This window comes from Pseudomonas sp. G(2018) (assembly GCF_005502415.1).
In the GTDB taxonomy this organism is placed as follows: Bacteria; Pseudomonadota; Gammaproteobacteria; order Pseudomonadales; family Pseudomonadaceae; genus Aquipseudomonas.
Window position 1 is genome coordinate 1 of sequence record NZ_SCOO01000006.1, and the last position, 112,304, is coordinate 112,304.

Below are 112,304 nucleotides of genomic sequence, written 5' to 3' on the forward strand. Positions count from 1 at the left end.
CAAACCACGCAGGAACACGTTGGCGTTCTGCTCTTTGGCGAAATGCGCCAGCAGTGTGGAGAAGCCGACGACTTCAACGTTCGGCAAATGTTTGGTGACCTCGCGGGCCAGCTCCACACGCTGTTCCAGCGGAAACAACGGGTTTTTCTTCGGGCTGGCGGCGACAGCAATGATCACGTGATCGAACAGGCGCGCGGCGCGTTCGACCAGATCGCCATGGCCCTTGGTAATAGGGTCGAAGGTACCTGGGTACAACACTCGGTTCATCGCGTCGTCCTGGCGGGAGTGCGTTGGGGAGTCGGATGGTATCGCAGCATTACCGGTCGGCCAAGTCGCCTGTTGGGTAAGAAAGCACTATAGACGATGAGAATGTTCGTCGTTTTCATGGGTTTTTTAAACGTTCAGCGAGAGAAGTCGCCAGCTGTGCCGTCAGACCGTAGACCGACAATTGCGGATTTGCGCCAATGCTGGTGGGGAACAACGAGCCGTCGTGGATCGACAGATTGCCCAACTGATGATGCCGGCCGAGGCTGTCGGTCACGGCGGTTTTCGGGTCTTCGCCCATGGCACAACCGCCCATTACATGGGCGCTGCCCAGCCGCGTGCGATACAACTCCAGGCTGAGTCCATCTATCAGCTTGCGCGCTTCGCCAAGGCTTTTTACATAGTGCGCATCGGCGTGCATCGGCATCACGGCTTTGGCGCCACCGGCGAACTGGATCTCGGCCATGCTATGGAACGCCCGGCGCAAACCCTCCCAGACATAGGATGAAACCTGGTAATCGAGTACCGGTGTACCGTCCCCGCGCAGTTCGACACTGCCGCCGGGGCTGTCCGGGTGGAAACCATCGCGCAGCAACGCGAGCATGGCGTGGGTGTGCGGCAGGTTGGCCATGTGCTGCGCATTCTCCTGGCCGAAACCGCCGAGTAGGGTCGCCGCGAGCGCCGGGTGCAGCGGCGGAACCTCCAGTTTGTAACCCATCTTGCCGGTGGTGCCGTCCAGCCATTGGAAATGGTCGGAATAGATCGACTGCGGCGCCCCGTAAAACGGGTTGATCACCTCGTCGAACAGTCCTGCAGACATGTTCACCACATGCAGAAAGGTCCGTTTGCCCAGCCGTTGGTGCGGATCAGGCGCGTCGGAGCGCAACAGCAGTGCCGGGCTGTTGATCCCGCCGCCGGCCAGCACGTAATGCCGGGCCTTGACCGTAATGCTACGGCCAGTGGGCTCAACGCAGCGTTCGTCCATCGCCACGCATTGCAGTCCAGTGACCTTGTCGCCGGTGATCATGAGTTTTTCGGCGCGAGCCAGGTACAGCAACTCGCCACCCTTTTCCAGGGTGGCGGGAATGGTGGTGACCAGCATCGATTGCTTGGCGTTGGTCGGGCAGCCCATGCCGCAGTAACCGATGTTCCAGCAGCCGCGCACATTGCGCGGGATCACGTGCCAGCTGTAGCCGAGTTTTTCACAGCCCTTGCGGATCACATCGTTGTTGGCGTTGGGTGGAACCATCCAGGGCGCGATGCCCAGGCGTTGCTCCATTTTCTCGAACCACGGGGCCATTTCAGCCGTACTGTGACCCTTCACATTGTGTTCTTTGGCCCAGTACTCCAGGGTCGACTCGGGAGTGCGGAAGCTGGAGGTCCAGTTGATCAGCGTAGTACCGCCCACCGCCCGACCCTGGAGAATGGTGATCGCGCCGTCCTTGCTCATGCGCCCGATGCCTTCCTGATAGAGGTTGGCGTAGGCCTGATCTTCGAGCAGTTTGAAATCGCTGCTGGTTTTGAGCGGGCCTTCTTCGATCAGCAACACTTTGTACCCGGCTGCGCTGAGGGTTTCTGCGGTGGTCCCGCCGCCGGCGCCACTGCCGATGATTGCCACATCCGCTTCGAGGGTCAGGTCCTGGGTCAGTCGGGAGCCATCATGGGTTTTCCAGCCACGGGCCATGCCTTCGCGGAACGGGTCGGGTACGGGCATCTTCAGGTTCTCTTGTTGTTATGGTTTGAATCAGCGGTGTTCATTCGGCCGACTTCGCGAGCAGGCTCGCTCCCACAATGGATCGCATCGCTTTTTGTGGGAGCGAGCCCGCTCGCGAAAGGGGGCGACACGGTTTTAAACGGTGGGCGGCCCGGGATACCCGCAATGCACCCAAGACTCCTTGCGCCCATACCAGGCCATCATCACCAGTTGCAGCAATGAGCTGTGGCCCATGCGCAGCAGGCTCAGCGAGCTGTTTTCCCAACGATCGAGAAAATGCCGGATCTCATCGCGGCTGGCGTTTTCCCAGCTGCCCCATATGCCGGTCAGCGGTCCCCGAGTCACGGCCATGCCCAGCACATCGAATAGCTGACGGGTCAGCTTGAGCATTTCCGGCGACAAGTGATCGAGGCTCAAGTCCAGGCTTTTCAAGGTGCCTTCGACAGCGCTGGGCATCTGTTCAACGGCCACGGCACCGTCGAGCATCACCGGAATCAGTGCACGCAAAAACAGAAGATCGCCACTGCGCAGCGCCGCAAAACTACTGGCCGGAATGTTCGACGAACAGCCGCTGAGACTGGCCCCCAACCCGGCGGTGGCGAGAAAGGCACTGGCGCCCAGGCTGAATTTGAGCAGGCCGCGCCGTGACAGCGCGGGAGAATCGGACAGGCTTGGGCTCATTATTGTTTTTACCCGATGGCGTTGAGCGTTAGCGGATGAACAGCTTCTGGATCAGTTTCTGAATGGATTTGCCGTACGGCGGGTAAATCAGTTTCGCCGCGTTGAAGCGCTGTTTGATCAGCACGCCCTTGGCCTTGCTGAAAGTCAGGAAACCCTCGTGGCCATGGTAATGGCCCATGCCCGAGGCGCCGATGCCACCGAAGGGCATGTCATCCTGGGCGACGTGCAGCAGGGTGTCGTTCAGGCATACCCCCCCGGAATGGGTTTCGTGCAGCACGCGGCTTTGCTCGCGCTTGTCGTAGCCGAAGTAATACAGCGCCAGTGGGCGAGGGCGCTGATTGATGTAGGCAAAGGCCTGATCCAGGTCCTTGTACGGCACGATCGGCAGCAGCGGACCGAAGATTTCGTCCTGCATAACGGTCATGTCGTCGCTGACGTTGAGCAGCAGGCTATGTCCCATGCGGCGTCCCTGGCTTTGTTCGAACAACGGGATCAGCAGCGCGCCCTTGCTGGTGGCGTCGCTGAGGTAGCCGTTGAGTCGTGCCAGCTGCCGGTCATTGATGATTGCGGTGTAGTCCGGGTTGTCGGCCAGCGTCGGATAAAAGCCACGCACCGCCTGACGATAGGCCTCGACGAACGCACCGACGCGATCTTCCGGCACCAGCACATAGTCCGGGGCCACGCAGGTTTGCCCGGCGTTGAGGGTCTTGCCGAACGCAATGCGCTCGGCGGCATCCTTGAGCGGAACATCGGCGGATACGATGGCGGGGGACTTGCCGCCCAGTTCCAGGGTGACCGGCGTCAGGTTTTCCGCCGCCGCGCGCATGACGTGTTTGCCGATGCTGGTGGCACCGGTGAACAGCAAGTGATCGAAACGCAGCCTTGAAAACGCCACGCCGATATCAGCCTCGCCCAGCACCACGCAAACCAGGTCTTCGGGAAAGATTCGCCCCAACAGTTCCTTGAGCAGCATACCGGTGGCGGGGGTCGATTCGCTGAGCTTGAGCATCACCCGATTGCCCGCCGACAACGCACCGACCAAAGGTCCGATGGCCAGGTACAACGGGTAGTTCCAAGGCACGATCACCCCGATCACGCCCAGCGGCTGATAAACCACTTTGGCCGAGGCCGGCTGGAAAGCCACGCCGACCTTGCGCCGCGACGGACGCATCCAGCCCTTGAGGTGCCGACTGGCGTAATGGATGCCGTGCAGGCTGGGCATCAACTCGGCGAGCAGGGTTTCATCGGCGCTGCGGTGGCTGAAGTCCTGGCTGATCGCATCGATCAGAGCCTGACGCTCGCTATTCAACAAATCACGCAGCGCCTTGAGCCATTGTTGGCGCTGGGCGGCAGACGGCATGGGGTTGCCGGCATAGGCGGCGCGCTGTGCGTCAAACAGGGCCTTGAGTTCATCCAGAGGACGCTGCAGATCTTGCAGGTAGGAAATTTCGGCAGTCATGGTCGGCACCGGTTTTATTGTAATGAGGCACTTTTTAGAGTCTATACTCTATAAAGTCAAATGGCATCCTTGCACGGCTTTGTTTTATCCATGTCCGGATAGGTCGTAAGATGCCCCGTCAACGCACTCTGAATTTAAGCTCAAGCCATGGCCCCACGGATAAAAACCAGCGAGCGCATCGTGCAGAACAGCCTCGAGCTGTTCAATCAGCAGGGCGAGCGCAGCGTCAGCACCAACCACATTGCTGCCCACATGGAAATTTCCCCGGGCAACCTGTACTACCACTTCCCCAACAAGCAGGCGATCATCTCCGTATTGTTCAGCGAGTATGAAAGCCTGGTGGACAGCTTCCTGCGCCCGCCCCAGGGCCGGGCCGCCACGGTGGAAGACAAGCGCTTCTACCTCAAGGAGCTGCTGTCGGCGATGTGGCGGTACCGTTTTTTGCATCGCGATCTTGAGCACTTGCTCGACAGCGATCCGGAACTGGCCGCCCGCTATCGACGGTTTTCCCAGCGCTGCGTGATCCAGGGCACGCATATCTACGAAGGCTTCGTCGAAGCAGGCATCCTGAAGATGGATCGGGTGCAGATCGAATCCCTGACTATCAACGCCTGGATCATCCTTACCTCCTGGGTGCGCTTTTTGTGCACTACGCGGGAAAACTCCAGCCACCTCAGCGAGCAGGCGATCAAGCGCGGTGTCTATCAGGTGCTGGTGCTGGAGGCCGGGTTCGTCACGGATCAGGCGCGTGAGGCGGTCAACGCGTTGTTCGAAGAGTTTTACGTGCCGCTGGCCCAGGCGCTGGAAGAATCTGCGAGTTAACCGACGTGAATTGAAAAGTGCAGTAGGATCGAACCCCCGGTTTATTCACAGGAGCCCGTTATGCCCATTGCGCAACTGATCAGCCCGCAAGCGTTGGACCTGAAAAAGGAGCAACCGGGGCTGGTGATTCTGGATTGTCGTTTTGCTCTCGAAGACCCGGATTACGGTCAACGCAGCTATGCCGAAGGCCACATCGCCGGGTCAAATTTTGCCGATCTTGAGCGTGATCTCAGCGGGAAAGTTGAAAAGGGCGTGACCGGGCGTCACCCGTTGCCCGAGCCGGCCGACCTGATTGAGCGCCTGCAAGCCTGGGGCGTCAACAGCGACAGTGAAGTCGTTTTGTACGACGACGGCCCGGGTGCCTACGCGGCGCGGGCCTGGTGGTTGCTGGCCTGGCTGGGCAAGCGTGAGGGCGTGTTCATCCTCGATGGCGGGCTCAAGGCCTGGCATGCGGCCGGTCTGCCCTTGAGCCTTGATCCGCCGTCAATCACTCGCGGCACCTTTACCGGCACCCCGGATACCTCGTTGTTGCTCAGCGCCGAGCAGCTGCTTAAACGCCTCGGCAAGCCCGAGCTGACCTTGCTCGACGCCCGCGCCTTGCCGCGCTTCAAAGGTGAAGTGGAGCCCATCGACCCTGTGGCCGGGCACATTCCCGGTGCGCAATGCGCGGCCTTCACCGACAACCTGGGCAGTGACGGGCGTTTCCTGCCGGCCGATCAGCTCAAACAGCGATTTGCCGCGAAACTGGGTGATCGTTCACCGGATGATCTGGTGGCGTATTGCGGGTCCGGCGTAACGGCGTGCCATAACCTGTTTGCCCTGTGCCTGGCGGGTTATCCGTTGGGTTCGCTGTATGCCGGCTCGTGGAGTGAGTGGATCAATGATCCTGCGCGGGGGATTGCCACCGGCGAGTAAACACTGATCTCCTGTGGGAGCGAGCCTGCTCGCTCCTACATTAGAGATGTGTAGTCAGTGATTGCCGCGCACTGCGATACGCCCCCGGCCCCACCCCGTACACCTGCTTGAACTGCCGGCTCAAATGGCTCTGGTCGGCAAATCCCAGTTGCGTCGCCACTTCCAGCGGTAAACACCCGCCTTGCAACAACGCCCGCGCCCGGGCGATGCGCTGTTGCATCAGCCAGGTATGCGGCGGCATGCCGGTGGCGCGGCGGAACACTCGGGCGAAATGAAAGGGGGACAGATTGACTGCCGCCGCCAGTTCTTCCAGCGAAGGCGGCGCCGCCAGCCGCGCGTGCAGCAACTCCTTGGCCAGCGTCACCGCCCGGTGTTCCTTGCCCGGTTGTCCGGCATCCGCAACGGCCGCATGACGCTGCAACAGCGACAGCATCAGCTCTCGCCAGGCCGTCTGCTGTTGCAGGGCAGTGGAAGGGCTTTCCAGCAAACGATGCAATTGGCAGAAACCGTTCACCAGGTCCGGATCGCGATACAGCGTGGCACCGAAGGCCGGCAAGTGGTGAGTCGGCAGTTCGAGTTCGGCCAACAGTGACAAAATTTGCCCGCTGTCCGGATAAAACGCTCGATACAGCCAACCGTCCTCCGTGCCCTTGTGGCCGGTGTGCAGTTCGTCGGGATTGATCAACACCAGCGTGCCGCTGCCCGCCAGGTGTTCAGCGCCGCGATAGCGGTAACGCTGGGCGCCGGCCATGATCATGCCGATCACAAAGCCGTCGTGCACATGGGGTGCGAAACGGTGTTCGATGTAGCGTGCTGACAACAATTCGACTCCGGCCAACGGCGCTGTTTGCCAGAAGTGGATCGATTCGCCTTGATCGACGCCCATGTATTACTCGCGCCCCACGGTGGCCAGCCATTGGGGAATACGCCGCTCCAGGTAGTAGCCCGGCTGCCTGACTGAACCGTCGACAAACCCGACATGTCCGCCTTTGGCCTGCAATTCGAATTGCGTGCAGGCAGACAACTCATCCGCCTGCGGCAGGCTGTGGGGAAAGACAAAGGGATCGTCAGCTGCCTGAATAACCAGGGTCGGCGTACGAATTTCCCCGAGGAAGTAACGGCTCGACGCGCGACGATAGTAATCCTCGGCATCGGCGAAGCCGTTCAGTGGCGCGGTCACCCGGCCATCGAAATCCCAGAACGTGCGCATGTTTTCCAGCGAGCCCAGCGCCGTCAGTGCCGCCAGGCCATCTTCGCGCCCGTCATGCTGGAATTGGCGCTGCTTGTTCTTGATGTAGGCCAGCATCTCGCGCATGAAATGCGCCTGATAGACCTTGGAGAAGCCCTGACCGATCCGGTCGGCGCATTGATCCAGGCGAAACGGCACAGATACCGCCACCGCGCCGAGCACGCCGCTGTTACTGCCGGTCTCGCCCAAGTGCTTGAGCAGCACATTGCCGCCCAGGGAATAACCCACCGCATACAGCGGTGCGAGAGGCCGTTTGGCCCGCAGGTGCCTGATGGTTTCGGCCAGGTCCTCGCTGGCGCCGGAATGGTAGCTGCGTGGCAACAGATTCGGTTCGCCGGAACAGCCGCGCCAGTTCAGCGCGACGCTGGCCCAGCCCCGGTTGCCCAGCGCTTTTTGCATCCCGGCCACGTAAGGCGAATTAGACGAACCGGTCAGCCCGTGCAATACCAGCACCAATGGCGCATTGACGGTGTGCGGGCCATGCCAGTCCAGATCGAGGAAGTCGCCATCCTCAAGCCACAAGCGTTCACGCTCGCGCTCAATGTGGGTGGTTTTGCGCCACAGCGGTCCCCACAAGGTTTGCAAGTGCGGATTGCCGAGGCCGAGGGCGGGGGTAAAGCGTTCTGACGGAGGGTGCACGATTGCTCTCGAAGCAGTGGCACATACCTGCATGGAGGTATGCGCCTTGTTCAGGCGGGTCGATTAACCAGCGATCTCTGCCATGCGTTGCCACAAAGAATAGTAGACCCGCCCGGACTTTTGCTCCCGGTGCAGGCGCCAGTTGCCCGGCAGGCCGAGCGTCGACGGCGCGGTTTCGCTCTCGGTGTAAACCCAGGCGTCCTCGGCCAGCCACTGGCGCTCTTCGAGCAGCTTGCAAACGGTGGTCAGCAGGTTCTGGTTGAACGGCGGGTCGAGGAACACCAAGTCATAAGCTGTTGCCGTCTGGGTTTCCAGATAGCGCAGGGCGTCGGCGGTCTGCACCTGGCCAGTGGTGCAGCGTAGCGTGCCCAGGTGCTCCTTGAGGCTGGACACCGCAAGGCTGCTGGCGTCCAGCGCCTGGCCCATGGCGGCGCCACGGGACAAGGCTTCGAGAAACAGTGCGCCGCTACCGGTGAACGGATCGAACACCTTGGCGCCGGGAACGTAAGGCGCGAGCCAGTTGAACAGGGTTTCACGCACCCGGTCCGGCGTCGGGCGCAGGCCCGGGGCATCGGGGAAGCTCAGTTTTCGGCTGCGCCATTCGCCGCCGATGATGCGCAGTTGGTTCACGCCGTTATGCACATTGTGGACAGGTTTTTTCGGGCGAGAAGTGGCCATTAATGCTCCGGAACCCCGAGCGGTTGCTCGGCAGGTTTATCAGTAGGGGCCGGTAACGGCTTTTGCGGTACGGTCGGGCCAGCGCTGACGATGACCATTTTGTCCGTACTCAGGTGTTTGTTCAGTGCGGCCCTGACTTGCTCGACGGTCAGGTCCTGGGACTGCTGCATGAAGTCTTCCAGATGACTCAACGGCAGATTATAGAAGCCAATCGCACCCAACTGACCGACGATATCAGCGTTGCTGGCGGTGGACAGCGGGAAGCTGCCGGCCAGTTCGCGCTTGGCATCGTCCAGTTCTTTTTGGGTCGGGCCGGTCTTAAGGTAATCGGCCAGGACATCCTGCACCAGCTTCAAGGTGCCTTCGCTCATTTCGGCGCGGGTCTGCAGGTTGATCATGAACGGGCCGCGCGCCTGCATCGGGGAGAAGCCCGAGTACACGCCGTAGGCCAGGCCACGCTTCTCGCGTACCTCGCTCATCAGTCGGGTACCGAAACCACCTCCACCGAGGATCTGGTTACCCATGGACAGTGCCGCGTAGTCCGGGTCATCACGGTCGATGCCCAATTGCGCGAGCATCAGGTTGGTTTGCTTGGACGGGAACTCGATATGGCCAATGCTGGCCTTGGGTTCGCCTGGTTGCGCGATTTTCGGCAGGGTCGGACCCTTTGGCAGTGCGGCGGATACCTGTGCGGCAATGGCTTCGGCTTCGGTGCGGGACAAGTCGCCGACCAGCGCGATCACCACGTTGCCCGCCGCATAGGCTTTCTCATGGAACGCGCGCAGCTGCGCCAGGGTGACGGCAGGAACGGTTTTCGCCGTGCCATCGCTGGCATGGGCGTACGGATGATCGCCATACAAGCGGTTCATCAGTTCAAGGCTGGCCAGTTTGCCGGGGTTCTGTTTCTGGTACTCGAAGCCGGCCAGCATCTGGTTTTTGATACGGGTAAACGAATCGGCGGGGAAGGTCGGTTTGCCGACGACTTCGGCGAACAGCTTCAAGGCCGGTTCACGCTTGTCCGCGGCGCTGAGGCTGCGCAGGGACGCAACGGCCATGTCTTTGTAGGCACCGTTGCCGAAATCGGCGCCCAGGCCTTCGAAGCCCTGGGCGATGGCGCTGACATCTTTACCGGCCACGCCTTCGTTGAGCATGGCGTTGGTCAGCAGCGCCAGGCCGGGGGCGTCGCCGTCCTGGCTGCTGCCGGCGGCGAAGATCAGGCGCATGTCGAACATCGGCAGCTCACGGGCTTCGACGAACAGCACCTTGGCGCCTTCGGTGGTACTCCAGGTCTGCACGTCGAGTTTACGGTGGCTCGGCGCCTTGCCGTTGAGTTCAGTCAGCGATTGCAGCTTCTGGCTGGCCTTGGCCTTGTCCAGTGCTTCGCCGGCAACGGAGTTATCGGTCCTGGAAAAATAGAACGCAGCTGAGCCGATCAGGGCCACAGCGATCAGGCCTAGCAGGGCCAGACGCGGTTTTTTATGTTCACTCATGAGTCGTCTCCTCCGGCAGTACATGGGCGACGCTGAGACGTTCGCGGGTGAAATACAGCTTGGCGGCTTTCTGGATGTCTTCCGGGGTCACGCTTTCCAGCTCGGCGAGTTCGCTGTCCATCAGCCTCCAGGACAGGCCGACGGTCTCCAGTTGGCCGATGGCGGTGGCCTGGCTGGTGATCGAGTCGCGCTCGTAAACCAGTCCGGCGATGACCTGCGCGCGCACGCGTTCCAGTTCTTCAGTGGACGGTGCGGTGGTTTTCAGTTGTTCGAGCAGCTTCCACAAACCGGCTTCAGCCTGGTCAATGGTTTTGTTTTTCTGGCTGTTGGGTGTGGCCGACAGGGTGAACAGGCTATCGCCACGGGTGTAGGCGTCGTAACTCGACGAGCCGCCGGACACCAGTTCTTCACCGCGCTCCAGTTGCGTCGGGATGCGCGCGCTGTAGCCGCCGTCGAGCAGGGCCGAGATCAGCCGCAAGGCATTCACCGAGCGTTTGTCTTCGGCGGTGGCGATGCTCGGCACGTTGAACGCCAGCATCAGGCTGGGCAATTGGGTCTTCACGTGCAAAGTGATCTTGCGCTCGCCGGGTTCGGCCAGTTCCAGCGGAATCTTCGCCGACGGTACGTCACGCTTGGCGATCGGGCCGAAATAACGCTGGGCCAGGGTTTTGACTTCGTCCTGGGTCACGTCGCCAACCACCACCAGGGTGGCGTTGTTCGGTACATACCAGGATTCATACCAGCGGCGCAGCTCTTCGACCTTCATGCGGTCAAGATCGGCCATCCAGCCGATGGTCGGCGTGTGGTAGCCGCTGGCGGGGTAGGCCATGGCCTTGAAGCGTTCGTAAGCCTTGGCCATCGGTTTGTCGTCGGTACGCAGGCGACGTTCTTCCTTGATGACTTCGATCTCGCGGGCGAATTCGTCGGGCGGCAGGCGCAGGCTGGCCATGCGGTCGGCTTCCAGCTCGAAGGCGACACCCAGGCGGTCGCGGGCCAGCACCTGGTAATACGCGGTGAAATCGTCGCTGGTGAAGGCGTTCTCCTCGGCGCCCAGGTCGCGCAGGATCAGCGACGCTTCGCCGGGGCCGACTTTTTCGCTTCCCTTGAACATCATGTGTTCCAGGGCGTGGGACAAACCGGTCTGCCCCGGCGTCTCGTAACTGGAGCCCACTTTGTACCAGACCTGGGAAACCACCACGGGCGCACGATGATCTTCGCGCACGACGACCTTCAAGCCATTGTCGAGGGTGAATTCGTGGGTGGGTTGTGGATCGGCAGCCAGGGCCGAGAGGGGCAGACAAACTGTGCCGAGCAGCAGGCCTGCGGCGCGGCGGGCTAGAGCATTCATTCGTTTTTAAACCTGTTGGGCTGCCCGCTTGGTCTTAGCCTAGGCGGGCGAGGAGGTGCTAGGATACTGATCCGTTTTACTGGCGGCCACGCCTATCAGGCCATTACGTTTGATCAGGTTGTATGGGTTTGCGGCAGAAAGCTTTGGTTTATCAACTAAACTCTGCTTTTTCGCCGATTTTGCCGCTTTAGTCCTTCGTGAAATCGTTCCGTCAGGTGCCGTTCGCACCTCGACAAAATGTTGCGCGTGAACAAGCTGGGTCAATCGCAGTCTGTTCTGCATCGAATATTTATTTGCCGAGGCGCCCGTTGGCGCGTCGCTACCGTGAGATAGCCGTCCTCCATGTTTGGTTCCAACGACGACAAGAAGACCCCAGCTGCGGCTGGCGAGAAAAAAAGCCTGTTCGGATGGCTGCGCAAAAAGCCGCAGGAACCCGTCGTCGAACAGCCACAGCCACTTCCTGAGCCAACGCCCGCGCCGGTAATAGAAGCAACGCCTGCGCCGGTTGTGCTGCCGATCGCCGAGCCGGTGCAGCAGCCGGCCGCCGAGCCTGTAAACGACGTCGCCGCCGAGTTGCCGCTGACCCCGGTCGCCGAACCCTGGCTGACCTTGCCGGTGGCGGAAGAGGCGGTTGCCCTGGTTGAAGATGAGCAGGCGCCACATGTGACGCCGCCGATTCCTGCGCCGACTGCGCAGGTTTCCGAACCGGTTCAGGTACCCGTGGTTGAGCCGGTTGCTGCACCGGTCGCGCTGGCGACGCCTGAACCTGCCGCGCCTGCATTCGTTCCGCCGGTTGCGCCGATTGTTCAAGCGCCAGAGCCTGCACCTGCACCTGCACCTGCACCTGCACCTGCACCTGCACCTGCACCTGCACCTATTGCCGCTCCTGTGGCCGCCGTACCTGCGGCTCCCGTCGAAACCCTGCCCGAGCCTGTGCGCACCGAAGAAACCAAGGCCGGTTTCTTTGCCCGTCTCAAGCAAGGCCTGTCCAAGACCAGCGCCAGTATCGGCGAAGGCATGGCCAGCCTGTTCCTGGGCAAGAAAGCCATCGACGACGAGTTGCTCGATGACCTCGAAACCCGTCTGCTGACCGCCGATGTCGGTGTGGAGGCCACTTCGGTGATCATCCAGCGCCTGACCCAGAAGGTCGCACGTAAAGAGCTGGCCGATTCCGATGCGCTGTACAAGTCCTTGCAGGGCGAGCTGTCGGCGATGCTCAAACCGGTCGAACAACCGCTGAAAATCGTCTCGCAGAACAAACCGTTCGTGATTCTCGTCGTCGGCGTCAACGGTGCCGGCAAGACCACCACTATCGGCAAGCTGGCGAAGAAGCTGCAGCTGGAAGGCAAGAAAGTCATGCTGGCTGCCGGTGACACCTTCCGCGCGGCGGCGGTCGAGCAACTGCAGGTCTGGGGCGAGCGCAACAAGATCCCGGTCATTGCCCAGCATACCGGTGCCGATTCGGCTTCGGTTATCTTCGACGCCGTGCAGGCCGCCAAGGCCCGTGGCATCGATGTGTTGATCGCCGACACCGCCGGTCGCCTGCACACCAAAGACAACCTGATGGAAGAGCTGAAAAAGGTTCGTCGGGTGATCGGCAAGCTCGACGCCGACGCGCCGCACGAGGTGTTGTTGGTACTCGACGCCGGCACCGGCCAGAACGCCATCAACCAGGCCAAGCAATTCAACCAGACCGTCGAACTGACCGGCCTGGCGCTGACCAAGCTCGATGGCACCGCCAAGGGCGGGGTGATTTTCGCCCTGGCCAAGCAGTTTGGCCTGCCGATTCGCTATATCGGCGTCGGTGAAGGCATCGACGATTTGCGCACTTTTGAAGCTGAACCCTTTGTCCAGGCACTGTTTGCCGAGCGGGAGCGTTCATGATTCGTTTCGAACAGGTCGGTAAACGCTACCCGAACGGTCACGTCGGCTTGCATGAGCTGAGTTTTCGAGTCCGTCGTGGCGAGTTTCTGTTTGTCACCGGCCATTCCGGCGCCGGTAAAAGCACCTTGTTGCGGCTGTTGCTGGCCATGGAGCGCCCAACCAGCGGCAAGCTGCTGCTCGCCGGGCAAGACCTGAGCACCATCAGCAACGCGCAGATTCCGTTTTTGCGCCGACAGATCGGCGTGGTGTTCCAGAACCACCAGTTGCTGTTCGATCGCACCGTATTCAACAACGTCGCACTGCCTTTGCAGATTCTTGGCCTGTCCAAGGCCGAGGTCGCCAAGCGCGTGGATTCAGCCCTGGAGCGCGTGGCGCTGTCGGACAAGACCGATTTGTACCCCGGTGATTTGTCCACCGGTCAGCAACAGCGCGTCGGCATCGCCCGAGCCATCGTTCACCGCCCGGCCTTGCTGCTGGCGGACGAACCGACCGGTAACCTCGACCCGCGCCTGGCGGCGGAAATCATGGGTGTGTTCGAAGACATCAACCGCCTGGGCACCAGCGTGCTGATCGCCAGTCACGACCTGGCCCTGATCGCACGCATGCGTCACCGCATGCTGACCTTGCAACGCGGTCGATTGATCGGCGACGGGGAGGCCGGCGTATGAGTGCGACACGCAGTCCAAAGGTTTCCGAACGCGTGGCTCCAAAAGCCGCCGATCCGCAGCCGCAGAAGAAAAAACGTGACGATGACGATGGGCCGGACTTTGCCACGCTGTTCCGTGCCTGGGTCGAAAGCCATCGCGCCAGCCTGCTGGACAGCCTGCGTCGACTGGGAAAGCACCCAATCGGCAGTTTTTTCACCTGCATGGTGATGGCGGTGGCCTTGAGCTTGCCCATGGGGCTGTCACTTTTGCTAAGTAACGTCGAGCGTTTGGGTGGTTCCTGGCAGCGTGCGGCGCAGATTTCCCTGTACCTGCAGCTCGAAGCCAGCCCGGCCGACGGCGAGGCGTTGCGCGAGCAGATCAAGGGCATGCCCGGTGTGGCGGATGCCGAGTACGTCGGTCGCGATCAGGCGCTGGAAGAGTTCCAGCAGCAGTCCGGTCTGGGGGAGGCGCTCAAGGAGCTGCCGGAAAACCCGCTGCCCGGCGTGGTGCTGGTGACGCCGAAGGAAGTCGACAAGTCGACGCTTGAAGCATTAAGACAAAAACTTTCCGAGTTGCCCAGGGTACAACAGGCGCAGCTTGATCTAGTCTGGGTCGAGCGTCTGGCAGCGATCCTCAAGCTGGGTGACCGTTTCGTCTTCGGTCTGACCGTGCTTCTGGTTTCTGCATTACTTTTGGTGATAGGCAATACCATTCGTCTTCATATTGAAAACCGCCGCACAGAGATAGAAGTGATTAAACTCGTCGGCGGCACTGACAGTTATGTGCGCAGGCCCTTCCTTTATATGGGCGCGCTTTATGGCTTTGGTGCGGGGATTCTTTCCTGGGGCGTGCTGGCGTTCGGCCTGAACTGGCTGAACGACGCGGTGGTCGGGCTGGCCGGTTTGTACGGTAGCGATTTCGCGCTGGCCGGCGTGCCGTCAGCCGACGGTCTGTCTCTCTTGCTTGGCGCGGTGCTGTTGGGGTATATCGGTGCATGGATTGCAGTCGCACGCCACCTGCGGGAGCTTGCGCCAAAGTAATATCATTTTGCTCGTATTGACCTTTCAGCGTTTATGGGAACTTGTCCTACGGTTCCCGGTCAATTTTCGCAGTGCTGAACTGCACGAGTTATGTAAGTCGGAGGTTTTTTCGTATGACCAATTCTTTGCAGCCTGCATATGCTCTGGTCCCGGGTGCGAACCTGGAGGCCTATGTGCACACGGTGAACAGCATTCCATTGCTGACGCCGGAGCAGGAGCGTGAACTGGCCGAGAGTCTCTATTATGAGCAGGATCTTGAGGCAGCTCGGCAGATGGTGCTTGCCCACCTGCGTTTTGTCGTACATATCGCCCGTAGCTATTCCGGCTACGGTCTGGCTCAGGCTGACCTGATCCAGGAAGGTAACGTCGGCCTGATGAAGGCCGTGAAGCGCTTCAACCCGGAAATGGGCGTACGCTTGGTGTCCTTTGCCGTGCATTGGATCAAGGCTGAAATCCACGAGTTCATCCTGCGCAACTGGCGGATCGTGAAAGTCGCGACCACCAAGGCGCAGCGCAAGCTGTTCTTCAACCTGCGCAGCCAGAAGAAGCGTCTGGCCTGGCTGAACAACGAAGAAGTCCATCGCGTGGCGGAAAGCCTCGGCGTGGAGCCGCGGGAAGTGCGTGAGATGGAAAGTCGCCTGACCGGCCATGACATGGCCTTCGACCCGGCTGCCGAAGCCGACGACGACAGTGCTTTCCAGTCGCCGGCCAACTACCTGGAAGACCACCGGTATGACCCGGCCCGTCAACTGGAAGACGCCGACTGGAGCGACAACTCCAACCACAACCTGCACGAAGCGCTGGAAGTGCTGGACGACCGCAGCCGTGACATCCTATACCAGCGCTGGCTGGCAGAAGAAAAAGCCACGCTGCACGACCTGGCGCAGAAGTACAACGTGTCGGCCGAGCGTATTCGCCAGCTTGAAAAGAGCGCGATGAACAAGCTCAAGTTGTCGATCGCTGCTTAACCTGCGCGAAGGCAATAAAAAACGCCCCGGTCATTGATCGGGGCGTTTTTGTTTGTGCACGTGATTCCGATCACGACACAAAACCAATGTGGTGGCGGGCTTGGTCGCTCCCACATTGGATCTACGGTGTTATTGGGACCAAGGCGCCCGGCGCGAATCATTCAGCCCCACCAGATAACTGTCACCACCGAGCTGGTTCATCTGCCGCCGTATCCAGCCTGCACGCCGCGCAACGTAAGAGGTCGGATGGCTGGCGCTCCACACTCGCGGGTTCGGCAGCACTGCCGCCAGCAAGCTGGCCTGTTGGCGGGACAGTTTGCCCGCGCTTACGCCGAAGTGATGCCTGGCCGCCGCTTCCGCGCCAAACACCCCGTCATCCCACTCGACGCTGTTGAGGTACACCTCGAGAATCCGCTGCTTGGGCCAGAATACTTCGATCAATGCGGTAAACCAGGCTTCCAGTCCTTTGCGCAACCAGCTGCGGCCGGACCACAGGAACAGGTTTTTCGAAACCTGCTGGCTGAGGGTGCTGGCGCCGCGAATCGAGCCGCCAAGTTCGTTGTGGGCCAGTGCCGCCTTGATCGCATAGACGTCGAACCCCCAGTGTTCGGGGAATTTCTGGTCCTCGCCGGCAATCACCGCGACTTTCAGGTCGTCGGAGATTTCCTCCCAGGGCTTCCAGGTGCGTTGCAGGTCGATGGGCTCGCCGTTGAACCAGGATTCGATCTTGCGCTCGACCATCAGCGCCGTCCCCGGAGGTGGCACCACGCGAAAGATCAGCACCAGCAATACGCTGCCGCCCATGAACCAGAGCACGGCCTTCGTGAAACGACGGAAATATAAACGCAGCATAGAGATGGCTTGGCCGAACCCGTTGAGCGGGCCATTATACAGACCCTGTTGATCGCGTCTGACTGGAGTTCTTCATGCTGCGTGGCTTTCTGATGCTGGCCGCTTTCTTTGGCTTTACAGGTGTCGGCCTTGGGGCCTTTGCCGCCCACGGACTGAAAAGCCGTCTGACGCCTGAATACCTGGCGATTTTTCATACCGGCGTCACTTATCAGCTGGTGCACACCCTGGCGCTGTTGGGCGTGGCGCTGTTGGCCACACAGATTCCCGGTCGGCTGGTCACCTGGGCCGGCGCGTCCTTTGCCATCGGCATCCTGCTGTTCTCCGGCAGCCTGTACGTGCTCACGCTGACGGGCGTCAGTAAGCTCGGCATCATCACGCCCTTCGGCGGTCTGGCGTTTCTGGTGGGCTGGTTCTGTTTGGGGCTCGCCGCCTGGCGGTTGAGCTGACCACGCGGTCCATTTCATGACGAATGGCTTGGGTCGGCCTGACTGATCGGGCTAGAATGCCAGCCCCTAAAAATGATGGCGGCATCCGGCATGCGCATTCAGTTGAACGGCGAATCCTTTGAACTGCCCGACGGTGAAACCGTTGCGGCCCTGCTGACCCGTCTGGACCTGACCGGACGCCGGGTGGCGGTCGAACTCAATCTGGATATCGTCCCACGCAGCCAGCATGCCGATACCACGCTCAATGACGGCGATAACGTCGAAGTCGTGCACGCCATCGGCGGCGGCTAGCTGTCAGGCCCGCATGGGCCGAGAATTCTGCAAGACCCTCACTCCTACAGAGGATTTCCCATGAGCATCGTTCGTAACGACAAGCCTTTCGTCCTGGCCGGTCGTACTTACCAGTCGCGTTTGCTGGTAGGTACCGGCAAGTACCGCGACATGGAAGAAACCCGCCTGGCCATCGAAGCCTCGGGTGCCGAGATTGTCACGTTTGCCGTGCGCCGTACCAACCTCGGCCAGAATCAGGGCGAACCGAACCTGCTGGATTTCCTCTCGCCGGATCGCTACACCTTCCTGCCGAACACAGCTGGTTGCTATGACGCCATCGAAGCCGTGCGCACCTGCCGCCTGGCCCGTGAGCTGCTCGATGGCCACAATCTGGTGAAGCTGGAAGTGCTGGCGGACCAGAAAACCCTGTTCCCCAACGTGATCGAAACCCTTAAGGCCGCCGAATCGCTGGTCAAGGAAGGCTTCGACGTGATGGTCTATACCAGCGATGACCCGATCATCGCCCGGCAACTGGCGGAAATCGGCTGCATCGCGGTGATGCCACTGGCCGGACTGATTGGCTCGGGCCTGGGGATCTGCAACCCGTACAACCTGCAGATCATCCTCGAAGAAGCGAAAATCCCGGTGCTGGTGGATGCCGGTGTCGGCACCGCTTCCGACGCCACCATCGCCATGGAGCTGGGCTGTGACGCGGTGCTGATGAACTCGGCCATCGCTCACGCGCAGCAACCGATCATGATGGCCGAAGCCATGAAGCACGCCATCGTTGCCGGTCGCCTGGCGTACCTCGCCGGCCGCATGCCGAAAAAACTCTATGCCAGCGCCTCTTCGCCGCTGGATGGTCTGATCAAGTAAGAGCCATTGATGACTGAATCGAAAGACACGCCAATCCAGACGGAAGAAGGCGACGAGCGCCAACACCGCCGCATCAAGAGTTTTGTGATGCGCGCCGGGCGCATGACCGAAGGCCAGCAACGTGGCCTGGAGCAGGGCGCACCCTTGTTCGTGCTGCCCCTGGCCGACGCGCCGGTGGACTTCGACCAGGTATTCGGTCGCTCGGCACCGCGCTCGCTGGAAATCGGTTTCGGCATGGGCCATTCGCTACTGGAAATGGCCGCCGCTGCGCCGGAGCAGGATTTCATCGGCGTGGAAGTACACCGTCCGGGCGTTGGTGCGTTGCTCAATGGCGTACTGACTCAGGGCCTGACCAACCTGCGGGTCTACGATTGCGATGCGATTGAAGTACTCAACCGTTGCGTGGCCGACAACAGCCTCGATCGCCTGATGCTGTTTTTCCCGGACCCTTGGCACAAGAGCCGTCACCACAAGCGCCGCATCGTTCAGGCGTCGTTCGCTGAGCTGGTGCGCAGCAAGTTGAAGGTCGGCGGCATTCTGCACATGGCCACCGACTGGGAACCGTATGCCGAATACATGCTGGAAGTGATGAACGTCGCACCGGGTTATCGCAACCTGGCCGAAGACGGCAAGTGCGTACCACGCCCGGCCGAGCGCCCGATCACCAAGTTCGAACGCCGCGGCGAACGTCTTGGGCATGGGGTGTGGGATCTGAAGTTCGAAAAACAGTCCTAAGCCCTACGCAATACCAACTGTGGGAGCGAGCCTGCTCGCGAAAGCGTCATAACATTCAACATCTTCGTTGACTGTCAGACCGCATTCGCGAGCAGGCTCGCTCCCACAGTGGCTTTGGATGTTGCCAACGATCAGCGGCGGTCAGCGACGACGCCGATAAGCACCAGCACTACCAGCAGAACCGGCGCCAGGCTGTAGTTGTTGAACTGGCTCAAGCCCTTGACGATCCACGGTGTGGCATAGATCAGCGCAGCACCGCTGCCGATCATGCACAGCAGGGCCATCAGCGGGACGCGCAAGGCACCGGCGATGCTGCCCAGGCGTTGCTCGACCCAGCCTTTGAAGTCCGCACCGAACAGGACGAGCAGGCAACCCACCAGGGCCAAGGCGATTTCCGAGAGGTTGCTGCGACTCCAGCGAGAGACGGTGGCGAGCAGGTCGAGTACCAAGTCCATTCGATTTCCTTATGTCAGAAAATTCTGCAGCAAGTCGTTGAGGAATAGCTGTCCGCGCTCGGTGGCCGCCAGACGTGACGGTTCGACCTGCAACAGGCCACTTTGTTCGGCTTCACGGCGGCCTTGGGCAAGGCTTTCCAGGGGCATCCCGGTACGTTCCGGGTACAACCGCGATTCGACACCCGCGGTCAGGCGCAGGGCGTTCATCAGGAACTCGAATGGCATTTCGTCATTGGTCAGCGTTTTCTCGCCGGCCTGAAAGCGTTTTGCCGGGTTCAGGTAGTCTTTCGGCAGGCGGGTTTTCCAGGTGCGGATGATGCGCCCGTCCGGATGGCTGAGCTTGCCGTGGGCGCCGGCGCCGATGCCGATGAAATCGCCAAAGCTCCAGTAATTGAGGTTATGCCTTGCCGGACGACCGGGTTGGGCATAGGCCGAGACTTCGTACTGGGCGTAACCGTGTTCGGCGAGCAACGCCTGCCCCGCCTCCTGAATGTCCCACAGCATGTCGTCTTCCGGCAGCGTCGGTGGCTGGTTCCAGAACACCGTGTTCGGCTCCAGGGTCAACTGGTACCAGGACAAATGGGTCGGCTTCAGGGCGATGGCCTGGCGCAGATCGCTCAGCGCATCGTCCAGGGATTGATCGGGCAAACCGTGCATCAAGTCCAGGTTGAAGTTATCGAACCCGGCCTGGCGCGCCATGCTGGCGGCTCGCACCGCTTCGTCGCCATTGTGAATCCGTCCCAGTGCCTTGAGTTTCTCTTGCTGAAAGCTCTGGATGCCGATCGACAGGCGATTGATCCCCAACGCACGGTAGGCGACGAATTTCTCTTGTTCGAATGTTCCTGGATTGGCTTCCAGGGTGATTTCGATGTCGCTGGCAAACCGGATGCGCTGCTCGACACCCTTGAGCAAACGGCCCAAGGCCTCGGCGCTGAACAGGCTAGGCGTGCCGCCACCGAAGAAGATCGAACTGAGCTCGCGGCCATAGACGGCGTGCAGGTCCAGATCGAGGTCGGCCAGCAACGCGTCCACGTACTCGTCTTCCGGCAGCACCGGGCTGGCGGTGTGGGAGTTGAAATCGCAATAAGGGCATTTGCGCACACACCACGGGATGTGGATGTACAGCGCCAGGGGCGGTAGCACTGGCAAGGCCGCCCGAGGCGTTTGCGCGCCGCCGAAGATCAGCGGCGACGCGGATGATTCAATGGTCATTTCAAGCCCAGACGCTGGCGCAGCAGATCCATTGCACGGGCGCGGTGACTGATCTGGTTCTTGTCACTCGGGCTTAGCTCGGCGCTGGAGCATTCACGCTCGGGGACCCAGAACAAAGGGTCGTAGCCAAAGCCGTGTTCGCCGCTGGCCTGGGTCAGGATGCGGCCGTGCCACAAGCCTTCACACAGGATCGGCAGCGGGTCATCGGCATGTCGCACCAGCGCCAGCACGCAGACGAACTGCGCGCCGCGTTCGGCTTCAGGCACGTCCTTCAACACATCGAGCAGTTTGGTGTTGTTGGCCGCATCGCCTTTACCGTCGGCATAGCGCGCCGAGTAGATGCCAGGCGCACCGCCCAGGAAGTCCACCGCCAGCCCCGAGTCGTCAGCCAGCGCCGGCAGGCCGGAAATGCGCGCGGCATTGCGGGCCTTGAGGATGGCGTTCTCGACGAACGACAGGCCGGTTTCTTCAGGCTCCACGCTGCTGAACTCGCCGATTGAGCGCAGGTGCACCGATTCGCCGAGCATGGCCTGGAGTTCCTTGAGTTTGCCGGCGTTATGGCTGGCGAGTACGAGTTGCGTGAAGTTGATCATTCGCCGGGAAAGAGCTCTTGGTTGAAGTTGATGGTGTTGATTTTGTCACCGGTCTGCACCTTGATGTCGAAAGTGCGGGTTTCCTGCTGGGGTACCGGGAATTGGGCGATGTAGTAGATCGCGCCTTGTTCGGTGATCTGTTTGAATTTCAGGTTCACGCTTTGGCTGGTCAGGTCTTTGACTGTGCCGCTGACCTGGGCCATCTGCGGCTTGCCGTCCTTGAGCACCGAAATGTTGATCACGCCCTGATTCTTGCTGCGGGTGAGTTCCGCGGCCTTGGCGATGTCCGGCGTCAGGAAGGTGGAGTTGAAGGTGTTGTAGTGCACCGTCGTGTCGCCAAAGACTTCCTTGCGATCACCTTTGATCGCATCAGCGGCCATGGCCGTGACGCTCAGGCAGGCGGTGAGTAGAAACAGCGCTAGACGACCCATGATCGTTCTCCTCGAATAAAGGTGTTCAGACCGCGACCTTGTGGTCTGCAAGCCCCGGGCTGCTGACGCGGTAAATGCCGATCTCACCTAACAGATTAGGCCATAGCTTGCTGGCCCACCCGTGTCGATGCTGTTGATCTACGGCAAGCCGATCAATGACCTTGGCTTCACGTTCGCGGCACAAGGCTTCAAAGTCGGCGAAGGTGCAGAAGTGGATGTTCGGCGTGTTGTACCAGGTGTACGGCAGAAACTCGGAAACCGGCATCCGGCCCTTGCTTGCCAGGTACCAGCGGCAACGCCAGTGACCGAAATTCGGGAACGTGATGATGCACTGGCGGCCGACCCGCAGCATTTCGTCGAGGATCTTGTCCGGGTAGTGCACCGCTTGCAGCGCCTGGGTCATGACCACGATGTCGAAACTGTTGCTGGCGAAGTTGCCCAAGCCCTTGTCCAGGTCCTGCTCGATGACGTTGATGCCCTTGGCCACGCACTCGGCGATGTTGTCCGCGTCGTTTTCCAGGCCATAACCGGTGACTTGCTTGTTGTCGCGCAGCCAGGTCAGCAGTTCGCCGTCGCCGCAACCGAGGTCGAGCACGCGGCTGCCGGCGGGGATCCATTCCTGGATGATTTCCAGATCGGCTCTCATGTCTTCCTCAAAACGTAATGCGGTTCATGTAATTGCCGAACGCCTGCAAGTAGCGCGGGATCGGAATCAGGAAGGCGTCGTGGCCTTGCGGCGCGTCGATTTCCAGGTAGCAGACGTCCTTGCGCGCAGCCATCAGCGCGTCCACCAGTTCTCGTGAACGAGCCGGGGAGAAGCGCCAGTCGGTGGTGAACGACATCACGCAGAACTTGGCGGTGGCATTGGCGAAGGTCTTGGCCAGGTCATCGTCGAAGCTGGCTGCCGGATCGAAATAGTCCAGGGCCTTGGTCATCAGCAGGTAGGTGTTGGCGTCGAAACGCCCGGAGAACTCTTCACCCTGATAGCGCAGGTAGCTTTCGACCTGAAACTCGACGCTGTGAAAGTCGTAGTTGAGCTTCTCGCTTTTCAGGCCTCGACCGAATTTCTCGCCCATGGAGTCGTCGGACAGGTATGTGATGTGCCCGACCATCCGCGCCAGCATCAGCCCGCGCTTGGGGATCACGCCTTGCTCCTGGAACGAACCGCCGTGGAACTCGGGGTCGGTGAGGATCGCCTGGCGCGCCACTTCGTTGAAAGCGATGTTCTGCGCCGACAGCTTGGGTGCCGAGGCGATGGCCAGGCAATGGCGCACGCGGTCCGGGTAAGTAATGGTCCACTGCAACGCCTGCATGCCGCCCAGGCTGCCGCCGATGACAGCGGCCCATTGGCCGATGCCGAGCCGGTCCGCCAGGCGCGCCTGGCTGTGCACCCAGTCTTCCACGGTCAGCACCGGGAAGTCGGCGCCGAATGGCTTGCCGGTTTCCGGGTTGGTGCTGCTCGGGCCGGTGGAGCCGTTGCAGCCGCCGAGGTTGTTCAGGCTGACGACAAAGAACTTGTTGGTGTCGATGGGCTTGCCAGGGCCGATGCAGCTGTCCCACCAACCGGGCTTGCGGTCGTCGGGGCTGTGGAAGCCGGCCGCGTGGTGGTGGCCGGACAAGGCGTGGCAGATCAGCACGGCATTGCTCGCCGTGGCGTTCAGCGTGCCGTAGGTCTCGTAAATCAGGTCATAGGCCGCGAGCGAACGACCGCAGGCCAACGCCAGGGGTTCGCTGAAGTGCGCCGTTTGCGGCGTCACCAGACCAACAGAATCGGGGGGAAAGGCAGCTGGCATCGACCCTGCTCTCGTTGAAATGAGGCGTAAGTCTAAAGACCGCTGGGGTTAGCGGCAAGCAAAGGCCGGGCCTGTTTTTTCCCAGGTAGACCGAGGCGCGCCATTCGCGAGCAGGCTCGCTCCCACAGGGGGAGATGCATTCCCATGTGGGAGCGAGCCTGCTCGCGAAGAACGATGACGCGGTTAGCCAGAATCAGATCAGGCCAAACAGTTCCTTCGGCATCAGCGCGTAGTACGCCAGGCGCGGAATCAGCCAGCTTTGCAGCAATTGCAGGGCGATAAACGCGAAGATCGGCGAGATGTCGAGGCCGCCCAGGTTTGGAATGATTCGGCGGAACGGCGCGAGTACCGGCTCAGAAATCTGCTGGACCAGTTCCGCGCCCGGGTTATGGCTGCCCGGAGCGACCCAGGACAGGATCACGCTGATGATCATCGCCCAGAACAGGATCTTCAAAAACAGCGCGAAGATACCGATCAGCGCCCATGGCGCCAGTAACAGCACATCGATGTCGTTGCCTCTGAGCAGCAGGATGACCGCGAACAGTGCCATCTGCACCAGCAGCGCCAATACCAACGAGGACATGTCCAGGCCGAACATGCTCGGGATGACCCGGCGCAGTGGCTTGAGCAGCGGTTGGGTGGCCTTCACGGCGAACTGGCAGAGCGGGTTGTAGAAGTTCGCCCGCACCAATTGCAGGATGAAGCGCAGCAACACGATCAGCAGATACAGGCTGCCCAGGGTTTGAATCACAAAAATGGCAGCGTCATTGAGTCCGAGCATTATTGATTCCTTTTTAAGTGCTGATTAGCGACCGAGTTGCTCAGCCATCTCGGCGGAGCGGTGCGCGGCGGCGCCGAGTGCTTTTTCGACCAGTGCTTCGAAGCCATCGGCCTGGAACGACTTGATGGCTGCTTCCGTAGTGCCCGCGGGCGAAGTGACGCGACGACGCAACTCAGCGGCGTCGACGTCGCTGGCCACGGCCATGTGCGCGGCGCCCAGAGCGGTTTGCACGGTCAGTCGGGCGGCGATGTCCGCCGGCAGGCCGAGCTTCACGCCGGCGGCGGTCATGGCTTCGATCAGCAGGAAGAAGTACGCAGGGCCTGAGCCGGAAACGGCGGTGACCGCGTCCAGTTGCTGCTCTTCGTTCAACCACAGCGCGATGCCAACGGCTGACAGCAGGTCTTCCGCCTGTTGACGTTGCTCGACGGAGACCCCGGCGGTGGCAAACAAACCGCTCACACCCTGACGCAGCAGCGCGGGGGTGTTGGGCATGCAGCGCACGATTGGTTGGGCGCCGAGCCAGTTGTTCATGCTGGCGCAGGTGATGCCGGCCGCGATCGAAACCACCAGTTGCCCAGGCTTCAGGCTTGGGCGGATGGCTTCACAGACGGTTTTCATCGCCTGGGGTTTGACCGCCAGCACGACCACATCGGCGCCTTCAATGGCTTGGGCGTTATCGGCGAACACTTCAATGCCGTGTTCGGCGCTCACGCGGGCTCGGGTTTCTTCACCCGGGTCACTGGCGCGGATCTGCGCGGCGTCCAGACCTTTGGCCCGCAGGCCGCCGATCAGGCTGGCGGCCATGTTGCCGGCACCGATAAAGGCAATACGCGTCTTGCTCATGTCAGGTCCTTATAAAGAAAGAATTTAAGGCTGGCCGTAGTCACGGGCACCGAATAAAGCCGTGCCGATACGGACCCAAGTGGCACCCTGGGCGATGGCCGATTCGAGATCGTGGCTCATGCCCATGGAAAGTGTGTCGAGCGGTAGATTGAGGCTGGCTTGCAGTTTTTGTACGGCAGCAAAAGCAGCATCTTGTTCGGCGCGTTCTTCAGTCGGCTCGGGTATGGCCATCAACCCGCGCAATTTCAGGCGCGGCAGGGCACTGATGGCGTTGGCCAGGGCCGGCAGGTCGGCCGGGGTGCAGCCGGATTTGCTGGCTTCACCGCTGACGTTGACCTGAATGCAGATGTTCAAAGGCGGCAGATCGGCCGGGCGTTGCTCGGACAGGCGTTGTGCAATTTTCAGGCGATCCACGGAATGCACCCAGTCGAAGTGCTCGGCGATGGCGCGAGTCTTGTTCGATTGAATGGGGCCGATGAAGTGCCAGATCAAGGGCAGGTCGGCCAATTCGAGCTGCTTGCCCAACGCCTCCTGCAGGTAGTTTTCACCAAAGTCGCGCAGGCCGGCGGCATAGGCTTCGCGCAGGTCCTGTGCGGGTTTGGTCTTGCTCACGGCCAGGAGCTGGACGCTATGTTCGTCACGATTGGCGGCGAGTGTTGCGGCATGTATGCGCGAACTAACCAGTTCAATGTTGTCTGCTATGGTGGACATTCAAGAGGCGCCAGCAGGTCTGAGGTTGGCGGCATTCTACTGGAATTGAGGGGGGCTATGGATATCACTGAGTTGCTGGCGTTCAGTGCCAAACAAGGCGCTTCCGACCTGCACCTGTCCGCTGGCCTGCCACCGATGATCCGCGTCGACGGCGATGTGCGGCGTATCAATCTGCCGCCCCTGGACCACAAGGAAGTGCAGGCACTGATCTACGACATCATGAACGACACCCAGCGGGTGGACTTCGAAAAGCACCTGGAAACCGACTTTTCCTTCGACGTGCCCGGTGTGGCGCGTTTCCGGGTCAATGCTTTCAACCAGCGCCGCGGCGCCGGCGCGGTGTTCCGTACGATCCCGTCCAGGGTCCTGAGCATGGATGAACTGGGCATGGGTGACGTGTTCCGCAAGATGACCGACGCGCCCCGTGGCCTGGTGCTGGTGACCGGGCCGACCGGTTCCGGCAAGTCCACCACGCTGGCGGCGATGATCGACTACCTGAACAGCCATCGTCATCACCACATCCTCACCATCGAAGATCCGATCGAGTTCGTTCACGAGTCGCGCAAATGCCTGATCAATCAGCGCGAAGTCCACCGCGACACCCGCAGCTTCGCCACCGCCCTGCGCTCGGCCCTGCGCGAGGACCCGGATGTGATTCTGGTGGGCGAGATGCGCGACCTGGAGACCATTCGCCTGGCACTGACCGCCGCCGAAACCGGTCACCTGGTATTCGGTACGCTGCACACCACATCGGCGGCGAAAACCATCGACCGGATCGTCGACGTGTTTCCGGGGGACGAGAAATCCATGGTGCGCTCGATGCTCTCCGAATCGTTGCTGGCGGTGGTGTCGCAGACGCTGGTCAAGAAAATCGGCGGCGGGCGTATAGCTGCCCACGAAATCATGCTGGGTACGTCGGCGATCCGTAACCTGATCCGTGAAGACAAGGTGGCGCAGATGTACTCATCGATTCAGGCGGGCGGGTCGTTGGGAATGCAGACGCTGGATATGGGCTTGAAGGATTTGGTTGCCCGGGGGGTGGTCAGTCGCGAGCAGGCGCGGGAGAAGGCGCGGTCGCCGGATAATTTTTGAGGGGACTCAGAAATGCCATCGCGGCAAGCCCGCTCCCACAAGGATTGCGTACATCCTGTGGGAGCGGGCTTGCCCGCGATGAGGCCATCATAAGCAATGAAAACTCCAGGTCAGCCCCGGAAACTCAAATCAGCGCTGAACAACCTGCAACGCTTTCGGTTCTTTCGGCAGAACCCGTTTGGCAACCACGTAGTTCTTTTCCCAATACGGTTTCTTCAAGGTGTCGATGGTCACCGACTTGCCACGACGAGGCGCGTGGATGAAGCGGTCGTTGCCCAGGTAGATGGCAACGTGATTGACTCGACGGCTCTTGATGTTGAAGAAAATCAGGTCGCCCGGCTTGAGGTCCTTGCGATCGACTTTCTCGCCATGACCGCTGGCCATGGCATTGGATGTGCGTGGCAGGTCAAATGAGGCGTCATTGAACGCGTATTTCACCAGGCCGCTGCAGTCGAAACCTTTGCTCGGGCTGCTGCCGCCCCAACGGTAAGGAGTACCGAGGACGTTGACGGCGCGGCTCAGGACGTTGCTGCTTTCCTTGGTCCCCATTGGCGGAACCAGGCTGCTCTTGCTGATCAGCTGAGGAGCGTTCCTGAGCGATTTCTTGCTTTTGCTCGAAGGAGCCGAAGCATGGGATTTTGGGGTGTAACCATTAACGTTCGGAAGACGTTGCTCACGATTGGTGGCGTGGGCGGCCAGTGGCAATAATAGGCAAATGGTTAGCCATGTCTTGAAAAATGGACGCATTAGGCAAGGCTCGTATGGGTTAGCGCGCAACTTTATAACAGCTTTTTTTTGCATTCCGAGGCCGTTTGTCGATTCCATCGGGGTCTAACGGAACCAAATAAGCGGTAAATTGACGCAGTTGTCTGACAGAAGTCAGGTGCCATAAGGGTTTGGCGGAAGGGACAGTAGCAGTTGCCATACGTCGGCTGCTCGTAAAAAAGTCACAAAGATTTAAAGAATATTTATCTATCGTGTGAATCGAGGTTCTCCATGAACACCTATCAACCGCCTGTCCTGCACCAAGACACACACAGCAAAGTGATCGGTTACTTGCTGTGGATTTTCGGTTTTACCGGTGCTCACCGCTTCTATTACGGCAAGCCGGTGACCGGGACGATCTGGTTCTTCACCTTCGGATTGCTGGGGATTGGCTGGTTGATCGACCTGTTCCTGATCCCGGCCATGGACCGCGAAGCGGACCTTCGGTTCACCGCCGGGCCGATCGAATACAACGTTGCGTGGATTCTGCTGACGTTTCTCGGGGTATTCGGCATACACCGGATGTATCAGGGGAAATGGATCAGCGGATTGTTGTACCTGCTGACCGGCGGGCTGTTCTTCCTGGGAGTGTTGTATGACTTCTGGACGCTGAATGATCAGGTTTCCCTGCGTAACGCCCAGCGTCGCTGATTAATTGTGGCGAGGGAGCAAGCTCCCTCGCCACAGGGTTACGCCTGGTGGCTGATCCGGCCGTCCACCAGGGTATAGCGCACCACGCCCGGCAGGCTGTGGCCAATGAACGGGCAGTTCTCGCCTTTGGACAGCCAGGTCTCACCGGCCACGGTCGAAGCCGCAGGATCGAACAGCACGATATCCGCCGCCCCACCCACCGCCAGTTTGCCGGCCGGCAGGCGCAACGCCTCGGCAGGGCCGGCGCTCAGACGTGCCAGCAACGTCGGCAAGTCCAACAAGCCATCTTCTACCAGCGTCATCGCCAATGGCAGCAGCAATTCAACGCTGCTGATTCCAGGCTCGGTGGCACCGAATGGCGCCAGTTTGGCGTCTCGCTCGTGGGGTTGGTGATGGCTGGAGATGGCCGAGACCACGCCCGATTTCACCGCTTCACGCAGGCCGTCGCGGTCGGCGCGGGTACGCAACGGCGGCTGGACGTGATACAGGCTGCTGAAGTCGATCAGGGCTTCGTCGGTGAGGATCAGCTGATACAGCGCCACGTCGGCCGTGACCTTCAAACCACGGGCCTGTGCCTGGGCGATCAGGGCCACGCCGCGTGCGCTGGTGAGCTGGCTGAAGTGCGCGCGCACGCCGGTTTGTTCAACCAGCAGAAGATCCCGGGCCAGGGCGACGGTTTCGGCGGTTTCCGGAATGCCCGGCAGGCCGAGGAAGCTCGCGGTCGGGCCTTCATGGGCCAGACCGCCTTCAGCGAGGTCGTGATCCTGGGAGTTGAAAATCACCGTCAGGTCGAAGGTGGCCGCGTAGTCCAGCGCACGGCACAGGGTACGGGTGTTGCGGAAACTCTCCAGCCCGTTGCCGAAGGCCACGCAACCGGCATCGCGCAGGGCGACCAGTTCGGCCAGCTGTTCGCCATCCAGACCCTTGCTCAGCGCGCCGATCGGGAACACTTTGGTGTTGCCGGCTTCGCGGGCGCGGTCGAGGATCAATTCGGCCACCGCCGAAGTATCCAGAACCGGTTTGGTTTTCGGCGGGCAGCACAGGCTGGTGATGCCACCGGCCGCGGCGGCACGGGTTTCACTGGCGATCGAGCCTTTGCGGCTGTAGCCCGGTTCGCGCAGGGCGACGCTGAGATCGACCAGGCCAGGGGCGGCCACCAAGCCTTTGGCGTCGAGGGTATCGACGGCGACAAAACCGGCGGGCGCGGCGCCGATGGCGATGATCTTGCAGGCTTCAATATGGATATCGGTGACTTGATCCAGGCCGCTGGCCGGATCGATGACGCGGGCGCCGAGTATGCTGAGCTTCACTGAAGGTTCTCCTGCTCGAATTGGCGCTGCGCAGTCTGCCCGCTCATGGCCATGGACAAAACGGCCATGCGAATCGCGATGCCGTAGGTCACCTGGTTGAGGATCACCGAGTGCGGGCCGTCGGCCACCGCCGACTCAATCTCCACGCCACGGTTGATCGGTCCCGGGTGCATCACGATGGCATCGGGCTTGGCGCCGGCCAGGCGCGCGGTGGTCAGGCCGAACAGGCGGTAGAACTCGCCTTCGCTGGGCAGCAGGCCGCCGGTCATGCGCTCACGCTGAAGACGCAGCATGATCACCACGTCGACGTCTTTCAGGCCTTCGGTCATGTCGGTGTAGACCTTCACGCCGTATTGCTCGATGCCGATCGGCAACAGGGTTTTCGGCGCGATGACGCGGATGTCCGGGCAGCCGAGGGTTTTCAGCGCCAGCATGTTCGAGCGCGCCACCCGTGAATGCAGGATGTCGCCGACGATGGCTACCGAGAGGTTTTCGAAACCGCCCTTGTGCCGGCGGATGGTGAGCATGTCGAGCATGCCCTGGGTCGGGTGGGCGTGACGGCCGTCGCCGCCGTTGATGATCGCCACTTGCGGGCACACATGCTCGGCGATGAAGTGCGCGGCGCCGGAATCACCGTGGCGCACGACGAACATGTCGGCGGCCATCGCTTCCAGGTTGCGCAGGGTGTCGAGCAGGGTTTCGCCCTTGCTTGCCGACGATGTCGACACGTTTAGGGTGATCACGTCCGCCGACAGGCGCTGGGCCGCCAGTTCGAAGGTGGTGCGGGTGCGGGTGGAGTTCTCGAAGAACACGTTGCACACGGTTTTGCCGCGCAACAACGGGACCTTTTTTACTGCCCGGGCGCCGACTTCAAGGAAGGAGTCGGCGGTGTCGAGGATTTCCGTCAGCAACTCGCGGCGCAAACCGTCGAGCGAGAGGAAGTGGCGCAGCTGGCCCTGATCATTGAGCTGCAGCGGGCGCTTGGTTTCTAGAGGCGTCATCGCAAGGGGGACTCTCAATAGGGCGAATTAAAGGGCGAGGTCTTGCAGTTCGAGCGCAAGCTCCGGGCCGGACAACTTCACCCGTTCGTGGGCCGCCAGGGACAGGGTCGCGCCCAGCACGTTCGGGCGGATCGGCAGCTCGCCGGCGTCCAGATCCAGCAGGCACACCAGTGTCACGCTGGCCGGGCGGCCGTAGTCGAAGAGTTCGTTCATGGCGGCGCGGATGGTCCGACCGCTCATCAACACGTCGTCGATCAGCACCAGGTGCTGGCCTTCGATTTCGAACGGCAGGGCCGAGGGGCGCACTTGTGGGTGCAGGCCGTTCTGGCTGAAGTCGTCGCGGTAAAAAGAAACGTCGAGCGTGCCGAGGGGCTCATTGTTGCCCATCTCTTTGAGCAAGGCCTGGGCGACCCAGACGCCGCCGGTACGGATACCGATGTAGCGCGGTTCGCTGATGCCGCGTTTGGCCAGGTAGGCTTCAAGCCGGATCGCCATCTGGCTGATCAGTTCGGCGGGATTTGGCAGGCTCATGGTTGCTCCTTCTTGGGCCCGAGACGGGTGTCGCTTGAGATGGCTCGGGTTGCAGCTATAAAGAGACGCTTGGCGGCTCTTCAGGATTAGTGACGTCAGGATTCGAACAGCGCGCTGTTTTCGTCGAGCCAGCCTTGCAGCAGCAGGGCGGCGGCGATGGCGTCGACCGGGTTGTCGCGGTAGCTGCCCTTCTGCCCGCCACGGGCCAGGCGTTCGCCCTTGGCTTCGAAAGTGGTCAGGCGCTCATCGTGGGTGTAGAAGGGCAGGTTGAAGCGACCGTTCAGGCGGCGGGCGAATTTTTCCGCACGCACGCACATGTCGCTGGGCGTGCCATCCATGTTTAGCGGCAGGCCGACCACTACGGCATCGGGCTTCCATTCTTTGATCAGCGCTTCGACCTGATCCCAGTCGGGAATGCCGTTCTGCGCTTTCAAGGTGCACAGCTCGCGGGCCTGGCCGGTAATCACCTGGCCGACCGCGACGCCGATCTGTTTGGTGCCGTAGTCAAAACCCAGAATCAGCCGCAGGGCCATCAGGCGTGCCCCGCCTGACTGGTGAGCAGGCTGAGGTTGACACCCAGGTGCTTGGCCGCCGCTTCCAGGCGTAGCTCGCTGCTGGTGTTGAACAGGATGTCGGCGTCGAACGGGCAGGTCAGCCAGGCGTTCTGGGCCAGCTCGGCTTCCAGCTGGCCGGCTTCCCAACCGGCGTAGCCGAGGGCAATCAGGCTTTTTGCCGGGCCGACGCCATCGGCGATGGCGAACAGTACGTCTTGGGAGGTCGACAAGGACAAGTCACCTTCCAGATCAACGGTCGCCTGAAAGGTCTTGCCCGACGGATGCAGAACAAAGCCGCGATCGGTCTGAACCGGCCCGCCGATGAAAATCGGCACATGCTGGCAGAGGACCGGCGGTACGATGTTGGGGCGCAATTGCTCGAGGATATCGGCCAGGTTCAGGTCCTGCGGGCGGTTGACCACCAGCCCCATGGCACCATTGGCCGTGTGCTCGACGATGTAGGTCAAGGTGTGCGCAAAGTTCGGGTCGACCATGTGAGGCATGGCGATCAGGAAGTGATGCTTGAGGTAGCTGGGGCTGACGTTTTTCATGAGCGCTAGTGTGGCGTTGGAGGGGCGAACTGACAAGCTGGGGATGCCTCAATTTGGCAGTCGGCACAGATCAAATGTGGGAGCGGGCTTGCTCGCGAAGGCGTTGTGTCAGTCGACATCAAAGTTGAATGAACGACCGTATTCGCGAGCAAGCCCGCTCCCACAGGGGATTTGTGGGGGTCAATTGCTTGAGAGGCGATCCCCGCGTGCAAATTTCCAGGTGCGGATGATCTCCAGACGGTCGATATCCGACAAATCCCCGGTAAAGGGTGCGAACGGCGCCGCCAGGCGCACGATGCGCTGGGCCGCCTGATCCAGCAGCGGTTGCCCGGAGGACTCCAGTACCAGGACCTCATACAGCGAGCCGTCACGGTTGATCGACACCATCAGGCGCAAGTTGCCGTAAATCTGCTTGCGCCGGGCTTCGTCGGGGTAGTTGAGGTTGCCGATGCGCTCGACCTTCTTGCGCCATTCGTCTTTATACCAGGCGCCCTTGTCGCGCATGGTCGAGGCGGCGCTCAGGCGGTGGATGCGCGGTCGCTTGGCGTACAACTGTTGTTCGTTGGCCAGTTCCGCTTCCAGGCTGGCGATGTCGCTCGACAGCTGTTCAGCATCGAACGTCGGCGCGGCCACTGCCGGTTTGGTGACGGGCTTGGGTTCTTCGGTTTTTGTGGCGGCTTTTTTCGGCTTCGGCGCGACGGTGGTCACGGCCGCCTTGGGCGCTGCTTCCTGCACTTCAGGCTTGGCTGCCGGTGGGGGCGTGACTTTCTGCACCTTGTTGTCCTGGAAAGGCGCGACCTCGGTGGTCTTGGGGATGGCCTTTTTATCCAGGGTGCCGCTGCCTTGCTGATTCTCTTGAGCAAGAAAATCGGCCTTTTCCGGCTTCTTTTCGCTTTTGAACGTGGCGAGGGTGATTTCCAGGGTTTTGCTGATCTGCTGGGGTTCGACCACTGTAAAACCGACGCCCAACAGCAGCGCCAAGTGCACCAGCGCCGCCAGAAACAGGGTAAAACCGAGGCGATCGGCCGGGCGCACGCCGCTATGGGCGAGATCGGGGGGCAGATCGGACGGGAGGGTCATGACAAGGAAACCAACATCGCGTTTTCACAGGCCGCGCATGATAACGCAATGTTGGTTTGGCTAATCAACGTGCCTTGAGCTTCTGATCGATGGCATCCATCAGCAGGCCGCCGATGTCGGTGCCGAACGCATTGTCGATCTCGCGGATGCAGGTCGGGCTGGTGACGTTGATTTCCGTCAGGTGCTCGCCGATCACATCGAGGCCGACGAACAGCAGGCCTTTTTCCCGCAGGGTCGGACCGACTTGCGCGGCAATCCAGCGATCCTTCTCGGTCAGCGGACGCGCTTCGCCACGGCCGCCGGCGGCGAGGTTGCCACGGGTTTCGCCAGCGGCGGGAATGCGCGCCAGGCAGTAGTCCACCGGCTCGCCGTCGATCATCAGGATGCGCTTGTCGCCATCGACAATGGCCGGAAGATAGCCCTGGATCATGATCTGCTGCTGACCATGCAGCGTCAGGGTTTCGAGAATCACCGACAGGTTCGGGTGACCCGCGGTGTGGCGGAAGATCGAGGAGCCGCCCATGCCATCCAGCGGCTTGAGGATGACGTCACCGTGATGATCGGCGAATTCGCGCAGGACATCCGGACGGCGGCTGACGATGGTTGGCGGCGTGCACTGCGGGAACAGCGTGGCGAACAGTTTCTCGTTGCAGTCGCGCAGGCTCTGCGGTTTGTTGACCACCAGCACGCCGGCGCTTTCGGCTTGTTCCAGCAAATAGGTGGAATAGACGAACTCCATGTCGAACGGCGGATCCTTGCGCATCAGGATCACGTCCAGATCGCTCAGCGGCGCGTCGTTTTCGGCGCCCAGCTCGAACCATTTTTCCGGGTTGGCAAACACTTTCAGCGGACGCATCCGCGCCCGGGCCTGGCCTTCGGCCTGGTACAGGTCGCGCTGTTCCATATAGAACAGTTCCCAGCCACGCTTCTGCGCGGCCAGCAGCATGGCCAGCGAGCTATCCTTTTTATAGGAGATGCTGGCGATAGGGTCCATGACAATCCCGACGCGAACGCTCATTGGGTTTTCCTCGAAAATTGGCTACCGGAGTGGTATGAAAAAAGTGGCGTCAGAGTGGCGCTGCGTGGGTTTGCGGTCAAGGAAAAACCACCTCGAAGGTCGGCCGATAGATTGGCATTGGAGACTGTGCTAAAAAGGCTGCCATGTTGTGCTGGCCCTTGAGCATCAAGGGTTTGGGGCCCTCGACCCACCGCAAATGGACAAATAGATTCGTAAAGGCGACGGTAGAGCAATTATGGAACAGCAACCCAGCGCCTTGAAGGTCATGGTGATCGATGATTCGAAGACGATTCGCCGTACCGCCGAAACGCTGCTCAAGAACGTGGGGTGTGAGGTCATCACGGCCATCGACGGTTTCGATGCCCTGGCCAAGATTGCAGACAATCACCCCGGCATCATCTTCGTCGACATCATGATGCCGCGTCTGGATGGCTATCAGACCTGCGCTTTAATCAAGAACAACAGTGCGTTCAAGTCCACGCCAGTGATTATGCTGTCGTCCAAGGACGGGCTGTTCGACAAGGCCAAGGGGCGCATCGTCGGCTCCGACCAGTTTTTGACCAAGCCTTTCAGCAAGGAAGAACTGCTGAACGCGATACAGGCCCATGTTCCGGGCTTCGCCGCCGTTTTGCCGCAGTAAGACACCAGAAGTGATGCTCGGCCAACGGGCCTTGTGTCGACAAAAATGGGGAAGACCATGGCACGTATTCTGATCGTCGATGATTCGCCGACTGAAATGTACAAACTGACCGGCATGCTGGAAAAGCACGGTCATGAAGTATTGAAAGCCGAAAACGGCGCCGATGGCGTGGCACTGGCCCGTCTGGAAAAACCCGATGCAGTGTTGATGGACATCGTCATGCCCGGCCTCAACGGGTTCCAGGCAACGCGTCAGCTGACCAAAGATCCGGAAACCGGGCACATCCCGGTGATCATCATCACCACCAAGGATCAGGAAACCGACAAGGTCTGGGGCACGCGCCAGGGTGCCAAGGACTATCTGACCAAGCCGGTTGATGAAGAGACCCTGATCAGAACCCTGAACAACGTGCTGCCGGGTTGATTGTCCGGCCATGACCGAGTCGCTGACGGCCTTCGAGCTGCTGCTGCAGATCGACCAGCGCTGTCGTCTGCTGGCGGCGGACTTGCCGTCCCAGCCGACCCGACAGGACAGCTGGAGCGGTATCGGCTTTCGCCTGGGCGAACACTGGTACGTCGCGCCCATGGGCGAAGTCAGTGAAGTGCTGCATGAGCCGCGCTTTACCCAGGTGCCGGGCGTCAAGTCCTGGGTCAAGGGCGTGGCCAACCTGCGTGGGCGCTTGCTGCCGATCATGGATTTGAGTGCTTTCTTTTCGGGTAAAGAGTTCGGGCATGAGCTTTCGACGCCGCGCAAGCAGCAGCGGGTGTTGGTGGTGGAGCATCAAGAGGTGTTCGCCGGACTGATGGTCGATGAGGTCTTCGGCCTCCAGCATTTTGCCCGCAACAGCCTGAAGCCGGTGCCGGCAGATGAGGTGTCGGGGCCGATGTCGGCGTTTGTCGACGCTTGCTTTGAAGGCGAGCAGAGCTGGCGGGTGTTCAGCCCGTTTGCGCTGGTCAGGTCACAAGGCTTCATGAACATCGCGCTATAAACGCGGACCCTGTGGGAGCCGGGCTTGCCCGCGATGCAGGCGACTCGGTCTCACATTGAATCGAGGTAATGCCATCGCTGGCAAGCCAGCTCCCACAGGGATCGCGTCAGGTTAGAAGATGGTTGGTTAACAGGCGAAGACCGATGATAAAAGCTAAAACAGGCAAGCCAATGGAAGGGTCGCGCAGTCGTTCGCAGATCATCGCGCTGTTCATCGCGCTGATCATCTTCATCATGCTGTTGTTTGCCAACTTCGCGTACCTCAACACCCAGGCCACGTACGACAAACAGTACATCGGTCACGCCGGCGAGCTGCGTGTCTTGTCCCAGCGCATTGCCAAGAACGCCACCGAAGCCGCCGCCGGCAAGGCCGCGGCGTTCAAGCTGCTCAGCGATGCGCGCAATGATTTTGCCCAGCGCTGGAGCTATCTGAAAAAAGGCGACCCTTCCACCGGCCTGCCGCCGGCACCAGCGGTCGTGCGCCCGGAAATGCGCGCCGTGCAGATGGACTGGGAGCGCCTGCTGAAAAACACCGACGCCATTCTTTCCAGCGAGCAGACTGTGCTGTCGCTGCATCAAGTGGCCGCGACCCTGGCCGAAACCGTGCCGCAGTTGCAGGTCGAATACGAGAAAGTGGTGGAGATCCTCCTGCAGCGGGGCGCACCGGCTGCTCAGGTGGCGATGGCCCAGCGTCAATCACTGCTGGCCGAACGCATTCTGGGCGCTGTGAACACGGTGCTGTCCGGCGACGAAAACTCGCAGCAGGCGGCCGACGTCTTCGGTCGCGACGCGGCACGGTTCGGCCAGGTACTCAACGGCATGCTCCAGGGCAATGTGGCGCTGCGGGTCAGCCAGGTCGAAGACCGTGATGCGCGGGCGCGTCTGATGGAAATTTCCGAGCTGTTCGAGTTCGTTTCCGGCTCGGTGGATGAAATCCTCGAAACCTCGCCGGAGCTGTTCAAGGTCCGCGAGTCGGCCACCAGTATTTTCAGCCTGTCGCAGACCCTGCTCGACGAAGCCTCGCACCTGGCCGGCGGTTTCGAAAACCTCGCCAGCGGGCGCAACACCGACACCATTGGCGGTTATGTGCTGGGTCTGGCGGCATTGATGTCGATCATCCTCATCGGTCTGGTGATGGTCCGCGAAACAAATCGCCAGCTGCGGGAAACCGCCGAGAAGAACGAGCGCAACCAGAACGCGATCATGCGACTGCTCGACGAAATCGAAGACCTGGCCGACGGTGACCTGACCGTGACCGCCTCGGTGACCGAAGACTTCACCGGCACCATCGCCGACTCGATCAACTATTCCGTGGACCAGCTGCGCGATCTCGTGGCGACCATTAACCTGACGGCCGGCCAGGTCGCCGCCGCCGTGCAGGAAACCCAGGCCACCGCCATGCACCTGGCGCAGGCTTCGGAGCATCAGGCGCAGCAGATTTCCGAAGCCTCCACCGCGATCAACGACATGGCCGAATCCATCGATCAGGTGTCGGCCAACGCCGCTGAATCCTCGGCGGTGGCCGAACGTTCGGTGGAAATCGCCAACAAGGGCAACGAGGTGGTGCACAACACCATCCACGGCATGGACAATATTCGCGAACAGATCCAGGACACTGCCAAGCGGATCAAGCGTCTTGGCGAGTCTTCCCAGGAAATCGGCGATATTGTCAGCCTGATCGATGACATTGCCGATCAGACCAACATTCTCGCGCTCAATGCGGCGATCCAGGCGTCCATGGCCGGGGATGCCGGGCGCGGTTTCGCGGTGGTCGCCGACGAGGTGCAACGGCTGGCGGAGCGCTCTTCGGCCGCCACCCGGCAGATCGAAACCCTGGTGCGGGCGATCCAGACCGACACCAACGAAGCAGTCATCTCCATGGAACAGACCACCACTGAAGTGGTGCGCGGCGCACGTCTGGCGCAGGATGCGGGTGTGGCCCTGGAAGAAATCGAAGGGGTTTCCAAAACCCTGGCGGCACTGATCCAGAGCATTTCCAACGCCGCACAGCAACAGACGTCGTCTGCCGGTCAGATTTCCCTGACGATGAACGTGATCCAGCAGATCACCACGCAGACCTCGTCCGGTTCCACCGCCACCGCCGAGAGCATCGGCAACCTGGCAAAAATGGCCAGCCAGCTGCGGCGGTCGGTGTCCGGTTTCACCTTGCCGGCCACCAAGACACAGGTGACCGACAAAGTTTGAACCGCCTGCGGGCGCATGCAATTTGACTGAAGTGGGAACTGGAGTGGTTATGGGTGATCGGCACGACTATGTGGCCCTCGAATGGGTCAAAGGCGAGATTGCCGAAACGCTGAAGCAGGCTCATCACGCGATCGAAACCCAGCTTGATGATCCGCAGGCGACGCACGCCCTGAGCGATTGCCTGGCGTGCATCCATCAGGTTCACGGCAGTTTACAGATGGTCGAATTCTACGGCGCAGCCCTGCTCGCCGAAGAAATGGAGCAATTGACCGCCGCCTTGCAACACAATCGCGTCAGCCATCGTGACGAAGCGCTGCACTTGATGTTGCAAGCCCTGGGGCAACTGCCGATCTACCTCGACCGGGTTCAAGGCGCCCGTCGCGACTTGCCGCTGGTGGTGCTGCCGTTGATCAACGACCTGCGCAGTGCCCGTGGTGAAAGCCTGTTGTCGGAAACCAGCCTGTTCAGCCCGCAATGGCCGGACCTGCCACCCCTGGATGCCGAGTCCCTGGCGCTGCTGGAGCCGGCGGAACTGCCGAATGTACTGCGCAAGTTGCGGCAGATGCTGCAAATGGCCCTGGTCGGCTTGCTGCGCGAGCAGGATGACGACACCCACCTCGGGTATCTGGCCAAGGTGTTTTCCCGTCTTGAAAGCTTGTGCGGCAATGCGCCCCTGAGCCCGTTGTGGCAGGTCGCTTCGGCGCTGGTCGAAGGCATGCGTGGCGGTGCGATCGCCAACAGCCCGGCCTTGCGCAGTCTGTTCAAGGACGCCGACAAAGAACTCAAGCGCCTGCTCGAACAGGGCATGCCCGCGATCAATCAACCGGCGCCGCCGGAGCTGCTCAAGAGTTTGCTGTTCTACATTGCCAAAGCCGAACACCCCATCGGGCAGATGCTGACCATGAAAGATCGCTACGGACTGGATGACGCGCTGCCTGACAGCGCGATGGTCGATGAAGAGCGCGCGCGGCTGGCCGGCCCCGATCGCGATGCCATGCGCTCGGTATTGGCGGCGCTCTGTGAAGAGCTGGTGCGAGTCAAGGAGCGCCTGGACCTGTTCGTGCGTAGCGACCGGCAACACGCGTCGGACCTCGACAGCCTGCTGGCGCCGCTGCGGCAAATCGCCGACACCCTGGCGGTGCTGGGATTTGGCCAGCCGCGCAAGGTGATCATCGATCAACTGGCCGTGGTACTGAGCCTCGCCCAGGGCCAGCGCGCCCCCGATGACGCGATCCTCATGGACGTCGCCGGGGCCTTGCTCTACGTCGAAGCGACCCTGGCCGGTATGGTGGGCACCGTGGAGCCCGAGAGCCAGGAAGACAGCCGTCTGCCGACTACCGACCTGACGCAGATCCATCAGATCGTGATCAAGGAAGCGCGCATCTGCCTGCAAGAGGCCAAGGACATGATCGTCGATTACATCGACGCCGACTGGGACCGTCAGCATTTGCAGGCATTGCCGGCCTTGTTGACCCAGGTTCGTGGCGCGCTGGCGATGATCCCGTTGAACCGTGCGGCGGGCCTGATCGAAACCTGCAACCACTTCATCCGCGAACATTTGATGCTCGACCCTGGCCAGCCCGGCTGGCAGGAACTGGATAGCCTGGCCGACGTCATCGCCAGTCTTGAGTACTACCTCGAACGTCTCAACGACGACCCTGAAGCCCCCGGTGAACAGTTGCTCGACATCGCGGAAAAAAGCCTGGCATCCCTCGGCTTCTTTCCTAACGAAAAGCCCTGCGAACAACAGGTGCCGGTGCTTGAGGATGTGCTGAGCCCAAGCGAAGCGCAGATCATGCAACAAATGCAGGAACGGGATGCACAGGCGGTCGTCCAGACCCTGGCCGATGTGCTGGCCAGTCCGGTATCCGCCCTCAACCCGCCCGCGTTGACCACGCCGGGCAGCCTGTTGCCCCCGCCCGCCGGTGAGGAACCGGTAGACGACGAACTGCGGGAAGTGTTCCTCGAAGAAACCGACGAGGTGCTGGAAATCCTTCGGGAGTACTTGCCGCGCTGGTCGGCGAACCCTGAGTACACCTCGGCTTTGGGTGAAGTGCGCCGTGCCTTCCACACCCTCAAGGGCAGTGGCCGGATGGTCCGTGCGCTGGTGTTGGGTGAGCTGGCGTGGGCGGTGGAAAACCTGCTCAACCGCGTACTGGAACACAGCGTGGCGCCGGGCGCAGCGGTGCGACAATTGCTGGGTGATGTGCTGGTACTGTTGCCGGAACTGGTCACCGAATTTGCCGACAATGCCCAGCGCCAGCGCAACGATGTCGATCAATTGGCGGCCCGTGCCCATGCCTTGGCCAAAGGTGATGAGCCGGCTTCCGACGAAGACACGCAAGACGTCGCGGCGCTCGATCCATTGTTGCTGGAGATCTTCCGCAAAGAAGCCGAAACCCATTTGGCCAGCCTCAACCGCTTCCTCGATCAGGCCGCCGAACACATGCCCTTGCAGGCCAGTGACGAGTTGCTCCGCGCCTTGCACACCCTTAAGGGCAGCGCATCGATGGCCGGGGTCTTGCCGATTGTCGAACTCGCCACGCCGCTGGATCAAATGGCCCGGGAATACAAGGCCCACCAGATCGCCCTGGACCTGGACGAAGTTGACGTGCTGCTGGAAGCCGAAGGCTTGTTCCGCCTTGGCTTGCGCCAGCTCAAGACCGATCCCCTGGCTGAAATCCCCAGCGCCCATGCGTTGATCGAACAGGCCCGGGCGTTGCTGGCCGAGCGTCTGCAAGGCCTCTTGAATGCACCCAGCAGCGGTCCGCGGATCAAGCGTGATCCGCAGTTGATCAACAACTTCCTGGCCCAGGGCATGGACATCCTGCTGGACGCTGAAAGTCTGTTACAGCGCTGGCAGCAACACCCCGGCGAGCGTCAGGAGCTCAGCGCGCTGCTGGACGAATTGACCACCCTCGGCGAGGGCGCGCACCTGGCCGACCTGCATCCGGTGGACGAACTCTGCGAAGCCCTGCTCGACCTTTACGGTGCTGTGGAAGAAAGCAGCCTGGCCGTCAGCGAGACATTTTTCCACGAGGCGCAAAGTGCCCACGAAGCACTGATCAACATGCTCGACGAACTGGCTGCCGGCCAGGAAGTCAGCCCGCGCCCGGAGCGCATTCGTGCCTTGCACGGCTTGCTCGATCAGAGTCTCGATCCATCGGCCATGGGCCTGATCCGCAGCGACGGCAGCCGCACCCTGAGCATCCGTGATTTAGGCGACGCCACCGCAGAACTGGAGCAATCCATTGTGGGAGCTGGCTTGCCAGCGATGGACGTCAACGATGACGTGTTCTCACTGGATAAACGCGACGCCTATGAGACCATCACTGGCAAGCCAGCTCCCACAAAGGATCGCGCAGTCGAGCTCGATGATGAAATCGTTGCGATCTTCCTCGAAGAAGCCGTGGATATCCTCGACAGCGCCAACCAGGCGTTGCAACGCTGGTTAGGCGAGCCGCAGAACCCTGCACCGTTGTCGTCCCTGCAACGCGACTTGCACACCCTCAAGGGGGGTGCGCGGATGGCCGAGGTCGAGCCGGTCGGTGACCTGGCCCATGAACTGGAAAGCCTGTACGAAGGTTTGGTCGACCGCCGTTACAACTACAGCGAAGTGCTGGCGCAGTTGCTCCAGCACAGTCATGAGCGCTTGGCGCAATTGCTTGAGCAGCTGCAGCGCCATCAGCCGTTGGGCGATCCCGGTGAACTGGTCAAAGCGATTCGCGCCTTTCGCCAGGGCCACGCGGGCCACACCGACGTGATCGAGCCAGAGGCCGGCAACGACACGACTCATCATGACAGCGAGTTGCTGGATATCTTCCTCGAGGAAGGCTTCGACATCATCGAGAGTTCCGGCGCGGCGCTGGTGCGATGGCAGGCCGAGCCTTCGAACCGCCAGGACGTGGAAACCCTGCTGCGCGACCTGCACACCCTCAAGGGTGGTGCGCGCATGGTGGAAATCACCCCGATCGGCGATCTGGCCCATGAGCTGGAATTCCTCTACGAAGGTTTATCCACCGGCGTACTGAAACCCACGGCCACGTTGTTTGAATTGCTGCAACGCAGCCATGACCGGCTGGCGCAAATGCTCGACGCGGCCCGTGCCGGGGAACCGTTGCCGCCGGCGGACCGATTGCTTGATGCGATCAGGAATTTCAGCCATCCGGCGGTCCCTGAAATCCCGGCACCGGTCGTGCTGCCTGCTGCGATCAAAGCCGAGACGCCGCTGCTGCAACTGGACGCCGGTGCGGACATGGTCAAGGTCTCGGCGGAACTGCTCGACGACCTGGTCAACCTGGCGGGCGAAACGTCGATCTTCCGCGGCCGGATCGAACAGCAAGTCAGCGATGCCCAAACAGCCTTAAACGAAATGGAAACCACCATCGAGCGTATGCGTGATCAGTTGCGCCGCCTCGACACGGAAACCCAGGGCCGGATCCTCAGCCGCCAACAAGTCGACGCCGAACGCCTGGGTTACGAAGAATTTGACCCGTTGGAGATGGACCGGCACTCGCAGTTGCAGCAACTGTCCCGTGCCTTGTTCGAATCCGCCTCCGACTTGCTTGATCTCAAGGAAACCCTCGACCGGCGCAACCAGGATGCGGAAAACCTGCTGCAGCAACAGGGTCGCATCAACACCGAGTTGCAGGAAGGCCTGATGCGCATGCGCATGGTGCCCTTCGAAAGGATGTTGCCGCGCTTGAAGCGCATTGTTCGCCAGGTGTCCGAGGAGTTGGGCAAAGACGTCGAGTTCATCGTCGGCAACGCCGAAGGCGAAATGGATCGCAACGTGCTCGAACGCATGGCGGCGCCGCTGGAACACATGCTGCGCAACGCCGTGGACCATGGTCTGGAGTCCGCCGAGGCGCGCATCGCGGCGGGTAAACCGGCGCAGGGGCGGATCACCCTTGATCTGTCGCGCGAAGGCGGCGACATCATTTTCGATATCCGCGATGACGGTGCCGGGGTGCCGCTGGACGCGGTGCGACGCAAGGCCATCAAGCGTGGCTTGCTCGACCCGGACACCGAAATCAGCGACCGCGACGTGTTGCAGTTCATCCTGCAACCGGGGTTTTCCACCGCCGAGAAAATCACCCAGATCTCCGGACGTGGCGTCGGCATGGACGTGGTGCACGAAGAAGTGCGGCAACTGGGCGGCACCATGAGCATCGACTCCGTGGCCGGGCAGGGCGTGCATTTCCGTATCCGTCTGCCGTTTACCGTGTCGGTCAACCGGGCGTTGATGGTGCAATGCGGGGAGGATCAATATGCGATCCCGCTGAACACCATCGATGGCATCGTCCGCGTGTTGCCCAACGAACTCGAAGGGCATTTCCGCCTCGATCCGCCGACCTATGAATACGCCGGGCAACGCTATGAACTGTGCTATCTGGGCGAGCTGCTGAAAACCAGCCCCCGGCCAAAACTGTTGGGACAGAGCTTGCCGTTGCCGGTACTGCTGGTGCAATGCAACGAGCGCCATATCGCGGTGCAGGTCGATGCCATGGCCGGCACCCGCGAGATCGTGGTCAAGAGTCTCGGCCCGCAGTTCGCGGCGGTGCAGGGCGTCTCCGGGGCAACGATTCTGGGGGATGGCCGGGTGGTGCTGATTCTGGATCTGTTGGCGCCGATTCGCGCCCTGCAAGCCCATGTGCCGCAGCGCACGCCAAGCCACGACACTGAAATCGAGCCGCAACGACCGTTACTGGTGATGGTGGTCGACGATTCGGTCACCGTGCGCAAGGTCACCAGCCGTCTGCTCGAACGTCATGGCATGAACGTGCTGACGGCCAAGGATGGGGTCGACGCCATGCTGCTGCTCGAAGAACACATACCGGACGTCATGCTGCTGGACATCGAAATGCCACGCATGGACGGTTTCGAAGTGGCGACGCAAGTGCGCAACGATGAACGTTTGCAGCACCTGCCGATCATCATGATCACCTCCCGCACCGGCCAGAAACACCGCGACCGGGCCATGGCCATCGGCGTCAACGACTACCTCGGCAAGCCGTACCAGGAATCGGTACTGCTCGAAAGCATTGCCCTGTGGAGCAAAACCCATGCTTGAGCAGCGCATCAACCAGCGCAGCATCAACCTCACCGGCCTGCTGCTGCCCCTGGCCGACCGCAACCTGATCCTGCCCAACGTCGCCGTCGCCGAGCTGATCGACTACCAGCCCGCGGCGTTCGACCTCGATACGCCGCCGTGGTACCTGGGGCGCGTCACCTGGCGCAACCGGCAGATTCCCTTGCTCAGTTTCGAATCGGCGTGCGGCAATAAAATCGTCATCGGCGAACGTGCGCGAATCATCATCCTCAATGCGCTGGGAGGTCGTCCCGACCTGAAATTCATCGCGATGCTGGTCCAGGGCATTCCGCGCTCCTACAAGCTCGACAGCCAGCTGAGCTATGTCGACGTGCCATTGTGTTCGCTGGAAAAAGCGGCGGTGCAGGTGGCAGATCAGGTGGCCAAGGTGCCCGATTTAATAGCGCTGGAGGAGTTGTTGGTGAATGCCGGGCTAGTCTGACGGGCCCCTTCGCGAGCAGGCTCGCTCCCACAGGGGAATGCATTTCAAATGTGGAAGCGAGCCTGCTCGCGAAGGCGGCCTTAAATTCACCGCAGACCCGGCGGCTAAACCTTGGCCTCAGCCAACACCTCATGCTGATCCAGCGCCCGCTCCACCAACAAATGCACCCCATCAGCCATCCTGCTCAGCGCCAAGGCTACCGAGCGCCGCGATCCTTCCACATCGTCCGCCAGATCCGCAGCAATGGCGCTGATCGACAGCAGATCTTCGGAGGCGTTGGCCAGCAGGGCTTCGGTGCCGATCTCGGGAGAAACGGTGAAGAGCTGGAATTTTTGGCGCTTGGCCGGTTTTTCGTGGGGTGGCGGGAAGTAGTGGGAGAAGGCGCGGTCGGCGGCTTCCTTGAGTTTCTCGGCTTCGAGGGGATCAGTGTCGGATTCCGGGGGGTTGGGAGTAACTTTGAACATAGTGAATCACCGTATAGGGTTGGAGCTGGCCCATTCGGTTTCCAAGACGAAGGGGTGGCAGCTGTACGCAGGCTGGAAACCCGGGAGACGGCAACCCGGTCGACCCGAAGGTCTCCCGCGCACAGCCGCCATAACGGAGTGCACACAGTTCAAGGTGCGCAAGCATACGTTATGAAGGGCGCTTTTGCGTCTCTACTCCTCGGGGTTTCCAGTCCCGGTCGCTGAATTTGCAGCGACACCCACAACAATAAAGATCACCGCAAAACCCCACCAGTCAGCGGGCTCCGGCATTGTTGTAGGTCGCGACGTCAGATTGCGTAGCCTCACACCGTCCCTGCGGACAATCTTTTAAACAAAAACCTCAACTTGAAGAGTCCCAAAAAGGGACCTATCGTTCCCTTTTTGGGACTGATAGGTCGTTGCCGTGAATAAACTATCGCTGAGTGAAGCCTTGTTCACCGCCACCCAGCAAAAAGTGCTGGGCCTATTGTTCGGCAAACCCGACCGAAGCTTTTACGCCAACGAAATTGCCCGCTGGGCCCAAGTAGGCAAAGGCAGCCTCATGCGCGAACTGGATCGTCTGCAACGGGCGGGGATTCTGATCATGACTCGCCTGGGTAATCAGACCCACTATCAAGTCAATCCCGATTGCCCGATCTATACCGAACTGTTGGGCATCACCCGCAAAACCTTCGGTATCACTGAGCCTTTGCGTGACGCGCTGCAACCCTTCGCCGAACAACTCACATGGGCCTTTGTTTACGGGTCTATTGCCAAGGATCAGGCGAACGCATCCAGTGACATTGACCTCATGCTGATCGGTAAAGGCCTGCACTACAGTGAAGTGATGGAGCGGCTCTTGCCTCTGGAAGAGCATCTGGGCCGCACCCTCAACCCGACGCTCTACACCCCTGAAGACTGGGCTGCAAAACTGGCTGCCGAAAACAGCTTCGTCTTGCGGGTAGCGCAACAGGACAAGATCAACCTGATGGGTGAAAACCCTTTGGAGTCCAAGGATGGGCAGCAGCGAAAATCTGGAGAATCTTTTACGTAGTGGTGGATTGAAGGCCGAGCCGCCGGATCACAAGGAATGCGAAGGCTTGATGCGTTCGGCGATGGATCGTCTCAAAGATGCACAAACTGCTTCACTATCCTTCGCAAGCCGATTCGATCTGGCTTACAACGCTGCTCATGGTCTTGCGCTGACCGCTTTGCGTTTGTGTGGTTACCGTTCGGATAAGCGCTATCTGGTGTTCCAGTGCCTGGTTCATACCGCCGATATCAACAAAGTACAGGTTCGGTTGTTTGCCCTCTGCCATGAGCGGCGAAACCTGGCGGAGTACGAAGGGTATATGGATGAAGATGAGGCGTTGTTGGCTCAGTTGCTGGAAAGCTCTGCGCAGCTTCTGGTTCGGGTACAGGAGCAAATGGGCGAGCTGTGATATTCCATGGCTCAAATTCTCGGAGCCTTTTTCTGGCCCCTTCGCGAGCAGGCTCGCTCCCACAGTGAATCGGTGGCGTTCACAAAACCTGTGGGAGCGAGCCTGCTCGCGAAGGCGTCGGCTTGAACAACCATTACTCTGACCGTAACAATCCACCACTCTGCTTGATTGATGCCCTGTCCCCATCGCTCCTAAGGTAGCTCCACGACAGCGAACCCGTGGAGTGGTCATGACAACAACAATATCCCCCGACTCGCGATGGACGCGGCGGCGCAGCGAAAAGCAGCGGCGTCTGGCGTTGGTCAAGGGCCTTGCCGATGGTGTGGTGTTGCCCACCGAGAACATCGTGGCCGCGCTGGAGGCGTTGATCCTGCCCGGCGACCGAGTGGTGCTCGAAGGCAACAACCAGAAGCAGGCGGATTTTCTTTCCCGCTCGCTGGTCAAGGCCGATCCGGCCAAGCTGCATGACCTGCACATGATCATGCCCAGCGTCGGGCGCGCCGAGCACCTGGACTTGTTCGAACGCGGCATCGCCCGCAAGCTCGACTTTTCCTTCGCCGGTACCCAAAGCCTGCGTATCAGCCAGTTGCTCGAAGACGGCCTGCTGGAAATCGGCGCGATCCACACCTACATCGAACTCTATGCACGGCTGGTGGTGGACCTGATTCCCAACGTGGTGCTCTCGGCCGGTTTCATGGCCGACCGCGCCGGCAACATCTACACCGGGCCCAGCACCGAAGACACTCCTGCACTGATCGAACCGGCGGCCTTCAGCGATGGCATCGTCATCGTCCAGGTCAACCAGTTGGTGGACGACGTCAGTGACCTGCCCCGGGTCGACATCCCGGCATCCTGGGTCGATTTCGTGGTGGTGGCCGACAAGCCGTTCTACATCGAGCCGCTGTTCACCCGCGACCCCCGGCACATCAAGCCTGTGCATGTGCTGATGGCGATGATGGCGATTCGCGGGATCTATGAAAAACACAACGTGCAGTCGCTCAACCACGGCATCGGTTTCAACACCGCCGCCATCGAACTGATCCTGCCCACCTACGGCGAATCCCTCGGCCTGAAGGGCAAGATCTGCCGCAACTGGACCCTCAATCCGCATCCGACTTTGATCCCGGCGATTGAAAGCGGTTGGGTCGAAAGCGTGCATTGCTTCGGCACCGAACTGGGGATGGAAAACTACATCGCCGCCCGGCCTGACGTGTTCTTCACCGGGCGTGATGGCTCCTTGCGCTCCAATCGGATGTTCAGCCAACTCGCCGGGCAGTACGCAGTGGACCTGTTCATCGGCGCCACCCTGCAAGTCGATGGCGATGGCCATTCCTCGACCGTGACCCGCGGGCGCCTGGCCGGTTTCGGCGGGGCGCCGAACATGGGGCATGACCCGCGCGGTCGTCGTCACGGCACGCCAGCCTGGCTCGACATGCGCCACACCGACGTGGCTGAACCGATGCTCGAACGTGGCAAGAAGCTTGTGGTGCAAATGGTCGAGACCTTCCAGGAGGGCGGCAAACCGACCTTTGTCGAAACCCTCGATGCCATCGAAGTGGCGAAGAAAAGCGGCATGCCACTGGCACCGATCATGGTTTACGGAGATGACGTCACCCACCTGCTGACCGAAGAAGGCATCGCCTATCTGTACAAGGCGCGTTCGCTGGAAGAACGCCAGGCGATGATCGCCGCCGTCGCCGGGGTGACCGCCATCGGCCTGCGCCACAACCCGAAAGACACCGCGCGCATGCGCCGCGAAGGTTTGATCGCCTTGCCCGAAGACCTCGGCATCCGCCGCACCGACGCCACCCGTGAACTGCTCGCCGCCAAAAGCGTGGCCGATCTGGTGGAGTGGTCCGGTGGCCTCTACAACCCGCCCGCCAAATTCAGGAGCTGGTAATGCACGCATTCAACCTGCAACCCAAACCCCTGAGCCTGGCCGAACGCCTGGCGGACCTGGCGGTGGACGCACTGATCGACGAAGCGGACCTGTCGCCGAAACCGGCACTGGTCGACCGTCGTGGCAATGGCGCGCACACCGATTTGCACCTTGGGCTGATGCACGCCTCGGCGCTGGCCTTGTGGCCGGCGTTCAAGGAAATGGCTGAAGCCGCTATCGAAATCGGCGAGATCGGCTTGCCGCTGCGTGAAGCCATTGGCCTGATCGGTCGTGAGGGCGAACAAGCGATGCTCGCCACCACTAACGGGGTGAACACCCACCGTGGCGCCATCTGGGCTTTGGGCCTGTTGGTCGCTGCGGTTGCCCTTGAACCTGAATCCAGCGCTGCCGGGGCCATCACGCTGCGCGCCGCACGCCTGGCCTTGCTTGATGACCGCTATATGCCACGTCCGCTCAGCCACGGTGCGCAAGTTGCCCAACGCTACGGTGCGCGCGGTGCCCGTGAAGAAGCGCAACTCGGCTTCCCGGCCGTGACCCAGCGTGCGCTGCCGCAACTCCTGCGCAGCCGTACTGCCGGCCATGGCGAGCAGAATGCCCGGCTCGATGCACTGCTGGCGATCATGACTGACCTGTCCGACACCTGCGTGCTGTACCGCGCCGGGGAAGAGGGCCTGCACACCATGCAGCTCGGCGCGCAGGCGGTGCTCGACGCGGGCGGCAGTGCCAGCCTCGCCGGCCGTCGTCGCTTGCATGAGCTGGACCAAAAACTAATCGCATTGAATGCCTCGCCCGGTGGCGCTGCCGACCTGCTCGCCGCCTGCCTGTTCATCGACCGTATCGAGTCTTGCGATGGCATCAGCCAGGGAGCCTATTGATGGAAACCTTATCCTTTGAATTCCCCGCCGGGCAGCCGCCACGCGGCCGCACGCTGGTGGGTTGTGTCGGTTCGGGCGATCTGGAAGTGCTGATCCAGCCGGGTCAACCCGGCAAGCTGACCATCACCGTACAGACCTCGGTCAACGGCAGCGAACAGCGCTGGCAGCACCTGTTTGCGCGGATGTTCGACGGCCAGATGCCGTCGGCGATGGACATTGATATCCACGATTTCGGCGCCACCCCCGGCGTGGTACGCCTGCGTCTGGAACAGGGCTTCGAGGAGATCGGCCATGACTGACAGTGCCGCGCTTCTCAACAAACACAGCTTCGTCGAGCTCGGCGCCCGGCAACGGGCGAAGGCCTTGCTCGATGTCGGCACCTTTCGCGAATTGATCGATCCGTTTCAGCGGGTCATGTCGCCTTGGCTGTCGCGGCAGGGCGTGGTGCCGCAAGCCGATGACGGCGTGGTGATCGCCAAGGGCAGCCTCGACGGTTTGCCGGTGGTCATCGCCGCTATCGAAGGCGCCTTTCAGGGCGGCAGTCTTGGTGAAGTCGGTGGGGCGAAAATCGCCGGCGCACTGGAACTGGCGGCCGAAGATAACCGTAAAGGCATCCCGACCCGGGCCGTGCTGCTGCTGGAGACCGGCGGTGTACGTTTGCAGGAAGCCAACCTTGGCCTGGCAGCGATTGCCGATATCCATGCGGCGATTGTCGATCTGCGCCAGTACCAGCCGGTGGTCGGTGTGGTGGCCGGCAGTGTCGGTTGCTTCGGCGGCATGTCGATCGCCGCCGGGCTGTGCAGCTATTTGCTGGTGACTCAGGAAGCACGGCTGGGCCTGAACGGTCCGCAGGTGATCGAGCAGGAAGCCGGGCTTGAGGAATATGACTCCCGCGACCGTCCCTTCATCTGGAGCCTGACCGGTGGCGAGCAGCGCTTCGCCACGGGATTGGTGGATCGTTACGCCGAAGATGACGTGGCACAGATCCGCCAGCAGGTCGGTGAATTGCTCCAGCAAGGTTTGCCGGCGCAGCAACGTAGTGGCCAGGCCGAACTGTACCTGCAACGGCTGGCGCGCCTGGATGCCGAACCGCAAATCGAGCCGGCCACGGTTCGCGACTTGTATCAAGGAGAGCGCTCATGAGTGCGTATTCCCTCAGGGGCTTGAACTGGTTCAACGCCTTGAATGTCGATGGCAAACCGGTGGGTGGTTTGCCGGCTTCACTGAAAGTGGCCGATGGCTTTGTGGGTGAGCAACCTGTGCGATTTATCGCCGTGGTGGCCGATCCCGACAACCGTTTCGCCCGCGCCCGCAACGGCGAGGTCGGTTTGCTCGAAGGCTGGGGTTTAGCCAAGGCTGTGGATGAAGTCATCACGGCTGATCGGGACAAGCCGCACAAACGCGCGCTGATCGCCATCGTCGATGTGCCGAGCCAGGCATACGGTCGTCGCGAAGAAGCCCTTGGGATTCATCAAGCTTTAGCCGGTGCGGCGGACAGTTACGCCCGCGCCCGTCTGGCCGGGCATGCGGTGATTGGGTTACTGGTGGGCAAGGCGATGTCCGGTGCGTTTCTCGCTCACGGCTATCAGGCCAATCGGTTGATCGCCCTGCGTGATCCGGGGGTGATGGTGCATGCCATGGGCAAGGCGTCGGCGGCGCGGGTGACGCTGCGCAGTGTCGAAGAACTGGAAGCCCTGGCCGCCAGTGTGCCGCCGATGGCCTATGACATCGACAGCTATGCCAGCCTTGGTTTGCTCTGGAAAACCCTGGCGGTGGAACAGATCGAACAGCCCACGAGCGCCGATGTAAGCCGGGTGACCGAGTGCCTGGTTCAGGCCATCGGCGATGTTGCCGAGAAAGGTCGTGACCTGAGCAGTCGCTTGGGCGCGAGCAACCGTGCGGCATCGAGCCATGTTCGCCAACTGTTGAGAGAACAGTGGTGAGCACGTTCATGGCCCACGACCTGCTCTGGGGCATGACCCCGGGGCAGCTGCCGGCGGATGCACCAGCGTGGGCGGTCGAATCGCTCGGCGCCGGGCAGCCGGTGGTGGTGCGTCGTGCGGTGTTGGAAGCGGGGCAGGTGGCGGTCGGCGTGCGTGGGCGTTTGCGTGAGCAGCGTTATGCATCGTCGATGGCGATCGCTTCGGTTTCGCGTCGGGTGCAGCCGGAGCAACTTTGCCATGTCGATATCGATCGGGACTTGCCGGTAATTCGGGCACTCAAGCAATTGCGTCCGCTGCTCGACGACTGTGGTTGGACATGGGGTGTCAGCGGCAGTGCCGGATTTGAACTGGCCAGCGGATTTTCGGCCCTGCACGAGGGCAGTGATCTCGACCTGATTCTGCGCACGCCACAGCCGTTGGCCCGTACTCAAGCGCGGGAGCTGATGATGCTGCTTGATGCGTCAGCGTGTGTGGTAGACATGCAATTGCAGACCCCGTTTGGCGCCGTCGCCTTGCGCGAATGGGCCGGATCTTCTAACCGGGTGTTGCTCAAAAATGCCACTCAAGCCTGTCTGGTCATCGATCCGTGGAACCCACAGGAGCAGGCAGCGTGAGCAGCTTGCTGGTGTTCCCGGGGCAAGGCGCGCAGCAGCCGGGCATGCTCAAGCGTGTCCCGCGCGAAATTCTCAACGAGGCAAGCGACGTACTCGGGGAGGATGTATCGCTGCTGGATTCAACCGATGCGTTGCAATCGACAAGGGCCGTGCAGCTGTGCCTGTTGATCGCTGGCGTGGCGGCTTCGCGACAGTTGGCGATGCCGGCGGATTTCGTCGCCGGGTTATCCATCGGTGCCTATCCGGCGGCGGTGGTGGCCGGCGCATTGAGCTTCAGCGATGCGCTGCATCTGGTCAGCCTGCGCGGTGAGTTGATGCAGCAGGCTTATCCACAGGGCTACGGCATGACCGCGATCATCGGTCTGGATCTGGCGACGGTGGAGGGCTTGCTGGCGCAGGTCCACAGCGATGATTCGCCGGTGTACCTGGCCAACATCAACGCTGATAACCAGGTGGTGATTGCCGGCAGCGATGGCGCGATGAAAGCGGTGGCCGGGTTGGCGAAAGATCGTGGCGCCGCAATGGCCAAGCGTTTGGCAGTGAGCGTGCCTTCACACTGCCCACTGTTGGAGGCGCCAGCAAAAATTCTGGCCGAGGCCTTCGCCAAGGTGCAATTGAAAACACCATCGCTGGGTTACTTGAGCGGCAGTCGCGCCCGGCCCGTCACCCATATCGAAGCCTTGCGCGACGACCTGGCTTTCAACATGTGCCGCGTGGTGGATTGGCGCGGCACGGTACAAAGCGCCTATGAGCGCGGCGTACGTCTACAGATCGAACTGCCGCCCGGTGCGGTGCTGACCGGGCTGGCGCGCCGGGTGTTCGAACAGGGCACCGTGATTGCTTTCGACGGTGCCCGGCTCGATACCCTGCAGGCGCTGTTGCGTGAGGAGGGATGTCGCCAACCCTAGACCACTCAGGCCTTCGAACAACAAAAACAACATTCGACGATGCACTTTGAGGACAACAACAATGATTATTTACGGTGTGGCGCTGCTGGCGATCTGTACGCTGGCAGGGGTGATCATGGGCGACATGCTCGGCGTTTTGCTGGGCGTCAAATCCAACGTCGGCGGGGTCGGGATCGCGATGATCCTGCTGATCTGCGCGCGGTTGTGGATGCAAAAACGCGGTGGCATGACCAGGGATTGCGAGATGGGCGTCGGCTTCTGGGGCGCCATGTACATTCCGGTGGTGGTCGCCATGGCAGCGCAACAGAACGTGGTCACGGCCCTGCACGGTGGCCCGGTGGCGGTGCTGGCGGCCATTGGTTCGGTGGCGGTGTGCGGCTGCACCATTGCCTTGATCAGCCGGACCCACAAGGGCGAACCCTTGCCCGAGGAGTCGACGGAAATCTCCCCCGTCGGCACACCTGTAGGAGGTCGCTGATATGTGGGAACTCATAGAGAAAGGCCTGGAACATAACGGCTTGATCACCGCGTTCGCTTTCGTGGGTGTGATCATGTGGGTGTCGGTGATTCTTTCGAAGCGCCTGACCTTCGGCCGGATTCACGGCTCGGCGATTGCCATTGTCATCGGCCTGGTGCTGGCCTGGGTCGGCGGCACGATGACCGGCGGACAAAAAGGCCTGGCGGACCTGACGCTGTTCTCCGGCATCGGTCTGATGGGCGGTGCCATGTTGCGGGACTTCGCCATCGTCGCCACGGCGTTCGAAGTGCAGGCCACCGAAGCGAAAAAGGCCGGGTTGATCGGCGTGATCGCGCTGTTGCTGGGCACGGTCCTGCCGTTCATTGTCGGTGCGTGCATGGCCTGGGCGTTCGGCTATCGCGATGCGGTGAGCATGACCACCATTGGCGCGGGGGCGGTGACTTACATCGTCGGCCCGGTGACCGGCGCGGCGATCGGCGCGACCTCGGACGTGATGGCGTTGTCGATTGCCACCGGATTGATCAAGGCGATTCTGGTGATGGTCGGCACGCCGATGGCAGCACGCTGGATGGGCCTGGACAATCCGCGTTCGGCGATGGTGTTTGGCGGGTTGGCCGGGACGGTCAGCGGGGTGACGGCGGGGTTGGCGGCGACGGATCGGCGGCTGGTGCCTTATGGCGCGTTGACCGCGACGTTCCATACCGGGCTTGGGTGCTTGTTGGGGCCATCGTTGTTGTACTTCATCGTTCGCGGAATTGTCGGCTGAACCGCCGGATCTTCGCTGACTGTATTGACCTCATCGCGGGCAAGCCCGCTCCCACAGGGACCGCGCAGTTCCTGTGGGAGCGGTGCTTGCCCGCGATGCAGGCGACTCGGTCTTAAGCTTGGCGATTGGCATACATCCGACACTCCGCCAGCAACGCCAGCAGGTTCGGATCACGCTCCTTGGCCTTGAGAAACACCACGCCAATGTGCTGCTGCAATCGATACTTTTCCTGCAGCGGAATCAGCTTCACCCGGTTCTCGTACACCGCTGCAATCCTCCCCGGCAACAACGCATATCCCACCCCCGAGCTGACCATGCTCAGCAGGGTGAAGATGTCGTTGACCTGCATCGCCACCTTCGGCTCGAACCCCGCCTGGCTGAACACCCGATTACCGTCCTGATGGGTGGCGAAGCCCTGGGACAGGGTGATGAAGGTTTCGTCGCGGACTTCTGCCAGGTCGACTTCAGAGCGTTGAGCAAATTTCGAGTCCGCCGGCGTGGCCAGAAAGATATCGTCGGAAAACAGCGGGATGTGTTCCAGGTCCGGGTCGTTGATGCTGTCGTCCAGCGACACCAGAATCGCATCGACTTCCATGTTCTTGAGCTTGTACAACAGGTCGAAATTGGAGCCGAGAATCAGATCGATATTGAGTTCGCTGCGACGGATTTTCAGGCCCATGATCAATTGCGGTACGGTCTTCACCGTCAGCGAATACAGCGAGCCCAGCTTGAAGCGCTCGGCGGAAAAACCAGCAGCCTCGCGGGTCAGGCGTACGCTTTCGAGTACATCCTGAATCAGCTTCTGAGCCCGTTCCTCCAACACATAGGCGCTTTCCAGCGGTGTCAGGTTGCGGCCTTCGTGCTTGAACAACGGACAGCGCAGGGCGCTTTCCAGGGAGTGGATCGCCCGATGCACGCTGACATTGCTGGTCTGCAACTCGGCGGCGGCCCGGGCCAGATTGCCGGTGCGCATGAAGGCCAGGAACACCTCGAGTTTTTTCAGGGTCAACTCTTCGTCGATCAGCATGGGGCGGACTCTTTTTGGAATGACCCGATTGTGCACGCATGCGGGGGTTGTTGTGTTCTGAAACATTGCGCTTTTACGCTTGAGGCCTGAGCCTTGTGCGTTGCGGTAACGATTTTCGAGGGGTAGGCAAGCGATGTATCACGGGGAACGATTGAACGCCTGGACGCATTTGGTCGGGGCGGTGGCGGCGTTTGTCGGCGGGGTGTGGCTGATTGTTGTCGCCAGCCTCGATGGCAGTCCGTGGAAGATCGTCAGCATGGCGATCTACGCCTTTACCTTGCTGGTGTTGTACAGCGCATCGACCGTCTACCACAGCGTGCGCGGGCGCAAGAAAGCGATCATGCAGAAGGTCGATCACTTTTCCATCTATCTGCTGATTGCCGGCAGCTACACGCCGTTCTGCCTGGTGACCCTGCGCGGGCCTTGGGGGTGGACGCTGTTCGGGATCGTCTGGGGGCTGGCGCTGATCGGCATCCTGCAAGAGATCAAGCCGCGTTCGGAAGCGCGGATTCTGTCGATCGTGATTTACGCGGTGATGGGCTGGATCGTGCTGGTGGCGGTCAAGCCGTTGCTGGCGGCATTGGGCGGTGCCGGGTTTGCCTGGTTGGCGTTGGGTGGCGTGTTTTACACCGTGGGTATCATCTTTTTTGCTTTGGATCACCGCCTGCGGCATGCCCATGGGATCTGGCATTTGTTCGTGATTGCCGGGAGTTTGCTGCACTTTGTCGCGATTTTGTTTTATGTCCTTTGAAATGCACTGTGGTTTAACCTGTGGCCACATTCAAGAAGGGGGCAGGATAAGGCGATCCAGTTGTGCCTGGGCCCGGCGACTGAAGATCTGCAACAAGTCGTTCAAGGTGTGAGGTGGCGGTTCGGCGGCGCGGGTCACTGCGTACAGGGTGATGGGCAGCGGCGGCGCCAAGGGGCGAATCGTCGTCGCGGCAGGTGACGCACCGAGTGCCGTGAATGGGTCGATTACCGCCAGCCCGGCACCGGATTCCACCATCGCCCGGGCCAGTGAATAGGTCTGCACGGCGATGCGCACCCGGGGCGGCGGTTCGACCGCTTCGAGGTAGCTGTCGAGCCGGGCGGCCAATGGGTCGGCGCTGGACAGGCCAATCAAGGGCGCACCGGCCAGGGCCATCAATGGCAGCGGTTGGCCGACGTCCTCGTCCGGCCAATAACCCTTCGGTGCCAACGCCACCAGCACCCCCGACGCGAGGGCCTGAGCCTTCAATCCAGGATGATCCGGCCGCTGCAAGGTCAGGGCGACATCCACTTCGCGCATCAGTAGGTTCTGCACCAGTTCGCGGCTATGGGCGCTGGACAGTTCGCAGGCGATGTCCGGGTAGCACCCGGTCCATTCGTGAATGGCCGGCGGCAGCAATGACAGGGCCAGCGCCGGGGTAGCGCCGATGCACAGGCTGTGGCCCGGCTGGCGGCGCAGGCTCTGGGCCAAGCGTCGCACGCCTTGCAGGCTTTCGCTGACCTTGTCGACTTCGCGCTCCAGCTCCAATGCTTCCGGCGTCGCCTGCAGCTTTCCGCGTACTCGCAAGAACAACGGGAAACCCAACTGCTGCTCGGCATGCTGCAGCACCTTGGTCACCGCCGGTTGCGAGACGTGCAGCAATTGCGCGGCCGCGCTGATCGAACCGGTCTGGCGGATAGCCTGGAAAATCTCGATGTGGCGAAGACGCATGGCAAGTCCATAACCTTTGTTTATGGGTCAGGTATCTTTATTCATTGTCCGCCTCCTGTCATCCGGCTCTAACCTCGGCTTCGTCTTCACAACGGTTTTAAGGACGGACATGGCTCAGCGTGTGTGCATCATCGGCGGCGGCGTGATTGGTCTGGCAACGGCCTATGCGCTGGTGCGCGACGGCTTCGAGGTGACGGTGGTCGAGGCCCGGGACTCGCTGGGCAGCGAAACCAGTTTTGCCAATGGCGGCCAGCTCTCCTATCGCTATGTTGCGCCGCTGGCCGATGCCGGTGTGCCGCTGCAAGCCATTGGCTGGATGCTGCGCGGCGATTCGCCCTTGAAGCTGCGCCCGCGCCTGGACCCGGTGCAGTGGCGCTGGATGGCGTCATTCCTTGCTGCCTGCCGAAGCTCGGTCAACCGAGAAAACGCCGGGCACCTGTTGCGTCTTGCGCTGTTGAGCCAGAGCACATTGAAAAGCTGGCGCGAGGACGATGGGCTGGCCGGTTTCCAATGGCGGCGCAACGGCAAACTGGTGACCTTTCGCACCGCCGGCAGCTTCGAGCATGCGCGTAAAAAGCTGGCCGACCCGCAACAGCAGCAGGTGTTGTCGGCGATCGAGTGTGCAGCGCTTGAACCGGCGCTGGCCGATGCCCCCTTTGTCGGCGCGATTTACACCCCGGACGAAGAGGTCGGCGATTGTCACGGTTTTTGCCAGCAACTGGCGGCGCGGCTGATGGCATCCAGGCGTTGCGAATTCCGTCTGGGACAGGCGGTGACCGGGATTCGCCACGCCAACGGCAGCGTCAATGCCATCGAACTGGGCGAGGAAGTAATGGCCGTTGACCAACTGGTCATTGCCGCGGGCCACCGCAGTCCGCTGCTGGCATTGCCCGGCCTGCACCTGCCGCTTTATCCGCTGAAGGGCTACAGCCTGACCGTGCCCATCGGCAGCGGACACCGGGCACCGGACGTGAGCATCACCGATTACGATCGCAAAATCGTTTACGCCCGCATCGGCGAACAGTTACGGGTGGCCGCGATGGTCGACATCGTCGGCTTCGACCCTGCCATCGATCCCGAGCGCCTGGCCCTGATCAAGCGCCAGGTACGCGATACCTTTCCCGATGCCGGAGACTATGAGGCCGCCGTGGCATGGGCCGGCATGCGTCCGGCAACACCCAGCGGTGTGCCGCTGCTGGGGGCCACGGCTTATCGCAACCTGTGGCTCAATCTCGGTCATGGTGCGCTCGGCTTTACCCTGGCGTGCGGCAGCGGTCGCTTGCTCAGCGAGCTGATCGGCCAGCGCACAGCTTCCATCGATCTGAACGGTTTCAATCACCGGACCGCCTGAGTCTGAAAGCACAACCCACAACGGAGAATAACAATGCAAAAAATCACGTTGCTCGGCTGCACCCTTGGTCTATTGCTTGGCGGCCAGGTCCAGGCCAATGAAACGCCCCTGACCGGCACATTAAGCAAGATCGCCAGTGCCAACAGCATCACGTTGGGCTATCGCGATGCGTCGGTACCGTTCTCTTACGTGGGTGATCACACGGGCAAACCGATGGGGTATTCGGTGGATCTGGCGGGCAAGATTGTCGAGCGCATCCAGCAACAACTGGCACTGCCGGATCTCAAGGTGAAGTACAACCTGGTGACCTCGCAAACCCGTATTCCGCTGGTGCAGAATGGCACCGTGGACCTGGAGTGCGGCTCCACCGGCGTGACCGCCGAGCGCCAGAAGCAAGTAGCGTTTTCCTATGGCTTCATCTACGTCAAAGGCCAGTTGCTGACGGCCAGGGATAGCGGCATCAAGAGCTTCGCCGACCTGCGCGGCAAGAACGTGGTGACCACCGCCGGCACCACCAACGAACGCTTCTTGAAAAGCTACAACGTCGATAACAAGATCGACATGTTCGTGATCAGCGCCAAGGATCATGGGGAAGCGTTCCAGATGTTGCAATCGGGCCGCGCCGCGGCGTTTTACATGGACGACGCGCTGCTCTACGGCGAGCGCGCCAAGGCTCATGATCCGCACAAGTGGGTGGTGGTCGGGGAGGAGCAGTCGCGGGAAATCTACAGTTGCATGGTGCGCAAGGACGACCCGCAATTCCTGGCGCTGGTTAACGGGGTGTTGGGTGATCTGTATAGCTCGGGCGAGATCAACGGTATCTATCAGCGCTGGTTCGAACAGCCGATTCCACCGAAAGGCTTGAACCTAGAATTTCCGATGACCAGCGAACTCAAGGCGATCATTGCCAAGCCGGTGAGTGATCCGGTTCAGTAGTCAGCCTTTAGACCGTTTCGCGGCCATTCGCGAGCAGGCTCGCTTCCACCATTGGAATGCGTTCCACTGTGGAAGCGAGCCTGCTCGCGAAAGGGCCCTAGAAGTCGCCCCAAAGCTGCTGGGCCACCGCCAATGCAACAACAGGAGCCGTCTCTGTTCGCAACACCCGCGGCCCAAGTCTCGCAGCATGAAAACCGGCAGACTGAGCCTGATCGACCTCCGCATCGGACAACCCACCTTCGGGACCAATCAGGAAGGCCAGGGTCGAAGGCTTTGCATGACTGACCAATGGCTCGGCCACCGGGTGCAGCACCAGTTTCAACTCGGCCTGGGTCTGTTTCAGCCAGTCAGCCAACAGCATCGGTGGATGAATCACCGGCACCCTGGAACGCCCGCATTGCTCGCACGCGCTGATCGCCACCTGGCGCCAGTGCAGCAGGCGTTTATCGGCGCGTTCGTCCTTGAGCCGAACTTCGCAGCGCTCGCTGAAAATCGGGGTGATTTCGCTGACACCCAATTCGGTGGCTTTCTGAATCGCCCAGTCCATGCGCTCGCCACGGGACAGGCCCTGGCCGAGATGAATCTGCAGCGGTGATTCCACCTGGCCGGTGAACTGCTCGTCGATCTGCACGACCACGCGTTTTTTGCCGACTTCCACCAGCGTGCCGCGAAACTCATGGCCGGAACCGTCGAACAGCTGCAACGCATCGCCCTCGGCCATGCGCAGTACGCGGCCGATGTAATGGGCCTGGGCTTCGGGCAATTCGTGTTCGCCAGTACTCAGGGGGGCATCGATGAAGAAGCGGGACAGTCTCATACGGGGTCTCTGTAATTCATATGCAGGGGTTGGCGCCGCCATCGCTGGCAAGCCAGCTCCCACAGGGTTATGCGGTCACTGTGGGAGCTGGCTTGCCAGCGATAGCAGCAGTCCAGACACCACAGAATTTCAAATGAAATCAATCAGCCCGGATCACGGAAGCCGGGATGGAAATCCTTCGGTACCGCCACGCTGATGCTGTCGCGGGTGGCGATGTCGATGCCTTCGCTGGCGACTTCGGCCAGAAAGTCGATCTGCTCGGGAGTGATCACGTACGGCGGCAGGAAATACACCACGCTACCCAACGGTCGAAGCAAGGCGCCGCGCTCCAGAGCATGCTGGAACACTTTCAGGCCACGACGTTCCTGCCACGGCCAGGCTTCCTTGGTGGCCTTGTCCTTGACCATCTCGATGGCCAGCACCATCCCGGTCTGGCGCACTTCGCTGACGTTCGGGTGGTCCACCAGGTGCGCGGTGGAAGAAGCCATGCGCTGCGCCAGAGCCTTGTTGTTCTCGATGACGTTGTCTTCTTCGAAGATGTCCAGCGTCGCCAGTGCCGCCGCACACGCCAGCGGGTTGCCGGTGTAGCTGTGAGAGTGCAGGAAGGCGCGCAGGGTCGGGTAGTCGTCGTAGAAGGCGCTGTAGACCTCGTCGGTGGTCAGGCACGCGGCCAGTGGCAGATAACCGCCAGTCAGAGCCTTGGACAGGCAGAGGAAATCCGGACGGATGCCAGCCTGCTCGCAGGCGAACATCGTCCCGGTACGGCCGAAGCCCACGGCGATTTCATCGTGGATCAGGTGCACGCCATAACGGTCGCAGGCTTCGCGCAACAGCTTGAGATACACCGGGTGGTACATGCGCATGCCGCCGGCGCCCTGGATCAGCGGCTCGACGATCACTGCGGCGACGGTGTCATGGTTTTCGGCCAGGGTCTGCTCCATCGCCGCGAACATGTTGCGCGAGTGTTCTTCCCAGCTCATGCCCTCAGGGCGCAGATAGCAATCGGGGCTTGGCACCTTGATGGTGTCGAGCAGCAGAGCCTTGTAGGTTTCGGTGAACAGCGGCACGTCGCCCACCGACATCGCCGCCATGGTTTCGCCGTGGTAGCTGTTGGTCAGGGTGACGAAGCGTTTTTTGTTCGGCTGGCCGCGGTTGAGCCAATAGTGAAAGCTCATTTTCAGCGCGACTTCGATGCAGGACGAGCCGTTATCGGCGTAGAAGCACCGGGTCAGGCCTTCCGGCGTCATCTTCACCAGACGTTCGGACAACTCGATCACCGGTTGATGGCTGAAACCGGCGAGGATCACGTGCTCCAGCTGATCGACCTGATCCTTGATGCGCTGGTTGATCCGCGGGTTGGCGTGGCCGAACACGTTGACCCACCAGGAACTGACGGCATCGAGGTATCGCTTGCCTTCGAAGTCTTCCAGCCAGACGCCTTCACCGCGCTTGATCGGGATCAGCGGCAGTTGCTCGTGGTCTTTCATCTGGGTGCAGGGATGCCACAACACCGCGAGATCGCGTTCCATCCACTGTTTATTTAGGCCCATTTTCACTCTCCTCGAGGCGGTCCGTGACAGGCGCGGACATGCAATCGCGCAAGCCTATGCAATGCATCGCACGGGGACAACCCATTGTGTCGAATGAGCTACTTTGTATAGGCAGATAGACGTTGCTGGCGGGCGTCTGAAGGCTGACGTATTCTTCGCGGTTCTTGAGCCGTCTGGCTCGAAAAACCGCTATTTTCATCTGTATTTCCGGAGTTCGCTGAATGTCTGTCGGTTGGCTGCGCGCCTGTGCGCTGGTGATGTTGGGGCTGTTCAGCGTGTCTGCGCTGGCCAAGGATAAAACCGCGATCGTGATCGGCGGCGGGGTCGCGGGCCTCACGGCCGCTTATGAGCTGCAGAACAAGGGCTGGCAGGTCACGCTGCTGGAAGCCAAACCGAGCCTGGGCGGTCGTTCCGGCATGGCCACCAGCGAGTGGATCGGCAACGACAAGACCCAACCGGTCCTGAACAAATACGTATCGACCTTCAAACTGAGCACCACGCCGGCACCTGAGTTCGTGCGGACCCCGGGCTATCTGATTGACGGTGTGTATTACACCGCTGCCGATCTGGCCACCAAGGAGCCGGCGACCGCCGAAGCGCTCAAGCGCTACGAAAAGACCCTGGATGACCTGGCGCGCTCGATCGAAGATCCCCAGAACCCGTCCGCCAACAGCACGTTGCATGCTCTGGACCAGATCAACGTGTCCAACTGGCTTGATCGCCTGAGCCTGCCGCCCACTGCCCGACAGCTGGTGAATCAGCAGATCCGTACCCGTTATGACGAACCTTCGCGCCTGTCGCTGCTGTACTTCGCGCAACAGAGCCGTGTTTACCGTGGTGTGGCCGACCGTGACCTGCGTGCTTCGCGTCTGGTCGGCGGCAGCCCGGTACTGGCCCAGGCCTTCGTCAAACAGCTGAAAACCATCAAGACCAGTTCCCCGGTCTCTTCCATCACTCAGGACAAGGACGGTGTCACTGTCAAGGTCGGTAGCGTCGGCTATCAGGCGGACTACGTGGTACTGGCCGTGCCGTTACGCGCCTTGAACAAGATCCAGATGACCCCGGCGCTCGACGCCCAGCACCTGGCCGCGATCAAGGGCACCAACTACGGCTGGCGCGACCAGATCATGCTGAAGTTCAAGACGCCTGTGTGGGAAAGCAAGGCGCGGATGTCCGGCGAGATCTACAGCAACACCGGGCTGGGCATGTTGTGGGTCGAACCGGCTCTCAAGGGCGGCGCCAATGTGGTGATCAACCTGTCCGGCGACAACGCCCGGGTGATGCAGGCCTTTGGTGACAAGCAGATTGCCGACCAGGTGCTGATTCGCCTGCACGCGTTTTATCCGCAGGCGCGCGGTTCGTTCACCGGCTATGAAATCCGTCGCTACAGCAACGACCCTTCGATGGGCGGCGCCTACCTGGCCTTCGGCCCGGGCCAGATCAGCAAATACTGGCGCCTGTGGGAACGTCCGGTCCAGCGTGTAGCCTTTGCCGGTGAACACACCGACACCTTGTACCCTGGCACCCTGGAAGGTGCGTTGCGCACCGGTCAGCGTGCCGCCAGTCAGGTCGAAGACTTGGCAGCCGGCAAGTCGTTTGAACCGGCGAAGGCCGTTCCAGTGGCCGCCGCCGCTGCAGCCGGCGCCGTGGCGGCGAAGAAGGGCAACTTCTTCAGCAACCTGTTCGGTGGTTCGGATGACGAGAAGAAGCCGGAGCCGGTCAGGGCGCCTGAACCTGTTGTTCCGCCAGCTCCGGCACCTGCTCCGGCGCCAGTCAACGCGCCGGCACCGGTCGAAGCACCGAAGCCTGCGGCACCGGTGAAGGCCGAGCCAGCCAAGAAGGCGCCGGCCAAAACCCCGGTGAAGAAGCCGGTGGCCAAAGCTGAAGCCAAAAAAGCCCCGGCCAAGGCGCCAGTGAAGAAAGCAGAACCGGCGAAAAAAGCACCGGTGATGGAAGCCAAGGCGTAGTAAACCCTGGGCCTAAAAAACGCGGCAGAGATGCCGCGTTTTTTTAGGCCTGGAGAAAAGTGGAATCTAGATTGAATAAAACTTTTGCCGAAGCGTTCCTGTTTTGTACTCACTTTTTCACACACATTGGCCTTTAATCTTTCCTTAACTCAGCCATTTCAGACTCTTGATCGCATTTCTCGATATTTCAAAGCGAAATTTTCCGCTTTAATTCGATAGATAACTCGATAGTCTTTGGGCCAGCACTCACAGGATCTAGGCAATGCAGCTACGTAACTCTACTTCCCGCTATGGTTTGGTCAGCATAGTCATGCACTGGGGTGTGGCATTGGCAGTGTTCGGTCTGTTCGCGCTGGGGTTGTGGATGGTTGGTCTCGACTACTACAGCGTCTGGCGCAAAGACGCGCCGGATCTGCACAAGAGCATCGGCCTGGTGTTGCTGGGTGTGATGGTACTCCGGGTGCTGTGGCGCTTCGTCAGTCCGCCGCCGCCCACCTTGACCAGCTACAGCCGCATGACGCGCCTCGGCGCCCATTTCGGCCATGGCTTCCTGTATCTCAGTCTGTTCGCTGTGATGATTGCCGGTTACCTGATTTCCACCGCCGAAGGTGTCGGGATTCCGGTGTTTGGCCTGTTTGAAGTCCCTGCACTGGTATCCGGACTACCGGACCAGGCAGATACCGCTGGCGTGATTCACCTCTACCTGGCGTGGGTGCTGGTAATTTTTTCCGGCCTCCATGCGTTGGCAGCATTGAAGCACCACTTTATCGATCGCGATGTGACCCTCAAGCGAATGCTGGGTCGCAAAGCCTGAAGCTCAACCTCGACTCCAAAGGAAAACAAAGTATGTTGAAAAAGACTCTGGCCGCTCTGGCAATCGGTTCCGCCCTGTTGTCCGCCGGTAACGCTATGGCCGCTGACTATGTGGTCGACAAGGAAGGCCAGCACGCCTTCGTTGACTTCAAGATCAGCCATTTGGGCTACAGCTACATCACCGGTACTTTCAAGGACATCGACGGCAAGTTCAGCTTTGATGCCGCCAAGCCTGAAGCCAGCAAGATCGAGTTCAACGTGAACACCGCCAGCGTGTTCACCAACAACGCCGAGCGCGACAAGCACATTGCCAGCGGCGACTTCCTGAACGCAGGCAAGTTTGGCAAAGCCACCTTCGTGTCCACCAGCGTCAAACCGACCGGTAAAAACGCCGCCGGCAAGGACACTGCCGATGTGGCCGGTGATCTGACCATCGCAGGCGTGACCAAGCCAATCGTGGTCAAGGCCACCTTCCTGGGTGAAGGCAAGGATCCATGGGGCGGCTACCGTGCCGGTTTTGAAGGCACCACCAACCTCAAGCGTTCCGACTTCGGCAAGCAGAAAGACCTGGGTCCAGCGTCTGACGCGGTTGAACTGTACGTGACGTTTGAAGGTGTCAAAGCGAAGTAATTTTCGCGCCTGACACAAAAACGCCCGCTGCTCTCACGAGCGCGGGCGTTTTTTATTGCCTTACAACAATCTCTGCCGGTATCAACAATCCCACAGGATTTCTCATTTTCCATAAAAAATGCCCCGGGTCTTTCGAGTCCGGGGCATTTTTCATTTCAGCGATAACTCAGCGATTGCGGGTCAGCAGCGCCGGCTTTTCGCCGCGAGGGCGGCTTGGCAGCTGATCCAGCTGCTCAGGTGTCGGGAAGCGGTCGGCCTTGGACTCCTTGTGCATGATCTTCGGTGCCGGGCCGCGCGGGTTCTGCACGGCCGGTTCCGAACGAGACTGGTCGTCACGGGCCGGACGGCGATTGCGCGAGTCTTCGCGACGGGCCTGGCCGTCACGTGGCGCACCGTTGCGTGGGCCGCTGCGTTTGGCTGGCGGCGTACCGGTGCTGGCGCCATCGCTGTTGCGCGGACCGTTCTGGCGACCCTGTGGCTTGCCGCCCCGTGGAGCGCCCGAACCGGCAGCTGTACCTTGTGCCGGAGCACCCGGACGGCGACCACGGCCCTGGGCTGGCTTCTGTTGCGGCACGTAGTCGACGCGGTTACCGAAGTTATCGATATCGTCGTCCAGGAACTCGTCCGGCGCACGGTCGGCAGCGGCGCGAGGCGGCTGGCTCGGTTGACGCTGTTCACGGGCCGGGGTGCCTTCGCGCGGCTTCTGTTCACGGGCCGGGCGTTCGCCGCGACCGGCGGCGGCAGGTTTTTCCTTGCCCTTGTCCTTGCCCTTGTCTTTACGACCGCCACCACTGCCGTTCGGACCATCACCGCGCGGGCCACGTGGATTGCGCGGGTTGCGCATGTCCGGACGTTCGCGGGCTTCCGGCTTTTCAGCTTCCACGGCGCTGGCATCGAAGCCCATCAGGTCGCCATCGGCGATTTTCTGTTTGGTCATGCGTTCGATGCTTTTCAGCAGTTTTTCTTCGTCCGGGGCCACCAGCGAGATCGCCTCGCCCGAACGACCGGCACGGCCGGTACGGCCGATGCGGTGCACATAATCTTCATCGACGTTCGGCAGTTCGAAGTTGACCACGTGTGGCAACTGGTCGATGTCCAGGCCGCGGGCGGCGATGTCGGTGGCGACCAGGATGCGCACACTGCCTGCCTTGAAGTCGGCCAGGGCTTTGGTACGGGCGTTCTGGCTCTTGTTGCCGTGGATCGCGACAGCGCTCAGGCCATGCTTGTCCAGGTATTCGGCCAGGCGGTTGGCGCCGTGCTTGGTGCGGGTGAACACCAGCACCTGTTCCCAGGCGCCAGCGGTGATCAAATGCGCCAGCAGTGCACGCTTGTGGCTGGCGGGCAGGCGGAACACGCGCTGTTCGATGCGCTCGACCGTGGTGTTCGGCGGCGTGACTTCGATGCGTTCCGGGTTGTGCAGCAGCTTGCCGGCGAGGTCGGTGATGTCTTTGGAGAACGTCGCCGAGAACAGCAGGTTCTGCCGTTTGGCCGGCAGGCGCGCCAGGACCTTCTTCACGTCATGGACGAAGCCCATGTCGAGCATGCGGTCGGCTTCGTCCAGCACGAGGATTTCCACGTGGGACAGATCGACGCTGCCTTGGCCGGCGAGATCGAGCAGACGGCCAGGGCAGGCCACCAGCACGTCGACACCGCGGGACATGGCCTGAACCTGCGGGTTCATGCCGACGCCGCCGAAGATGCAGGCACTGACGAATTTCAGGTCACGGGCATAGACCTTGAAGCTTTCGTGCACCTGTGCGGCGAGTTCGCGAGTGGGGGTCAGGACCAATACACGCGGTTGGCGCGGGCCGTGACGCTGGGATTTGTCCGGGTGACCGTTGGGGAACAACCGCTCCAGGATCGGAAGGGCGAAACCGCCGGTTTTACCAGTACCTGTCTGCGCCGCGACCATCAGGTCGCGACCTTGCAACACGGCGGGAATGGCCCGCTGTTGCACCGGAGTAGGCTCGGTATAGCCCGCATCTTCGATAGCGCGGACTAAAGCCTCGGAGAGACCGAGGGAAGCAAAGGACATGAGTAATCCTGTTTTAGTTAGGGCTTGGCCCAATGGGAGTCTTGCCTGGCGCGAATGGCGTTTAAGAGGACGCTATCCCGTCCGGTCCTGCCGGGTCTCGAAGGCTCGTCTGGAGCGCTCGCGCGGGCTGAAAAGCTGCGCTGTAGCGGGGTCGAGATGCCTTGAACGATTCCGGGCGTCCGGGCGTGAGCCTGGCGGGAAGGCCGGAGTATAACAGAGCAATCACTGCGCGCCGCTTTCCTGCTGCTCAACGGTTTTTGTACGGGTGGCGCTGACACTTGCGGCACTCGCTGCATTTGTCGGAGCAGCACCGTAGCGGGCGCTCAGCTCGGCATAGGCCGGTTCGCGCTTGAAGCGCTTGAGTTCGGCACCAAAGCGCTGCACCAGCAAATCCATACCGGCATTGCGCCGCACCGCCAGAAACTGGCTCTGCTGGCTGATGATCGCGGGGTTTTCGGTAATCCTGTCGCGGATGTTCAGCTCGTCGAGCAGATGCTGGCCGACACGGCGGTCGGTGATCAGCAGATCGATCCGTCCGCGCACCAGTTTGCCGAAGTTGGCTTCATGGCTGGGCGCCGGCTCGCGGGTGAACAGCGTCGACTCCCTGAAATCCTTGCTGTAGAGGTAACCCGGCGAGGTGCCGATAGTCAGGCCGCGAAGTTCGTCGAGGGTGCGGAACGGGTGTGGTCGATCATTGGCATAGAACATCACGAACTGGACTTCCGAGAGCGGTTCGCTGGGGTAGAGCAGGGTCGCGTCGCGCTCATCGCTGTGAAAAATGTCCAGCGCGCCATCGGCCTGACCCGTTTCGAGCATCGACAGACAACGTTTCCACGGCAGGAACTGCCACTCCACTTCGATGCCCAGGCGCTTGAAGACAATCGCCGTGGTTTCGTAGTCCAGGCCCAGAGATTTGCCGTTTTCCTCATACACGTAAGGAGCCCACGGTTCCGTGACAATGCGCAATTTCTCGCCCCGAGCGGCAAAGCTCAGGCAAGTGAAGACAAACACGGCGATTAACTGCGTGATCAAAGGCATGGGCTTGAGATTACGACGAGAAACGGGAAAGAGCCAGAAACTGGCTGCAGATGCTCTATCTCCGTGTCTTTGCGCACAATAAAAGTGCATGTGAAAACAAAAGATCACAGCCTGCGACAGTTCCTACAGAAACCTCACATTCCAATGTAGGAGCTGTCGCAGGCTGCGATCTTTTGATCTTTCTTTGACGATTTTTAACGCGGCAACTTCAGGTTGTTCCATACCGCCAGGCTCGCTTCGGCCTGATTCAGTGTGTAGAAGTGCAATCCCGGCGCGCCGCCTTGCAGCAAGCGATCGCACATCTCAGTGATGACGTGCTCGCCGAAACGCTGAATGCTTTGGGTATCGTCGCCGTACGCTTCCAGTTGCTTGCGGATCCAGCGCGGGATTTCCGCACCGCAGGCGTCGGAGAAGCGTGCCAGCTTGCTGTAGTTGGTGATCGGCATGATGCCCGGCACGATCGGGAGGTTCACGCCCAACGCCCGCACACGGTCGACAAAGTAGAAATAACTGTCGGCGTTGAAGAAGTACTGGGTGATCGCGCTGTCGGCGCCGGCGTTGGCCTTGCGCACGAAGTTGGCGATATCGTCTTCGAAGTTACGCGCTTGCGGATGCATTTCCGGGTAGGCGGCGACTTCGATGTGAAAATGATTGCCGGTCTCTTCACGAATGAATTCGACCAGGTCATTGGCGTGGCGCAACTCACCACTGGCCATGCCCATGCCCGACGGCAAGTCGCCGCGCAGGGCAACAATGCGCTTGATGCCGGCCGCTTTGTACTCGGCCAGCAGGCCGCGCAAGTCGTCCTTGCTATCGCCCACGCAAGACAAGTGCGGTGCGGCAGGGATTTTCACTTCGCTTTCGAGCTGCAGCACGGTGTTGAGGGTGCGATCACGGGTCGAACCGCCAGCGCCATAGGTGCAGGAGAAGAAGTCGGGATTGTACGTGGCCAGCTGACGAGCAGTGGCGAGCAGCTTTTCATGCCCAGCATCGGTCTTCGTAGGGAAGAACTCGAAGCTGTAGCGACGATCTTGGGACATGGAGGGAACCTCCAGCTACAAGCTGCAAGCTTCAAGCTGCAAGAGAAGCGGAGATGCGCTCGTCTCTTGTGCCTGGAACCTGCTGCCTGAAACTGTTTAGCAAATTGGGAAAGCGATCGGCTTCGCGCGGCAAGGTCGGCTTTTGGCACTTGCTTGCCGCTTGAAGCTTAAAGCTTGCAGCTGCTCTTAGTAGCGATAAGCGTGCGGCTTGAACGGGCCTTCGACGGTCACGCCGATGTAGTCGGCCTGGGTCTTGGTCAGTTGAGTCACAACGCCGCCGAAACCGCGGACCATTTCCAGGGCCACTTCTTCGTCGAGTTTCTTCGGCAGTACTTCAACAGTCAGGCGCTCGGCTTTCTGGGCTGGCGACAGGTCGGCGTACTTCTGGCCGAACAGGAAGATCTGCGCCAGAACCTGGTTGGCGAACGAACCGTCCATGATACGGCTTGGGTGGCCAGTGGCGTTGCCCAGGTTAACCAGACGGCCTTCGGCCAGCAGGATCAGGTAGTCGTCGTTCTGGGCATCGAATGCGCCAGGACCGGTACGGTGGATCTTGTGAACCTGTGGCTTCACTTCTTCCCATGCCCAGTTCTTGCGCATGAAAGCGGTGTCGATTTCGTTGTCGAAGTGACCGATGTTGCAGACAACAGCGCGTTTCTTCAGGGCCTTGAGCATGTTTGCGTCGCAAACATTGACGTTGCCGGTGGTGGTCACGATCAGGTCGATCTTGCCCAGCAGCGCCTTGTCGATGCTTTCTTCGGTGCCGGTGTTGATACCGTCGATGAACGGCGAAACCAGTTCGAAACCGTCCATGCAGGCTTGCATGGCGCAGATCGGGTCGACTTCGGAGACTTTAACGATCATGCCTTCCTGACGCAGGGACTGAGCGGAGCCCTTGCCCACGTCACCGTAACCGATGACCAGCGCTTGCTTGCCGGACAGCAGGTGGTCGGTACCGCGCTTGATCGCGTCGTTCAGGCTGTGACGGCAGCCGTACTTGTTGTCGTTCTTGCTCTTGGTCACCGAGTCGTTGACGTTGATGGCCGGGATTTTCAGCTCGCCCTTGGCCAGCATGTCCAGCAGGCGGTGCACGCCAGTGGTGGTTTCTTCGGTCACGCCGTGAACGCGGTCCAGTACCTTTGGGTACTTCTTGTGCAGCAATTCGGTCAGGTCGCCGCCATCGTCGAGGATCATGTTGGCATCCCAAGGCGCGCCATCCTTGAGGATGGTTTGCTCCAGGCACCACTCGTACTCTTCTTCGGTTTCACCTTTCCAGGCGAAAACCGGAATGCCGGCAGCGGCGATGGATGCGGCAGCCTGGTCTTGAGTCGAGAAAATGTTGCAGGACGACCAGCGTACTTCGGCACCCAGGGCAACCAGGGTTTCGATCAGCACGGCAGTCTGGATGGTCATGTGGATGCAGCCGAGGATCTTCGCGCCCTTGAGCGGTTGCTCTTCGGAGTACTTGCGGCGCAGACCCATCAGGGCCGGCATTTCGGATTCGGCGATGATGGTTTCGCGACGACCCCAGGCAGCCAGGGACATGTCGGCGACTTTGTAATCGGTGAAATCTGCAGGCGTGATAACAGCGCTCATGAAGAGCCTCCATTCGTAATGTATGCGAATGGGCGCCGTTGTGCGTTTAGTGTCGGACCGATCAAGGCCTGGCAACGCCCCATCCGAGCCTGACAGGTCTAGCCTGCTGCAGCGCCCCTCGGACAGGTGGCGGGAAAACGGTAGCAAGTTGAAGTTACCGTTTTGAAACGGGGGCGATTATAGCTTTCTTTGAGCTGCAAGTTGCAAGCTGCAAGCGACAAGCGAGAGCAGGTCGGCTATTACTTGCAGCTTGCAGCTTGCAGCTTGTGGCTTGAAGCTGGGGGCATTCACCACCATCGTTCAAACACCTCGGAGTCCCCCCATGAATTTCCACACCCGCAAATGGGTCAAGCCCGAAGACCTGAACCCCAACGGCACGCTGTTTGGCGGCAGTCTTCTGCGCTGGATCGACGAAGAAGCGGCGATCTACGCCATCGTTCAGCTGGGTAACCAGCGCGTCGTCACCAAGTACATTTCCGAAATCAACTTCGTCAGCGCTTCCCGTCAGGGCGACATTATCGAACTGGGAATCACCGCCACCGAGTTCGGCCGTACCTCGATCACCCTGACTTGCGAAGTGCGCAACAAGATCACCCGCAAGAGCATCCTGACCGTCGAGAAAATGGTGTTCGTCAACCTTGGCGAAGACGGATTGCCCGCCCCGCACGGCCGGACCGAGATCAAGTACGTCAAAGATCAGTTCAAGGATGACGCGCCCGTTCAGTGACATAGGCGGCGTCCCCTTCGCGGGCAAGCCACGCCCCCACAAGTTCCCCGCTGTACCTGTGGGAGCGTGGCTTGCCCGCGAAAGCGGACGAAAGAGCACCCGTTTGATTCAGGCCGATAGTGAACAGCTCCGGATGGCGCGTGTCGTAGCTAAATGACACCCCCCACGGTTGGCTGACACTATGACTACGTCAACAGAAGGCAAGACCCCCGACCTCTCGCCCAAAGAAAAGCACGAAGTCGAGAAAGGCCAGCCACCGCGCGCGGCGGTGCTGCACGAAATCATCAGAACCCAGGGCGATCAGGAACTTGAACGCAGCGTTGCCGCGCTGTGGTGGTCGGCGCTGGCTGCCGGCCTGACCATGGGCCTGTCGCTGATGGGTATGGGTTTGCTCAACTCCCGTCTGCCGGATGGCGAGGGTTTCAAGGTAATTGCCAGTTTCGGCTACTGCGCCGGGTTTCTTGCGGTGATCCTCGCCCGCCAGCAACTGTTCACCGAAAACACCCTGACGGCCGTGTTGCCGATCATGAGCAAGCCCACTTTGGGGAATTTCGGTCGTTTGTTGCGACTGTGGTCCGTGGTGCTGGTCGGCAACCTGTGCGGCACCATCCTGGTGGCTTACGTGATGCTGGAGCTGCCGATTTTCGATAGCAAGACCGATGTGGCCTTCCTCGACATCGGCCGCAAGGTCATGGAGAACGATGCCAGCAAAATGTTCGCCAAAGGTATCGTCTCCGGCTGGATGATCGCCACCATGGTTTGGATGATTCCGTCCATGGAGAGCGCAAAGATGTGGATCATCATCCTCATCACTTACTTCATGGCGCTGGGAGATTTCACCCACATCGTGGTTGGCTCGGTGGAGGTTTCATACCTGGTGTTTGCCGGTGAGTTGCCGTGGAAGGACTTTTGGCTGGTGTTCGCTGGTCCCACGCTGGTGGGCAATATCATCGGTGGCAGCTTCATCTTCGCGCTGATCAGCCACGCGCAGATTCGCAGTGAGAGCGGGCCGCCGAAAAACACAGCGGATCAGGGCGAGGAGCCCGACCCGCAAAAGATCAAAAAATAGTCGGCTTCAGCTCGGTGCATTAACCGCAGCTACACCGCGGCGTTGCAGGTAGATGAAAAACAGCGCGGTCAGCACCGTCAGGCCGCTGACCAGTGCACCCGTCCAGGGCAAGTCCGCCAGATCCGCGCCGCTGGCCACCACCAATCCGCCAATCCACGCGCCGGCCGCGTTGCCGAGGTTGAATGCGCTCTGGTTCAGGGTCGATCCCAGGTTTGGCGCTTCGTGGGCCTGATCGATGATCAGCAATTGCAGGATCGGGCACAGCGCGAAAGCAAAAATCCCCCATAGCACCAGGGTAATCGCCGCCGGAATCACCGAGTGGCTGGTCTGGCTGAAGGCGGCCAACACCAGCACCACGGCCAGTGCCATGCCGACCAGCGACGGCAACAGGCGACTATCGGCCAGGCGGCCACCGAGCATGCTGCCCGCCGTCAAGCCCACCCCGAACAACAGCAACATGATTGTCACGCCATGGGGGCTCACACCGGTGATGTCCTGCAGGATCGGTGCGATGTAGGTGAATACGCTGAACAGACTGGTAGAGGCCAGCACACTCATGCCCAGCGCCAGCAGCACGTTGACCTTGCCCAAAACCTTGAACTCGCTGGCGAGGTTGGCCTTGTCCATCGCAATGTCCTTCGGCAACCAGATCCATTGCGCAATGGCGGCTATCACACCGATCACCGACACCGCCCAGAACGTCGAACGCCAGCCGGCGTATTGCCCAAGCGCAGTGCCCAGTGGCGCGCCCAGCACGTTGGCCAGGGTCAGGCCGGTGAACATCATGGCAATTGCCTGAGCCCGTTTGTTCGGCGCCACCAGGCCGGCGGCGACCACCGAGCCAATGCCGAAAAACGCGCCGTGGCACAGCGCGGTCACCACTCGGGCGGCCATCAGCGTGGCGTAGTTCGGAGCCAGGGCGCAGAGCATGTTGCCGAGGATGAACATCAGCGTCATGCCCAGCAATGTGGCTTTACGCGGCATGTTGGCGGTGCCGACCGCGAGGATCGGCGCGCCGAACACCACGCCCAGGGCGTAGCCGGTGATCAACAGGCCGGCATGGGGAATGCTCACCGCGAGGTCGCGGGCAACATCGGGCAGCAGGCCCATGATGACGAATTCAGTGGTGCCGATGCCGAATGCGGCAACAGCGAGGGCAAGCAAAGCGAGTGGCATGCGCAAGGTCTCTGTCGGTAGTCTTGACGCTGTGATCAGGCATACGCATGCCGATGACCGTTCTCGACGAGAGCGGGCAGGGTCGGATGTTATTGGAATTAGTCTGTGCGCAACTGAGTGCGGCGTGGTCGCTTGCAGTATAAACAGCTGCTGACATATCGCGAATCAATTCTCCACCCGCTTCATGTAGGGGTGGGCAGCATAAGGAGTTTGCCGTGCTTGCGACGGCTCTGGTGTTGGTGGCGGCGCTGTTGCACGCGGCGTGGAATACCCTGATCAAATTCAGCGCCGAGCGGTTGCTGGTGGTGGCCTGCATGGACAGCGTGGCGATGTTGTTTGTCGTCGTGATGCTGCCTTTCGTGGAGCTTCCTCCTATTGAAATCTGGCCCTGGATTCTGGCTTCGGCGGCCTTCGAGTTGCTCTATCGCTATCTGTTGATCCAGGCCTACCGGGTCGGTGACCTCGGGCTGGTCTATCCGTTGATGCGCGGGTTGTCACCCTTGGTGGTGCTGGCGCTGACGCTGATCTTCGCCGGGGAAGCGCTGACCCATCAGCAGATCTTCGGGATCCTGCTGATCCCGCTTGGCATGCTGTGCCTGCTTTGGCAGGGCGGAGGCGGTGCGCGCCTGCCCTGGTCGATGTTGCCGGTGGTGGCGTTGATCGGCCTGTGCATCGGTTGCTACACCTACATCGACGGTCAGGCGCTGCGGCGATGGTCGCATCCGCTGGACTATCTGGTCTGGGTGACGCTGCTCAGCGCCTGGCCATTCCCGTTGCTGGCCTGGGCGCGGAAGCGGCCGGCGTTCAGGTTGTTCTGGCGTGAGCAGTGGCGTTTGGGGCTGGCGGTCGGGTTCTGCGTGTTGTTCAGCTACGCTTTGGTGCTGTGGGCCATGCAGCTGGGCTCGATTGCCGAAGCGGCGGCGTTGCGCGAGATCAGTGTGATTCTGGTGGTGCTGTTCGGCATGCGTTACCTGAAAGAGCCTTTTGGCAGGCCACGGCTACTGGCCTGTGGACTGGTGCTGATCGGCATGCTGGTGATGAAATTCTGACTGCTCTGTAACGTGAAGAAGGGACTGCTTTATGACGGTTGCTCTGTGGTGCATTTTGATAGCGATTTTCCTGCCGTATATGTGTGTGGGTGTGGCCAAGATCAGCGGCGGGTTCAGGTTGAGACACAACCATGACCCCCGGGGTTTTCTCGATTCGCTGGAAGGATTGGGCAGGCGCGCAAATGCGGCGCAACTGAACAGCTTTGAAGTGACTCCGGCGTTCGCCGCGGCGGTGATCGTGGCTCACCTGGCCGGTAATGCGGAATTGGTGACGATCAACGTGCTGTCGGTGTTGTTCATCACCAGCCGGCTGCTGTACATCATTTTCTATCTAACGGATTTGGCGACGTTGCGGTCGTTGATGTGGTTTGTGGGGATGGGGTTGATTGTGGCGTTTTTCGTTGTGTCAGCCTGAATCTTTATTGCCAATTCAGGCCCCTTCGCGAGCAGGCTCGCTCCCACAGTTGGATTTCTTCATGCACAGGATTTGTGTTCACTGAAGATCCTTGTGGGAGCGAGCCTGCTCGCGAAAGCTATCTAATGGCCAATGCTTGAGTCAGGGTTTGGTCTTCTCTGCATCAGCCACCTGGGGCACTTGTGGCAGCGCCGCGCCCTTAGGCCACAGCATCCAGATTTGCCCCTGTTGCTTCATGTCCCCGGCCAGTTGCCCGGCCGCATCGCCGGTGCCCCAGAACAGATCTGCGCGAACCTCACCGGCAATTGCGCCACCGGTGTCTTGCGCCGCCACCGGTCGAACCAATGCTGTGCCATCCGGTTTGGTGGTGGATAGCCACAACAGGCTGCCCAGCGGAATGACCTTGCGATCCACCGCTGCGCTGTAACCCGCTGTCAATGGCACATTCAACGAGCCGCGAGGCCCTTCGTTGCTGTCGGGGTTACGGGTGAAAAACACGTAGCTTGGGTTGCTGCCGAGCAGTTCCGGAATGCGCGACGGATTGGCCTTGGCCCAGGCGCTGATCGTGCCCATGGTCACGTCCTCTTTCTTCAGTTCGCCTTGTTCCACCAGCCAGCGTCCGATCGGTCGATACGGGTGGCCGTTCTGGTCGGCGTAAGCGATACGCAACTGGCGACCGCTGTCGAGCTGGATACGACCCGAACCCTGGATCTGCAGGAACTGCAAGTTCATCGGATCAGTCAGCCAGGCCACCACCGGTGCCTTGACCCCCTTGGTTTCAATCGTTGCCGCATCGTCGTATGGTTTGAGAACGCGGCCTTCGAGCCGGCCGCGCAGGCGTTTGCCTTTGAGTTCCGGGTAGATGCTGTCCAGGGCAACGATGATCATGTCGTCGGGCACGCCATACACCGGGATGTTCGCCGTTGCGGTCTGGGTCAGGCTGCCGGGGTAGACCGGTTCGTAGTAACCGGTGATCAAACCGTTAGGGTTGTCATTGGCGGCACGCAGGCCATAGACATCGAGGTTCTGCTTGAGAAAGCCACGAATTTCGCCGGCGGTTTGCGGCACGTTGGCGGCTGCTGCGCAGGTGGTACTCCAGACCGGGTCGGCCTTGAGTCGCGTGCAGGCGCTGCGCCACGAGCCGAAGCCAGCAACCAGGTCATTGTCGGAAACTGCCGGCAGAGCCTCCCACGTGGCACTGGAGTAGGTGGCCAAGGCGTGGGTTTTCGGTTGTTGTTTGTCGCCACCGGTGCAGCCTGCGAGCAGGGCCACCATTGGCAGGGTACAGGCCAGGCTGCGACGCCATGCCTTGATACGGCTGTTCATGGAGTAATTCCTTTGCCGGCTGCCTGAGTGCTCCATGCGCTCATGCAACCCGTATTGATAATAGGGCTATTGGTGTTTGCCGATGACGCGAGGATACTGGCCGCCGTTTCCCGTGACCTGAAGCCGACATGACTCTTAAAAGACTTACTGTTGTATTGCTGGCCTGCCTGGCGTTGTCCGCCTGCGGCGGTGTCGATCCCAATTCGCCACTTGGTCAGCGCAAGGCCATTTTCAAGCAAATGCTCAAGACCGGCGAGGACCTTGGGGGCATGTTGCGTGGCCGTATTCCGTTCGATGGCCCGAAGTTCGCTGACGGCGCGGTAAAACTTGACGTGCTGTCCCGTGAACCATGGAAGCACTTCCCGCAGGTGCGTGAAGAAGACCACACCAGTGCCAAAAGCGATGTCTGGCAACAGCAGGAGCGCTTTCAGGAAATGGCCCGCACCCTTGAAGCCGCTACCGGCGAACTGGTGATCGCCAGCCAGGTTCAGCCCTACAAGGCCAGCAACCTGGGGCCGGCGGTGCAGAAGGTCGAAGATGCCTGTAGTGCGTGTCATAAAGAGTTTCGGGATCATTGATTGGCTGTGCCGGGTCTGACGCCTTCGCGAGCAGGCTCGCTCCCACAGAGGAATGCGATTAACAGTGGGAGCGACGATTCGACCTGCTCGCGAAGACTGATCTGGCAACGCCAAAGATCCACGTTCTTTACCCGTTCTTACTTATCCAGCTCATCGACCGCTTCCTGCAATTGCTTGCGGGATTCGGCGAGTTTCTCTTTGCGCTTGTCGATCTTTTCGGGATCGCCTTTTTTCATGGCCTTGTCGAGGTCGGCCTGACGCCTGCTGACTTCGTGCTTGGCGTCGAGCACTTTGTTTTCCCGTTCTTTCTTCAGTGAGGCGTCCGTGCAGTTGGCGGTGACTTCGCTCAGGGCTTTTTCCAGTCCTGCCTGCTGCTCGGCATTACCGTGGGACTTGGCCAGTTCGATCTGATTGATGATGCCTTGCTTCTTGGCGGCGCAGCCGGTCAGTTCCGGTGCATCTTCGGTCGCCATCAACGGAGCGGCCATCACGCTGCAAAGGGTCAACAGGGCGAGCGGTGAAAGAAATTTCATAAAAGCTCCATGTGAAAAAAGCAATCGTGTCGATGCAGCGTTGGCTTGTTTGAGCCCATCGGTACTAGAGGGTTCCCGGGTGCCAAGGCATTACCGGTCGTCAAAAACCGTCAATCCCTGCCGCCCGTAATGTTTCACTCAAGGCCAGGACCTGCGGGTCGCGGAAAAACGCGCTCAGTTGCGCTGCGCGTCCCGGGCCGATCCCGGATTCGGCCTGCCATTGTTCGGTGTTTCGATTCGCCAGCGCCTGCCATGAATCAACGAGATGTGCCTGGCCTGTCGGTGGCATGCCCAGGGCTTTGAGCCAACGGGCGAAAGGTCGTTGCCGGGCACTGTCGAAACCGCTCGAAAGTCGCGCGGCACTGCGCTCGCCGAAACCATCAATGTTAGCAAGCTCTTGAGCATCGAGGGTCAACCAATCGAGCAGACCTTTCAGGCGGCCTGATTCAAGGAGCTTTTCCCAGGTGCCAGGGCCGACATGGGACAAAGCCAGGCCCTGTTTGCCACTGAGCCAAGTCAGGCGGGCGAGGAATTGACCCTCGCATCCCGGAGTGGGTTGCCAGCAGCTTAGCGAATGAAAATTCGTTGCCAGTGGCGCGTTCAGTTCCGGTCGCTCGGTGCTGCGCAGCACCACGCCATCCAGTCTGGGAATGGTCAGGCCGGCCAGGCTGATGGCGATCTGGTCACCGGGACGAATGTCCAGAAATTGCCAGCGTTGCAAGGAGCTCACACTGACACGCTTGATTTGCCGGTCATCGAGCATCACCGGCGTCAGCTCCAGTACCGGGGTGATCCGTCCGGTCCGGCCGATCTTGAAGTGAACCTTGCGCACTCGCGCCAGTGCCTGGGCGAAAGGGTATTTCCAGGCAACGATCCAGTAAGGCGGCTTGGCTTGCCAGCGTTCGGCGGGTGGGCGGCTTCCCTGGCGCAGGACGATGCCATCGCTGGCAAACGGCAGGGTCGAGCGAAACCAGTGGTCGCGCCAGCGCTGTGCATCGGCCAATGCGCTGATCGGTTGGCTGTACGCTTTGGTACCTGGAAACCCCAGTTCATCCAGCATCGCGACGCGCTCTGGCAACTTTTCCGGACCTCGGGGCCAGTCCCAGACGAACAGGCCTATCCCGGTTGCCTGCTGCGCACTTAATGCTTTGCGAGCCATCAAGCCGGCGACCGTGGCTCGGGCATTGAGACTACCGTCCCGAGCCTGCACATGCCCGTCCAGGCGCCAGTAGAGTTCGCCTTGCACCAACAGGTCCAGGGGTTGCGAGAGGTGCTGGGGGATGGCTGCAATCTGACGCGCCGAAGCCGTCCAGTCCTGGCCATGTGAACCATCGCCACGACTGATCGCCTGGGTCAGCTGGCCCTGGCGATAGATTAAGGTCACGGCAACGCCGTCGACCTTGGGTTGGACCCACACGTCCGTGCGATCACGCAGCCAGCGTTCGACGGCCTGTTCGTCGTGCAGTTTTTCCAGGCCGGTGTGGGCGATGGGGTGGGCAATCGTGCCGCGCGCTGTTCGCAGCGGATCTGTGGGTGAACCCCGGTTGAAGCATTGGTGCCACTGGGCAAGGCGCGCGCGGGACTGGTCATAGAGTTCGTCGGCGACCAGGGATTTTCCTTCGCGGTGATAGCTGTCGTCCCAGAGGTCGATCTGTTTTTGCAGTGCAGCGACTTCGTTCGAGGCGCGTTCGGGTGGCCAGTCGGGGCATGGGGTGGCGTTGGCGTTCAGGCTGGAAAGGGTCAGCAGGCAAGTGAAAAACAGGCGCAGGGTGAGGGGCATCGCGAGCGTCCTTGCTCATTGGGGTGCCTGAAGGCTAGGCGAGTACTGGCTGGCTTGAAGGGTGGGTGTTTTGCCGAATGTTTTGTTGTCTGGACTGGCTTCTTCGCGAGCCTGCTCGCGAAGGGGACGATGTGGTCTCGAATGCAAGGCAATAAAAAGCCCCGCACGGCAAAACCGTGCGGGGCTTTTGGTACAGCCGGGAAAGGCTTACAGGCCGGCGGCAGAACGCAGGGCGTCGGCGCGGTCGGTTTTTTCCCAGGTAAAGGTGGTGAAAGTATCGTCACCCACAGTCTTGGTTGCCGGGGTACGACCGAAGTGGCCATACGCTGCGGTTTCCTGGTACATCGGGTGCAGCAGGTCGAGCATCTTGGTGATCGCGTATGGACGCAGGTCGAACACTTCGCGGACCAGCTTGACGATCTTGTCATCGCTGATCTTGCCGGTGCCGAAGGTGTTCAACGAGATCGAAGTCGGCTGGGCGACGCCGATGGCGTAGGACACCTGAATCTCGCAACGCTCGGCCAGGCCGGCGGCGACGATGTTTTTCGCCACGTAACGACCGGCGTAGGCAGCCGAACGGTCAACCTTCGATGGATCTTTACCGGAGAACGCGCCGCCGCCGTGACGGGCCATGCCGCCGTAGCTGTCGACGATGATCTTGCGACCGGTCAGACCGCAGTCACCCACCGGGCCGCCGATGATGAACTGGCCGGTCGGGTTGATGTGGAACTGGGTGTCCTTGGTCAGCAGCTCGGCAGGTAGCACGTGCTTGACGATCAGTTCCATCACGCCTTCGCGCAGGTCGTTGTACGACACTTCGGGGTTGTGCTGGGTCGACAGAACAACGGCGTCGATACCGACAACCTTGCCGTTTTCGTAACGGCAGGTTACTTGCGACTTGGCGTCTGGACGCAGCCAAGGCAGCAGGCCGGATTTACGGGCTTCAGCTTGCCTTTGCACAAGCTGGTGCGAGAACGTGATCGGTGCTGGCATCAGCACGTCGGTTTCGTTGCTGGCGTAACCGAACATCAGGCCCTGGTCACCGGCACCCTGATCTTCAGGCTTGGCGCGGTCGACACCCTGGTTGATGTCAGGGGACTGCTTGCCGATGATGTTCATCACGCCGCAGGTCGCACCGTCGAAGCCGACGTTGGAGCTGGTGTAGCCGATGTTGGTGATCACGTCACGAACGATCTGCTCCAGGTCAACCCAGGCCGATGTGGTGACTTCGCCGGCGATGATTGCCACGCCCGTTTTCACCAGAGTCTCGCACGCCACACGGGCGAACTTGTCTTCAGCAATGATGGCGTCCAGTACCGCATCAGAAATCTGATCGGCGATTTTGTCCGGATGCCCTTCAGACACGGACTCGGAGGTGAAAAGGGAGTATTCGCTCATCTCGATTTTTTCCTGAAATTACCGATGGTGAGTGTCGCCAGCCGGCCGCTGAAAATGGCGGACCTGAATCTGGAAACCATTACGTAAGCCTACATAGAGGCTTTCCCCGGGAACGAGTCCCGCAGCGGTGGCCCAACGGGCCAGGTCGTCCTGTTCAAACCCCAGCCAGAGATCACCGCAGGCCTCCTTGGCCCAACTCTGGTTGTGGCTGCATAACTCTGTCACTAACAGGCTACCGCCTGGTTGCAGCAAATTGGCCATGTGCTTGAGCGCATCGGCCGGTGCGGCGAAGTGGTGCAGCACCATGTTCAATACAACGCAATCGGCCCGGAGGCTCACACCGTTCAAAGCATCGGCCAGTTGCAGGCTGACGTTGGTCAGCATCTGGCGTTCACACACCTGTCGCGCCAGTTCGAGCATCGCCTGGCTGTTGTCCAGCGCCGTTACCTGAGTGAAGCGGCGTGCCAGTTCCGGTAGAAAAGCACCGTCTCCGGGGCCGACCTCAATGGCTGTAGCGCTTTCGTTGAAGCTCAGCTTGTCGAGCAAGGCCACCACGCTATCGCGGTATTGCGGCAGGCCGGCGATCAAGTCTTGCTGGGCGCGAAACTTCTCCGCGACCCGTGAGAAAAAGTCCTGACTGGCCGCCGCCCTTTGTCCGTGAACCTGAGCGATCCGCGACTGCACATCGGCAGGCAGGGTCAGCTCGTCCACCTCTTCGAGCAAGGCCGTGTGCAGTTTGCCGCCCAGCATTTCGGTGTGGGGCAGGGCGCGACGGTAGAAAATCGCGTTGCCTTCACGGCGGGTCGCTACCAGGTCGGCCTGGGCCAATACCTTGAGGTGATGGCTCATGCCGGACTGGCCGATACCGAAGATCTGCGCCAGTTCAAGCACGCCAAACGAATCGTTGGCCAGCGCGCGCAAAACATTCAGCCGCAGAGGATCGCCAGCGGCCTTGCACAAGGCCGCCAATTCATCGCAATCGTCATGGCGAATGGAAGGCACACGTAAATTCATAAGGCCGGCAGTCTAGTCATGCGCCGGAAGCACCGCAAGAGCAATATCAAAAAGTTTTGATATTGCTCGATAGATGGCACTTCTTAACGTTAGCTTCAGTCAACAAACGAGTGGCGGAAAGGTTTCACCAGCCGAATCCGTCGTTATCGATTGGAAAAACGCCTTCAGATGACTATCTGTCATTGCCCCGAGGCGGCTCGGTGAGGGAAAATGCTCGCCTTTTTTCCGTTTCGTTTTATTCACTCTCGATTCAGAACCCGCAGGAGAACAGCGATGCCTAGCCGTCGTGAGCGTGCCAACGCCATTCGTGCCCTCAGCATGGATGCCGTGCAAAAAGCCAACAGCGGCCACCCCGGTGCCCCTATGGGTATGGCGGATATTGCCGAAGTGCTTTGGCGCGACTACCTCAAGCACAACCCGAGCAATCCATCGTTCGCCGACCGTGACCGCTTCGTGCTGTCCAACGGTCATGGCTCGATGCTGATCTACTCGCTGCTGCACCTGACCGGCTACGACCTGTCGATCGAAGACCTGAAGCAGTTCCGCCAGCTGCACAGCCGCACACCGGGTCACCCGGAGCTCGGTTACACCCCGGGTGTTGAAACCACCACCGGTCCACTGGGCCAGGGCCTGGCCAACGCCGTGGGTTTTGCCCTGGCTGAAAAAGTCATGGCGGCGCAATTCAACCGTCCCGGCCACAACATTGTCGATCACCACACCTACGTGTTCCTGGGTGATGGCTGCATGATGGAAGGCATTTCCCATGAAGTCGCTTCCCTGGCCGGCACCCTGGGCCTGGGCAAGCTGATCGCCTTCTACGACGACAACGGCATCTCCATCGACGGCGAAGTCGAAGGCTGGTTCACCGATGACACGCCCAAGCGTTTCGAATCCTACAACTGGCAAGTGATCCGCAATGTCGACGGTCACGACCCGGAAGAGATCAAAATCGCGATCGATACCGCTCGTAAAAGTGATCAGCCAACCCTGATCTGCTGCAAGACCACCATCGGCTTCGGTTCGCCGAACAAGCAAGGCAAGGAAGATTGCCACGGCGCCCCGCTGGGTGACGCGGAAATCGCCCTGACCCGTGCCGCGCTGAAGTGGAACCACGGCCCGTTCGAAATCCCGGCCGACATCTATGCCGAGTGGGATGCCAAGGAAGCCGGCCGCGCGGTCGAAGCCGAGTGGGACCAGCGTTTCGCAGCCTACTCCGCGGCCTTCCCGACCGAAGCCAACGAACTGATTCGTCGTCTGAGCGGTGAGCTGCCGGCTGACTTCTCCGAAAAAGCCGATGCTTATATCGCCGAAGTCGCTGCCAAGGGCGAAACCATCGCCAGCCGTAAAGCCAGCCAGAACGCCCTGAACGCGTTCGGCCCGCTGCTGCCTGAATTCCTTGGCGGTTCGGCTGACCTGGCCGGTTCCAACCTGACCTTGTGGAAAGGCTGCAAAGGCGTCACCGCTGAAGACGCCAGCGGCAACTACATGTACTACGGTGTGCGCGAGTTCGGCATGACCGCGATCATGAACGGCGTTGCCCTGCACGGTGGCCTGGTGCCTTACGGCGCGACCTTCCTGATGTTCATGGAATACGCCCGCAACGCCGTGCGCATGTCGGCCCTGATGAAGCAGCGTGTGATCCACGTCTATACCCACGACTCCATCGGTCTGGGCGAAGACGGCCCGACTCACCAGCCAATCGAGCAACTGGCCAGCCTGCGCTGCACGCCGAACCTCGACACCTGGCGCCCGGCCGACGCCGTTGAATCGGCGGTGTCCTGGAAGTATGCGCTGGAGCGTAAAGACGGCCCTTCGGCCCTGATCTTCTCGCGTCAGAACCTGCAGCACCAAACCCGCAACGCCCTGCAGATCGCCGACATCAACCGTGGCGGTTACGTGTTGAAGGACTGCGCCGGCGAGCCTGAGCTGATCCTGATCGCCACCGGTTCGGAAGTCGGCCTGGCCGTTCAGGCCTTCGACAAACTCACCGAGCAAGGCCGCAAGGTGCGTGTGGTTTCCATGCCTTGCACCAGTGTGTTCGATGCTCAGGACGCCGGTTACAAGCAATCGGTTCTGCCGTTGCAGGTCAGTGCCCGTATCGCCATCGAAGCTTCCCACGCCGACTACTGGTACAAGTACGTCGGCCTGGAAGGTCGCGTGATCGGCATGACCACCTACGGCGAATCGGCGCCTGCGTCTGCCTTGTTCGAAGAGTTCGGCTTCACCCTGGAAAACATCCTGGGTCAGGCTGAAGAGCTGCTGGAAGACTAAAACACAGCGCGGCGGTTTCAGGACTGCCGCGAACTCCTGTAGGAGCGAGCCTGCTCGCGATGGTCGTTAACGATAACGCTGGGTGCCTGGATGCCCGCGCTGTCTGGGCCACCATCGCGAGCAGGCTCGCTCCTACAAGGGTTGTGTTGTTAACGAGAATTCGTTTGCCTGCGTCTATCGAGAACCCCCATGCCTCAACCGCGTCCCTACAAAGTTGCACTCAACGGCTACGGCCGGATTGGTCGTTGCGTCTTGCGTGCGTTGTTCGAGCGAGGCGAGAAGGCCGGGTTTGAAATTGTCGCGATCAACGATCTGGCCGACATGGCCAGCATCGAATACCTGACACGCTTCGACTCCACCCACGGGCGCTTTCCCGGTGAGGTGAAGGTCGACGGTGATTGTCTGCATATCAATGGCAACTGCGTGAAGGTCCTGCGCAGTGCCACCCCCGAAGGCATCGATTGGGCGTCGCTGGGCGTCGATCTGGTGCTGGAATGCTCTGGTGCTTACCACACCCGTGCGGACGGCCGGCGCTTTCTCGATGCCGGCGCGCCGCGTGTGTTGTTTTCCCAGCCGATGGCCAGCGAGTCGGATGTCGACGCCACCATCGTCTACGGCGTGAACCAGGATTGCCTGACCGGCGACGAGCTGTTGGTGTCCAACGCCTCCTGCACCACCAACTGCGGCGTGCCGCTGTTGCGCTTGCTGGACCAGGCTATCGGCCTGGAGTACGTATCGATCACCACCATTCACTCGGCCATGAACGATCAGCCGGTGATCGACGCCTATCACCATGAGGACCTGCGCCGCACCCGTTCGGCGTTCCAGTCGGTGATTCCGGTGTCCACCGGTCTGGCGCGCGGTATCGAACGCCTGTTGCCGGAACTTGCCGGGCGAATTCAGGCCAAAGCCGTACGTGTGCCGACGGTTAACGTGTCTTGTCTCGATATTACGATGCAGACCGTGAGTGATACCGACGCCACCGAGGTCAACCGGATCCTGCGCGAGGCTGCCACCAGCGGCCCGCTCAAAGGCCTTCTGGCCTATACCGAGTTGCCCCACGCAAGCTGTGACTTTAACCATGACCCACATTCGGCGATCGTCGATGCCAGTCAGACCCGCGTTTCTGGCCCTCGGCTGGTGAACATCCTGGCCTGGTTCGACAACGAATGGGGTTTTGCCAACAGAATGCTGGATGTTGCAGAGCACTATCTGCAAACAGCGACTCCAACAACTGCTCTCTAAATCAGTAACCCAGGAAATGCGACCCATGACCGTGTTGAAGATGTCCGACCTCGATCTGCAAGGTAAGCGCGTACTGATCCGCGAAGACCTCAACGTCCCAGTCAAGGACGGTGTAGTCACCAGCGATGCGCGAATCCTGGCTTCGCTGCCGACCATCAAGCTGGCCCTGGAAAAAGGCGCGGCAGTGATGGTTTGCTCGCACCTTGGCCGTCCGACCGAAGGCGAATTCTCCGCCGAGAACAGCCTCAAGCCAGTCGCCGACTACCTGAGCAAGGCTCTGGGTCGTGAAGTGCCGCTGGTAACCGACTACCTGGGCGGCGTCGACGTCAAAGCCGGCGACGTCGTGCTGTTCGAAAACGTGCGCTTCAACAAGGGCGAGAAAAAGAACGTCGATGAACTGGCCAAGCAATACGCGGCCCTGTGCGACGTGTTCGTGATGGACGCCTTCGGTACCGCGCACCGTGCCGAGGGTTCGACCCACGGCGTGGCCAAGTTCGCCAAGGTGGCTGCCGCTGGCCCGCTGCTGGCCGCAGAACTGGACGCACTGGGCAAGGCCCTGGGCGCCCCGGCTCAACCAATGGCTGCCATCGTTGCCGGCTCCAAGGTGTCGACCAAACTCGACGTGCTGAACAGCCTGAGCCAGATCTGCGACCAGTTGATCGTTGGCGGCGGCATTGCCAACACCTTCCTGGCGGCTGCCGGTCACCCGGTCGGCAAATCCCTGTACGAGCCAGACCTGCTGGACACCGCCCGCGCCATTGCCGCCAAGGTCAGCGTTCCGCTGCCAGTGGACGTGGTGGTTGCCAAGGAGTTCGCCGAAAGCGCCGCGGCCACTGTGAAGCTGATCGCTGACGTCGCTGCCGATGACATGATTCTGGACATCGGTCCTCAGACCGCAGCGAATTTCGCCGAACTGCTGAAATCGTCGAAAACCATCCTGTGGAACGGCCCGGTTGGCGTATTTGAATTCGACCAGTTCGGAAACGGTACCAAGGTGCTGGCCCAGGCCATCGCGGACAGCGCGGCGTTCTCCATCGCTGGCGGCGGCGACACCCTGGCGGCCATCGACAAGTATGGCGTTGCCGAGCAAATCTCCTACATTTCTACCGGCGGCGGCGCGTTCCTCGAGTTCGTCGAAGGCAAGGTACTGCCAGCCGTTGAAGTCCTGGAAAGCCGGGCCAAGGCCTGAGGCCGTCCGTTTGACCAGGCAGGGAGTGTTTACATGGTCAAGACGTTAGCGCTGTTGATCGTCGCGGGTTCGCTGGCAGCTTGCGGGAGTAACCCGAAAGCCACGCCGGAGCCTGCGCCGGCTGCGCCACAGAATGGCTGTTACCAGGCCGACTGGCAGGCGGAAACCAATCCGGTACTCAACAAGCGCTCCGGGCCTGACGGTCTGGACAAATATGAGACACGGACCCTCGCCAAGGAACATGGCTGTCCTTGACGGGTCTGACTCTTTACCCAGTGCCGGTGGCGTGTGCTGTCGGCCGAGGAACACGGATGAAAGGTTTTATCGCCATTACGGCGCTGGCTTTGCTGGCCGGATGCACTAATTTGAACCCGTTCCAGTCGTCCGCTGCGGCCGACAACTGGACCACCTGGACTTGCGATAGCCAGGCCAAAGTGCTTTGGCGCTACACCGACGACAACCGCAAGGACGTCGACGTTCGCCTGGGCGGCGCCGATCAGGTCTATCGCTTGAAGCAGGAGCCGGGCGCGTCGGGTTCGCTGTACAGCAACGACATGCTGGCGTTTCACGTGAAGGGTGAGGAAGGCCTGGTTTACTGGGTCGCCACCAATGATTTGATTGGCCGCGGTTGTAAAGCGCAATAACTGACACGACACGCTCCCACAGGGTTCTGTGTAGTTCATGAGATGTTGGCAATAAACACCAGATTCGCAGTCCGGGCTCAACCCCCGATCTGCAATAACTTGAATAGCCGCCGCCGCTACGGCAGGCTGGCACGATTAACGACCCTCAACCGGGAGAGACACACACAATGGCACTTATCAGCATGCGCCAGATGCTGGACCACGCAGCCGAGTTCGGCTACGGCGTTCCAGCCTTCAACGTCAACAACCTTGAGCAGATGCGCGCCATCATGGAAGCCGCTGACAAGACTGACTCCCCGGTGATCGTCCAGGCTTCGGCCGGTGCTCGCAAATACGCCGGTGCGCCGTTCCTGCGTCACCTGATCCTGGCGGCAATCGAAGAATTCCCGCACATCCCGGTGTGCATGCACCAGGACCACGGCACCAGCCCTGACGTCTGCCAGCGCTCCATTCAACTGGGCTTCAGCTCGGTGATGATGGACGGTTCCCTGGGCGAAGACGGCAAGACCCCTACCGACTACGACTACAACGTGCGCGTTACCCAACAAACCGTGGCCATGGCTCACGCCTGTGGCGTTTCGGTAGAAGGCGAACTGGGCTGCCTGGGTTCGCTGGAAACCGGTATGGCCGGTGAAGAAGACGGTATCGGCGCTGAAGGCGTTCTGGATCACAGCCAGATGCTGACCGACCCGGAAGAAGCTGCCGATTTCGTCAAGCGCACTCAGGTCGATGCCCTGGCCATCGCCATCGGCACCAGCCACGGCGCCTACAAGTTCACCAAGCCGCCTACCGGTGACGTGCTGGCGATCGACCGCATCAAGGAAATCCACAAGCGCATTCCGAACACTCACCTGGTGATGCACGGTTCGTCTTCGGTTCCGCAAGAGTGGCTGGCGATCATCAACCAGTACGGCGGCGATATCAAAGAGACCTACGGCGTACCGGTTGAAGAAATCGTCGAAGGTATCAAGCACGGCGTGCGTAAGGTCAACATCGACACCGACCTGCGCCTGGCCTCCACCGGTGCGATGCGCCGCCTGATGGCCACCAACCCGAGCGAGTTCGACCCACGTAAATTCTTTGGCGCCACCGTGACCGCCATGCGTGACGTGTGCATCGCCCGTTACGAAGCTTTTGGCACCGCGGGCAACGCTTCGAAGATCAAGCCGATCTCTCTGGAAGCGATGTTCCAGCGTTACCTGAAAGGTGAGTTGAACGCTAAGGTCAACTAAGCCCTGAGCGTTCCAGCTCCATAAAAAACCCGCAGAAATGCGGGTTTTTTTATGGGTGATAATTCAGGGGGCGACGCGGTCTTTATTTATCGTGATCAATATCCAGCTTGCTGAATGTCACTTTCCCGCCTTCAGTGGTGTACCCGGTGTTGTCCTGCACATACACCCCGGCCTTGAAGTACAACGGCTTGTCGCGCCATTTCGCGCTGATGATGGTGTCCCACTGGTAACCCGCGGCACTGATGCCCAGCGCGCCGCCGGGGCTGAGGTGGATGAGGTAGGAAAACTCGCGGTCCAGTTTCACGCCGGTGGCGATGGTGATGACCCGGCCCGTGTCGTCATCGGGGTGCATGCGCACTTTGGCGACGATGTTGCCGGTCTGGGTGGTTGTCTTGTATTGATACTCCACTTTCACCATGGGCTTCTGGCTTTGATAGGCGTGGATCTGACCGATGACGATCTTGCCCGAGCTCGGCACCTGGTTGACTGCCAGGGTAGCGCGCAGGAAATTGTCGGCGTCCGGGTAGTACCAGTTTTTCAGGGTGCCGTTGCTGTAAGTTTCCCGCAGTTCGGTGCGGGGGTATTTGGCATTTTCGGTTCGGGTGCCGGTCACCGGGGACCAGAAAAACAATGTGCCGGTGTCGGAGTGGAAGTATTGATCCTTGAAGCCGTTCACCAGTTTGGAGGTTTCAACGGTGTACGGCGGATTGCCGACAGGAACGCTGAGGTTCCAGGATGCGAGGTCGATCATGGGTAAAGCTTCCAGGGGTTTTGCAGTACGGGCGTACCAGAAGCTCTAGCACGGGCCTTTGAGGGCGCTCTTTATAAGCGTAGAAAGCCTTGTTGTTAATGCTGGCCAGACAAAATGGGTGAAGTCAAAATCCTGTTAAAAGGCCATCCTCGCCGGTTTTAGCGGCCTCCAGATGTTACCGTTAGTCGGCAAACTAACGCATTGGTTAAATGATGGCGTACTGACACCTACTGCTTTAGTAGAACCCGGACTAGAGTGATGGCACAGTATCTGTCCGGTTTTCACGAGAAACCGGCCTGACGTCCCGAACAAAGAGAAGCAGCATGGAATGCGCGCACCCCCCGCCAGATGAAGGCCGTTCAACGTTATTAATTGTCGACGATTACCCTGAGAACCTGCTCAGCATGCGCGCGTTGTTGCAGCGCCAGGACTGGCAGGTCATGACCGCTGCCTCGGGTTTTGAAGCGCTCAGTCTGTTGCTTGAACACGATATCGATCTGGTGCTGCTGGATGTGCAGATGCCGGGCATGGACGGTTTTGAAGTGGCGCGCCTGATGCGTGGCAGTCAGCGGACCCGGCTGACGCCGATCATTTTCCTGACCGCCACTGAGCAGTCCCAGGATGCGGTGATCAAGGGCTACGCCAGTGGTGCAGTGGATTACCTGTTCAAACCGTTTGACCCGCAAATTCTCAAGCCCAAGGTCCAGGCGCTGCTGGAACACCAGCGCAATCGCCGGGCCTTGCAGCGTCTGAGTCTTGATCTGGAGGCCGCTCGCGCTTTCAATGCCTCGGTGCTGGACAACGCCGCCGAGGGTATTTTGGTGGTCGATGAGGGAGGTCAGATCTGCTTTGCCAACCCGGCGATGTCGCGCCTGCTCAATGCCACAGTACAAGAACTTCAAGGCCGGGCGTTTCTGGATTTTCTGCAAAAGCCGCACATCCCGAACTGGGCCACTTCGGACTTGCTGGCCGGTTACAAGCGCGGTGAAACCCTGCGTTTGCACGATGCGTCGCTGCGCACCGCGCCCGGGCAGCTGGTGCCCGTGGCACTGTCCTGCGCGCCTTTGCCTGCCGAGCAACACGCCATGGTGGTCACGGTGCTGGACATGTCGGTGGTACGCCACCTGCATCAGCAACTCGAATTTCAGGCAGTCACCGACCCGCTGACCGGGCTGCTTAACCGCCGTGGTTTTTACCAGACCGTGGAAAATCTTTTGCTGCGAGGCGAACGCAGCGACAGTGCCTGGGTCCTGTTGTATCTGGACCTCGACGGCTTCAAACGGGTCAATGATTCCCTCGGCCACGATGCAGGTGATCGGGTGCTGCGCTGGGTGTCCGAGCAGTTGAAGGCTTGCCTGCGGCCCTTCGACATTCTGGCGCGTATGGGCGGCGATGAATTCACCGCATTGCTGGACCTGGAATTCCCCGAGCAGGCTGCCAAGATTGCCGAAAAATTGATCGAGCGAGTCTCGATCTGTCAGCAAATCGACGGCCTGGATATCGCCTTGGGTGCCAGCATCGGCATCGCCACGTACCCGGATTGCGGGGCCAATCTGGACGGTTTACTGCGGGCTTCCGACATCGCGATGTACGAGGCCAAGCGCGCCGGTCGCCAACAATATCGTTTCTACGATCATGAAATGAATGGCCGGGCACGCTCGCGGCTGATGCTTGAAGAAAGCGTGCGTACGGCCATCGAGAACCGTGATTTCAATCTGGTCTATCAACCGCAGGTGGCCATCGCCGACGGGCAGATTCGCGGTTTCGAAGCCTTGTTGCGTTGGCAGCACCCGAGCGTCGGTGATGTTCCGCCGGGACTGTTTTTACCGTTGCTGGAAGAGGCGCGATTGATCAGTCGCCTGGGCAGCTGGATTTACCAGCGCGGTGCCGGGCAACGCAAAGCCTGGGAAGCACTGTTTGCCGAGGATCTGGTGTTGGGCGTCAGTTTGAGCGGCACCCAGTTCGCCATGCCCAATCTGGTCACCGAATTGCGCCAGGTACTGGAGCGGCATGGCTTGCAACCCCGACACCTTGAAGTAGAGGTCACGGAAGAAGCCTTGACACATAACCCGGAAGAAACCCGCAAACAACTGCGTTTGCTGCGTAACCTGGGCGTCAGGGTGGCGCTCGACGATTTCGGTTCCGGGCAGTGTTCGCTGGCGCATTTGCGCGATCTGGAACTGGATACGCTCAAGCTCGATCGTCATTTGATCGCGCGGCTGCCGGAGTCTTCACGGGACGCAGCGCTGGTGCGCAATGTGATCGAGCTGTGCAAGCAGTACGGCATGTTGGTGATCGCCGAAGGCGTGGAAACCATGGCGCAATATGAATGGCTGCAAGCCAATGGCTGTGAGTATGTGCAGGGTTTTCTGGTAGCGCGGCCGATGATGGCCGAGGACACCGGTCACTTCGTGCAGCCCTTCGACTGGAGCGCGCTGACCCGCTGAATTCGCTACACTGGCCATCTTTCCGTCCTTTGTGTTGCCTTTGCGATGACCGCGTTGAAATACCTCCAGGCCTATCCCGCTTCGTTGCAGGATCAGGTACGCCAACTGATCGACGACGGTCGGCTGGGTGACTACTTGAGCAAGCGCTACCCGCAAAAGCACGGGGTGCAGAGCGACAAGGCGTTGTATACCTACGCCCTGGAACTCAAACAGGAATACCTGCGTAACGCCCCGGCCATCGACAAGGTGCTGTTCGACAACCGGCTGGACCTGACCCACCGCGCCCTTGGCCTGCATACCACGATCTCACGGGTGCAGGGCGGCAAGCTCAAGGCCAAGAAGGAAATCCGCATCGCCTCGCTGTTCAAGGAGGCGCCCTCCGAGTTTCTGAAAATGATCGTGGTTCACGAGTTGGCGCATTTCAAGGAATCCGATCACAACAAGGCGTTCTACAAGTTGTGCGAACACATGCTGCCGGGTTATCACCAGGTGGAGTTCGATGTGCGGGTGTACCTGACCTGGCGGGATATGCAATCTTTCGAGGAGCATAAATGGACGTAAGCAAGACCAAGAGCAGCTTCTATCGTCGTTTGTATGTGGCGTACCTGATCGACAGCGGGCTGGCCAGCAGTGTTCCGGCATTGACCGAGGTCACCGGAATGCCACGGCGCACGGCCCAGGACACCATCGCCGCGCTGGCGGATCTGGATATCGTTTGTGAGTTCGAACAGGAAGAGGGCGCGCGAAATCACGCCGGGCGTTATCGGATTCGTGGCTGGGGGGCGATTGATCGGGGATGGATCGAGCGTAATCTTCGGCAAATCAAGGCGGTGCTGGAGTACCCCTGAATATTTCAGCGACGATTCGACTTGCCAGCGATAGGGTCCTTACTGACGACGCATCCCGATGTGCGGAATACCATCCTCGACGAATTCCTCACCCGCCACTTCAAACCCGTACCGCCCGTAATATCCCTGCAAATGCGCCTGGGCCGAGAGATAGATCGGCATGTCGGGCCAGTACTTCTCCGCTTGTTTCAGCGCCTGGGCCATCAACTCATGCCCCAGCCCGGTGCCTCGTGCCTGTGGTGCAATGATTACCCGGCCGATCACCACGTCGCCACCCTGTAATTCGGGATCGAGCAACCGCAGGTACGCCACCAGGCGATCCCCATCCCAAGCCATCAAATGACAGGTATCACCTTCCAGATCCTGGCCATCGATGTCCTGATAGACGCATTTCTGCTCGACGACGAACACTTCGGCACGCAGCTGCAGAATGGCATATAGCTGCTCCTTGCCCAGATCGCTGTGGTGTTTGCAGACCCATTCGATTGTCATGTCCTGATTCCTTGAAAACGTCCCTGTGATGGTAAGCGCCCCGGCGATGGATGTCTTTATGGCGCAGAAATCTGTGACAAAGACCAAAATGCCATCATTCATATCGCGCGTCTGTGTCTTCTTTGTGTAATCTGGAATCAAGCGATGTGCTGGCTTCAATGAGCTAACGTTTAATGCCTGGGTGTGCCGGTAAGGGGCTTGGAGTTTTAGCTGAAAACACGTCGGGCAGCCCGCCCGCTAAGGATTTTCTAGCATGCCGCGTTTGCATCGAGCCTTTGCTTTGATTGGATTGCTGTTGCTCATTCAGGACGCGGCGGCGGAAAAGCTGCGCCTGGTGGCCGATGCCTGGCCGCCCTTTACCGATGCCACGCTGGTCAATGGTGGCCTGGCCACCGAGATTGTCAGTACCGCGCTGGCGCGGGCCGGTTATGCCAGTGATTTCGAGCAGGTGCCCTGGGCGCGGGCGTTGCTCGGTGTGGGTGAGGGGCGATACGACGTGCTGGTCAATGCCTGGTACACCGACGAGCGCACCAAGCTCGGCCAGTTTTCCAGCGAGTATCTGATCAACCGTGTGCGCTTTATCAAGCGTAAAGACGCGCCGATCGAATTCAACAATCTGCAGCAACTGCACACCTACCCGGTTGCGGTGGTGCGTGGTTACGCCTATTCGCCGGCGTTCGATGAAGATGCGTCGTTGCAGAAGGTTCCTGTACACAGCTTCGCCATGGCCGTGCGAATGGTCGCCGCCGATCGGGTCAAACTGACCCTGGAAGATGAATACGTCGCGCGTTATTACCTGGCCCGTGAATCCGCCAAGGTGCGCAATGCCGTGGAATTCCTGCCCAAGCCGCTGAGCGAGAACAGCCTGCACATCCTGGTCAGCCTGAAGAACCCCAAGCATGAGCAGATTGTCGCCGGTTTCGACCGGGAGATTGCCAAAATGAAGGCGGATGGGAGTTACGAGCGGTTGATGAAGCAGCATGGGATGTAGGTTGAAAGCAGCTTCAAGCCTCAAGCCTCAAGCGGCAAGTTGGTTGTTTTGCAGTTCGGTGAAAGTGGTGTCTGCACTGGCGCCATCGCCGCATCGCCGCATCGCCGCGATGGCGTCCGGTCAGGCGCTACACATCCTCGCCCGCATCCTTGATGAGGTGCGCCGCCAACGTCCGCAACGGCCCCAGTTGTCGGCAGATCAACGCCAGTTGCGTTTGCACCAGCCGCTGGCCTTCGTCGATTTCATCGGGCATCTGCTCCAGCTTATTGGCCAGCGCTTCTTCCTCATCGCTCTGAATCGCGATGGTGGATTTGCTCGCAAGGCCTTGTGCGATTTCGTCGATGCTGGCCGCCAGTTTTACGCCGGCCCCTTCGATCAAATGTTCACGCACTTCCGATGGCAGCTGGGTTTCGCGGTGCGCACCAAGGCCTGACAAGTAACTGAGCAGCGTGTGCGACAACACCAGAAAACGGAAACCCACATCCGCTTCCTTACGGAAATGCCCCGGCTCCATCAGCATGTTGGCCAGTGTGGTCGACAGCGCCGCATCGGCGTTGTGCGCGTTGCGCCGCGCCAGGCGATACGCCAGGTCATCGCTCTTACCGGCGGCGTATTGCTGCATGATCTGGCGCAGGTAAACACTGTTGCAGGTCAGGGTATTGGCCAGCACTTTGTTCAGGCGTCGACCCTGCCAGTCCGGCAGGAATAGAAAAACCGCGAGACCGGCGATCAGGCTGCCGAGCAAGGTATCGAACAACCGTGGCAGGAACAGCCCGTAACCGTCGCCCACCTGATTGAAGCAAAACAGCACCATCAGGGTAATTGCCGCCGTCGCCAGGGTGTAACGGGTGGTGCGGTTGGTAAAGAACACCACTCCGGCGGCAATCGCAAAGCTCGACTGGATCAACGGGTTGGGAAACAGGTCGAACAGCGCCCAAGCCAGGGTCAGGCCGATGGCTGTGCCAACGATCCGCTGGCCGAGTTTGCGCCGGGTAGCGCCGTAGTTCGGCTGACAGACAAAGAGCGTCGTCAGGATGATCCAGTAGCCCTGGGACGGGTGGATCAAATGCACCATCGCATAACCGATGCTCAAGGCCAGGGGCAGGCGCAGGGCATGGCGGAACAGCAGCGAAGTTGGCGTCAGTTGCGTACGCAGGCGCACCCAGACGTCCTTGAGATTGCGGGGTGAGCGGTCGAGCAGGCTGCTGTCGGTGGCGTCGGCCAGGGCATCGGGGTTGCTGGCATCGCTAAGTAAACGGTCGAGGGTGCCAAGGTTCGCCGCCAGCGCCCGCAACGAGCGCAGCAAGCCGCGCCAGGCCGGGTTGCTCTGGATGCGCAGGTGTTCGAGGGAGGCGTGAAGGTCGCTCAGGGCTTCGGCGAAGCTGGCGTCATAGACGAACGGCTGGCGCATCTGGATCGACTCGGCCAGCGCCCGGCAGGCTTTCCCTTGCTGGCGCAACAGGCGCTGGCAGCGGAACAGCACGTCGCTGTGGAAGAACGCTTCGGCCAGGGCGTTGTAAGGGTAGTGCGAGGAGCTGGCGCGCTCGTGGATGTCCTGGGCGAGGAAGTACAGCTTCAGATAGCGGCTGACTTTCGAGCCCGGGCGACCGTTGCCCACGCGGTGGAGAATGATCTCCTTGGCGGCGTTGAGTGCGGCGACCACGCGACCGTTCTGCTGGGCCAGCTCCAGTCGCCGTGCTTCCACGTCCATCTGCCGGACCGGTTCGAACAGCGCCGACTTCAACTTCAGGTAATAACCCAGCTCCCGGAACAGTTTCGCCAGGCTCTGCTGCACCGGTTGATTGGAAAACAGCGCCTGCCACAACACCGAGAGCAGGCCGTACCAGGCCGCACCGGCCACCAGCAGCACCGGCTCATGCCAGACATCGGTCACCGCGCCGCCGCGCTGATCCACGCCGATCATGGTGTAGACCGACAGAATCAGTGTCGCCGAGGCAATCGCGCCATAGCGTTCGCCCAGGGCGCCGAGCATGGTCAGGCAGAAGGCGGCGAGGGCGAAGGCGATGATGAAAAAGATGGGGTAGGGGAACAGCAGTTCGACCGACAGTGCGGCGACCAGGAAACACACCAGCGTCACGGCCAGCGCGTTGAGGCGGCCTTGCCAACTGTCGTCGGTCTCGGCCAGGGCGCTGGCGATAATCCCCAGGAACAACGGGATCAGCAGCCCCATTTCATCCTGATACCAACACAGCGCCATGATGCCGGTCAGGGCGATGAACACCCGCACGCTGTAGCTGAATTTATCCAGCGCCCAAAGGCGGCGTAGAGACTGACTGAACGAGGTCGATGACATGAAATGCGAAGGCCTTCCGAGGCGATGCCGCTAAATTGAGCCAGTAATGACGCCGACGCAATGGCGGCGATCACATCTGACAGCAAAATCTGTTCCTTTACCGAACAACCCCCCCTCAATTTTTCAGACAGGCAAAGAAGCCTGTGGGAGCTGGCTTGCCAGCGAAGGCGGTCTGACAGTCAACACAGATGCTGGATGTACTGACCTCATCGCTGGCAAGCCAGCTCCCACAGGGATTGCATTTCACATTAGAGAAATGTGGGGTCAGACGTACTGCGCAGCTGCGTAGCCGGACGCCCACGCCCACTGGAAATTGAACCCGCCCAGATGCCCGGTCACGTCCAGCACTTCGCCGATGAAGTACAAGCCAGGGCTTTTCAGCGATTCCATGGTCTTGGATGACACCTCGTTGGTATTCACCCCGCCCAGGGTCACTTCGGCGGTGCGGTAGCCTTCGGTACCGGCCGGCACGACTTTCCAGCTCGCCAGTTTTTCGGCGATGTCCGCCAGTTCCGCGTGGGTGTATTGCTTCATCGGTTTGGAGACAAACCAGCTATCCGCCAGCAGGTTGGCCATCTTCTTGGTGAAGATTTCACCGAGCAGGGTTTTCAGCTCGCTGTTAGGGCGTTCGGCTTGCTGTTGTTGCAGCCAGGCGGGTACGTCGTGGTCTGGCAGCAGGTTGATTTCGACGGTGTCGCCTGATTCCCAGAACGAGGAAATCTGCAAAATCGCCGGGCCACTGAGGCCGCGGTGGGTGAACAGGATGTTCTCGCGGAAACTCTGGTCGTTGCAGCTGACCAGGCAATCCACCGATGTGCCGGACAGTTCGGTGCACAGCGCCTTGAGCTGATCGGTGATGGTGAACGGCACCAGGCCGGCGCGGGTCGGCAGCAGTTCGTGACCAAACTGCTTGGCGACCTGGTAGCCGAAGCCGGTGGCGCCCAGGGTCGGGATCGACAGGCCACCGGTGGCGATCACCAGGGACTCGCAGGTGATCTGCCCCATCGTGGTATCCAGTAAATAGCCTTTCTCAAGCTTTTCGATGGTCTGGATCGAGGTGTCCAGGTGCAGGCTGACGCCGACCTGATTGCACTCGTCGAGGAGCATTTCGAGGATGTCGCTGGATTTGTTATCGCAGAACAACTGGCCGAGCTTTTTCTCGTGGTAAGGCACGCCGTGTTTGGCCACCAGACCGATGAAGTCCCACTGGGTGTAGCGGGCCAGGGCAGATTTGCAGAAGTGCGCGTTTTGCGAGAGGAAATTGCCCGGCTCGGTGTACATATTGGTGAAATTGCAGCGACCACCGCCCGACATCAGGATTTTCTTGCCGGCCTTGTTGGCGTGGTCGAGCAACAGCACCTTGCGCCCGCGCCCGGCGGCGGTCAGCGCACACATCAACCCGGCGGCGCCAGCGCCAATGATCACGACTTCGGTAGAGCGCAAAACGGTGTCCTCACACATGAACTGGTCTGGAATGCAATCAAATGTGGGAGCTGGCTTGCCGGCGATGGCATCGACTTGGTTTCCCAGTCAGACCGAGTGATGCCATCGCCGGCAGGCCAGCTCCCACAGGGACCGCGGCGTTCTTAGAGAATACGCACGCGCAACGAGCGGCCCTTGATCTTGCCGTCGTTCAGGCGCTGCAGGGCCTGCTTGGCGACGCCTCGTTCCACGGCCACGTAGGCCTGGAAATCGAAAATCGCAATCTTGCCGACCTGGGCTCCCGGGATCCCGGCGTCACCGGTCAGTGCGCCAAGAATGTCACCCGGACGAACTTTGTCCTTGCGGCCGGCAGCGATGCACAGGGTACTCATCTGCGGCAGCAGCGGGCCGCCGCCCTTGGAGGTGAGGTTGTCCACTTGATCCCAAGTCAATGGCGTCTTCTGCAATTGTTCGATGGCTTGTGCACGCTGCGCCTCGGACGGCGCGACCAGGCTGATAGCGATGCCTTTCTCGCCGGCGCGACCGGTACGGCCGACGCGGTGGATGTGGATTTCCGAGTCGCGGGCCAATTCGACGTTGATCACCATGTCCAGGGAATCAATGTCCAGGCCGCGCGCCGCGACGTCGGTGGCCACCAGTACCGACGTACTGCGGTTGGCGAACATCGCCAGTACCTGATCGCGGTCACGCTGTTCCAGATCGCCGTGCAGGCCGACGGCGGAAATGCCTTTGGCGGTCAGGTGATCGACGGTTTCCTGAACCTGCTGCTTGGTGAAGCAGAAGGCCACGGTGGACGCTGGACGGAAGTGGCCGAGAACCTTGGTCACCGCGCTCATGCGTTCGTCCGGGGAGATCTCGTAGAAACGCTGCTCGATCTGAGTGTCGTCGTGGAACGCTTCGGCCTTCACTTGCTGCGGGTTGCGCATGAACTTCGACGCCAGCTGCTTGATGCCCACCGGGTAAGTGGCCGAGAACAGCAGGGTCTGGCGACGTTCCGGGGCCTGCATGATGATTTCTTCGATGGAATCGTAGAAACCCATGTCGAGCATGCGGTCGGCTTCGTCGAGGATCAGGGTGTTCAGGCCATGGAGTACCAGCGAACCCTTGCGCAAGTGCTGCTGGATGCGTCCCGGGGTGCCGACGATGATGTGCGCGCCATGTTCCAGCGAAGCGATCTGCGGACCGAGGGAAACGCCGCCACACAGGGTCAGGACCTTGATGTTGTCTTCGGCACGGGCCAGGCGACGGATTTCCTTGGCGACCTGGTCGGCCAGCTCGCGGGTCGGGCACAGGATCAGCGCCTGGCAACCGAAATAGCGCGGGTTGATCGGGTTCAACAAGCCGATACCGAAGGCGGCGGTCTTGCCGCTGCCGGTCTTGGCCTGGGCGATCAAGTCCATCCCCTTGAGGATCACCGGCAAGCTTTGCGCCTGGATCGGCGTCATCTGGGCATAACCGAGGGAGTCGAGGTTAGCCAGCATGGCGGCGGACAGCGGCAAAGTATTAAAAGCGGTGGCAATGGTGGTCACGGGACTGGCCTGCAAAACAAAATGTCGCGCAGTGTACCAGCCCGATGGCCATTCGCCCTAAGACTCGATGTGTTCTTCCGGACGTTTGACGCGCCGTCCGTCTTCCCGCGACAGCTGGGAGAAGATAGTCGCCGCCAGCATCGCCATGATGCCAACGGTCACGAACGTCAGCTGAAAGGCGCCCAAAACGGTCTGAACGCCATCGTTCCCGATCTCCGCCGTGAACCCGCCGAGCAGCGCTCCGGCACAGGCCACACCCAGGCTCAGGGACAGTTGCGCCACCACCGACAGCAAACTGTTGCCGCTGCTGGCGCTGGCGTCGTCGAGGTCGATCAGGGTCACGGTATTCATCGCGGTGAACTGCAACGAGTTGATCGCCCCGAGGATCGCCAGCAGGCACAGCAGCAGCCAGTACGGCGTCTGCTCGCTGACCAGGCCCATGCTCGCCAGCATGATGCCCAGCGCCAGGGTGTTGCCGGTCAGGACGATGCGGTAGCCCAGGCGCTCGATCAGCGGTCGTGCCACCCACTTGGCGATCATCGCCGCCGCGGCCAGCGGCAGCATGCTCATCCCGGCTTGCGACGGCGAATAGCCCAGCGCCACTTGCAGCAGCAACGGCACCAGAAAGGGCAGGGCGCCGCTGCCGAGGCGGGCGAAGAGGTTGCCGAGGATGCCGACGGCGAAGGTCCGGGTCTTGAACAGCGAAGGCGCGAACAAGGGGTTGTCGATATGCCCAGCGCGCAACCAGTAAGCCGCCAGGCAAGCCATGCCGCCGAACAGCAGCAACATCACCCGCAGGTGCGGCAAATGCAGTTCGCCCAGGCCTTCCATGGCGATGGTGATCAGGATCATCGCCGCCCCGAACAGCACAAAGCCAAGGCTATCGAAACGGGTGCGTTCGGAGCCGCGCAGGTCCGGGATGAATTTCCACACGGCGTAGCAACCGATTACCCCCACCGGCAGGTTGATCAGGAAGATCCAGTGCCAGGTCAGGTATTCGACCATCCAGCCGCCCATGGTTGGGCCAATCAACGGGCCCAGCAGGCCGGGGATGGTGATGAAACCCATGATGCGCACCAGCTCCGAGCGCGGGTAGGCGCGCAGCACCACCAGCCGCCCGACCGGCAGCATCAACGCGCCGCCCAGCCCCTGGATCACCCGGGCGCCGATCAGCAGGGTGAGGCTGTTCGACATGGCGCAAAGCAGTGAGCCGAGGCTGAACAGCAGAATGGCACCGAAAAAGATTTTCCGGGTGCCGAAACGATCGGCGATCCAGCCTGAAGCGGGGATCAGCAAGGCGACCGTGAGCATGTAGGCGATGATCACGCCCTGCATGCGCAGCGGGTCTTCCGCCAGGTCCGCGGCCATGGCCGGCAGGGCGGTGTTGAGGATGGTCCCGTCGAGGGATTGCATGAAGAAGGCAATGGCGACGACCCAAGGCACCCAGCGGGCGGTGACAGGGTCGAGAGGCGGGCGGTTGAGCATGGGACCTCAGGTTTTGAGTCAGAGGAAATCTTGGTGTTTCCCCAATCCCCTGTGGGAGCTGGCTTGCCAGCTCCCACAGGGGATTTGTGTTTACAGGGTCAGGGTCAACCGGCTGACCAGCGCCCCCGGCAACAACGCCGACGCCGTCGCCCGCTGGCTGTAGGTGCTGGCCGACAACAGCAACTCGCGTTCAGCGGTCAGCGCTTCCAGCTGCGAGCCCAGCAAACTGTAGGCACTGTCATCGAAGCGCATGGTGCTGACCGGCGCCTGGATCTCGCCGTTCTCGACCCAGAAGGTCGCAAACCGGGTCATGCCCGTCATACGTGCCCCCGGCTGGTCCGAGAAGTTCAGATACCACAGGTTGCTGATGTACAAACCGGTGCCCAGTTGCTTGAGAATGTCCGCCTCCGGCAGCGCCCCAGCCTGCATGTTCAAGGCGCTCGGCGATTCACCGCCGCTGGCGCCGTTGGCGGTCAGGCCATACTCGGCGGCGCTGCGTGAGCCGACCAGTTGCGCGCCGGCCCTGCCTTCAACAATCAACTTGAGATCACTGCGCGGATAGCCTTCGTCGGAGAACGCCGGGCTCAACGAACCACTGACTTTTTCATCCAGCGACACCAGCGGGCTGAAGCTTTGATCACCCCCATAGAGCTTCTGCAGCGGGCTGCTCTTGCTGGCAATCGACTGCGCCGAGAAACCACCCCAGCACAGCATGCCCATGATTTCTTCCAGCGCGGCCGGCGCCAGGTAAGCGCGGTATTGACCCGGCGCCAGGGTGCGCGTTGGTCGCCCCAGGTAGTCAAGCTGCTCGCGGGCCTGCTGGAAGCGCTTGGCAAAGCCCTCACTGCTCCAGTCGTGCCCGGCGTAGCTGGCCTTCACGGCCTGGCCGTTTTCATGGAACAGGCTGAAGTCGAAGTTGAAGCTGTTGGCCTGATGCCAGCCGAATGCCCCGGCAGAACTGGCGAAGCCACGGCTGATCGGACCTGCCGCGTAGAAACCGACCAGGTCCAGGCCTTCGGCGGCGCGGGTGATTTCGGCGACTACTTGCTCGGTATCCGGCAGTGGATGCTCTTGAACATTCTTGCTCTGCCAACCGTTGTAGTTGAGCAGCAGATAGGGGTCTTGCGGCAGCAACGGAAGGGTTTCGCGCAATTGTTGCAGGCCTTCGGCCAGGCGTTGTCGGTCCACCTGCGGATCGCCGGACAGGGTGATGTCTAGGTCGGCGTGACGGCCATCGTTGATCAGTTTCAGACTGAGGCTCGCCTGCTGGACCTGCCCGGCCTGACGCACCTTGGCGTGGTTGAAACGCACGAAGGCCGACGATTCGGCGGCATAGCCGAGGGTGAACTGTTCCGGTTCACGCAAGGCTTCGCGCAAGCCGTTGACCAAGGCCTTGAACGACTCGGCTTGAGCTTTGGACGTACTCATCAGGCGTCTCCCCCAAACACATCAACGTTGCTGAACACACAGGCCGGTGACGCATGGCCGACGCGGATCACCTGGTTCGGTTCGCCCTTGCCACAGTTCGGGGTGCCAAGGACCTTGACGGTGCCGGCATCGCCGACAGCGCTGAGGCTCTTCCAGAACTGCGCGGAAATCGCCCGGTAATTCGGGTTCTTCACCATGCCCTTGAGTTCGCCGTTCTCGATCAACTGGCCCCATTCGCAACCGAACTGGAACTTGTTGCGCGCATCGTCGATGGACCAGGAGCGGTTGGTGCTCATCAGGATGCCGTGTTCGATGTTGCCGATCAGTTGTTCCAGCGGTTGATCGCCCGGCTCGATGTTGAGGTTGGCCATGCGATCGATCGGCGGACGGTTCCAGCCGCAGGCGCGGCTGTTGGCGACGCCGTCCAGGCCTGCGCGGAATTGCGACAGCGCACCGCCCAATGGCCGAAGCAACAGGCCTTCGCGGATCAGGAATTGTTTGCTGGCGGCGGTGCCGTCGTCGTCATGGCCGTAGCTGGCGAGCTGTTCTGGAATGTCCGGGTCGAAGGTCACGTTGAGCAGTTTCGAACCGTATTGCAGGCTGCCGAAGTCTTCGGCCTTGACGAAACTGGTGCCGGCGTAATTGCGCTCGTCGCCGAGGATGCGGTCCAGTTCCAGCGGGTGGCCGATGGATTCGTGGATCTGCAGCATCATCTGGTCGGGCATCAGCAGCAGGTCGCGCGGGCCTTGTGGGGTGTTCGGCGCCAGCAGCAATTGCAGCGCCTGATCGGCGATTTTCGGGCCGGCACCGAACAGGCCGCAGCGACTGATCACATCAAAGCCGCCCTGTTGGCCGAAGTTCTCGCGGCCCAAGGTGCGGGTCTGGCTGTCGTTGCCGTCGTAGGCGGTGACTTCCAGGCCGGGATAGACGAAGCGCTGAGCCTGGCGCAGTTCGGCGCCTGCGGTATTGAGGTAGATCTGCTCGACGCGGGTGATGCCGATGCTCACCTGCCAGTTCACCAGGCGCTCGTCCTTGGGCACGGCGGCGGATTCGGCGCCGAGCAGTTGATAGCAATCGCTCAGGGATGGGAACGGCTGGTCGAGGTTGGGCGAGAAGTAATCGGCGCGGTCGCTGGAAACGGCGTGTTCGCGCAGGTCCAGCAGGGCGTGGGGCTTGAGTCGACGGGCCTGCTGTTCGGCGCGTTCGAGGGCGGCCTGCAAGCCCTGTTGCGACAGGTCATTGGTGGCGGCATAGGCTTCGACACCGTTGACCCGTACGGTCAGCATCGCGCCTTCGTCACGGCGCAGGCTCGGCGGTTCTGCCACGTTCTTGCGCACCGACAGGTACTGGCCGGACTCGCGCACATAACGCAGGGAAAAGAATTCAGCGCCCGTGCGCAAGGCAGCGAAGCGCTGCTTGAGCTGGGGGTGGAAATCGAACATTCGGGAACCTCCTTGTGATGGAGTGACGGCGGAGCGGTGCTGCAAGGAGAGGGGTGAAACGATTGCGTGGCGCTAGAGTAGGCCTGCGTGGGGGGAGGATCAAGTGAAGAGAGGTGTGAGAGGAATTACTGTGCATCAGGGAGAGGTGTGTTGATTTGTATGGCCTCATCGCTGGCAGGCCAGCTCCCACATTGGTTTTTCGGTGTTCACAAAATATGTGTTCACTACCGATCCCCTGTGGGAGCTGGCCTGCCAGCGATTGGCCGTGACGCGGTGTAGAGACTTACGCCGTCTGGCTCACTTCGCGCACCGGCTTGCCCTTCACCGGTGCATCACCGGCCACATAGTAGGTGGCCTTGCTGCGCGGCAATGGCTGGCGGCCACGGATCTTGTCGGCGATTTTCTCGGCCATCATGATCGTCGGCGCATTCAGGTTACCGGTGGTGATGATCGGCATGATCGAGGCATCGACCACGCGCAGGCCTTGCATGCCATGCACGCGACCTTCGCCGTCGACCACGGCCATCTCGTCGGTGCCCATCTTGCACGAGCAGGACGGATGGAACGCGGTTTCGGCGTGCTCGCGGATGAACTTGTCCAGCTGCTCATCGGTTTGCACTTCGATGCCCGGGCTGATTTCGCGGCCACGGAAGGCGTCCAGTGCAGGTTGCTGCATGATTTCACGGGTCAGGCGAATGCCGTCGCGGAATTCCTGCCAGTCCTGCTCGGTGGCCATGTAGTTGAACAGGATGCTCGGGTGCTGGCGCGGGTCCTTGGACTTGACCTGGATGCGACCACGGCTCGGCGAACGCATGGAGCCCATGTGCGCCTGGAAACCGTGTTCTTTCACACCGTTGCTGCCGTTGTAGTTAATCGCCACCGGCAGGAAGTGGTACTGGATGTTCGGCCATTCGAATTCCGGACGGGTACGAATGAAACCGCCGGCTTCGAACTGGTTGCTGGCACCGATGCCGGTGCCGTTGAACAGCCACTCGGCACCGATGGCCGGCTGGTTGTGCAGGAGCAGTGACGGGTACAGCGAGACCGGTTGGGTGCAAGCGTATTGCAGGTACAACTCAAGGTGGTCCTGCAGGTTTTCACCCACGCCCGGCAAGTCGTGGACCACTGGAATGTCGAGCTTGTTCAGCAGCTCGGCAGGGCCGACGCCGGAGCGTTGCAGGATCTGCGGCGAAGCGATGGCGCCGGAACACAGCAGGACTTCCTTGCGTGCTTTGACTTCAACGCGTTCTTCAGCCGCGCCGACCAGGTAACGCACGCCGACCGCACGCTTGCCTTCGAACAGGATCTTGTCGGTCAGGGCGTGGGTGACGATGGTCAGGGTCGAACGCTTCTTGGCCACGTCCAGGTAACCGCGAGCGGTGGAAGCGCGACGGCCTTTGGGCGTCACGGTGCGGTCCATCGGACCGAAACCTTCCTGCTGGTAACCGTTGAGGTCTTCGGTGCGCGGGTAACCGGCCTGCACGCCGGCTTCCACCATGGCGTGGAACAACGGGTTGTTCCCGGCTTTTGGCGTGGTCACGCTGACCGGACCTTCACCGCCGTGGTAGTCGTTCGGACCGATGTCACGGGTTTCCGCCTTGCGGAAATACGGCAGGCAATCGAGGTAGGTCCAGTCTTCCAGGCCAGGCAGTTTCGCCCAGCCGTCGTAGTCCATGGCGTTGCCGCGGATGTAGCACATACCGTTGATCAGCGAGGAACCACCCAGGCCCTTGCCGCGACCGCACTCCATGCGGCGACCGTCCATGTGTGGCTCCGGATCGGTTTCGTAGGCCCAGTTGTAGCGACGGCCTTGCAGCGGGAACGCCAGCGCGGCAGGCATCTGCGTGCGAAAGTCCATGCGGTAGTCCGGGCCGCCCGCTTCGAGCAGCAGGACAGTGACGCCTTCGTCTTCAGTCAGACGGGTCGCCAGGGTGTTACCGGCCGAGCCGGCACCGATGATGATGTAATCGAATTCTTGGGACATTGAATGCCTCCCTGAGCTTCAAGCCTCAAGCTTCAAGCTGCAAGTGAAAGCAGCGAAGCAGGGCTTGGATGAAATGAGAGCGGTGGGCAAGCAAGGCTTTTGCCCTTGCTTGCCGCTTGAAGCTTGTAGCTTGTAGCTTGCCGCTGCTCAGAACACTGAGCTGTAATCGCCCAGCTCGACCTGTACCGATTTGATGCGGGTGAAGTTGTTCAGCGAGCTGATCCCGTTCTCACGGCCGACACCCGACTGCTTGTAGCCGCCGACTGGCATCTTGGCGTCGGATTCGCCCCAGGCGTTGATCCAGCAGATACCGGCTTCCAGCTGATGAATCACGCGGTGGGCGCGGTTCAGGTCCTTGGTGACGATACCAGCGGCCAGGCCGAAGTCGGTGTCGTTGGCGCGGCGGATCACTTCTTCTTCGGTTTCGTAGCTGAGGATTGCCATGACCGGGCCGAAGATTTCTTCACGGACGATGGTCATGTCGTCGGTGCAGTCAGTGAATACGGTCGGTGCGACGAATGCGCCTTTGCCGAATTCGCCGTCAGTCAGACGTTCGCCGCCGCACAGCAGGCGTGCACCTTCTTCCTTGCCCTTGGCGATGTAGCCCAGCACGCTCTCCATGTGGGCGAAGCTGACCAGCGGGCCGAAGTTGGTGTTTTCGTCTTCCGGGTTGCCAATGCGGATGCGCGCCACACGCTCAACGATCTTCGCTTCGAAAGCTGCCTTCAGATGAGCCGGTACGAATACACGGGTACCGTTGGTGCAGACCTGACCGGAACTGTAGAAGTTGGCCATCATCGCGGTGTCGGCGGCGCGGTCGAGGTCGGCGTCGTCGCAGATGATCAGCGGGGATTTGCCGCCCAGTTCCATGGTCACGTCTTTGAGCGAAGAACTCGAAGCGCTGGCCATGACTTTCTTGCCGGTGTCAGTGCCGCCGGTGAACGAGACTTTCTCGATGCGCGGGTGCTCGGTCAGCCAGGTGCCGACTTCGCGGCCGCTGCCGGTCAGGACGTTGAACACGCCGGCTGGCAGACCTGCTTCGGTGTAGATTTCGGCCAGTTTCAGGGTGGTCAGCGAGGTGACTTCGCTTGGCTTGAAGATCATCGCGTTACCGGCCGCCAGGGCAGGTGCGGATTTCCACAAGGCGATCTGGATCGGGTAGTTCCACGCGCCGATACCGGCCACGACGCCCAGCGGCTCGCGTCGGGTGTAGACGAACGACGTGGTGCGCAGCGGGATCTGCTCGCCTTCGATGGCTGGCACCAGGCCCGCGTAGTACTCCAGCACGTCGGCGCCGGTGACGATGTCGACGTAACGGGTTTCGGAGTAAGCCTTGCCGGTGTCCAGGGTTTCCAGGGCCGCCAGTTCGTCGTTGCGCTCGCGCAGGATGTCCACGGCGCGACGCAGGATGCGCGAACGCTCCATGGCGGTCATGGCGGCCCAGATTTTCTGGCCCTTTTCGGCGCTGACGACGGCGCGCTCGACGTCTTCCTTAGTCGCACGTTGTACTTTTGCGAGGACTTCACCGTTAGCCGGGTTGATGGCTTCGAACGTGGCGTCGCTGCCAGCGTCGGTGTACGCGCCATCGATGTAGAGTTTTTGCAGTTCGAAACGGGCCATATTGTCCTCGCAAGTGCATCAGTGATTGGCGCGTTCAGGGGTTGAGCGTTCTATGTGTGCTCTAACTCACCTGCTTGGCCAGTTGGAAATCCATGTATTCGTAAGCGATCCGGTGCGCCTGCTCGGTGTCGAAAGCGTCTCCCGACAGCGCACCGCGCAGCCACAAACCGTCAATGAGGGCTGCCAGGCCACGGGCTGCAATGCGCGCATCGTCGAGCGACAGTACGCGGCGGAACTGGCAGCACAGGTTGGAATACAGACGGTGATCGTTGATCCGCTGCAACCTGTGCAAAGACGGGTGGTGCATGCTGGTGGCCCAGAAGGCCAACCAGGTTTTCATTGCCGGGCCATTGACCTGGCTGGCGTCGAAGTTGCCTTCGATGATCACCTGAAGGTGCGCCCGCGGGCTGTTGTCCTTCAGCGCCTGACGGCGCGCGGTGACGTTCTCGCTGAGGACGCTCATCAGGTACTGCGCCGTGGCAGCGATCAGGCCGTTCTTGTCCTGAAAGTAGTGACTGATGATGCCATTCGAGACACCGGCCAAACGGGCGATCAGCGCAATGCTGGCGTCCCCCATTCCGACCTGATCGACGGCCAGTAAAGTGGCTTCGATCAATTGCTGGCGGCGAATGGGTTGCATACCGACCTTGGGCATCTTGCACATCTCCTTGGGCCTTCCGGCAGACGCAAGGCGTCTATCGGATTGAGGGCCAGTCTATTTTGTTTTGATTGAACGTTCAATCAACAAAGAATAAGATCTGCGACAAATCGTCGCTGCCTACAGGTTTTTCCTACACGTAGCTGGCGGAAAAACGACATCCCAAAACGCTCGAAACCCACGCGCGCAGGCGCTCCCGGGCTTCGGGCTTTTTTCGGGCTGTCTTTATATCACCCACTGGTCGGCTGCCCACTAACCGATTAGTCGGGTTCCGTGTTGCCTTGCGTTCTTCACTCGCACTGCCTGGAGCATCTGTGCAATGAGTTCTGCCTCGCTTATAAAGACCCCACCGGAGAAGGTGACGGTCAACGGTTGGGTGTTCTACACCTCTACCGCGTTGATTCTGTTGTTGACCGCGATTCTGATCATCGCCCCGCAAGAGGCGGGCAGAATGCTCGGAACGGCTCAGGCCTGGTTGTCCCGCAGCTTCGGCTGGTACTACATGGTGGTGATTGCCGCCTACCTGATCTTTGTCGTCGGCCTGGCGTTTTCGTCCTACGGCAAACTGAAACTGGGCAGCAAGGACGACACCCCGGACTTCAGCTACGGCGCCTGGGCGGGGATGCTGTTCTCGTCGGGTATCGGCATATCGTTGCTGTATTTCGGTGCGTCCGAGCCGCTGGATCATTACTTCAACCCGCCGGAAGGCACGGCCGGCAGCAACCTGGCGGCACGTCAGGCGGTTCAGCTGACGTTCCTGCACTGGGGCCTGCATGGCTGGGCAATCTACGCGCTGGTCGGCCTGGCCGTGGCTTACTTTGCCTATCGTCACAACCAACCGTTGGCGTTGCGTTCGGCGCTGTACCCGCTGGCGGGCGAGCGTTGGGTCAAGGGCGCGGCCGGTCACGCGGTGGACGGGTTCGGTATGTTCGTGACCCTGCTGGGTCTGGTGACCAACCTGGGGATTGGTTCGCTGCAAGTGTCGTCGGGCCTTGAGAACCTGTTCGGCATGGAACACAGCAACACCAACCTGCTGATCGTGATCATCGTGATGAGCACCGTGGCGACCATTGCTGCCGTATCGGGTGTGGAAAACGGCATTCGCCGCCTGTCCAACCTGAACATCGTGCTGTTCAGCGGCCTGCTGATTTTTGTGCTGCTGTTCGGCCCGACCCTGCACCTGCTCAACGGCTTCGTGCAGAACATCGGTGATTACCTGAACGGTGTGGTGCTGAAGACTTTCGACCTCTATGTGTACGAAGGCGACAGTGAGAAGTCCGACCGCTGGTTGGGTCTGTGGACTCTGTTCTACTGGGCCTGGTGGATTTCCTGGGCGCCATTCGTGGGCATGTTTATCGCGCGTATTTCCCGTGGTCGCACCGTGCGTGAACTGGTCGCTGGCGTGTTGCTGATCCCACTGGGTTTCACCCTGGCGTGGCTGTCGATCTTCGGCAACTCGGCCCTGGACCTGGTGATGAACCACGGGGCGGTGGAACTCGGCAAGACGGCGCTGGAACAGCCATCCATGGCGATCTACCAGTTGCTTGAGCACTACCCGGCGTCGAAAGTGGTGATCGGCGTATCGATTTTCGTTGGTTTCGTGTTGTTCCTGACACCGGCGGATTCCGGCGCGGTGATGATGGCAAACCTGTCGTGCAAGGGCGGTAACGTTGACGAAGACGCCCCGCACTGGTTGCGGATTTTCTGGTCGGCAGTGATCACCCTGGTGACCATCGGTCTGCTGTTCGCCGGTAACTTCGAAGCCATGCAAACCATGGTGGTGCTGGCCGGTCTGCCGTTCTCGGTGGTGCTGGTGTTCTTCATGTTCGGCTTGCACAAGGCCATGCGCCAGGATGTGCAGATCGAGCAGGAACAAGCGGAACTGGCGGCACGCGGTCGCCGTGGTTTCACCGAGCGTCTGACTCAGCTGGACCTGCAACCGAGCCAGTCGGTGGTACAGCGCTTCATGGACAAACATGTGACACCGGCGCTGGAAGATGCCGCCGTGCAAATGCGCGCTCAAGGCCTGGATGTACAAACGTTGCTGGGCAAGTCCAAGCGTTGCATGGGCCTGCGGATCGAGATGGAAGAGGGCAACCCTTTTGTCTACGAAGTCAGCCTGGACGGTTACCTGGCCACGCCAACCGAGTCGGCTCAATCCGATGAGGCACGCCAGCGTTACTACCGCGCCGAGGTGTACCTGCACAACGGCAGCCAGGACTACGACTTGATGGGCTTCACCCAGGATCAGATCACCCGTGACGTGCTCGATCAGTTCGAAAGCCATCGGCAGCTCCTTGGCCGCGTCTATAGCTGAGTTGTGAGGGATGCGGTGTTTCTGTCTGAAACACCGCGTCGGCATCATCGCCAGCAGGCTGGCTCCCACAAGGGAATGCATTCCAATGTGGGAGCCAGCCTGCTGGCGATGGGGCCTTCAACTTCAATACGGCATCGCCCGCTATCCCCATAAACAAAAACGCCGCGATTCTCTCGCGGCGTTTTTGTTTTTGTTGCCTTACCCCAGGTTCTTGCCGAGCAGTGCGTGGTACAGCTCGCTGTCGCCGAGAATCCCGACCACATGGTTGTTGTCGTGCAGTACAAGCTTGTTGCCGGTCTGGTAGCGAATCTGCAGCGCGTCGCGCATGCCGATGCTCGAATCCACCAGGGTAGGTCGACGACCCAGGCCTTCAACCGCTTGTCCCGGTACCCAGTTTTGCAGGTCCAGTACCGAGCCGTTCTGGCGAGCGCCCTTGATGGTGTTGCCTTCTGCCAGGTCGAGCCACGAATCGCCGCCCGGATCCAGGCAGACCGAACCGTTGATACGCTTGCAGTTGTCCAAGGTGCGCATCAGGCTGCGACCGCACAGGACGTTCAGCGGGTTGGTGTGGGCCACGAAGGTCCGCACGTAGTCGTCCGCCGGGTTGAGGACGATTTCTTCAGGCTTGCTGTACTGGATGATCCGGCCGTCTTTCATGATCGCAATACGGCTGCCGAGCTTCAGGGCTTCATCGAGGTCGTGGCTCACGAACACGATGGTTTTGCTCAGCTTGCGTTGCAGTTCCAGCAGTTCATCCTGCAGGCCCTGGCGGATCAGTGGGTCGAGGGCCGAGAACGGTTCGTCCATCAGCAGAATGTCGGCGTCCATTGCCAGCGCACGGGCCAGGCCTACACGCTGTTGCATGCCGCCGGACAGCTCATCGGGTTTCTTGTTGCGCCATTGGGTCAGGCCCACCAGCTCGAGCTTTTCATCGACCAGCTTTTTGCGTTCCTTCTCCGGCCGACCCTGCATTTCGAGGCCGAAACTGATGTTCTCGCGCACCGTCAGCCAAGGCATCAGGGCAAACTTCTGGAACACCATCGCAATGCGCTTGGTGCGCATCATTTTCAGTTCGGCGGCCGTGCAGGACGCAATGTTGATCTGCTTGCCTTCGTGCTCGACGAACAGCTTGCCGCGGCTGACGGTGTTGAGGCCGTTGATGCAACGCAGCAGGCTGGACTTGCCGGAGCCGGAAAGGCCCATCAGCACACAGATTTCACCTTTTTCGATATCCAGGCTGGCCTTTTCGACGCCAACGATCTGCCCGGTCTTTTTCAGGATCTCGCTGCGGGTCAAGCCTTGATCGAGAAGTTTCAGTGCTTCGCGCGGATCTTTGGTAAAGATCACGTCGACGTCTTCGAAGCGAATTATGCTCATGCGTCACCCCCTACTTTGGCTTCGGGTTGTTTGCAGATACGGTCGAGCATGATCGCCAGCAGTACGATCGCCAGGCCCGCTTCGAAGCCCAGGGCGATATCAGCAGTGTTCAGTGCGTTGACCACCGGTTTGCCCAATCCATCGGCGCCCACCAGTGCCGCGATCACCACCATCGACAGCGACAGCATGATGCACTGGGTGATGCCGGCCGCGATGCTCGGCATGGCGTGGGGCAGTTCAATCCGTGTCAGCAGTTGACGACGCGAGCAGCCGAAGGCCTTGCCGGCGTCCATCAATTCTTGTGGGACATCGCGGATGCCCAGGTAGGTCAGGCGGATCGGCGCGGCAATGGCGAACACCACCGTGGAGATCAGGCCTGGCACCACACCCAGCCCGAAGAGGGTCAGGGTAGGAATGAGGTAAACGAAGGTCGGTACGGTCTGCATCAGATCGAGTACCGGACGCATTACAGTGTAGAACATCGGCTTGTGCGCGGCGACGATGCCCAGCGGCACACCGATGACCACGCAGACCAGGGTGGCGAACAACACCTGGGCGAGGGTCTCCATGGTTTCCTGCCAGTACCCCAGGTTGAGGATCAGCAGAAAGGAGGCGACAACAAAGGCGGTCAACCCCCATTTGCGCTGGATCAAGTGGGCCAGGAGAGCGATGAGGCCAATCAAGACCAGCGGGTTGAACCAGGTCAGCGCGAAAGTCACGCCGTGGATCATCGTTTCCAGCGTCACGGCAATGGCGTCGAAGGTGTTGGCGCCGTGTTGCGTCAACCATTCGACAAAGCTCGCAATGTGCTGGCCTAAAGGGATTTTCTGATCAATCAGCATGGTAGTGAACGTCCGCATGCAAGGAAATAAACAGCCCGGGCAGGCAGACCTGCCCGGCATAAGCGATTACTGCGCGAGCTTGGCTTT

General features: G+C 60.7%; 107 protein-coding genes and 1 riboswitch (1 of these 108 running past the window's edge). Of the genes, 51 read left to right on the forward strand and 56 right to left on the reverse strand.

All coding sequences use genetic code 11. From position 1 onward, the window contains the following. The 4 genes from coaD to FFS64_RS07825 all read right to left on the reverse strand — a co-directional run. Positions 1 to 267: pantetheine-phosphate adenylyltransferase (gene coaD / locus FFS64_RS07810; protein ID WP_137804886.1), on the reverse strand; the 267-nt coding region annotated here is incomplete at its 3' end. A 115-nt stretch (positions 268 to 382) separates the two neighbouring features. Then, the gene (locus tag FFS64_RS07815) at positions 383 to 1,978 is read right to left on the reverse strand and encodes a GMC family oxidoreductase (RefSeq protein WP_137804887.1); all 1,596 of its coding nucleotides are present in this window, start codon (positions 1,976 to 1,978) and stop codon (positions 383 to 385) included. A 135-nt stretch (positions 1,979 to 2,113) separates the two neighbouring features. Next, positions 2,114 to 2,659, reverse strand: coding sequence for a twin-arginine translocation pathway signal protein (locus FFS64_RS07820; protein WP_137804888.1), 546 nt, complete (start codon positions 2,657 to 2,659; stop codon positions 2,114 to 2,116). Between the two features lie 28 nt (positions 2,660 to 2,687). Further along, positions 2,688 to 4,118 (reverse strand): coniferyl aldehyde dehydrogenase, encoded by a 1,431-nt coding sequence (locus FFS64_RS07825; RefSeq protein ID WP_137804889.1) that lies wholly within the window; start codon positions 4,116 to 4,118, stop codon positions 2,688 to 2,690. Positions 4,119 to 4,265: 147 nt separating this feature from the next. Between FFS64_RS07825 and FFS64_RS07830 the strand changes: the two genes are divergently transcribed. Together FFS64_RS07830 and FFS64_RS07835 are read left to right on the forward strand one after the other, a co-directional pair. After that, complete coding sequence (locus FFS64_RS07830; RefSeq protein ID WP_137804890.1) at positions 4,266 to 4,940, forward strand: TetR/AcrR family transcriptional regulator; 675 nt, start codon at positions 4,266 to 4,268, stop codon at positions 4,938 to 4,940. Positions 4,941 to 5,000: 60 nt separating this feature from the next. Continuing rightward, positions 5,001 to 5,855, forward strand: a complete 855-nt coding sequence (locus tag FFS64_RS07835; RefSeq protein WP_137804891.1) for a sulfurtransferase — start codon at positions 5,001 to 5,003, stop codon at positions 5,853 to 5,855. A 40-nt stretch (positions 5,856 to 5,895) separates the two neighbouring features. On the opposite strand, the gene FFS64_RS07840 is transcribed toward FFS64_RS07835, so the two are convergent. From FFS64_RS07840 to FFS64_RS07860, 5 genes are read right to left on the reverse strand one after another with little or no spacing between them, the layout of a single operon-like run. Next, positions 5,896 to 6,741 carry an AraC family transcriptional regulator gene (locus FFS64_RS07840; RefSeq protein ID WP_137804892.1) on the reverse strand — a complete coding sequence of 282 codons (846 nt, stop codon included), beginning with the start codon at positions 6,739 to 6,741 and terminating at the stop codon, positions 5,896 to 5,898. A gap of 3 nt (positions 6,742 to 6,744) precedes the next feature. Next, positions 6,745 to 7,776 carry a hydrolase gene (locus FFS64_RS07845; protein ID WP_372242168.1) on the reverse strand — a complete coding sequence of 344 codons (1,032 nt, stop codon included), beginning with the start codon at positions 7,774 to 7,776 and terminating at the stop codon, positions 6,745 to 6,747. A 30-nt stretch (positions 7,777 to 7,806) separates the two neighbouring features. Beyond that, positions 7,807 to 8,421 carry a 16S rRNA (guanine(966)-N(2))-methyltransferase RsmD gene (gene rsmD, locus FFS64_RS07850; RefSeq protein WP_137804894.1) on the reverse strand — a complete coding sequence of 205 codons (615 nt, stop codon included), beginning with the start codon at positions 8,419 to 8,421 and terminating at the stop codon, positions 7,807 to 7,809. Next, the gene (locus tag FFS64_RS07855; protein WP_137804895.1) at positions 8,421 to 9,911 is read right to left on the reverse strand and encodes a pitrilysin family protein; all 1,491 of its coding nucleotides are present in this window, start codon (positions 9,909 to 9,911) and stop codon (positions 8,421 to 8,423) included. Before FFS64_RS07855 ends, rsmD begins: the two co-directional genes overlap by 1 nt. Next, positions 9,904 to 11,259 (reverse strand): pitrilysin family protein, encoded by a 1,356-nt coding sequence (locus FFS64_RS07860; RefSeq protein WP_137804896.1) that lies wholly within the window; start codon positions 11,257 to 11,259, stop codon positions 9,904 to 9,906. The genes FFS64_RS07855 and FFS64_RS07860 overlap by 8 nt, the downstream gene beginning before the upstream one ends. 342 nt (positions 11,260 to 11,601) lie before the next feature. On the opposite strand from FFS64_RS07860, the gene ftsY reads away from it, so the two are divergent. From ftsY to rpoH, 4 genes are all read left to right on the forward strand, one after another. After that, the gene (gene ftsY / locus FFS64_RS07865) at positions 11,602 to 13,143 is read left to right on the forward strand and encodes a signal recognition particle-docking protein FtsY (protein ID WP_137804897.1); all 1,542 of its coding nucleotides are present in this window, start codon (positions 11,602 to 11,604) and stop codon (positions 13,141 to 13,143) included. Then, entirely contained in the window at positions 13,140 to 13,811 is a 672-nt protein-coding gene (gene ftsE, locus FFS64_RS07870; protein WP_077046069.1) for a cell division ATP-binding protein FtsE, read from the forward strand. Before ftsY ends, ftsE begins: the two co-directional genes overlap by 4 nt. After that, the gene (gene ftsX / locus FFS64_RS07875; RefSeq protein ID WP_137804898.1) at positions 13,808 to 14,830 is read left to right on the forward strand and encodes a permease-like cell division protein FtsX; all 1,023 of its coding nucleotides are present in this window, start codon (positions 13,808 to 13,810) and stop codon (positions 14,828 to 14,830) included. The genes ftsE and ftsX overlap by 4 nt, the downstream gene beginning before the upstream one ends. A 113-nt stretch (positions 14,831 to 14,943) precedes the next feature. Beyond that, a complete protein-coding gene (gene rpoH, locus FFS64_RS07880) occupies positions 14,944 to 15,798 on the forward strand; it encodes an RNA polymerase sigma factor RpoH (RefSeq protein WP_047534555.1) in 855 nt (284 codons plus the stop codon). A gap of 129 nt (positions 15,799 to 15,927) precedes the next feature. Here the strand turns inward: rpoH and mtgA are convergent, their stop codons facing one another. Next, positions 15,928 to 16,650, reverse strand: a complete 723-nt coding sequence (mtgA, locus tag FFS64_RS07885; RefSeq protein ID WP_137804899.1) for a monofunctional biosynthetic peptidoglycan transglycosylase — start codon at positions 16,648 to 16,650, stop codon at positions 15,928 to 15,930. A gap of 74 nt (positions 16,651 to 16,724) precedes the next feature. Between mtgA and FFS64_RS07890 the strand changes: the two genes are divergently transcribed. The 4 genes from FFS64_RS07890 to trmB all read left to right on the forward strand — a co-directional run bounded on the left by FFS64_RS07890 (position 16,725) and on the right by trmB (position 18,977). Continuing rightward, positions 16,725 to 17,096: a DUF423 domain-containing protein gene (locus FFS64_RS07890; RefSeq protein ID WP_137804900.1), complete on the forward strand. Its 372-nt coding sequence runs from the start codon at positions 16,725 to 16,727 to the stop codon at positions 17,094 to 17,096. A 90-nt stretch (positions 17,097 to 17,186) separates the two neighbouring features. After that, positions 17,187 to 17,387 (forward strand): sulfur carrier protein ThiS, encoded by a 201-nt coding sequence (gene thiS, locus FFS64_RS07895; RefSeq protein WP_007953386.1) that lies wholly within the window; start codon positions 17,187 to 17,189, stop codon positions 17,385 to 17,387. A gap of 60 nt (positions 17,388 to 17,447) precedes the next feature. Continuing rightward, positions 17,448 to 18,242: a thiazole synthase gene (locus FFS64_RS07900; protein WP_137804901.1), complete on the forward strand. Its 795-nt coding sequence runs from the start codon at positions 17,448 to 17,450 to the stop codon at positions 18,240 to 18,242. A gap of 9 nt (positions 18,243 to 18,251) precedes the next feature. Continuing rightward, on the forward strand, positions 18,252 to 18,977 hold the full coding sequence (gene trmB / locus FFS64_RS07905; RefSeq protein ID WP_137804902.1) for a tRNA (guanosine(46)-N7)-methyltransferase TrmB: 726 nt from the start codon (positions 18,252 to 18,254) through the stop codon (positions 18,975 to 18,977). Positions 18,978 to 19,108: 131 nt separating this feature from the next. Here the strand turns inward: trmB and FFS64_RS07910 are convergent, their stop codons facing one another. The 9 genes from FFS64_RS07910 to FFS64_RS07950 all read right to left on the reverse strand — a co-directional run bounded on the left by FFS64_RS07910 (position 19,109) and on the right by FFS64_RS07950 (position 25,796). Beyond that, positions 19,109 to 19,432: a DUF3392 domain-containing protein gene (locus FFS64_RS07910; RefSeq protein ID WP_075946317.1), complete on the reverse strand. Its 324-nt coding sequence runs from the start codon at positions 19,430 to 19,432 to the stop codon at positions 19,109 to 19,111. A 9-nt stretch (positions 19,433 to 19,441) separates the two neighbouring features. Continuing rightward, entirely contained in the window at positions 19,442 to 20,644 is a 1,203-nt protein-coding gene (hemW, locus tag FFS64_RS07915) for a radical SAM family heme chaperone HemW (protein ID WP_137804903.1), read from the reverse strand. Continuing rightward, positions 20,641 to 21,237, reverse strand: coding sequence for an RdgB/HAM1 family non-canonical purine NTP pyrophosphatase (rdgB, locus tag FFS64_RS07920; RefSeq protein WP_137804904.1), 597 nt, complete (start codon positions 21,235 to 21,237; stop codon positions 20,641 to 20,643). The genes hemW and rdgB overlap by 4 nt, the downstream gene beginning before the upstream one ends. Further along, positions 21,234 to 21,668 carry a DUF4426 domain-containing protein gene (locus tag FFS64_RS07925; RefSeq protein ID WP_137804905.1) on the reverse strand — a complete coding sequence of 145 codons (435 nt, stop codon included), beginning with the start codon at positions 21,666 to 21,668 and terminating at the stop codon, positions 21,234 to 21,236. Before FFS64_RS07925 ends, rdgB begins: the two co-directional genes overlap by 4 nt. Before the next feature lie 25 nt (positions 21,669 to 21,693). Next, positions 21,694 to 22,314: a methionine biosynthesis protein MetW gene (gene metW, locus FFS64_RS07930; RefSeq protein WP_060542415.1), complete on the reverse strand. Its 621-nt coding sequence runs from the start codon at positions 22,312 to 22,314 to the stop codon at positions 21,694 to 21,696. Positions 22,315 to 22,321: 7 nt separating this feature from the next. Then, a complete protein-coding gene (locus FFS64_RS07935) occupies positions 22,322 to 23,461 on the reverse strand; it encodes a homoserine O-acetyltransferase (protein WP_137804906.1) in 1,140 nt (379 codons plus the stop codon). Between the two features lie 193 nt (positions 23,462 to 23,654). Beyond that, positions 23,655 to 24,242 (reverse strand): YggT family protein, encoded by a 588-nt coding sequence (locus FFS64_RS07940; protein WP_137804907.1) that lies wholly within the window; start codon positions 24,240 to 24,242, stop codon positions 23,655 to 23,657. A 24-nt stretch (positions 24,243 to 24,266) separates the two neighbouring features. After that, positions 24,267 to 25,085, reverse strand: coding sequence for a pyrroline-5-carboxylate reductase (gene proC, locus FFS64_RS07945; RefSeq protein WP_137804908.1), 819 nt, complete (start codon positions 25,083 to 25,085; stop codon positions 24,267 to 24,269). Positions 25,086 to 25,109: 24 nt separating this feature from the next. Continuing rightward, a complete protein-coding gene (locus FFS64_RS07950) occupies positions 25,110 to 25,796 on the reverse strand; it encodes a YggS family pyridoxal phosphate-dependent enzyme (RefSeq protein WP_137804909.1) in 687 nt (228 codons plus the stop codon). 57 nt (positions 25,797 to 25,853) lie between these two features. Between FFS64_RS07950 and FFS64_RS07955 the strand changes: the two genes are divergently transcribed. Beyond that, positions 25,854 to 26,888 (forward strand): type IV pilus twitching motility protein PilT, encoded by a 1,035-nt coding sequence (locus tag FFS64_RS07955; RefSeq protein ID WP_137804910.1) that lies wholly within the window; start codon positions 25,854 to 25,856, stop codon positions 26,886 to 26,888. A gap of 129 nt (positions 26,889 to 27,017) precedes the next feature. Here FFS64_RS07955 and FFS64_RS07960 read toward each other — a convergent pair whose 3' ends face one another. Then, positions 27,018 to 27,635: a C40 family peptidase gene (locus tag FFS64_RS07960; protein WP_137804911.1), complete on the reverse strand. Its 618-nt coding sequence runs from the start codon at positions 27,633 to 27,635 to the stop codon at positions 27,018 to 27,020. Positions 27,636 to 27,884: 249 nt separating this feature from the next. Between FFS64_RS07960 and FFS64_RS07965 the strand changes: the two genes are divergently transcribed. Then, on the forward strand, positions 27,885 to 28,304 hold the full coding sequence (locus FFS64_RS07965) for a TM2 domain-containing protein (RefSeq protein WP_137804912.1): 420 nt from the start codon (positions 27,885 to 27,887) through the stop codon (positions 28,302 to 28,304). Positions 28,305 to 28,342: 38 nt separating this feature from the next. Here FFS64_RS07965 and FFS64_RS07970 read toward each other — a convergent pair whose 3' ends face one another. The 7 genes from FFS64_RS07970 to gshB form a co-directional block, all read right to left on the reverse strand. Further along, positions 28,343 to 29,614, reverse strand: a complete 1,272-nt coding sequence (locus tag FFS64_RS07970; RefSeq protein ID WP_137804913.1) for a dihydroorotase — start codon at positions 29,612 to 29,614, stop codon at positions 28,343 to 28,345. Further along, positions 29,611 to 30,615 carry an aspartate carbamoyltransferase catalytic subunit gene (locus tag FFS64_RS07975; RefSeq protein ID WP_095196372.1) on the reverse strand — a complete coding sequence of 335 codons (1,005 nt, stop codon included), beginning with the start codon at positions 30,613 to 30,615 and terminating at the stop codon, positions 29,611 to 29,613. Before FFS64_RS07975 ends, FFS64_RS07970 begins: the two co-directional genes overlap by 4 nt. 27 nt (positions 30,616 to 30,642) lie before the next feature. Next, a complete protein-coding gene (pyrR, locus tag FFS64_RS07980; RefSeq protein ID WP_095196373.1) occupies positions 30,643 to 31,146 on the reverse strand; it encodes a bifunctional pyr operon transcriptional regulator/uracil phosphoribosyltransferase PyrR in 504 nt (167 codons plus the stop codon). 95 nt (positions 31,147 to 31,241) lie between these two features. Beyond that, the gene (gene ruvX / locus FFS64_RS07985) at positions 31,242 to 31,679 is read right to left on the reverse strand and encodes a Holliday junction resolvase RuvX (RefSeq protein ID WP_095196374.1); all 438 of its coding nucleotides are present in this window, start codon (positions 31,677 to 31,679) and stop codon (positions 31,242 to 31,244) included. Then, a complete protein-coding gene (locus tag FFS64_RS07990; protein WP_137804914.1) occupies positions 31,679 to 32,251 on the reverse strand; it encodes a YqgE/AlgH family protein in 573 nt (190 codons plus the stop codon). The genes ruvX and FFS64_RS07990 overlap by 1 nt, the downstream gene beginning before the upstream one ends. A gap of 180 nt (positions 32,252 to 32,431) precedes the next feature. Next, positions 32,432 to 33,331 (reverse strand): energy transducer TonB, encoded by a 900-nt coding sequence (locus tag FFS64_RS07995; RefSeq protein ID WP_137804915.1) that lies wholly within the window; start codon positions 33,329 to 33,331, stop codon positions 32,432 to 32,434. A 64-nt stretch (positions 33,332 to 33,395) separates the two neighbouring features. Next, on the reverse strand, positions 33,396 to 34,349 hold the full coding sequence (gene gshB / locus FFS64_RS08000; RefSeq protein WP_137804916.1) for a glutathione synthase: 954 nt from the start codon (positions 34,347 to 34,349) through the stop codon (positions 33,396 to 33,398). A 235-nt stretch (positions 34,350 to 34,584) separates the two neighbouring features. Between gshB and pilG the strand changes: the two genes are divergently transcribed. From pilG to FFS64_RS08030, 6 genes are all read left to right on the forward strand, one after another. Further along, entirely contained in the window at positions 34,585 to 34,989 is a 405-nt protein-coding gene (gene pilG / locus FFS64_RS08005) for a twitching motility response regulator PilG (protein ID WP_046053663.1), read from the forward strand. 57 nt (positions 34,990 to 35,046) lie between these two features. Continuing rightward, complete coding sequence (gene pilH / locus FFS64_RS08010) at positions 35,047 to 35,412, forward strand: twitching motility response regulator PilH (protein WP_095196378.1); 366 nt, start codon at positions 35,047 to 35,049, stop codon at positions 35,410 to 35,412. A gap of 10 nt (positions 35,413 to 35,422) precedes the next feature. Continuing rightward, the gene (locus FFS64_RS08015; protein ID WP_137804917.1) at positions 35,423 to 35,977 is read left to right on the forward strand and encodes a chemotaxis protein CheW; all 555 of its coding nucleotides are present in this window, start codon (positions 35,423 to 35,425) and stop codon (positions 35,975 to 35,977) included. A gap of 143 nt (positions 35,978 to 36,120) precedes the next feature. Then, entirely contained in the window at positions 36,121 to 38,181 is a 2,061-nt protein-coding gene (locus tag FFS64_RS08020) for a methyl-accepting chemotaxis protein (RefSeq protein ID WP_137804918.1), read from the forward strand. 49 nt (positions 38,182 to 38,230) lie between these two features. After that, a complete protein-coding gene (locus tag FFS64_RS08025) occupies positions 38,231 to 44,254 on the forward strand; it encodes an Hpt domain-containing protein (protein WP_137804919.1) in 6,024 nt (2,007 codons plus the stop codon). Then, positions 44,247 to 44,714, forward strand: a complete 468-nt coding sequence (locus FFS64_RS08030; RefSeq protein ID WP_095196382.1) for a chemotaxis protein CheW — start codon at positions 44,247 to 44,249, stop codon at positions 44,712 to 44,714. The genes FFS64_RS08025 and FFS64_RS08030 overlap by 8 nt, the downstream gene beginning before the upstream one ends. Before the next feature lie 104 nt (positions 44,715 to 44,818). Here FFS64_RS08030 and FFS64_RS08035 read toward each other — a convergent pair whose 3' ends face one another. Further along, on the reverse strand, positions 44,819 to 45,178 hold the full coding sequence (locus FFS64_RS08035; RefSeq protein ID WP_137804920.1) for a DUF6124 family protein: 360 nt from the start codon (positions 45,176 to 45,178) through the stop codon (positions 44,819 to 44,821). A 424-nt stretch (positions 45,179 to 45,602) separates the two neighbouring features. On the opposite strand from FFS64_RS08035, the gene FFS64_RS08040 reads away from it, so the two are divergent. The 11 genes from FFS64_RS08040 to madM all read left to right on the forward strand — a co-directional run bounded on the left by FFS64_RS08040 (position 45,603) and on the right by madM (position 54,104). After that, positions 45,603 to 46,232: a nucleotidyltransferase domain-containing protein gene (locus FFS64_RS08040; protein ID WP_137804921.1), complete on the forward strand. Its 630-nt coding sequence runs from the start codon at positions 45,603 to 45,605 to the stop codon at positions 46,230 to 46,232. After that, positions 46,195 to 46,620, forward strand: coding sequence for a hypothetical protein (locus tag FFS64_RS08045; protein WP_137804922.1), 426 nt, complete (start codon positions 46,195 to 46,197; stop codon positions 46,618 to 46,620). The genes FFS64_RS08040 and FFS64_RS08045 overlap by 38 nt, the downstream gene beginning before the upstream one ends. Positions 46,621 to 46,849: 229 nt before the next feature. Beyond that, positions 46,850 to 48,520: a malonate decarboxylase subunit alpha gene (gene mdcA, locus FFS64_RS08050; protein WP_137804923.1), complete on the forward strand. Its 1,671-nt coding sequence runs from the start codon at positions 46,850 to 46,852 to the stop codon at positions 48,518 to 48,520. Then, complete coding sequence (locus tag FFS64_RS08055) at positions 48,520 to 49,395, forward strand: triphosphoribosyl-dephospho-CoA synthase (protein WP_137804924.1); 876 nt, start codon at positions 48,520 to 48,522, stop codon at positions 49,393 to 49,395. The genes mdcA and FFS64_RS08055 overlap by 1 nt, the downstream gene beginning before the upstream one ends. Continuing rightward, positions 49,395 to 49,694 carry a malonate decarboxylase subunit delta gene (locus tag FFS64_RS08060; RefSeq protein ID WP_096514425.1) on the forward strand — a complete coding sequence of 100 codons (300 nt, stop codon included), beginning with the start codon at positions 49,395 to 49,397 and terminating at the stop codon, positions 49,692 to 49,694. Before FFS64_RS08055 ends, FFS64_RS08060 begins: the two co-directional genes overlap by 1 nt. After that, a complete protein-coding gene (locus FFS64_RS08065) occupies positions 49,687 to 50,538 on the forward strand; it encodes a biotin-independent malonate decarboxylase subunit beta (RefSeq protein ID WP_137804925.1) in 852 nt (283 codons plus the stop codon). The genes FFS64_RS08060 and FFS64_RS08065 overlap by 8 nt, the downstream gene beginning before the upstream one ends. Next, positions 50,535 to 51,338, forward strand: coding sequence for a biotin-independent malonate decarboxylase subunit gamma (mdcE, locus tag FFS64_RS08070; protein WP_137804926.1), 804 nt, complete (start codon positions 50,535 to 50,537; stop codon positions 51,336 to 51,338). Before FFS64_RS08065 ends, mdcE begins: the two co-directional genes overlap by 4 nt. Then, positions 51,332 to 51,952: a malonate decarboxylase holo-ACP synthase gene (locus tag FFS64_RS08075; protein WP_137804927.1), complete on the forward strand. Its 621-nt coding sequence runs from the start codon at positions 51,332 to 51,334 to the stop codon at positions 51,950 to 51,952. Before mdcE ends, FFS64_RS08075 begins: the two co-directional genes overlap by 7 nt. Continuing rightward, entirely contained in the window at positions 51,949 to 52,860 is a 912-nt protein-coding gene (mdcH, locus tag FFS64_RS08080) for a malonate decarboxylase subunit epsilon (RefSeq protein WP_137804928.1), read from the forward strand. The genes FFS64_RS08075 and mdcH overlap by 4 nt, the downstream gene beginning before the upstream one ends. Positions 52,861 to 52,921: 61 nt before the next feature. Further along, a complete protein-coding gene (gene madL / locus FFS64_RS08085; protein ID WP_137804929.1) occupies positions 52,922 to 53,338 on the forward strand; it encodes a malonate transporter subunit MadL in 417 nt (138 codons plus the stop codon). 1 nt (position 53,339) lies between these two features. Continuing rightward, on the forward strand, positions 53,340 to 54,104 hold the full coding sequence (gene madM, locus FFS64_RS08090) for a malonate transporter subunit MadM (protein WP_137804930.1): 765 nt from the start codon (positions 53,340 to 53,342) through the stop codon (positions 54,102 to 54,104). Between the two features lie 112 nt (positions 54,105 to 54,216). Here madM and FFS64_RS08095 read toward each other — a convergent pair whose 3' ends face one another. Further along, positions 54,217 to 55,131, reverse strand: a complete 915-nt coding sequence (locus tag FFS64_RS08095; protein WP_137804931.1) for a LysR substrate-binding domain-containing protein — start codon at positions 55,129 to 55,131, stop codon at positions 54,217 to 54,219. 133 nt (positions 55,132 to 55,264) lie between these two features. On the opposite strand from FFS64_RS08095, the gene FFS64_RS08100 reads away from it, so the two are divergent. Continuing rightward, positions 55,265 to 55,882 carry a hemolysin III family protein gene (locus tag FFS64_RS08100; protein WP_095196004.1) on the forward strand — a complete coding sequence of 206 codons (618 nt, stop codon included), beginning with the start codon at positions 55,265 to 55,267 and terminating at the stop codon, positions 55,880 to 55,882. Positions 55,883 to 55,912: 30 nt separating this feature from the next. On the opposite strand, the gene FFS64_RS08105 is transcribed toward FFS64_RS08100, so the two are convergent. Beyond that, positions 55,913 to 56,830 carry a LysR family transcriptional regulator gene (locus FFS64_RS08105; protein WP_137804932.1) on the reverse strand — a complete coding sequence of 306 codons (918 nt, stop codon included), beginning with the start codon at positions 56,828 to 56,830 and terminating at the stop codon, positions 55,913 to 55,915. 109 nt (positions 56,831 to 56,939) lie between these two features. Between FFS64_RS08105 and FFS64_RS08110 the strand changes: the two genes are divergently transcribed. Continuing rightward, complete coding sequence (locus tag FFS64_RS08110) at positions 56,940 to 58,181, forward strand: D-amino acid dehydrogenase (RefSeq protein ID WP_137804933.1); 1,242 nt, start codon at positions 56,940 to 56,942, stop codon at positions 58,179 to 58,181. 33 nt (positions 58,182 to 58,214) lie between these two features. Then, on the forward strand, positions 58,215 to 59,117 hold the full coding sequence (locus FFS64_RS08115; protein WP_137804934.1) for a transporter substrate-binding domain-containing protein: 903 nt from the start codon (positions 58,215 to 58,217) through the stop codon (positions 59,115 to 59,117). 97 nt (positions 59,118 to 59,214) lie between these two features. On the opposite strand, the gene FFS64_RS08120 is transcribed toward FFS64_RS08115, so the two are convergent. After that, a complete protein-coding gene (locus FFS64_RS08120; protein ID WP_137804935.1) occupies positions 59,215 to 59,934 on the reverse strand; it encodes a 16S rRNA (uracil(1498)-N(3))-methyltransferase in 720 nt (239 codons plus the stop codon). Between the two features lie 143 nt (positions 59,935 to 60,077). Then, positions 60,078 to 61,484 carry an adenosylmethionine--8-amino-7-oxononanoate transaminase gene (locus FFS64_RS08125; protein WP_137804936.1) on the reverse strand — a complete coding sequence of 469 codons (1,407 nt, stop codon included), beginning with the start codon at positions 61,482 to 61,484 and terminating at the stop codon, positions 60,078 to 60,080. A gap of 221 nt (positions 61,485 to 61,705) precedes the next feature. Between FFS64_RS08125 and FFS64_RS08130 the strand changes: the two genes are divergently transcribed. The 3 genes from FFS64_RS08130 (at position 61,706) to FFS64_RS08140 (ending at position 64,894) form a co-directional block, all read left to right on the forward strand. Then, a complete protein-coding gene (locus FFS64_RS08130; protein WP_137804937.1) occupies positions 61,706 to 63,451 on the forward strand; it encodes a flavin monoamine oxidase family protein in 1,746 nt (581 codons plus the stop codon). 262 nt (positions 63,452 to 63,713) lie between these two features. Next, positions 63,714 to 64,265, forward strand: a complete 552-nt coding sequence (locus FFS64_RS08135; RefSeq protein ID WP_137804938.1) for a cytochrome b — start codon at positions 63,714 to 63,716, stop codon at positions 64,263 to 64,265. A 32-nt stretch (positions 64,266 to 64,297) separates the two neighbouring features. After that, positions 64,298 to 64,894, forward strand: a complete 597-nt coding sequence (locus FFS64_RS08140) for a YceI family protein (protein ID WP_095195994.1) — start codon at positions 64,298 to 64,300, stop codon at positions 64,892 to 64,894. Between the two features lie 166 nt (positions 64,895 to 65,060). Here the strand turns inward: FFS64_RS08140 and FFS64_RS08145 are convergent, their stop codons facing one another. From FFS64_RS08145 to ahcY, 4 genes are all read right to left on the reverse strand, one after another. Next, on the reverse strand, positions 65,061 to 66,929 hold the full coding sequence (locus FFS64_RS08145; protein ID WP_137804939.1) for a DEAD/DEAH box helicase: 1,869 nt from the start codon (positions 66,927 to 66,929) through the stop codon (positions 65,061 to 65,063). A 222-nt stretch (positions 66,930 to 67,151) separates the two neighbouring features. Further along, a complete protein-coding gene (locus FFS64_RS08150; RefSeq protein WP_137804940.1) occupies positions 67,152 to 67,967 on the reverse strand; it encodes an ABC transporter substrate-binding protein in 816 nt (271 codons plus the stop codon). Between the two features lie 194 nt (positions 67,968 to 68,161). After that, positions 68,162 to 69,007: a methylenetetrahydrofolate reductase [NAD(P)H] gene (metF, locus tag FFS64_RS08155; RefSeq protein ID WP_137804941.1), complete on the reverse strand. Its 846-nt coding sequence runs from the start codon at positions 69,005 to 69,007 to the stop codon at positions 68,162 to 68,164. 186 nt (positions 69,008 to 69,193) lie between these two features. Beyond that, complete coding sequence (gene ahcY, locus FFS64_RS08160; protein ID WP_137804942.1) at positions 69,194 to 70,603, reverse strand: adenosylhomocysteinase; 1,410 nt, start codon at positions 70,601 to 70,603, stop codon at positions 69,194 to 69,196. 23 nt (positions 70,604 to 70,626) lie between these two features. Continuing rightward, a riboswitch (S-adenosyl-L-homocysteine riboswitch) is annotated at positions 70,627 to 70,729 on the reverse strand. Positions 70,730 to 70,925: 196 nt separating this feature from the next. On the opposite strand from ahcY, the gene FFS64_RS08165 reads away from it, so the two are divergent. Together FFS64_RS08165 and FFS64_RS08170 are read left to right on the forward strand one after the other, a co-directional pair. Further along, positions 70,926 to 71,330, forward strand: coding sequence for an acyl-CoA thioesterase (locus tag FFS64_RS08165; protein ID WP_137804943.1), 405 nt, complete (start codon positions 70,926 to 70,928; stop codon positions 71,328 to 71,330). A 181-nt stretch (positions 71,331 to 71,511) separates the two neighbouring features. After that, entirely contained in the window at positions 71,512 to 72,399 is an 888-nt protein-coding gene (locus FFS64_RS08170) for a formate/nitrite transporter family protein (RefSeq protein ID WP_137804944.1), read from the forward strand. Between the two features lie 6 nt (positions 72,400 to 72,405). On the opposite strand, the gene FFS64_RS08175 is transcribed toward FFS64_RS08170, so the two are convergent. Continuing rightward, positions 72,406 to 73,575 carry an MFS transporter gene (locus tag FFS64_RS08175; RefSeq protein ID WP_137804945.1) on the reverse strand — a complete coding sequence of 390 codons (1,170 nt, stop codon included), beginning with the start codon at positions 73,573 to 73,575 and terminating at the stop codon, positions 72,406 to 72,408. A 215-nt stretch (positions 73,576 to 73,790) separates the two neighbouring features. Here FFS64_RS08175 and FFS64_RS08180 point away from each other — a divergent pair, with 215 nt between their 5' ends. Both FFS64_RS08180 and FFS64_RS08185 read left to right on the forward strand, forming a co-directional pair. After that, positions 73,791 to 74,624 carry an EamA family transporter gene (locus FFS64_RS08180; protein WP_137804946.1) on the forward strand — a complete coding sequence of 278 codons (834 nt, stop codon included), beginning with the start codon at positions 73,791 to 73,793 and terminating at the stop codon, positions 74,622 to 74,624. A 31-nt stretch (positions 74,625 to 74,655) separates the two neighbouring features. Further along, a complete protein-coding gene (locus tag FFS64_RS08185; RefSeq protein ID WP_137804947.1) occupies positions 74,656 to 75,039 on the forward strand; it encodes an MAPEG family protein in 384 nt (127 codons plus the stop codon). A 141-nt stretch (positions 75,040 to 75,180) separates the two neighbouring features. On the opposite strand, the gene FFS64_RS08190 is transcribed toward FFS64_RS08185, so the two are convergent. Continuing rightward, positions 75,181 to 76,365, reverse strand: a complete 1,185-nt coding sequence (locus tag FFS64_RS08190) for a murein transglycosylase A (protein ID WP_137804948.1) — start codon at positions 76,363 to 76,365, stop codon at positions 75,181 to 75,183. A gap of 128 nt (positions 76,366 to 76,493) precedes the next feature. Here FFS64_RS08190 and FFS64_RS08195 point away from each other — a divergent pair, with 128 nt between their 5' ends. Beyond that, on the forward strand, positions 76,494 to 76,943 hold the full coding sequence (locus tag FFS64_RS08195) for a cytochrome c (RefSeq protein ID WP_137804949.1): 450 nt from the start codon (positions 76,494 to 76,496) through the stop codon (positions 76,941 to 76,943). A 137-nt stretch (positions 76,944 to 77,080) separates the two neighbouring features. On the opposite strand, the gene FFS64_RS08200 is transcribed toward FFS64_RS08195, so the two are convergent. The 4 genes from FFS64_RS08200 to FFS64_RS08215 form a co-directional block, all read right to left on the reverse strand. Next, on the reverse strand, positions 77,081 to 77,476 hold the full coding sequence (locus tag FFS64_RS08200) for a DUF1090 domain-containing protein (RefSeq protein WP_137804950.1): 396 nt from the start codon (positions 77,474 to 77,476) through the stop codon (positions 77,081 to 77,083). A gap of 100 nt (positions 77,477 to 77,576) precedes the next feature. Further along, the gene (gene ligB, locus FFS64_RS08205) at positions 77,577 to 79,256 is read right to left on the reverse strand and encodes an NAD-dependent DNA ligase LigB (RefSeq protein WP_137804951.1); all 1,680 of its coding nucleotides are present in this window, start codon (positions 79,254 to 79,256) and stop codon (positions 77,577 to 77,579) included. Between the two features lie 207 nt (positions 79,257 to 79,463). Continuing rightward, positions 79,464 to 80,654, reverse strand: coding sequence for a methionine adenosyltransferase (metK, locus tag FFS64_RS08210; protein ID WP_137804952.1), 1,191 nt, complete (start codon positions 80,652 to 80,654; stop codon positions 79,464 to 79,466). 18 nt (positions 80,655 to 80,672) lie between these two features. Further along, the gene (locus FFS64_RS08215; protein ID WP_137804953.1) at positions 80,673 to 81,668 is read right to left on the reverse strand and encodes a metalloregulator ArsR/SmtB family transcription factor; all 996 of its coding nucleotides are present in this window, start codon (positions 81,666 to 81,668) and stop codon (positions 80,673 to 80,675) included. 273 nt (positions 81,669 to 81,941) lie between these two features. Here FFS64_RS08215 and tkt point away from each other — a divergent pair, with 273 nt between their 5' ends. The 6 genes from tkt (at position 81,942) to fba (ending at position 88,249) form a co-directional block, all read left to right on the forward strand. Next, a complete protein-coding gene (tkt, locus tag FFS64_RS08220) occupies positions 81,942 to 83,939 on the forward strand; it encodes a transketolase (RefSeq protein ID WP_095195979.1) in 1,998 nt (665 codons plus the stop codon). 189 nt (positions 83,940 to 84,128) lie between these two features. Continuing rightward, entirely contained in the window at positions 84,129 to 85,184 is a 1,056-nt protein-coding gene (epd, locus tag FFS64_RS08230) for an erythrose-4-phosphate dehydrogenase (protein ID WP_137804955.1), read from the forward strand. Positions 85,185 to 85,209: 25 nt separating this feature from the next. Continuing rightward, positions 85,210 to 86,373, forward strand: coding sequence for a phosphoglycerate kinase (locus FFS64_RS08235; protein ID WP_137804956.1), 1,164 nt, complete (start codon positions 85,210 to 85,212; stop codon positions 86,371 to 86,373). Positions 86,374 to 86,406: 33 nt separating this feature from the next. Continuing rightward, complete coding sequence (locus FFS64_RS08240; protein ID WP_137804957.1) at positions 86,407 to 86,628, forward strand: hypothetical protein; 222 nt, start codon at positions 86,407 to 86,409, stop codon at positions 86,626 to 86,628. A gap of 56 nt (positions 86,629 to 86,684) precedes the next feature. Then, entirely contained in the window at positions 86,685 to 87,017 is a 333-nt protein-coding gene (locus FFS64_RS08245; protein WP_137804958.1) for an MliC family protein, read from the forward strand. Positions 87,018 to 87,184: 167 nt separating this feature from the next. After that, positions 87,185 to 88,249: a class II fructose-bisphosphate aldolase gene (gene fba / locus FFS64_RS08250; protein WP_019694035.1), complete on the forward strand. Its 1,065-nt coding sequence runs from the start codon at positions 87,185 to 87,187 to the stop codon at positions 88,247 to 88,249. Positions 88,250 to 88,331: 82 nt separating this feature from the next. Here the strand turns inward: fba and FFS64_RS08255 are convergent, their stop codons facing one another. Next, positions 88,332 to 89,000, reverse strand: a complete 669-nt coding sequence (locus FFS64_RS08255; RefSeq protein ID WP_137804959.1) for a polysaccharide lyase family 7 protein — start codon at positions 88,998 to 89,000, stop codon at positions 88,332 to 88,334. A 323-nt stretch (positions 89,001 to 89,323) separates the two neighbouring features. Between FFS64_RS08255 and FFS64_RS08260 the strand changes: the two genes are divergently transcribed. From FFS64_RS08260 to FFS64_RS08270, 3 genes are read left to right on the forward strand one after another with little or no spacing between them, the layout of a single operon-like run. Continuing rightward, a complete protein-coding gene (locus FFS64_RS08260) occupies positions 89,324 to 91,447 on the forward strand; it encodes a bifunctional diguanylate cyclase/phosphodiesterase (RefSeq protein ID WP_137804960.1) in 2,124 nt (707 codons plus the stop codon). Between the two features lie 45 nt (positions 91,448 to 91,492). Continuing rightward, positions 91,493 to 92,008: a M48 family metallopeptidase gene (locus tag FFS64_RS08265; protein WP_095195973.1), complete on the forward strand. Its 516-nt coding sequence runs from the start codon at positions 91,493 to 91,495 to the stop codon at positions 92,006 to 92,008. Continuing rightward, positions 91,999 to 92,295, forward strand: coding sequence for a helix-turn-helix domain-containing protein (locus tag FFS64_RS08270; RefSeq protein WP_046818280.1), 297 nt, complete (start codon positions 91,999 to 92,001; stop codon positions 92,293 to 92,295). The genes FFS64_RS08265 and FFS64_RS08270 overlap by 10 nt, the downstream gene beginning before the upstream one ends. Before the next feature lie 39 nt (positions 92,296 to 92,334). Here the strand turns inward: FFS64_RS08270 and FFS64_RS08275 are convergent, their stop codons facing one another. Then, the gene (locus FFS64_RS08275) at positions 92,335 to 92,787 is read right to left on the reverse strand and encodes a GNAT family N-acetyltransferase (RefSeq protein WP_137804961.1); all 453 of its coding nucleotides are present in this window, start codon (positions 92,785 to 92,787) and stop codon (positions 92,335 to 92,337) included. Positions 92,788 to 93,040: 253 nt separating this feature from the next. Between FFS64_RS08275 and FFS64_RS08280 the strand changes: the two genes are divergently transcribed. Further along, positions 93,041 to 93,778, forward strand: a complete 738-nt coding sequence (locus FFS64_RS08280; RefSeq protein ID WP_137804962.1) for an ABC transporter substrate-binding protein — start codon at positions 93,041 to 93,043, stop codon at positions 93,776 to 93,778. Positions 93,779 to 93,905: 127 nt separating this feature from the next. Here the strand turns inward: FFS64_RS08280 and yccS are convergent, their stop codons facing one another. The 9 genes from yccS to betI all read right to left on the reverse strand — a co-directional run bounded on the left by yccS (position 93,906) and on the right by betI (position 107,678). Next, the gene (gene yccS / locus FFS64_RS08285; protein WP_137804963.1) at positions 93,906 to 96,092 is read right to left on the reverse strand and encodes a YccS family putative transporter; all 2,187 of its coding nucleotides are present in this window, start codon (positions 96,090 to 96,092) and stop codon (positions 93,906 to 93,908) included. 264 nt (positions 96,093 to 96,356) lie between these two features. Continuing rightward, entirely contained in the window at positions 96,357 to 97,535 is a 1,179-nt protein-coding gene (locus tag FFS64_RS08290; RefSeq protein WP_137804964.1) for an NAD(P)/FAD-dependent oxidoreductase, read from the reverse strand. A gap of 143 nt (positions 97,536 to 97,678) precedes the next feature. Further along, positions 97,679 to 99,016 (reverse strand): ATP-dependent RNA helicase DbpA, encoded by a 1,338-nt coding sequence (gene dbpA, locus FFS64_RS08295; RefSeq protein ID WP_256660427.1) that lies wholly within the window; start codon positions 99,014 to 99,016, stop codon positions 97,679 to 97,681. 105 nt (positions 99,017 to 99,121) lie between these two features. Then, on the reverse strand, positions 99,122 to 100,549 hold the full coding sequence (gene mdtD / locus FFS64_RS08300; protein WP_137804966.1) for a multidrug transporter subunit MdtD: 1,428 nt from the start codon (positions 100,547 to 100,549) through the stop codon (positions 99,122 to 99,124). Between the two features lie 90 nt (positions 100,550 to 100,639). Further along, the gene (locus FFS64_RS08305) at positions 100,640 to 101,977 is read right to left on the reverse strand and encodes a TldD/PmbA family protein (RefSeq protein WP_137804967.1); all 1,338 of its coding nucleotides are present in this window, start codon (positions 101,975 to 101,977) and stop codon (positions 100,640 to 100,642) included. Beyond that, complete coding sequence (locus tag FFS64_RS08310; RefSeq protein WP_137804968.1) at positions 101,977 to 103,419, reverse strand: TldD/PmbA family protein; 1,443 nt, start codon at positions 103,417 to 103,419, stop codon at positions 101,977 to 101,979. The genes FFS64_RS08305 and FFS64_RS08310 overlap by 1 nt, the downstream gene beginning before the upstream one ends. A 283-nt stretch (positions 103,420 to 103,702) precedes the next feature. Continuing rightward, positions 103,703 to 105,403, reverse strand: a complete 1,701-nt coding sequence (gene betA / locus FFS64_RS08315) for a choline dehydrogenase (protein WP_137804969.1) — start codon at positions 105,401 to 105,403, stop codon at positions 103,703 to 103,705. 147 nt (positions 105,404 to 105,550) lie between these two features. Then, positions 105,551 to 107,023, reverse strand: a complete 1,473-nt coding sequence (gene betB / locus FFS64_RS08320; RefSeq protein WP_137804970.1) for a betaine-aldehyde dehydrogenase — start codon at positions 107,021 to 107,023, stop codon at positions 105,551 to 105,553. A gap of 61 nt (positions 107,024 to 107,084) precedes the next feature. Continuing rightward, positions 107,085 to 107,678, reverse strand: coding sequence for a transcriptional regulator BetI (betI, locus tag FFS64_RS08325; RefSeq protein ID WP_137804971.1), 594 nt, complete (start codon positions 107,676 to 107,678; stop codon positions 107,085 to 107,087). 379 nt (positions 107,679 to 108,057) lie between these two features. Between betI and FFS64_RS08335 the strand changes: the two genes are divergently transcribed. Beyond that, the gene (locus FFS64_RS08335) at positions 108,058 to 109,998 is read left to right on the forward strand and encodes a BCCT family transporter (protein WP_256660428.1); all 1,941 of its coding nucleotides are present in this window, start codon (positions 108,058 to 108,060) and stop codon (positions 109,996 to 109,998) included. A 198-nt stretch (positions 109,999 to 110,196) separates the two neighbouring features. Here FFS64_RS08335 and choV read toward each other — a convergent pair whose 3' ends face one another. From choV to FFS64_RS08350, 3 genes are all read right to left on the reverse strand, one after another. Then, positions 110,197 to 111,375 (reverse strand): choline ABC transporter ATP-binding protein, encoded by a 1,179-nt coding sequence (gene choV / locus FFS64_RS08340; RefSeq protein WP_095195960.1) that lies wholly within the window; start codon positions 111,373 to 111,375, stop codon positions 110,197 to 110,199. Continuing rightward, a complete protein-coding gene (gene choW / locus FFS64_RS08345) occupies positions 111,372 to 112,217 on the reverse strand; it encodes a choline ABC transporter permease subunit (protein ID WP_095195959.1) in 846 nt (281 codons plus the stop codon). Before choW ends, choV begins: the two co-directional genes overlap by 4 nt. Positions 112,218 to 112,283: 66 nt before the next feature. Next, positions 112,284 to 112,304, reverse strand: the final stretch of a protein-coding gene (locus FFS64_RS08350) for a choline ABC transporter substrate-binding protein (RefSeq protein WP_095195958.1). Its footprint extends 927 nt past the window's final position; the window shows 21 of its 948 coding nt (coding positions 928-948); its start codon lies off the right edge, out of view — the gene reads right to left on this strand; the stop codon is at positions 112,284 to 112,286.

Excerpts from the sequence above, each read along its gene's own strand:
- FFS64_RS08260 (WP_137804960.1), top strand. The coding sequence starts at position 89,324 with ATGGAATGCGCGCACCCCCCGCCAGATGAAGGCCGTTCAACGTTATTA.
- FFS64_RS07965 (WP_137804912.1), top strand. The coding sequence starts at position 27,885 with ATGAACACCTATCAACCGCCTGTCCTGCACCAAGACACACACAGCAAA.
- FFS64_RS07950 (WP_137804909.1), bottom strand. The coding sequence starts at position 25,796 with ATGTCCACCATAGCAGACAACATTGAACTGGTTAGTTCGCGCATACAT.
- metW (WP_060542415.1), bottom strand. The coding sequence starts at position 22,314 with ATGAGAGCCGATCTGGAAATCATCCAGGAATGGATCCCCGCCGGCAGC.
- FFS64_RS08125 (WP_137804936.1), bottom strand. The coding sequence starts at position 61,484 with ATGGGCCTAAATAAACAGTGGATGGAACGCGATCTCGCGGTGTTGTGG.
- FFS64_RS08275 (WP_137804961.1), bottom strand. The coding sequence starts at position 92,787 with ATGACAATCGAATGGGTCTGCAAACACCACAGCGATCTGGGCAAGGAG.
- FFS64_RS08105 (WP_137804932.1), bottom strand. The coding sequence starts at position 56,830 with ATGCGTCTTCGCCACATCGAGATTTTCCAGGCTATCCGCCAGACCGGT.
- trmB (WP_137804902.1), top strand. The coding sequence starts at position 18,252 with ATGACTGAATCGAAAGACACGCCAATCCAGACGGAAGAAGGCGACGAG.
- FFS64_RS08130 (WP_137804937.1), top strand. The coding sequence starts at position 61,706 with ATGTCTGTCGGTTGGCTGCGCGCCTGTGCGCTGGTGATGTTGGGGCTG.
- betI (WP_137804971.1), bottom strand. The coding sequence starts at position 107,678 with ATGCCCAAGGTCGGTATGCAACCCATTCGCCGCCAGCAATTGATCGAA.
- pilG (WP_046053663.1), top strand. The coding sequence starts at position 34,585 with ATGGAACAGCAACCCAGCGCCTTGAAGGTCATGGTGATCGATGATTCG.
- FFS64_RS07935 (WP_137804906.1), bottom strand. The coding sequence starts at position 23,461 with ATGCCAGCTGCCTTTCCCCCCGATTCTGTTGGTCTGGTGACGCCGCAA.
- ruvX (WP_095196374.1), bottom strand. The coding sequence starts at position 31,679 with ATGGCCCTGCGGCTGATTCTGGGTTTTGACTACGGCACCAAACAGATC.
- choV (WP_095195960.1), bottom strand. The coding sequence starts at position 111,375 with ATGAGCATAATTCGCTTCGAAGACGTCGACGTGATCTTTACCAAAGAT.
- FFS64_RS08235 (WP_137804956.1), top strand. The coding sequence starts at position 85,210 with ATGACCGTGTTGAAGATGTCCGACCTCGATCTGCAAGGTAAGCGCGTA.
- FFS64_RS08095 (WP_137804931.1), bottom strand. The coding sequence starts at position 55,131 with ATGCTGATCGACGAAGAGTTGACCCTGAAAAAACTCGAGGTGTTCCTG.
- FFS64_RS08140 (WP_095195994.1), top strand. The coding sequence starts at position 64,298 with ATGTTGAAAAAGACTCTGGCCGCTCTGGCAATCGGTTCCGCCCTGTTG.
- mdtD (WP_137804966.1), bottom strand. The coding sequence starts at position 100,549 with ATGCTCAACCGCCCGCCTCTCGACCCTGTCACCGCCCGCTGGGTGCCT.
- FFS64_RS08055 (WP_137804924.1), top strand. The coding sequence starts at position 48,520 with ATGCACGCATTCAACCTGCAACCCAAACCCCTGAGCCTGGCCGAACGC.
- FFS64_RS08120 (WP_137804935.1), bottom strand. The coding sequence starts at position 59,934 with ATGAGACTGTCCCGCTTCTTCATCGATGCCCCCCTGAGTACTGGCGAA.
- FFS64_RS07890 (WP_137804900.1), top strand. The coding sequence starts at position 16,725 with ATGCTGCGTGGCTTTCTGATGCTGGCCGCTTTCTTTGGCTTTACAGGT.
- tkt (WP_095195979.1), top strand. The coding sequence starts at position 81,942 with ATGCCTAGCCGTCGTGAGCGTGCCAACGCCATTCGTGCCCTCAGCATG.
- rsmD (WP_137804894.1), bottom strand. The coding sequence starts at position 8,421 with ATGGCCACTTCTCGCCCGAAAAAACCTGTCCACAATGTGCATAACGGC.
- pilH (WP_095196378.1), top strand. The coding sequence starts at position 35,047 with ATGGCACGTATTCTGATCGTCGATGATTCGCCGACTGAAATGTACAAA.
- ftsX (WP_137804898.1), top strand. The coding sequence starts at position 13,808 with ATGAGTGCGACACGCAGTCCAAAGGTTTCCGAACGCGTGGCTCCAAAA.
- metK (WP_137804952.1), bottom strand. The coding sequence starts at position 80,654 with ATGAGCGAATACTCCCTTTTCACCTCCGAGTCCGTGTCTGAAGGGCAT.
- FFS64_RS08195 (WP_137804949.1), top strand. The coding sequence starts at position 76,494 with ATGACTCTTAAAAGACTTACTGTTGTATTGCTGGCCTGCCTGGCGTTG.
- proC (WP_137804908.1), bottom strand. The coding sequence starts at position 25,085 with ATGAGCAAGACGCGTATTGCCTTTATCGGTGCCGGCAACATGGCCGCC.
- rpoH (WP_047534555.1), top strand. The coding sequence starts at position 14,944 with ATGACCAATTCTTTGCAGCCTGCATATGCTCTGGTCCCGGGTGCGAAC.
- FFS64_RS08020 (WP_137804918.1), top strand. The coding sequence starts at position 36,121 with ATGATAAAAGCTAAAACAGGCAAGCCAATGGAAGGGTCGCGCAGTCGT.
- FFS64_RS08135 (WP_137804938.1), top strand. The coding sequence starts at position 63,714 with ATGCAGCTACGTAACTCTACTTCCCGCTATGGTTTGGTCAGCATAGTC.
- ftsE (WP_077046069.1), top strand. The coding sequence starts at position 13,140 with ATGATTCGTTTCGAACAGGTCGGTAAACGCTACCCGAACGGTCACGTC.
- FFS64_RS08150 (WP_137804940.1), bottom strand. The coding sequence starts at position 67,967 with ATGCCTTTGATCACGCAGTTAATCGCCGTGTTTGTCTTCACTTGCCTG.
- FFS64_RS08240 (WP_137804957.1), top strand. The coding sequence starts at position 86,407 with ATGGTCAAGACGTTAGCGCTGTTGATCGTCGCGGGTTCGCTGGCAGCT.
- FFS64_RS07855 (WP_137804895.1), bottom strand. The coding sequence starts at position 9,911 with ATGAGTGAACATAAAAAACCGCGTCTGGCCCTGCTAGGCCTGATCGCT.
- FFS64_RS08015 (WP_137804917.1), top strand. The coding sequence starts at position 35,423 with ATGACCGAGTCGCTGACGGCCTTCGAGCTGCTGCTGCAGATCGACCAG.
- FFS64_RS08245 (WP_137804958.1), top strand. The coding sequence starts at position 86,685 with ATGAAAGGTTTTATCGCCATTACGGCGCTGGCTTTGCTGGCCGGATGC.
- FFS64_RS07815 (WP_137804887.1), bottom strand. The coding sequence starts at position 1,978 with ATGCCCGTACCCGACCCGTTCCGCGAAGGCATGGCCCGTGGCTGGAAA.
- FFS64_RS07835 (WP_137804891.1), top strand. The coding sequence starts at position 5,001 with ATGCCCATTGCGCAACTGATCAGCCCGCAAGCGTTGGACCTGAAAAAG.
- FFS64_RS07955 (WP_137804910.1), top strand. The coding sequence starts at position 25,854 with ATGGATATCACTGAGTTGCTGGCGTTCAGTGCCAAACAAGGCGCTTCC.
- FFS64_RS07975 (WP_095196372.1), bottom strand. The coding sequence starts at position 30,615 with ATGACGCCTCTAGAAACCAAGCGCCCGCTGCAGCTCAATGATCAGGGC.
- FFS64_RS07820 (WP_137804888.1), bottom strand. The coding sequence starts at position 2,659 with ATGAGCCCAAGCCTGTCCGATTCTCCCGCGCTGTCACGGCGCGGCCTG.
- fba (WP_019694035.1), top strand. The coding sequence starts at position 87,185 with ATGGCACTTATCAGCATGCGCCAGATGCTGGACCACGCAGCCGAGTTC.
- FFS64_RS07925 (WP_137804905.1), bottom strand. The coding sequence starts at position 21,668 with ATGGGTCGTCTAGCGCTGTTTCTACTCACCGCCTGCCTGAGCGTCACG.
- FFS64_RS08065 (WP_137804925.1), top strand. The coding sequence starts at position 49,687 with ATGACTGACAGTGCCGCGCTTCTCAACAAACACAGCTTCGTCGAGCTC.
- FFS64_RS08145 (WP_137804939.1), bottom strand. The coding sequence starts at position 66,929 with ATGTCCTTTGCTTCCCTCGGTCTCTCCGAGGCTTTAGTCCGCGCTATC.
- FFS64_RS08175 (WP_137804945.1), bottom strand. The coding sequence starts at position 73,575 with ATGCCACTCGCTTTGCTTGCCCTCGCTGTTGCCGCATTCGGCATCGGC.
- choW (WP_095195959.1), bottom strand. The coding sequence starts at position 112,217 with ATGCTGATTGATCAGAAAATCCCTTTAGGCCAGCACATTGCGAGCTTT.
- FFS64_RS07990 (WP_137804914.1), bottom strand. The coding sequence starts at position 32,251 with ATGAAAAACGTCAGCCCCAGCTACCTCAAGCATCACTTCCTGATCGCC.
- FFS64_RS07960 (WP_137804911.1), bottom strand. The coding sequence starts at position 27,635 with ATGCGTCCATTTTTCAAGACATGGCTAACCATTTGCCTATTATTGCCA.
- gshB (WP_137804916.1), bottom strand. The coding sequence starts at position 34,349 with ATGAGCGTTCGCGTCGGGATTGTCATGGACCCTATCGCCAGCATCTCC.
- FFS64_RS08280 (WP_137804962.1), top strand. The coding sequence starts at position 93,041 with ATGCCGCGTTTGCATCGAGCCTTTGCTTTGATTGGATTGCTGTTGCTC.
- pyrR (WP_095196373.1), bottom strand. The coding sequence starts at position 31,146 with ATGAGCCTGCCAAATCCCGCCGAACTGATCAGCCAGATGGCGATCCGG.
- FFS64_RS07825 (WP_137804889.1), bottom strand. The coding sequence starts at position 4,118 with ATGACTGCCGAAATTTCCTACCTGCAAGATCTGCAGCGTCCTCTGGAT.
- dbpA (WP_256660427.1), bottom strand. The coding sequence starts at position 99,016 with ATGCTGGCTAACCTCGACTCCCTCGGTTATGCCCAGATGACGCCGATC.
- FFS64_RS07845 (WP_372242168.1), bottom strand. The coding sequence starts at position 7,776 with ATGCAGGTATGTGCCACTGCTTCGAGAGCAATCGTGCACCCTCCGTCA.
- betB (WP_137804970.1), bottom strand. The coding sequence starts at position 107,023 with ATGGCCCGTTTCGAACTGCAAAAACTCTACATCGATGGCGCGTACACC.
- FFS64_RS07940 (WP_137804907.1), bottom strand. The coding sequence starts at position 24,242 with ATGCTCGGACTCAATGACGCTGCCATTTTTGTGATTCAAACCCTGGGC.
- ligB (WP_137804951.1), bottom strand. The coding sequence starts at position 79,256 with ATGCCCCTCACCCTGCGCCTGTTTTTCACTTGCCTGCTGACCCTTTCC.
- FFS64_RS08165 (WP_137804943.1), top strand. The coding sequence starts at position 70,926 with ATGAATTTCCACACCCGCAAATGGGTCAAGCCCGAAGACCTGAACCCC.
- FFS64_RS08030 (WP_095196382.1), top strand. The coding sequence starts at position 44,247 with ATGCTTGAGCAGCGCATCAACCAGCGCAGCATCAACCTCACCGGCCTG.
- FFS64_RS08255 (WP_137804959.1), bottom strand. The coding sequence starts at position 89,000 with ATGATCGACCTCGCATCCTGGAACCTCAGCGTTCCTGTCGGCAATCCG.
- FFS64_RS08305 (WP_137804967.1), bottom strand. The coding sequence starts at position 101,977 with ATGAGTACGTCCAAAGCTCAAGCCGAGTCGTTCAAGGCCTTGGTCAAC.
- FFS64_RS08190 (WP_137804948.1), bottom strand. The coding sequence starts at position 76,365 with ATGAACAGCCGTATCAAGGCATGGCGTCGCAGCCTGGCCTGTACCCTG.
- madM (WP_137804930.1), top strand. The coding sequence starts at position 53,340 with ATGTGGGAACTCATAGAGAAAGGCCTGGAACATAACGGCTTGATCACC.
- FFS64_RS08215 (WP_137804953.1), bottom strand. The coding sequence starts at position 81,668 with ATGAATTTACGTGTGCCTTCCATTCGCCATGACGATTGCGATGAATTG.
- ftsY (WP_137804897.1), top strand. The coding sequence starts at position 11,602 with ATGTTTGGTTCCAACGACGACAAGAAGACCCCAGCTGCGGCTGGCGAG.
- mdcE (WP_137804926.1), top strand. The coding sequence starts at position 50,535 with ATGAGTGCGTATTCCCTCAGGGGCTTGAACTGGTTCAACGCCTTGAAT.
- FFS64_RS08100 (WP_095196004.1), top strand. The coding sequence starts at position 55,265 with ATGTATCACGGGGAACGATTGAACGCCTGGACGCATTTGGTCGGGGCG.
- thiS (WP_007953386.1), top strand. The coding sequence starts at position 17,187 with ATGCGCATTCAGTTGAACGGCGAATCCTTTGAACTGCCCGACGGTGAA.
- metF (WP_137804941.1), bottom strand. The coding sequence starts at position 69,007 with ATGTCCCAAGATCGTCGCTACAGCTTCGAGTTCTTCCCTACGAAGACC.
- FFS64_RS07995 (WP_137804915.1), bottom strand. The coding sequence starts at position 33,331 with ATGACCCTCCCGTCCGATCTGCCCCCCGATCTCGCCCATAGCGGCGTG.
- FFS64_RS08170 (WP_137804944.1), top strand. The coding sequence starts at position 71,512 with ATGACTACGTCAACAGAAGGCAAGACCCCCGACCTCTCGCCCAAAGAA.
- FFS64_RS07910 (WP_075946317.1), bottom strand. The coding sequence starts at position 19,432 with ATGGACTTGGTACTCGACCTGCTCGCCACCGTCTCTCGCTGGAGTCGC.
- FFS64_RS07860 (WP_137804896.1), bottom strand. The coding sequence starts at position 11,259 with ATGAATGCTCTAGCCCGCCGCGCCGCAGGCCTGCTGCTCGGCACAGTT.
- FFS64_RS08110 (WP_137804933.1), top strand. The coding sequence starts at position 56,940 with ATGGCTCAGCGTGTGTGCATCATCGGCGGCGGCGTGATTGGTCTGGCA.
- FFS64_RS08115 (WP_137804934.1), top strand. The coding sequence starts at position 58,215 with ATGCAAAAAATCACGTTGCTCGGCTGCACCCTTGGTCTATTGCTTGGC.
- FFS64_RS07900 (WP_137804901.1), top strand. The coding sequence starts at position 17,448 with ATGAGCATCGTTCGTAACGACAAGCCTTTCGTCCTGGCCGGTCGTACT.
- FFS64_RS08270 (WP_046818280.1), top strand. The coding sequence starts at position 91,999 with ATGGACGTAAGCAAGACCAAGAGCAGCTTCTATCGTCGTTTGTATGTG.
- mtgA (WP_137804899.1), bottom strand. The coding sequence starts at position 16,650 with ATGCTGCGTTTATATTTCCGTCGTTTCACGAAGGCCGTGCTCTGGTTC.
- FFS64_RS08045 (WP_137804922.1), top strand. The coding sequence starts at position 46,195 with ATGGGCAGCAGCGAAAATCTGGAGAATCTTTTACGTAGTGGTGGATTG.
- yccS (WP_137804963.1), bottom strand. The coding sequence starts at position 96,092 with ATGTCATCGACCTCGTTCAGTCAGTCTCTACGCCGCCTTTGGGCGCTG.
- ahcY (WP_137804942.1), bottom strand. The coding sequence starts at position 70,603 with ATGAGCGCTGTTATCACGCCTGCAGATTTCACCGATTACAAAGTCGCC.
- FFS64_RS08025 (WP_137804919.1), top strand. The coding sequence starts at position 38,231 with ATGGGTGATCGGCACGACTATGTGGCCCTCGAATGGGTCAAAGGCGAG.
- FFS64_RS07830 (WP_137804890.1), top strand. The coding sequence starts at position 4,266 with ATGGCCCCACGGATAAAAACCAGCGAGCGCATCGTGCAGAACAGCCTC.
- FFS64_RS08035 (WP_137804920.1), bottom strand. The coding sequence starts at position 45,178 with ATGTTCAAAGTTACTCCCAACCCCCCGGAATCCGACACTGATCCCCTC.
- FFS64_RS08060 (WP_096514425.1), top strand. The coding sequence starts at position 49,395 with ATGGAAACCTTATCCTTTGAATTCCCCGCCGGGCAGCCGCCACGCGGC.
- FFS64_RS08185 (WP_137804947.1), top strand. The coding sequence starts at position 74,656 with ATGACGGTTGCTCTGTGGTGCATTTTGATAGCGATTTTCCTGCCGTAT.
- FFS64_RS08310 (WP_137804968.1), bottom strand. The coding sequence starts at position 103,419 with ATGTTCGATTTCCACCCCCAGCTCAAGCAGCGCTTCGCTGCCTTGCGC.
- FFS64_RS07840 (WP_137804892.1), bottom strand. The coding sequence starts at position 6,741 with ATGGGCGTCGATCAAGGCGAATCGATCCACTTCTGGCAAACAGCGCCG.
- FFS64_RS08200 (WP_137804950.1), bottom strand. The coding sequence starts at position 77,476 with ATGAAATTTCTTTCACCGCTCGCCCTGTTGACCCTTTGCAGCGTGATG.
- rdgB (WP_137804904.1), bottom strand. The coding sequence starts at position 21,237 with ATGATCAACTTCACGCAACTCGTACTCGCCAGCCATAACGCCGGCAAA.
- betA (WP_137804969.1), bottom strand. The coding sequence starts at position 105,403 with ATGTCCCAAGAATTCGATTACATCATCATCGGTGCCGGCTCGGCCGGT.
- FFS64_RS08265 (WP_095195973.1), top strand. The coding sequence starts at position 91,493 with ATGACCGCGTTGAAATACCTCCAGGCCTATCCCGCTTCGTTGCAGGAT.
- epd (WP_137804955.1), top strand. The coding sequence starts at position 84,129 with ATGCCTCAACCGCGTCCCTACAAAGTTGCACTCAACGGCTACGGCCGG.
- madL (WP_137804929.1), top strand. The coding sequence starts at position 52,922 with ATGATTATTTACGGTGTGGCGCTGCTGGCGATCTGTACGCTGGCAGGG.
- hemW (WP_137804903.1), bottom strand. The coding sequence starts at position 20,644 with ATGACCATTGAATCATCCGCGTCGCCGCTGATCTTCGGCGGCGCGCAA.
- mdcA (WP_137804923.1), top strand. The coding sequence starts at position 46,850 with ATGACAACAACAATATCCCCCGACTCGCGATGGACGCGGCGGCGCAGC.